Annotated in this window: 112 protein-coding genes, 2 tRNA genes and 1 riboswitch (1 of these 115 only partly in view); of the genes, 65 read left to right on the top strand and 49 right to left on the bottom strand. The window is 63.1% G+C overall.

Annotated elements, in window-relative coordinates; translation table 11 throughout:
• On the top strand, window positions 1–766 hold the 3' portion of the coding sequence (locus BWR18_RS09565) for an alpha/beta fold hydrolase (RefSeq protein WP_076627755.1). The gene continues 80 nt to the left of window position 1, outside the view; the window shows 766 of its 846 coding nt (coding positions 81–846); its start codon lies beyond the left edge, outside the window; the stop codon is at window positions 764–766.
• Window positions 767–853: 87 nt separating this feature from the next.
• Here the strand turns inward: BWR18_RS09565 and BWR18_RS09560 are convergent, their stop codons facing one another.
• From BWR18_RS09560 to BWR18_RS09535, 6 genes are all read right to left on the bottom strand, one after another.
• Complete coding sequence (locus tag BWR18_RS09560) at window positions 854–2,674, bottom strand: M3 family oligoendopeptidase (RefSeq protein WP_076627754.1); 1,821 nt, start codon at window positions 2,672–2,674, stop codon at window positions 854–856.
• A 142-nt stretch (window positions 2,675–2,816) separates the two neighbouring features.
• A complete protein-coding gene (locus BWR18_RS09555) occupies window positions 2,817–3,674 on the bottom strand; it encodes an amidohydrolase family protein (RefSeq protein WP_076627753.1) in 858 nt (285 codons plus the stop codon).
• The gene (locus BWR18_RS09550; protein WP_076627752.1) at window positions 3,667–5,259 is read right to left on the bottom strand and encodes an ATP-dependent DNA ligase; all 1,593 of its coding nucleotides are present in this window, start codon (window positions 5,257–5,259) and stop codon (window positions 3,667–3,669) included. Before BWR18_RS09550 ends, BWR18_RS09555 begins: the two co-directional genes overlap by 8 nt.
• Window positions 5,256–6,257: a ligase-associated DNA damage response exonuclease gene (locus BWR18_RS09545; protein WP_076627751.1), complete on the bottom strand. Its 1,002-nt coding sequence runs from the start codon at window positions 6,255–6,257 to the stop codon at window positions 5,256–5,258. The genes BWR18_RS09550 and BWR18_RS09545 overlap by 4 nt, the downstream gene beginning before the upstream one ends.
• A gap of 39 nt (window positions 6,258–6,296) precedes the next feature.
• The gene (locus tag BWR18_RS09540; RefSeq protein WP_076627750.1) at window positions 6,297–7,238 is read right to left on the bottom strand and encodes an alpha/beta fold hydrolase; all 942 of its coding nucleotides are present in this window, start codon (window positions 7,236–7,238) and stop codon (window positions 6,297–6,299) included.
• On the bottom strand, window positions 7,238–7,528 hold the full coding sequence (locus BWR18_RS09535) for an SCP2 sterol-binding domain-containing protein (RefSeq protein WP_076627749.1): 291 nt from the start codon (window positions 7,526–7,528) through the stop codon (window positions 7,238–7,240). The genes BWR18_RS09540 and BWR18_RS09535 overlap by 1 nt, the downstream gene beginning before the upstream one ends.
• 74 nt (window positions 7,529–7,602) lie before the next feature.
• Here BWR18_RS09535 and BWR18_RS09530 point away from each other — a divergent pair, with 74 nt between their 5' ends.
• From BWR18_RS09530 to BWR18_RS09510, 5 genes are all read left to right on the top strand, one after another.
• Entirely contained in the window at window positions 7,603–8,160 is a 558-nt protein-coding gene (locus tag BWR18_RS09530; protein ID WP_076627748.1) for a tetratricopeptide repeat protein, read from the top strand.
• A gap of 30 nt (window positions 8,161–8,190) precedes the next feature.
• Entirely contained in the window at window positions 8,191–11,100 is a 2,910-nt protein-coding gene (locus BWR18_RS09525; RefSeq protein ID WP_076627747.1) for a helicase-related protein, read from the top strand.
• The gene (locus tag BWR18_RS09520) at window positions 11,101–11,487 is read left to right on the top strand and encodes an RNA-binding S4 domain-containing protein (RefSeq protein WP_076627746.1); all 387 of its coding nucleotides are present in this window, start codon (window positions 11,101–11,103) and stop codon (window positions 11,485–11,487) included. It abuts the gene before it with no gap.
• A 51-nt stretch (window positions 11,488–11,538) separates the two neighbouring features.
• Entirely contained in the window at window positions 11,539–11,874 is a 336-nt protein-coding gene (gene fdxA, locus BWR18_RS09515; protein WP_076627745.1) for a ferredoxin FdxA, read from the top strand.
• A gap of 287 nt (window positions 11,875–12,161) precedes the next feature.
• On the top strand, window positions 12,162–12,674 hold the full coding sequence (locus tag BWR18_RS09510) for a CarD family transcriptional regulator (protein ID WP_076627744.1): 513 nt from the start codon (window positions 12,162–12,164) through the stop codon (window positions 12,672–12,674).
• A 66-nt stretch (window positions 12,675–12,740) separates the two neighbouring features.
• Here BWR18_RS09510 and cobS (BWR18_RS09505) read toward each other — a convergent pair whose 3' ends face one another.
• Entirely contained in the window at window positions 12,741–13,502 is a 762-nt protein-coding gene (gene cobS / locus BWR18_RS09505; protein ID WP_076627743.1) for an adenosylcobinamide-GDP ribazoletransferase, read from the bottom strand.
• Between the two features lie 72 nt (window positions 13,503–13,574).
• On the opposite strand from cobS (BWR18_RS09505), the gene cobT (BWR18_RS09500) reads away from it, so the two are divergent.
• Complete coding sequence (cobT, locus tag BWR18_RS09500; RefSeq protein ID WP_076627742.1) at window positions 13,575–14,582, top strand: nicotinate-nucleotide--dimethylbenzimidazole phosphoribosyltransferase; 1,008 nt, start codon at window positions 13,575–13,577, stop codon at window positions 14,580–14,582.
• A gap of 183 nt (window positions 14,583–14,765) precedes the next feature.
• Here cobT (BWR18_RS09500) and BWR18_RS09495 read toward each other — a convergent pair whose 3' ends face one another.
• Both BWR18_RS09495 and BWR18_RS09490 read right to left on the bottom strand, forming a co-directional pair.
• Window positions 14,766–16,649, bottom strand: a complete 1,884-nt coding sequence (locus tag BWR18_RS09495; RefSeq protein WP_076630231.1) for a cation:proton antiporter domain-containing protein — start codon at window positions 16,647–16,649, stop codon at window positions 14,766–14,768.
• Between the two features lie 126 nt (window positions 16,650–16,775).
• Window positions 16,776–17,231 (bottom strand): Lrp/AsnC family transcriptional regulator, encoded by a 456-nt coding sequence (locus tag BWR18_RS09490; RefSeq protein WP_076630230.1) that lies wholly within the window; start codon window positions 17,229–17,231, stop codon window positions 16,776–16,778.
• Between the two features lie 134 nt (window positions 17,232–17,365).
• Between BWR18_RS09490 and hppD the strand changes: the two genes are divergently transcribed.
• Window positions 17,366–18,460 carry a 4-hydroxyphenylpyruvate dioxygenase gene (gene hppD / locus BWR18_RS09485; RefSeq protein ID WP_076627741.1) on the top strand — a complete coding sequence of 365 codons (1,095 nt, stop codon included), beginning with the start codon at window positions 17,366–17,368 and terminating at the stop codon, window positions 18,458–18,460.
• A gap of 77 nt (window positions 18,461–18,537) precedes the next feature.
• Here the strand turns inward: hppD and BWR18_RS09480 are convergent, their stop codons facing one another.
• The gene (locus tag BWR18_RS09480) at window positions 18,538–21,237 is read right to left on the bottom strand and encodes a hypothetical protein (protein ID WP_076627740.1); all 2,700 of its coding nucleotides are present in this window, start codon (window positions 21,235–21,237) and stop codon (window positions 18,538–18,540) included.
• 161 nt (window positions 21,238–21,398) lie between these two features.
• Between BWR18_RS09480 and BWR18_RS09475 the strand changes: the two genes are divergently transcribed.
• A complete protein-coding gene (locus tag BWR18_RS09475) occupies window positions 21,399–22,082 on the top strand; it encodes an SIMPL domain-containing protein (RefSeq protein ID WP_076627739.1) in 684 nt (227 codons plus the stop codon).
• A 128-nt stretch (window positions 22,083–22,210) separates the two neighbouring features.
• Here the strand turns inward: BWR18_RS09475 and BWR18_RS09470 are convergent, their stop codons facing one another.
• The 8 genes from BWR18_RS09470 to BWR18_RS21610 form a co-directional block, all read right to left on the bottom strand.
• Window positions 22,211–23,503, bottom strand: coding sequence for an O-acetylhomoserine aminocarboxypropyltransferase/cysteine synthase family protein (locus tag BWR18_RS09470; RefSeq protein WP_076627738.1), 1,293 nt, complete (start codon window positions 23,501–23,503; stop codon window positions 22,211–22,213).
• Window positions 23,504–23,604: 101 nt separating this feature from the next.
• Window positions 23,605–24,033 carry a hypothetical protein gene (locus BWR18_RS09465; RefSeq protein ID WP_157598686.1) on the bottom strand — a complete coding sequence of 143 codons (429 nt, stop codon included), beginning with the start codon at window positions 24,031–24,033 and terminating at the stop codon, window positions 23,605–23,607.
• Window positions 24,034–24,169: 136 nt separating this feature from the next.
• Window positions 24,170–25,174, bottom strand: coding sequence for a hypothetical protein (locus BWR18_RS09460; RefSeq protein WP_076627736.1), 1,005 nt, complete (start codon window positions 25,172–25,174; stop codon window positions 24,170–24,172).
• A 78-nt stretch (window positions 25,175–25,252) separates the two neighbouring features.
• The gene (locus BWR18_RS09455) at window positions 25,253–25,516 is read right to left on the bottom strand and encodes a hypothetical protein (RefSeq protein ID WP_076627735.1); all 264 of its coding nucleotides are present in this window, start codon (window positions 25,514–25,516) and stop codon (window positions 25,253–25,255) included.
• Window positions 25,513–26,268 carry a hypothetical protein gene (locus tag BWR18_RS09450; protein ID WP_076627734.1) on the bottom strand — a complete coding sequence of 252 codons (756 nt, stop codon included), beginning with the start codon at window positions 26,266–26,268 and terminating at the stop codon, window positions 25,513–25,515. Before BWR18_RS09450 ends, BWR18_RS09455 begins: the two co-directional genes overlap by 4 nt.
• On the bottom strand, window positions 26,265–27,350 hold the full coding sequence (locus tag BWR18_RS09445) for a Rieske 2Fe-2S domain-containing protein (protein WP_076627733.1): 1,086 nt from the start codon (window positions 27,348–27,350) through the stop codon (window positions 26,265–26,267). The genes BWR18_RS09450 and BWR18_RS09445 overlap by 4 nt, the downstream gene beginning before the upstream one ends.
• A complete protein-coding gene (locus tag BWR18_RS09440; protein WP_076627732.1) occupies window positions 27,347–27,718 on the bottom strand; it encodes a hypothetical protein in 372 nt (123 codons plus the stop codon). The genes BWR18_RS09445 and BWR18_RS09440 overlap by 4 nt, the downstream gene beginning before the upstream one ends.
• Before the next feature lie 382 nt (window positions 27,719–28,100).
• Window positions 28,101–28,184, bottom strand: a tRNA-Tyr gene (locus BWR18_RS21610).
• Between the two features lie 107 nt (window positions 28,185–28,291).
• Between BWR18_RS21610 and rlmB the strand changes: the two genes are divergently transcribed.
• The 3 genes from rlmB (at window position 28,292) to BWR18_RS09425 (ending at window position 30,063) form a co-directional block, all read left to right on the top strand.
• Window positions 28,292–29,068: a 23S rRNA (guanosine(2251)-2'-O)-methyltransferase RlmB gene (gene rlmB / locus BWR18_RS09435; RefSeq protein ID WP_076630229.1), complete on the top strand. Its 777-nt coding sequence runs from the start codon at window positions 28,292–28,294 to the stop codon at window positions 29,066–29,068.
• 9 nt (window positions 29,069–29,077) lie between these two features.
• Window positions 29,078–29,368: a hypothetical protein gene (locus BWR18_RS09430; RefSeq protein WP_076627731.1), complete on the top strand. Its 291-nt coding sequence runs from the start codon at window positions 29,078–29,080 to the stop codon at window positions 29,366–29,368.
• Window positions 29,369–29,589: 221 nt separating this feature from the next.
• Entirely contained in the window at window positions 29,590–30,063 is a 474-nt protein-coding gene (locus BWR18_RS09425; RefSeq protein WP_076627730.1) for a CoA-binding protein, read from the top strand.
• 56 nt (window positions 30,064–30,119) lie between these two features.
• Here BWR18_RS09425 and BWR18_RS09420 read toward each other — a convergent pair whose 3' ends face one another.
• Window positions 30,120–30,503, bottom strand: coding sequence for a DUF2147 domain-containing protein (locus BWR18_RS09420; protein WP_076627729.1), 384 nt, complete (start codon window positions 30,501–30,503; stop codon window positions 30,120–30,122).
• Window positions 30,504–30,636: 133 nt separating this feature from the next.
• On the opposite strand from BWR18_RS09420, the gene hisA reads away from it, so the two are divergent.
• Window positions 30,637–31,353 carry a 1-(5-phosphoribosyl)-5-[(5-phosphoribosylamino)methylideneamino]imidazole-4-carboxamide isomerase gene (hisA, locus tag BWR18_RS09415; protein WP_076630228.1) on the top strand — a complete coding sequence of 239 codons (717 nt, stop codon included), beginning with the start codon at window positions 30,637–30,639 and terminating at the stop codon, window positions 31,351–31,353.
• The gene (locus tag BWR18_RS09410; RefSeq protein ID WP_076627728.1) at window positions 31,350–31,640 is read left to right on the top strand and encodes a hypothetical protein; all 291 of its coding nucleotides are present in this window, start codon (window positions 31,350–31,352) and stop codon (window positions 31,638–31,640) included. Before hisA ends, BWR18_RS09410 begins: the two co-directional genes overlap by 4 nt.
• A gap of 3 nt (window positions 31,641–31,643) precedes the next feature.
• On the opposite strand, the gene BWR18_RS09405 is transcribed toward BWR18_RS09410, so the two are convergent.
• A complete protein-coding gene (locus BWR18_RS09405; protein ID WP_076627727.1) occupies window positions 31,644–32,096 on the bottom strand; it encodes a DUF302 domain-containing protein in 453 nt (150 codons plus the stop codon).
• 192 nt (window positions 32,097–32,288) lie between these two features.
• Between BWR18_RS09405 and hisF the strand changes: the two genes are divergently transcribed.
• Window positions 32,289–33,050 carry an imidazole glycerol phosphate synthase subunit HisF gene (gene hisF, locus BWR18_RS09400; RefSeq protein ID WP_076627726.1) on the top strand — a complete coding sequence of 254 codons (762 nt, stop codon included), beginning with the start codon at window positions 32,289–32,291 and terminating at the stop codon, window positions 33,048–33,050.
• Window positions 33,047–33,358: a phosphoribosyl-ATP diphosphatase gene (locus BWR18_RS09395; protein WP_076627725.1), complete on the top strand. Its 312-nt coding sequence runs from the start codon at window positions 33,047–33,049 to the stop codon at window positions 33,356–33,358. The genes hisF and BWR18_RS09395 overlap by 4 nt, the downstream gene beginning before the upstream one ends.
• A 268-nt stretch (window positions 33,359–33,626) precedes the next feature.
• Here BWR18_RS09395 and hisH read toward each other — a convergent pair whose 3' ends face one another.
• Window positions 33,627–34,265 carry an imidazole glycerol phosphate synthase subunit HisH gene (hisH, locus tag BWR18_RS09390; protein WP_076627724.1) on the bottom strand — a complete coding sequence of 213 codons (639 nt, stop codon included), beginning with the start codon at window positions 34,263–34,265 and terminating at the stop codon, window positions 33,627–33,629.
• A complete protein-coding gene (gene hisB, locus BWR18_RS09385; protein WP_076627723.1) occupies window positions 34,262–34,849 on the bottom strand; it encodes an imidazoleglycerol-phosphate dehydratase HisB in 588 nt (195 codons plus the stop codon). Before hisB ends, hisH begins: the two co-directional genes overlap by 4 nt.
• Window positions 34,850–34,989: 140 nt before the next feature.
• On the opposite strand from hisB, the gene BWR18_RS09380 reads away from it, so the two are divergent.
• Window positions 34,990–35,229 (top strand): Lrp/AsnC family transcriptional regulator, encoded by a 240-nt coding sequence (locus tag BWR18_RS09380; protein WP_076627722.1) that lies wholly within the window; start codon window positions 34,990–34,992, stop codon window positions 35,227–35,229.
• A 116-nt stretch (window positions 35,230–35,345) separates the two neighbouring features.
• On the opposite strand, the gene BWR18_RS09375 is transcribed toward BWR18_RS09380, so the two are convergent.
• Window positions 35,346–35,420 (bottom strand) — tRNA-Gly (locus BWR18_RS09375).
• Window positions 35,421–35,540: 120 nt separating this feature from the next.
• On the opposite strand from BWR18_RS09375, the gene BWR18_RS09370 reads away from it, so the two are divergent.
• A complete protein-coding gene (locus tag BWR18_RS09370) occupies window positions 35,541–35,924 on the top strand; it encodes a hypothetical protein (RefSeq protein WP_076627721.1) in 384 nt (127 codons plus the stop codon).
• Between the two features lie 29 nt (window positions 35,925–35,953).
• On the top strand, window positions 35,954–36,130 hold the full coding sequence (locus tag BWR18_RS09365) for a hypothetical protein (RefSeq protein ID WP_157598685.1): 177 nt from the start codon (window positions 35,954–35,956) through the stop codon (window positions 36,128–36,130).
• A gap of 247 nt (window positions 36,131–36,377) precedes the next feature.
• On the opposite strand, the gene BWR18_RS09360 is transcribed toward BWR18_RS09365, so the two are convergent.
• The 4 genes from BWR18_RS09360 to BWR18_RS09345 form a co-directional block, all read right to left on the bottom strand.
• The gene (locus tag BWR18_RS09360; RefSeq protein WP_076627719.1) at window positions 36,378–36,764 is read right to left on the bottom strand and encodes a VOC family protein; all 387 of its coding nucleotides are present in this window, start codon (window positions 36,762–36,764) and stop codon (window positions 36,378–36,380) included.
• Window positions 36,761–37,423: a YqhA family protein gene (locus BWR18_RS09355; protein WP_254684964.1), complete on the bottom strand. Its 663-nt coding sequence runs from the start codon at window positions 37,421–37,423 to the stop codon at window positions 36,761–36,763. Before BWR18_RS09355 ends, BWR18_RS09360 begins: the two co-directional genes overlap by 4 nt.
• Window positions 37,424–37,550: 127 nt before the next feature.
• The gene (locus BWR18_RS09350; RefSeq protein WP_076627718.1) at window positions 37,551–40,997 is read right to left on the bottom strand and encodes a pyruvate carboxylase; all 3,447 of its coding nucleotides are present in this window, start codon (window positions 40,995–40,997) and stop codon (window positions 37,551–37,553) included.
• Window positions 40,998–41,128: 131 nt separating this feature from the next.
• Window positions 41,129–42,268, bottom strand: a complete 1,140-nt coding sequence (locus BWR18_RS09345; RefSeq protein ID WP_076630226.1) for an alpha-hydroxy acid oxidase — start codon at window positions 42,266–42,268, stop codon at window positions 41,129–41,131.
• 139 nt (window positions 42,269–42,407) lie between these two features.
• On the opposite strand from BWR18_RS09345, the gene BWR18_RS09340 reads away from it, so the two are divergent.
• Window positions 42,408–42,890, top strand: coding sequence for a hypothetical protein (locus tag BWR18_RS09340; protein ID WP_076627717.1), 483 nt, complete (start codon window positions 42,408–42,410; stop codon window positions 42,888–42,890).
• A gap of 75 nt (window positions 42,891–42,965) precedes the next feature.
• Window positions 42,966–45,395, top strand: coding sequence for an ATP-dependent helicase (locus tag BWR18_RS09335; RefSeq protein WP_076627716.1), 2,430 nt, complete (start codon window positions 42,966–42,968; stop codon window positions 45,393–45,395).
• Here BWR18_RS09335 and BWR18_RS09330 read toward each other — a convergent pair.
• From BWR18_RS09330 to BWR18_RS09320, 3 genes are all read right to left on the bottom strand, one after another.
• The gene (locus tag BWR18_RS09330) at window positions 45,392–46,297 is read right to left on the bottom strand and encodes a sigma-70 family RNA polymerase sigma factor (protein ID WP_076627715.1); all 906 of its coding nucleotides are present in this window, start codon (window positions 46,295–46,297) and stop codon (window positions 45,392–45,394) included. The two genes, BWR18_RS09335 and BWR18_RS09330, sit on opposite strands and share 4 nt — an antisense overlap.
• Window positions 46,294–46,842 (bottom strand): hypothetical protein, encoded by a 549-nt coding sequence (locus BWR18_RS09325; protein ID WP_076627714.1) that lies wholly within the window; start codon window positions 46,840–46,842, stop codon window positions 46,294–46,296. Before BWR18_RS09325 ends, BWR18_RS09330 begins: the two co-directional genes overlap by 4 nt.
• A 514-nt stretch (window positions 46,843–47,356) precedes the next feature.
• A complete protein-coding gene (locus BWR18_RS09320) occupies window positions 47,357–47,587 on the bottom strand; it encodes a DUF1127 domain-containing protein (protein ID WP_076627713.1) in 231 nt (76 codons plus the stop codon).
• A gap of 223 nt (window positions 47,588–47,810) precedes the next feature.
• On the opposite strand from BWR18_RS09320, the gene BWR18_RS09315 reads away from it, so the two are divergent.
• Window positions 47,811–48,881, top strand: a complete 1,071-nt coding sequence (locus tag BWR18_RS09315) for an Mrp/NBP35 family ATP-binding protein (RefSeq protein WP_076627712.1) — start codon at window positions 47,811–47,813, stop codon at window positions 48,879–48,881.
• On the opposite strand, the gene BWR18_RS09310 is transcribed toward BWR18_RS09315, so the two are convergent.
• Window positions 48,882–49,643 (bottom strand): hypothetical protein, encoded by a 762-nt coding sequence (locus BWR18_RS09310; RefSeq protein ID WP_076627711.1) that lies wholly within the window; start codon window positions 49,641–49,643, stop codon window positions 48,882–48,884.
• Window positions 49,644–50,334: 691 nt separating this feature from the next.
• Here BWR18_RS09310 and mraZ point away from each other — a divergent pair.
• The 9 genes from mraZ (at window position 50,335) to murD (ending at window position 60,113) form a co-directional block, all read left to right on the top strand.
• Window positions 50,335–50,826, top strand: a complete 492-nt coding sequence (mraZ, locus tag BWR18_RS09305) for a division/cell wall cluster transcriptional repressor MraZ (protein ID WP_076627710.1) — start codon at window positions 50,335–50,337, stop codon at window positions 50,824–50,826.
• Window positions 50,827–50,828: 2 nt separating this feature from the next.
• Window positions 50,829–51,791 (top strand): 16S rRNA (cytosine(1402)-N(4))-methyltransferase RsmH, encoded by a 963-nt coding sequence (rsmH, locus tag BWR18_RS09300; protein WP_076627709.1) that lies wholly within the window; start codon window positions 50,829–50,831, stop codon window positions 51,789–51,791.
• Entirely contained in the window at window positions 51,791–52,138 is a 348-nt protein-coding gene (gene ftsL, locus BWR18_RS09295; protein ID WP_076627708.1) for a cell division protein FtsL, read from the top strand. The genes rsmH and ftsL overlap by 1 nt, the downstream gene beginning before the upstream one ends.
• The gene (locus BWR18_RS09290) at window positions 52,135–53,922 is read left to right on the top strand and encodes a peptidoglycan D,D-transpeptidase FtsI family protein (RefSeq protein WP_076627707.1); all 1,788 of its coding nucleotides are present in this window, start codon (window positions 52,135–52,137) and stop codon (window positions 53,920–53,922) included. Before ftsL ends, BWR18_RS09290 begins: the two co-directional genes overlap by 4 nt.
• A 35-nt stretch (window positions 53,923–53,957) precedes the next feature.
• On the top strand, window positions 53,958–55,451 hold the full coding sequence (locus BWR18_RS09285) for a UDP-N-acetylmuramoyl-L-alanyl-D-glutamate--2,6-diaminopimelate ligase (protein WP_076627706.1): 1,494 nt from the start codon (window positions 53,958–53,960) through the stop codon (window positions 55,449–55,451).
• Window positions 55,448–56,890, top strand: coding sequence for a UDP-N-acetylmuramoyl-tripeptide--D-alanyl-D-alanine ligase (locus BWR18_RS09280; RefSeq protein WP_076627705.1), 1,443 nt, complete (start codon window positions 55,448–55,450; stop codon window positions 56,888–56,890). Before BWR18_RS09285 ends, BWR18_RS09280 begins: the two co-directional genes overlap by 4 nt.
• A gap of 19 nt (window positions 56,891–56,909) precedes the next feature.
• Window positions 56,910–57,992, top strand: coding sequence for a phospho-N-acetylmuramoyl-pentapeptide-transferase (mraY, locus tag BWR18_RS09275; protein ID WP_076627704.1), 1,083 nt, complete (start codon window positions 56,910–56,912; stop codon window positions 57,990–57,992).
• On the top strand, window positions 57,992–58,648 hold the full coding sequence (locus tag BWR18_RS09270; RefSeq protein ID WP_076627703.1) for an SDR family NAD(P)-dependent oxidoreductase: 657 nt from the start codon (window positions 57,992–57,994) through the stop codon (window positions 58,646–58,648). The genes mraY and BWR18_RS09270 overlap by 1 nt, the downstream gene beginning before the upstream one ends.
• Before the next feature lie 61 nt (window positions 58,649–58,709).
• Window positions 58,710–60,113 (top strand): UDP-N-acetylmuramoyl-L-alanine--D-glutamate ligase, encoded by a 1,404-nt coding sequence (gene murD / locus BWR18_RS09265; protein ID WP_076627702.1) that lies wholly within the window; start codon window positions 58,710–58,712, stop codon window positions 60,111–60,113.
• 63 nt (window positions 60,114–60,176) lie between these two features.
• Here the strand turns inward: murD and BWR18_RS09260 are convergent, their stop codons facing one another.
• Entirely contained in the window at window positions 60,177–61,349 is a 1,173-nt protein-coding gene (locus BWR18_RS09260) for an NAD(P)/FAD-dependent oxidoreductase (protein ID WP_076627701.1), read from the bottom strand.
• A gap of 118 nt (window positions 61,350–61,467) precedes the next feature.
• Here BWR18_RS09260 and BWR18_RS22075 point away from each other — a divergent pair, with 118 nt between their 5' ends.
• From BWR18_RS22075 to BWR18_RS09175, 17 genes are all read left to right on the top strand, one after another.
• Window positions 61,468–61,848: a redoxin domain-containing protein gene (locus BWR18_RS22075; protein WP_368073649.1), complete on the top strand. Its 381-nt coding sequence runs from the start codon at window positions 61,468–61,470 to the stop codon at window positions 61,846–61,848.
• Between the two features lie 255 nt (window positions 61,849–62,103).
• Window positions 62,104–63,267 carry a putative lipid II flippase FtsW gene (gene ftsW, locus BWR18_RS09250; RefSeq protein WP_076627700.1) on the top strand — a complete coding sequence of 388 codons (1,164 nt, stop codon included), beginning with the start codon at window positions 62,104–62,106 and terminating at the stop codon, window positions 63,265–63,267.
• 20 nt (window positions 63,268–63,287) lie between these two features.
• Complete coding sequence (locus tag BWR18_RS09245) at window positions 63,288–64,367, top strand: UDP-N-acetylglucosamine--N-acetylmuramyl-(pentapeptide) pyrophosphoryl-undecaprenol N-acetylglucosamine transferase (RefSeq protein ID WP_076627699.1); 1,080 nt, start codon at window positions 63,288–63,290, stop codon at window positions 64,365–64,367.
• Window positions 64,364–65,770 carry a UDP-N-acetylmuramate--L-alanine ligase gene (gene murC / locus BWR18_RS09240; RefSeq protein WP_076627698.1) on the top strand — a complete coding sequence of 469 codons (1,407 nt, stop codon included), beginning with the start codon at window positions 64,364–64,366 and terminating at the stop codon, window positions 65,768–65,770. Before BWR18_RS09245 ends, murC begins: the two co-directional genes overlap by 4 nt.
• Window positions 65,767–65,997, top strand: a complete 231-nt coding sequence (locus tag BWR18_RS09235; protein ID WP_076627697.1) for a hypothetical protein — start codon at window positions 65,767–65,769, stop codon at window positions 65,995–65,997. The genes murC and BWR18_RS09235 overlap by 4 nt, the downstream gene beginning before the upstream one ends.
• The gene (locus BWR18_RS09230; protein ID WP_172839371.1) at window positions 65,997–66,257 is read left to right on the top strand and encodes a DUF2484 family protein; all 261 of its coding nucleotides are present in this window, start codon (window positions 65,997–65,999) and stop codon (window positions 66,255–66,257) included. Before BWR18_RS09235 ends, BWR18_RS09230 begins: the two co-directional genes overlap by 1 nt.
• Window positions 66,254–66,502, top strand: a complete 249-nt coding sequence (locus tag BWR18_RS09225; RefSeq protein WP_076627695.1) for a DUF2484 family protein — start codon at window positions 66,254–66,256, stop codon at window positions 66,500–66,502. The genes BWR18_RS09230 and BWR18_RS09225 overlap by 4 nt, the downstream gene beginning before the upstream one ends.
• The gene (locus tag BWR18_RS09220; protein WP_157598683.1) at window positions 66,499–66,768 is read left to right on the top strand and encodes a hypothetical protein; all 270 of its coding nucleotides are present in this window, start codon (window positions 66,499–66,501) and stop codon (window positions 66,766–66,768) included. The genes BWR18_RS09225 and BWR18_RS09220 overlap by 4 nt, the downstream gene beginning before the upstream one ends.
• A 31-nt stretch (window positions 66,769–66,799) precedes the next feature.
• Window positions 66,800–67,723 (top strand): UDP-N-acetylmuramate dehydrogenase, encoded by a 924-nt coding sequence (gene murB / locus BWR18_RS09215; protein ID WP_076627693.1) that lies wholly within the window; start codon window positions 66,800–66,802, stop codon window positions 67,721–67,723.
• Between the two features lie 76 nt (window positions 67,724–67,799).
• Window positions 67,800–68,720 carry a D-alanine--D-alanine ligase gene (locus tag BWR18_RS09210; RefSeq protein WP_076627692.1) on the top strand — a complete coding sequence of 307 codons (921 nt, stop codon included), beginning with the start codon at window positions 67,800–67,802 and terminating at the stop codon, window positions 68,718–68,720.
• Between the two features lie 50 nt (window positions 68,721–68,770).
• A complete protein-coding gene (locus BWR18_RS09205; RefSeq protein ID WP_083957839.1) occupies window positions 68,771–69,574 on the top strand; it encodes a cell division protein FtsQ/DivIB in 804 nt (267 codons plus the stop codon).
• 5 nt (window positions 69,575–69,579) lie between these two features.
• Window positions 69,580–70,914: a cell division protein FtsA gene (gene ftsA, locus BWR18_RS09200; RefSeq protein ID WP_076627691.1), complete on the top strand. Its 1,335-nt coding sequence runs from the start codon at window positions 69,580–69,582 to the stop codon at window positions 70,912–70,914.
• Window positions 70,915–71,086: 172 nt separating this feature from the next.
• Window positions 71,087–72,727, top strand: a complete 1,641-nt coding sequence (ftsZ, locus tag BWR18_RS09195; protein ID WP_076627690.1) for a cell division protein FtsZ — start codon at window positions 71,087–71,089, stop codon at window positions 72,725–72,727.
• 196 nt (window positions 72,728–72,923) lie between these two features.
• Window positions 72,924–73,847, top strand: coding sequence for a UDP-3-O-acyl-N-acetylglucosamine deacetylase (lpxC, locus tag BWR18_RS09190; RefSeq protein WP_076630224.1), 924 nt, complete (start codon window positions 72,924–72,926; stop codon window positions 73,845–73,847).
• A 107-nt stretch (window positions 73,848–73,954) separates the two neighbouring features.
• Window positions 73,955–74,824, top strand: coding sequence for an outer membrane protein assembly factor BamD (locus BWR18_RS09185; protein ID WP_076627689.1), 870 nt, complete (start codon window positions 73,955–73,957; stop codon window positions 74,822–74,824).
• Window positions 74,825–74,864: 40 nt separating this feature from the next.
• A complete protein-coding gene (gene recN, locus BWR18_RS09180) occupies window positions 74,865–76,514 on the top strand; it encodes a DNA repair protein RecN (RefSeq protein ID WP_076627688.1) in 1,650 nt (549 codons plus the stop codon).
• A 98-nt stretch (window positions 76,515–76,612) separates the two neighbouring features.
• Window positions 76,613–78,301: a chloride channel protein gene (locus BWR18_RS09175; RefSeq protein WP_076627687.1), complete on the top strand. Its 1,689-nt coding sequence runs from the start codon at window positions 76,613–76,615 to the stop codon at window positions 78,299–78,301.
• Here the strand turns inward: BWR18_RS09175 and BWR18_RS09170 are convergent.
• The 6 genes from BWR18_RS09170 to BWR18_RS09145 all read right to left on the bottom strand — a co-directional run bounded on the left by BWR18_RS09170 (window position 78,298) and on the right by BWR18_RS09145 (window position 84,822).
• Window positions 78,298–78,642, bottom strand: a complete 345-nt coding sequence (locus tag BWR18_RS09170; RefSeq protein WP_076627686.1) for a DUF427 domain-containing protein — start codon at window positions 78,640–78,642, stop codon at window positions 78,298–78,300. The two genes, BWR18_RS09175 and BWR18_RS09170, sit on opposite strands and share 4 nt — an antisense overlap.
• 76 nt (window positions 78,643–78,718) lie before the next feature.
• On the bottom strand, window positions 78,719–80,509 hold the full coding sequence (locus BWR18_RS09165) for an aminopeptidase P family protein (protein ID WP_076627685.1): 1,791 nt from the start codon (window positions 80,507–80,509) through the stop codon (window positions 78,719–78,721).
• 46 nt (window positions 80,510–80,555) lie between these two features.
• Entirely contained in the window at window positions 80,556–82,433 is a 1,878-nt protein-coding gene (cobT, locus tag BWR18_RS09160) for a cobaltochelatase subunit CobT (RefSeq protein ID WP_076627684.1), read from the bottom strand.
• Between the two features lie 81 nt (window positions 82,434–82,514).
• Window positions 82,515–83,057, bottom strand: coding sequence for a hypothetical protein (locus BWR18_RS09155; RefSeq protein WP_157598682.1), 543 nt, complete (start codon window positions 83,055–83,057; stop codon window positions 82,515–82,517).
• Window positions 83,054–84,040, bottom strand: a complete 987-nt coding sequence (gene cobS, locus BWR18_RS09150) for a cobaltochelatase subunit CobS (protein ID WP_076627682.1) — start codon at window positions 84,038–84,040, stop codon at window positions 83,054–83,056. The genes BWR18_RS09155 and cobS (BWR18_RS09150) overlap by 4 nt, the downstream gene beginning before the upstream one ends.
• A gap of 155 nt (window positions 84,041–84,195) precedes the next feature.
• Window positions 84,196–84,822: a J domain-containing protein gene (locus tag BWR18_RS09145; protein WP_076627681.1), complete on the bottom strand. Its 627-nt coding sequence runs from the start codon at window positions 84,820–84,822 to the stop codon at window positions 84,196–84,198.
• Between the two features lie 88 nt (window positions 84,823–84,910).
• Between BWR18_RS09145 and BWR18_RS09140 the strand changes: the two genes are divergently transcribed.
• Window positions 84,911–85,168, top strand: a complete 258-nt coding sequence (locus BWR18_RS09140; protein WP_076630223.1) for a BolA family protein — start codon at window positions 84,911–84,913, stop codon at window positions 85,166–85,168.
• 6 nt (window positions 85,169–85,174) lie between these two features.
• Here the strand turns inward: BWR18_RS09140 and BWR18_RS09135 are convergent, their stop codons facing one another.
• Window positions 85,175–85,660 (bottom strand): DUF4177 domain-containing protein, encoded by a 486-nt coding sequence (locus tag BWR18_RS09135; RefSeq protein ID WP_076627680.1) that lies wholly within the window; start codon window positions 85,658–85,660, stop codon window positions 85,175–85,177.
• A 66-nt stretch (window positions 85,661–85,726) separates the two neighbouring features.
• Entirely contained in the window at window positions 85,727–86,200 is a 474-nt protein-coding gene (locus BWR18_RS09130) for a thioesterase family protein (protein WP_076627679.1), read from the bottom strand.
• Between the two features lie 84 nt (window positions 86,201–86,284).
• On the opposite strand from BWR18_RS09130, the gene BWR18_RS09125 reads away from it, so the two are divergent.
• Window positions 86,285–87,460, top strand: a complete 1,176-nt coding sequence (locus BWR18_RS09125) for a class I SAM-dependent methyltransferase (RefSeq protein WP_076627678.1) — start codon at window positions 86,285–86,287, stop codon at window positions 87,458–87,460.
• Between the two features lie 137 nt (window positions 87,461–87,597).
• On the opposite strand, the gene gatB is transcribed toward BWR18_RS09125, so the two are convergent.
• On the bottom strand, window positions 87,598–89,112 hold the full coding sequence (gene gatB / locus BWR18_RS09120) for an Asp-tRNA(Asn)/Glu-tRNA(Gln) amidotransferase subunit GatB (protein WP_076627677.1): 1,515 nt from the start codon (window positions 89,110–89,112) through the stop codon (window positions 87,598–87,600).
• Window positions 89,113–89,232: 120 nt separating this feature from the next.
• On the opposite strand from gatB, the gene BWR18_RS09115 reads away from it, so the two are divergent.
• Window positions 89,233–89,721 carry a hypothetical protein gene (locus tag BWR18_RS09115; protein ID WP_157598681.1) on the top strand — a complete coding sequence of 163 codons (489 nt, stop codon included), beginning with the start codon at window positions 89,233–89,235 and terminating at the stop codon, window positions 89,719–89,721.
• Here the strand turns inward: BWR18_RS09115 and BWR18_RS09110 are convergent.
• Window positions 89,709–90,974: a hypothetical protein gene (locus BWR18_RS09110; protein WP_254684960.1), complete on the bottom strand. Its 1,266-nt coding sequence runs from the start codon at window positions 90,972–90,974 to the stop codon at window positions 89,709–89,711. The two genes, BWR18_RS09115 and BWR18_RS09110, sit on opposite strands and share 13 nt — an antisense overlap.
• A 345-nt stretch (window positions 90,975–91,319) precedes the next feature.
• On the opposite strand from BWR18_RS09110, the gene BWR18_RS09105 reads away from it, so the two are divergent.
• On the top strand, window positions 91,320–91,946 hold the full coding sequence (locus BWR18_RS09105) for a transglycosylase SLT domain-containing protein (protein ID WP_254684972.1): 627 nt from the start codon (window positions 91,320–91,322) through the stop codon (window positions 91,944–91,946).
• 106 nt (window positions 91,947–92,052) lie between these two features.
• On the opposite strand, the gene BWR18_RS09100 is transcribed toward BWR18_RS09105, so the two are convergent.
• The 5 genes from BWR18_RS09100 to pepN form a co-directional block, all read right to left on the bottom strand.
• Window positions 92,053–92,937 carry an alpha/beta fold hydrolase gene (locus BWR18_RS09100; RefSeq protein WP_076627676.1) on the bottom strand — a complete coding sequence of 295 codons (885 nt, stop codon included), beginning with the start codon at window positions 92,935–92,937 and terminating at the stop codon, window positions 92,053–92,055.
• Window positions 92,934–93,365 carry a hypothetical protein gene (locus BWR18_RS09095; protein ID WP_076627675.1) on the bottom strand — a complete coding sequence of 144 codons (432 nt, stop codon included), beginning with the start codon at window positions 93,363–93,365 and terminating at the stop codon, window positions 92,934–92,936. The genes BWR18_RS09100 and BWR18_RS09095 overlap by 4 nt, the downstream gene beginning before the upstream one ends.
• The gene (locus BWR18_RS09090; RefSeq protein WP_076627674.1) at window positions 93,362–94,105 is read right to left on the bottom strand and encodes an SDR family oxidoreductase; all 744 of its coding nucleotides are present in this window, start codon (window positions 94,103–94,105) and stop codon (window positions 93,362–93,364) included. The genes BWR18_RS09095 and BWR18_RS09090 overlap by 4 nt, the downstream gene beginning before the upstream one ends.
• A gap of 21 nt (window positions 94,106–94,126) precedes the next feature.
• Entirely contained in the window at window positions 94,127–94,642 is a 516-nt protein-coding gene (locus tag BWR18_RS09085) for a DUF1993 family protein (RefSeq protein WP_076627673.1), read from the bottom strand.
• A 76-nt stretch (window positions 94,643–94,718) separates the two neighbouring features.
• Window positions 94,719–97,262, bottom strand: coding sequence for an aminopeptidase N (gene pepN, locus BWR18_RS09080; RefSeq protein WP_076627672.1), 2,544 nt, complete (start codon window positions 97,260–97,262; stop codon window positions 94,719–94,721).
• A gap of 155 nt (window positions 97,263–97,417) precedes the next feature.
• Here pepN and BWR18_RS09075 point away from each other — a divergent pair, with 155 nt between their 5' ends.
• From BWR18_RS09075 to BWR18_RS09060, 4 genes are all read left to right on the top strand, one after another.
• Window positions 97,418–97,795 carry a GFA family protein gene (locus BWR18_RS09075; protein ID WP_076627671.1) on the top strand — a complete coding sequence of 126 codons (378 nt, stop codon included), beginning with the start codon at window positions 97,418–97,420 and terminating at the stop codon, window positions 97,793–97,795.
• A gap of 63 nt (window positions 97,796–97,858) precedes the next feature.
• Entirely contained in the window at window positions 97,859–99,379 is a 1,521-nt protein-coding gene (locus BWR18_RS09070) for an FAD-binding domain-containing protein (RefSeq protein ID WP_076627670.1), read from the top strand.
• A complete protein-coding gene (locus BWR18_RS09065) occupies window positions 99,379–99,531 on the top strand; it encodes a DUF2256 domain-containing protein (protein ID WP_172839369.1) in 153 nt (50 codons plus the stop codon). Before BWR18_RS09070 ends, BWR18_RS09065 begins: the two co-directional genes overlap by 1 nt.
• Window positions 99,532–99,943: 412 nt before the next feature.
• The gene (locus tag BWR18_RS09060) at window positions 99,944–100,753 is read left to right on the top strand and encodes a glycosyltransferase (protein WP_076627669.1); all 810 of its coding nucleotides are present in this window, start codon (window positions 99,944–99,946) and stop codon (window positions 100,751–100,753) included.
• Window positions 100,754–100,762: 9 nt separating this feature from the next.
• On the opposite strand, the gene BWR18_RS09055 is transcribed toward BWR18_RS09060, so the two are convergent.
• Window positions 100,763–101,503 (bottom strand): FkbM family methyltransferase, encoded by a 741-nt coding sequence (locus tag BWR18_RS09055; RefSeq protein WP_076627668.1) that lies wholly within the window; start codon window positions 101,501–101,503, stop codon window positions 100,763–100,765.
• A 217-nt stretch (window positions 101,504–101,720) separates the two neighbouring features.
• A riboswitch (cobalamin riboswitch) is annotated at window positions 101,721–101,934 on the top strand.
• An 80-nt stretch (window positions 101,935–102,014) separates the two neighbouring features.
• On the opposite strand from BWR18_RS09055, the gene BWR18_RS09050 reads away from it, so the two are divergent.
• From BWR18_RS09050 to BWR18_RS09015, 8 genes are all read left to right on the top strand, one after another.
• Entirely contained in the window at window positions 102,015–102,452 is a 438-nt protein-coding gene (locus BWR18_RS09050) for a DUF1636 family protein (RefSeq protein WP_254684959.1), read from the top strand.
• The gene (locus BWR18_RS09045) at window positions 102,449–103,252 is read left to right on the top strand and encodes an ABC transporter ATP-binding protein (protein ID WP_076627667.1); all 804 of its coding nucleotides are present in this window, start codon (window positions 102,449–102,451) and stop codon (window positions 103,250–103,252) included. Before BWR18_RS09050 ends, BWR18_RS09045 begins: the two co-directional genes overlap by 4 nt.
• Window positions 103,249–104,184 carry an ABC transporter substrate-binding protein gene (locus tag BWR18_RS09040; RefSeq protein WP_076627666.1) on the top strand — a complete coding sequence of 312 codons (936 nt, stop codon included), beginning with the start codon at window positions 103,249–103,251 and terminating at the stop codon, window positions 104,182–104,184. Before BWR18_RS09045 ends, BWR18_RS09040 begins: the two co-directional genes overlap by 4 nt.
• A complete protein-coding gene (locus BWR18_RS09035; protein ID WP_254684958.1) occupies window positions 104,165–105,247 on the top strand; it encodes a FecCD family ABC transporter permease in 1,083 nt (360 codons plus the stop codon). Before BWR18_RS09040 ends, BWR18_RS09035 begins: the two co-directional genes overlap by 20 nt.
• 169 nt (window positions 105,248–105,416) lie before the next feature.
• Window positions 105,417–107,642 carry a malate synthase G gene (locus BWR18_RS09030; protein WP_076627664.1) on the top strand — a complete coding sequence of 742 codons (2,226 nt, stop codon included), beginning with the start codon at window positions 105,417–105,419 and terminating at the stop codon, window positions 107,640–107,642.
• Between the two features lie 107 nt (window positions 107,643–107,749).
• On the top strand, window positions 107,750–108,175 hold the full coding sequence (locus tag BWR18_RS09025; protein ID WP_076627663.1) for a GlcG/HbpS family heme-binding protein: 426 nt from the start codon (window positions 107,750–107,752) through the stop codon (window positions 108,173–108,175).
• Window positions 108,176–108,286: 111 nt separating this feature from the next.
• Window positions 108,287–109,066 (top strand): gamma-glutamyl-gamma-aminobutyrate hydrolase family protein, encoded by a 780-nt coding sequence (locus BWR18_RS09020; RefSeq protein ID WP_076630217.1) that lies wholly within the window; start codon window positions 108,287–108,289, stop codon window positions 109,064–109,066.
• A 35-nt stretch (window positions 109,067–109,101) separates the two neighbouring features.
• On the top strand, window positions 109,102–109,671 hold the full coding sequence (locus BWR18_RS09015) for an REP-associated tyrosine transposase (RefSeq protein ID WP_076627662.1): 570 nt from the start codon (window positions 109,102–109,104) through the stop codon (window positions 109,669–109,671).
• Window positions 109,672–109,702: 31 nt separating this feature from the next.
• Here the strand turns inward: BWR18_RS09015 and BWR18_RS09010 are convergent, their stop codons facing one another.
• On the bottom strand, window positions 109,703–110,470 hold the full coding sequence (locus BWR18_RS09010) for an SDR family NAD(P)-dependent oxidoreductase (protein WP_076627661.1): 768 nt from the start codon (window positions 110,468–110,470) through the stop codon (window positions 109,703–109,705).
• 174 nt (window positions 110,471–110,644) lie between these two features.
• Here BWR18_RS09010 and BWR18_RS09005 point away from each other — a divergent pair, with 174 nt between their 5' ends.
• Window positions 110,645–111,097, top strand: a complete 453-nt coding sequence (locus BWR18_RS09005; RefSeq protein WP_076627660.1) for a methyltransferase family protein — start codon at window positions 110,645–110,647, stop codon at window positions 111,095–111,097.
• Window positions 111,098–111,241 lie beyond the last annotated feature (144 nt).

The raw sequence follows: 111,241 nt of genomic DNA, 5'->3' as shown, positions 1-111,241 counted from the left end.
GGCGCGGCCCACGCTGCTGGTGCTGCACGGCGGCCCCGGCTTTGACCATTCGACGCTGCGCCCCTATTTCGACCGGTTTTCGGATGCCTATCAGGTGATCTATCTGGATCACCGGGGCTGCGGCCGGTCGAGCGGCGCGCAAGAGACATGGAGCCTGGACCAATGGGCCGACGACATTGCTGCGTTTTGCAAGGCGCTTGGGATCGAGGCGCCGCTGGTCTTTGGCCAGTCCTTTGGCGGGATGGTGGCGATGCACTATGCCGCGCGCCATCCGGAGGGGCCGGCGAAGGTCATCCTGTCCTCGACCGCGGCGCGGTTCCGGCTGGATGCCACCATGGACATGATGCGACATCTGGGCGGGGACGCGGCAGCGGCGCTGGCGGAACAGTTTTTTACGACCCCGTCAGAGGAGATCTATGCCGCCTATGGCGAGACGTGCCTCCCGCTTTACACGCAGTCGGTGGATCCGAATGCCGGGGCGTTCCGCGCCCGTGCCATCGAGCGGCCCGAGGTGGCTGTGCATTTCTTTGAACACGAGATGAAGGATATGGATCTGCGCGCCGGTTTGTCGGCCATCACATGCCCTGTGCTGGTCCTGGGCGGCGCGGTGGATCCGGTCACGCCGCCGATCTGCGCGCGCGAGATGGCCGAGGCTGTCGGCGCCAACGCGACGTTGCAGATGTTTGAGGGCTGTGGCCACGGGGTGCACCGTGACGATCCAGAGGGGGCAGAGCGCGTGATGCGCGCGTTTTTGGCCGGGGCCTGACGCCGCTCAGGGTGCCCCGTCGCGCGCTGGCCGCGCCCGGGTCGGTGAACCGTTGCCGCACGCCGGGCACCATCGCCTTGCGTGTGCCTAATCCTCCATCGCTTCCAGTTCGTCGATGAAGCCCGAGATCATGCTCAGCCCCTTGTCCCAGAATTTCGGGTCGGAGGCGTCGAGGCCGAAGGGGGCCAGCAATTCCTTGTGGTGTTTGGAACCGCCCGCCTTGAGCATGTCGAAATACTTGTCTTCGAACCCCTCTGCGCCCTCTTCGTAGACCGAGTAGAGCGCGTTCACGAGCCCGTCGCCGAAGGCGTAGGCGTAGACGTAGAAAGGCGAGTGGACGAAGTGCGGGATATAGGCCCAGAAGGTTTCGTACCCGTCCATGAACTCGAAGGCAGGGCCAAGGCTTTCGCCCTGCACGCTCATCCAGATGGCGTTGATGTCTTCGGGCGTCAGCTCGCCCCCGCGCCGCGCCTCGTGCAGCTTGCATTCAAAGTCGTAAAAGGCGATCTGGCGCACGACGGTGTTGATCATGTCCTCGACCTTGCCCGCCAGCATGACCTTGCGCTGGGCGTCGTCCTTGGCGCCATCGAGCATTTTGCGGAAGGTGAGCATTTCGCCGAAGACCGAGGCGGTTTCGGCCAGCGTGAGCGGGGTGGAGGACAGCATCTCGCCCTGGCCTGCGGCCAACACCTGGTGGACGCCGTGGCCAAGCTCATGGGCTAGCGTCATCACGTCACGCGGTTTGCCTAGGTAGTTCAGCATGACGTAGGGGTGCACATCCGTCACCGTGGGGTGGGCGAAGGCGCCCGGCGCCTTGCCCGGTTTCACGCCCGCGTCGATCCAGCCTTTGTTAAAGAACGGTTGGGCCAGATCGCCCATGCGCGGGTCAAAGGCGTTGTAGGCGTCCATGACCGTCTGTTCGGCCTCGTCCCAGTTCACGACGCGGGGGTCTTCCATCGGCAGGGGCGCGTTGCGGTCCCAGACCTGCATTTTTTCCAGCCCCAGCCATTTGCGTTTCAACTCGTAATAGCGGTGGCTGAGTTTGGGGTAGGCGGCCACGACGGCGTTGCGCAGGGCCTCGACCACTTCGGGTTCGACCTGGTTCGACAGATGGCGTCCGGTCTGCGCGGTGGGCATGCCGCGCCAGCGGTCCAGAATTTCCTTTTCCTTGGCTTGCGTGTTGTGGACGCGGGCGAAGGTCTTGATATTGCCGGAGAACACTTCGGCCAGTTCGCGGGCGGCTGTTTCGCGTTTCTTGCGGTCGGGGTCGGTGAGGAAGTTGAGCGTGCCCTCGATGTTCAGCGCCTCGCCGTCGATGTCGAAGGTGAGGCCCGCAATGGTTTCATCGAACAGACGCTCCCACGCGTCGCCGACGACGCCAAGGTCGTGCAGGAATTTCTCCATCTCGTCAGAGAGTTGATAGGGCTTCATCGCCCGGATCTTGTCAAAGACGGTCGTGTAGCGGGCAAGGTCGGCGTTCTGGTCGAGAAGACCGTTCAGGTGACCGTCGTCGAGGCGGTTCAGTTCGAGGGTGAAGAACACCAGCGGCGTGGTGAAGTTGGTGATCTTCTCCTGCATGTCGGACATGAATTTGGCCCGGCCCGCATCGGTGGTCAGCTGGTAATAGCGCAGGCCCGCATAGGACATCACGCGCCCCGCCACCTGGTTGATCCGTTCCTGGCGCTGGATGCAGTCGAGCAGGCCCTTGGCGTCGAGATCGGCCAGCTTGTTTTCATAGTCGGCGGCGAAGCTTTTGCAGGCGTCTTCGAGCCAGTCGAGGTCGCGTTTCAGCTCGGGCGCATCTTCGCCCGTGTAAAGGTCATCGAGGTTCCATTCGGGCAGGTTGCCCAAGGGTTGATCCCCGGTGCTGGCGTTGGCGTCGCGGACGGGGAAAGGGAGTTGGAACATGTGTGAGCACCTTTGATGACGTGTTGCGCCCATAGGTATGGGGGGCGGGCCTTGGGGGCAAGGGTTTCGCCGCAGCGCGCTGCGGCGACCGGCTGGGGCTCTGCCCCAGACCCCGCGGTTTATCTGGCGAAATGAAGATGGATCAGGGCATGAAGAGGCGGTTCGGTGTGTCGACGAAGATCTTTTGCCGTTCTTCTTCGGTGGTGATGTGGCTCAGGCTGTCGGCGAGCGTGGCGGCCTGTGGCATCTGCGCGCCGTTCAGCATGATGTGGGGCCAGTCCGAGCCCCAGAGGCAGGCGTCGGGGTTGGCGTCGATGAGGCGGCGCATCACGGGGTGAGTTTCGGTGATGTCGTCCGTGAGCCGGTAGGGGGCGGAGAGTTTGATATAGGCGTGCCCCTCGGCCACGAGAGCGCAGAGTGTGTCGATGGCTTGGGTATTGGCGGCAAGCGTCGTGGGCCAGCCGCAATGGTCGACGACAAGCGGGACGGGCAAGGCGCGGATGTCATCCGCCAGTTCTTCGATGTGTTTGTCGGCGTGCAGAAGCATCTGGATGTGCATGCCGTGATCGGCCAGCGCGGGTGCCATCGCCTTGGCCCCGTCCCAGGTGAGCACGCCGCCGTGGACGTAGTTGAGCCGGACCGCGACGATGTTGTTGTCCGCGAAATGTTTGATGTCTTGGGCTGCTGCCCCGTCGGGCAGGAGGCCCACGCCCTTGAACCCCTCGCCCATGGCGCGGACGGCGTCGCGCGTGACGGTGTTGTCGGCGCCATAGAGGATGGAGTGAACGATCAAGCTGTGCGTGCATCCCAGCGCGTCCAGATGGGCGCGGTAGCGGTCAAGCCAACCGTCGAAGTCGATCCCATCGGGCGGGTTTTGCGCGCGGGTGGGCGAGAGGGGATGTTTGGGGCCGCCCAACAGGTGCACATGGGCGTCCCATGCGCCTGCGGGCAGTTCTGTTTTCGGTTGGGTCGGCGCGGGGGGCGGCGGGGCGCTATCCATAAATGCTCAGCATCTCGTTCAGGTCGTCGAGGCTGTTGGCCTCGGACACGGGTTTGTCGTGGCGCCACCGTGACATGCGCGGAAAGCGCAGCGCCACCCCCGATTTGTGGCGGGTCGAGGCCTGGATCCCCTCGAATGCGATCTCGAACACGTGGTGCGGCGTGACCTGCCGCACGGGGCCGAACCGTTGCTGCGTGTTCTTCTTGACCCAGGTGGTGATCTTGCGAAACTCATCGTCCGTCAGGCCGGAATACGCCTTGGTAAACGGCACCAACTCGTTGCCCTTCCAGACGGCAAAGGTGAAGTCGGTGAACAGGTTCGCGCGCCGTCCGTGACCCGATTGGGCGTAGATCATCACCGCATCAATGGTCAGCGGGTCAAGCTTCCATTTCCACCAGTCACCTTTCTTGCGACCGGTCAGGTAGGGGCTGTCCTTGCGTTTCAGCATCAGCCCTTCGGCCTGTGCATCGCGTGCGGTGATGCGGATGTCTGCCAGCGCGTCCCACGTGTCGAAGGGCACTGTGGGCGAGAGTTTCACTGGCGCGTCGTCCGGCAAGGTTTTACAAAGAATTTCCAGGGTTGCGCGACGGTCTTGCAGCGGCTTTTGCCGCATATCCGCGCCCTCCCATTCGAGCAAGTCATAGGCATAAAGGATCACGGGCGCCTCGGTCAGCAGCTTTTTCGGCACCGTCTTGCGCCCAATCCGCTTTTGAAGCGCGTTGAAGTTCTGGGGCGCATCATCGCCCCAGGCCAGCAGCTCGCCATCGAGCACGGTGCCCTGCGGGATGAAGTCGCGCGCGCGGGCCAGTTCGGGGAAGCGGTCGGTCATCAACTCCTCGCCCCGGGACCAGACGAAATGCGCGCTGCCGCGCAGGATCAGCTGGCCGCGGATGCCGTCCCATTTCCAGTCCGCCTGCCACTCTGCCGGATCGCCCAGATCCTCTGGCGCGCCTTCCAGCGCGTAGGCCAGGTAGAACGGATAGGGGCGCGAGGCGTTGGCGGCGGGGTCGTCCTGTTCCACCAACTGCGCCCATGTGGTCGTGGCCGGGTCCCAGTCGCCCATCAGGCGGTGCGCCATCTCGGCCTCGTCCTTGCCGGTGGCGCGGGCCAGGGCGCGGGTCATCAGTTTCTGGCTTACCCCGATGCGGAAGCCGCCCGTCAGCAGCTTGTTGAACAGGAAACGCTGCGTGGGGTCGAGCGACGCCCAAGCATCGAGGACAAAGGCCTTGCGGTCGTCGTGTTGCCCATTGGCAATGCCCTGCAACGCCTTGATCCAAAACGACAAACCGTGATCGGTTTCGGTCTGCGGCGGGGGCAGGACCAGCGCGATGGTTTCGGCCAGATCGCCGACGATCGGGTAGGCTTCCTCGAACAGCCACAGCGGGATGCCCGCCACCTCGGCCCCCCATTCGCGCAAATGCGTCGTGGTCACCGCGCGTTTGGGGCGGCGGCCGGAAAAGATGGCGATGGTCCAGATGCGGTCGTCTTCCGGGGCCTCCTGGAAATAGGATGTGAGAGCCGCGACCTTGACGGTTGTCTTGGTGGACTGGTCGATGGCGTTGAAGAGGGCCGCAAAGCGTTTCATGCCGCTTCATCCTCGGCATCTTCGCCGCCGAACTCGGTTTGCAGGACCTGGGCGTTCCAGCCCTGGTCGTTCAGATATCGCGTGAAGATGTCCGTGTAACCGTGGGTAACGTATATGTTTTCGGCCTCGGTCGCTGTGATCGCGGACAGCAGTCCCGACCAATCCGCATGGTCCGAGATGACAAAGCCGCGATCCCCGGCCCGCCGCCGCCGAATGCCGCGCAAGGCCATCCAGCCAGAGGCAAAGGCGTTTTCCTGCGCCCCGAACTTCCGTGCCCAGGCAGACCCCAAGGCCGAGGGGGGCGCCAGCACCAGGCCACCGGTATGGGCCTTGTGATCGAAGTCCGCCCCTGCCTGCACCGTATCGGGCAGCGCGATGCCTTGCGCGCGCATCACCGCATTGGTGTTCTCAATGGCCGTATGGGTCAGGATCGGCCCGATCTCGGGGTTCAGCATCGACATGAGCCGCTGCGCCTTACCCAGCGCGTAGCAGCCCAGAAAGGCCGTCTTGCCCGCCGCCTTGCACCCTGCCCACCAGTCATTGATCTGGGCGGCGATCACGTCCTGCGCCTGCCAGCGAAACACGGGCAGGCCAAAGGTGCTTTCTGTGATGAAGTGATGGCATTTGACCGGCTCAAAGGGGGTGGACAGCCCGTCATCGACAACCTTGTAGTCGCCCGAGGCGACCCAGACCTCGCCCGCGACCTCGACCCGGATCTGGGCAGAGCCGGGCACGTGGCCCGCGGGGTGGAACGACACGGTGGCGCCGCCGATGCTCAACGCCTCGCCATAGCGCACCGTGTCAATGGACACATCGCCCAGCCGGTGGCGCATCACCGGGGCGGCCACGTCGGTCGCCAGATACGACCCCATCCCCCAGCGCGCGTGATCAGCGTGGCCATGGGTGATCAGCGCCCTGTCCACGGGCTTCCACGGGTCGATGTAGAAATCGCCAGCCTCGCAGTAGATGCCAGCAGGGGTGAAGGTCAGCGCGCTCATGAGCGCGAACCTAGCATGTCGCCGCAGTCAGACCAGTCTTCACGCGGCGTCGGCGAACCGGTGGGCCAGCGTGTCAAAGATGCCGGCGCGCGTGCGGGCATCTTCCATCAGCACCTCGTGTTCGCCGTTCTGGATCAGGTGCAGGTTGCCGTCGTCCCAGCTGTCCATGCGCTGGTGGATGCGGCCCACATGGACGATGCGCTCGTTCGTGCCCACGAACGTGTCGCAGGGCAGGTTCGGCGCAGGCATGCGTGACAGCGCCAGCGTTTCCTGCAACGCCTCGCGCAGCCAGACAAAGCTGGGACCGCCCAGGGCCAGGTCGGGATGTGCGGTCAGCTGGTCACGCATCATGTCGAACATCTCGACATCCGTGGTCAGCAGGTTGTCGTCGAAATCGGCGGTCAGGATATAGCTGTCGATGATCGTGCCGGGGGGCAGGCGGTGGCCTTGGCCGATCACGGGCATCATGTGCCCCAGCGCCCAAGCGACCGGGCGCAGATGGGGTGAGATCCGTATGCCCCACATCGGGCCGGTGAACCCGGCGGCATTGACAGGCAACCCGTCGTACAGCGCGCGCAGCCCGATGCAGCCACCCATGGAGTGGCCGAGCATAAAGTAGGGTTCGGGCATCCCGAGCGTGCGCGCCGCGTCAAGCACCGCGGCCACATCCTGCTGGTAATCCAGAAACTGGTTCACATGCCCAAGGCGGCGGTCTTCGTGCAGCCGGTCGGCCAGGCCCTGTCCGCGCCAGTCCACCGCGAGGGTGGCAAACCCGCGCGCGGCAAGTGCGGCGGCAGACGGGGCGTATTTCTCGACATATTCGGTGCGCCCCGGAAACAGCAGCACCGTTCCCTTGGCCGGATCGGGCTGCCAGCAGCCCACCCGAATGCGCACCCCGTCCGCCGCCGTCGTCCAATAGGCGGCGCCGGTCAGCGGGGCGGGGTGCACATCGATGAAAAGGGGGGCAGCGTCCAGCGTCATCAGGCCAGGACAGAGGCCAGTTTCATCGCCATGCCCATGTCGCCATCGACCTTCAGCTTGCCGGTCATGAATGCGGCGGTGGGGTTGGTGTCCCCTTCGAGGATCGAACGGAACGTGTCGGCATCTGCGGACAGGGTCACATCGGCGGCCTCGTCTCCGGCGCGCGCACCACTGGCGTCCATCATGATCGCGCCTTCGCCCTCGATGTCGAATTTCGCGGTGCCGTCGAAATCGGCGCCCGCCAGCTTTTCGTTCAGCACGACGACGGCTTCGGTCACTGTGTCACTCATCTTTGATGCCCTTTTCGGTCTGCGGCCGGGTGTGGTCTCTGGATTTCGCGGACCGGCCTGTTACATTCCCTGTTATGGGCACACGCACACGCAAACTCTACCCTGTCGTCACGGCACTTTTACTGACAGTAGGGAATTCCTTACCCGCCATCGCGCAATCATCCGTTGACGAGATGCTGGAGGCGCTGCAAAGCGCCGAACCGGCAGAGGCGACACGCCTGACGCGAGAGATTGAGCGGGAGTGGTCGCAATCGGGCTCAACCGCGCTCGACATGCTCTTGCGCCGGGGCCGTGCCGCGCTTGAGGAAGACCAGCCCGACGTCGCGATCGAGCATCTGACCGCCCTGATCGACCACGCGCCGGACTTTGCCGAAGGCTGGCACGTCCGCGCGACGGCGTTTTACATGAAGGATCTTTACGGTCCTGCCATCAGCGATCTGGAAAAGGCGCTGACCCTGAACCCCGAAAATTACAACGCCATGTTCGGCCTTGGCGTCATGTTCCAGGAGTTCGGCGACAATGTCCGGGCCGAGCAGGCGTTCACCCGCGTTCTCGACTTGCATCCGCACCACGAAAACGCCACCAAGGCGCTTGAGCGGCTCAAGGCCGAAGGCATCGGCCGGACACTGTAAACACGCTCTGTAGTCACCGGGGGACAGCCCATGTCGGGCGACGCGCGGGTGGTGGCCGTTCTCGGCCCCACCAACACAGGCAAAACCACCTATGCCATCGAACGGATGCTGGGCCATCGCACGGGCGTGATGGGCCTGCCCCTGCGCCTGCTCGCGCGCGAGGTCTATGACCGCATCGTCGCGCTGCGCGGCCCGTCTGTGGTGGCGCTTGTGACGGGCGAGGAACGGATCGTTCCGCCCCGCACGCAATACTGGGTCTGCACGGTGGAGGCGATGCCCGAAGGCATGGGCTGCGACTTTCTTGCGGTGGACGAGATACAGCTCTGCGCCGATCCCGAGCGCGGCCACGTCTTCACCGACCGGCTCTTGCGCGCGCGCGGCCTGCACGAAACGCTGTTTCTGGGCTCCGACACGATGCGTGGCCCCATCTCCGCGCTTGTGCCGGGCTGCCAGTTCATGCGCCGCGAGCGGATGAGCCAACTGGTCTACTCCGGCCAGAAGAAAATCAGCCGTATGCGCCCGCGCTCGGCCATCGTCGGCTTCTCGGTGGATAACGTCTATGCCATCGCCGAGCTGATCCGCCGCCAAAAGGGCGGGGCCGCGGTGGTCATGGGCGCTTTGTCCCCGCGCACGCGCAATGCGCAGGTGGACATGTACCAGAACGGCGAGGTCGACTTCCTCGTCGCGACCGACGCCATCGGCATGGGGCTGAACCTCGACATCGACCACGTGGCCTTCTCCTCGCTCACCAAGTTCGACGGGCGCCGGATGCGGCACCTTGCCCCCAACGAACTGGCCCAGATCGCGGGCCGTGCAGGGCGTGGGCAAAAGGACGGCACCTTTGGCGTCACGGGCGACGCGCCCCCGCTCGACGACGGGGTGGCGCAGGCCATCATGGACCACCGCTTTACCCCCATCCAGAAACTGCAATGGCGCAACCACGCCCTGCAATTCGGCACAATCGACGCGCTGATCCGCAGCCTCGAAGCCCCCTCAAACCACGAGGTGCTGGTCAAGGCGCGCGAGGCCGACGACCTGCAGGCGCTCAAATCCCTTGCTCAAAGCGCCGAAGTGACTGCCCGCTGCACCGATGCGCCGTCGGTTCGACTGCTCTGGGACGTCTGCCGCGTGCCCGATTTCCGCGGCATCTCCCATCAGGAACATTCCTCCCTCCTCGACGTTATCTTCCGCTACCTGCACGAGCGCGGCACCATTCCAAACGACTGGATGGCCCGCCAGATCAAGCGTATCGACCGCGCGGATGGCGACATAGACGCCATTTCCAAGCGATTGGCGTTTATCCGCACATGGACCTATGTCGCACAGCGCAAAGGGTGGGTAGACGATGAAACCCATTGGCGGGACGAGACCCGCCATGTAGAAGACCGCTTGTCAGACGCGCTTCACGCGAAGCTGACGCAAAGATTTGTAGACCGGCGCACGAGCGTGCTCTTGCGCCGGCTAGGCCAGAAGGAGGCCATGGTGGCCGAAGTAAACGAGCTAGGTGAAGTGACTGTCGAGGGCGAGTTCGTCGGCAAGTTGGACGGGTTCCGGTTTTCCCAGGACAAGGGGGCGGGCGCGGCCGAGGCCAAGACGATCAAGACTGCCGCCCTTCAGGCGCTCGCACCGCATTTCCACCTGCGGGCCGACCGGTTCTACAACGCGCCGGACACCGAACTGGACTTCACCGAACAGGGCGGGCTCATGTGGGGCAGCTCGGCGGTGGGCAAACTGGTCGCCGGACAGGACGCGCTGAAACCGCAAGTCGAAGTTTTCGTTGATGACGTCGCGGGGGCGGACGTCGCCCAAAAGGTCCAACGCCGCCTGCAACACTTCATCGACCGCAAGGTCGCCGCACTCTTCGAGCCGCTGATCGCCATGCAAAAGGACGAAGCGCTGACCGGTCTGGCCAAGGGCTTCGCCTTCCAGATGATCGAGGGCATGGGCGTGCTGCCGCGCGCCACGGTTGCCGATGACGTCAAGGCGCTTGATCAGGATGCGCGCGGGGTGCTGCGCAAACACGGCATCCGCTTTGGTCAATTCACCATCTTCATGCCGCTCCTGCTGAAACCGGCACCCACACGGCTGCGTCTGGTGTTGTGGTCGCTGGCGCAAAACCTTTCGGAATTTCCCGAATCCCCGCCGCCCGGTCTGGTCACCGTCCCGGCCATGACAGACGGTCCGCAGGGCACCGACACCATGTCGGGTTACCGCAACGCAGGCGATCGCGCGATCCGCATCGACATGCTGGAACGGTTGGCCGACATGCTCCGCTCCGAGGATTCGCGCGGCGGGTTCGAGGCCAAGGCCGACATGCTCTCGATCACCGGCATGACGCTGGAACAATTCGCGGGCCTGATGGAAGGGTTGGGCTACAAGGCAGAGAAAGGCGAGCGGGAAAAGGTCAAGGCCGTTGACGCAGTTGTCACGACCGACGCGACCCCGGATGCCACAGATCAGCCCGTCATGGACGCAGCCCAGGCAGAAACGACAGCAGCCGCGACCGAAACGACGACACCGGCGGACACGCCAAACCCGGCAGATGTGCCCGAGGGCACCGAAGATATCGCAGATTCCGGTCAAGCTCCCGTGATCGCAGAGCCTGCCGAAACGCCAGAGGTCCAAGCCGAAATCCCAACCAATTCCGAGACGGAAATCGACCCCGGCACCGCGCCCGACGAAGCCGCCGCAGGCCCGGAGATCGAGGTGTTCTACACCTTCACCTGGGGCCGTCAGCCGGGCGGCAACCGCCGTCCACAACAGGGCGGCAAACCCCGTGGCAAGGGCGCACCCAAAGGCAAGCCAAAGGGCAAGGGACCGCGCCGCGATGGGGGCAGCAAGCCGCAGAATTTCCAGGCCCGTCCGCCGAAAAAGGAAAAGGCGATCGACCCCGACAATCCCTTTGCTGCGGCCCTGATGGGGTTGAAGGACGACAAATAAGTGTCTGACGACGCGGGCAAACTGCGGCTCGATAAATGGCTGTGGTTTGCGCGCTTTTTCAAGACACGCTCGCTCGCTGCGACCCGCGTGGCCGCAGGTGACGTGCGGGTAAATGGCGCGCGTGTCACCAAGCGGTCGACCACGATCAGCCCCGGCGACGTGCTGACCTTTTCACAAGGTCGCGTGGTCCGGATCATCGAGGTCAAAGCCATCGGCACCCGCCGTGGGCCGGCGCCGGAAGCGCAGGCGCTTTACACCGATATGTCTCCTCCGCCCCCACCCAAGGAAACGCCCGTTTCGGAAAACCCCCGGTTCGAGGGAAAAGGGCGTCCAACCAAGAAAGACAGACGGCAAGCTGATCTTTCCCGGTCGCGCCATCTTGAATGATGGCCCACAGTCCTTTAGCTAAACAATGCCCGCTGAGATGAGACACCTCTTATGACCTATATCGTCAACGACTCCTGCATCGCCTGCAAATACACCGACTGCGTCGAGGTATGTCCGGTCGATTGCTTTTATGAAGGCGAGAACATGTTGGTGATCCATCCCGACGAATGCATCGACTGCGGCGTGTGCGAACCCGAATGCCCCGCCGACGCCATCCGCCCCGATACGGAGCCGGATATGGAAAAATGGGTCGAGTTCAACCGCAAGTATTCCGAGATGTGGCCGGTCATCATCACCAAGAAAGACCCGCTGCCCACCGCCGAAGAGATGGACGGCAAGGAGGGCAAGATGGAGCTGTTTTCGGAGAACCCGGGCGAGGGCGGCTGAGCCTTCGAATCGGTCTGAACCTCTGTGCTCCCGCGGAAATCGAGACGATTTGACTTGGAAAATCAGAGGTTTCCCAAAGTTTCCTTTGGGTAAACTTTCGAATCCCCGTTTTTTATGCTATGCTTTTGTAACAACAGACAGATGGATGCTGCCTGGACCTGTCACACGTTTGACCGGTCTGCTTGAAAACTTGACCCGAACCGCACCAAGACGTGGCAGCACTTGCCCCGCCTGATGCGGTTTTGACTGTCAAAAGGCCCGCATCCTGCGTCGCATGAGGATCAGGAATGACAAAATCTAAGAAACTCGACTTCCGCCCCAACGAATACGTGGTCTATCCCGCACATGGCGTGGGCCAGATCACGTCCGTGGAAAAGCAGGAAGTGGCCGGCATCGAGCTGGAATTGTTCGTCATCACCTTCGAAAAGGACAAGATGACCCTGCGCGTGCCCACGAACAAGGCGACCGAGATTGGCATGCGTGCGCTCTCCAGCCCCGACGTGATCGCCCATGCCATGAAAACCCTCAAGGGCAAGGCCAAGGTGAAAAAGGCGATGTGGTCCCGCCGGGCGCAGGAATACGAGCAAAAGATCAACTCGGGCGATCTGATCGCCATTGCCGAGGTGGTCCGCGACCTGCACCGCACCGACGACCAGCGCGAGCAGAGCTATTCCGAGCGTCAGCTCTATGAGGCCGCGCTTGAGCGTCTGACCCGCGAAGTGGCCGCCGTCTCGGGTGGCGACGAAATCGCCGCCGCCAAAGAGGTGGACGACGTGCTCAGCAGCCGGATTGCTGCTTAAAATTCGGTTAACGAAAATCGCAAGTCGTTGAAAACAAACGTGTCCCCGCGGGGACACGTTGTCGTTTCAGGCCATGGCAACCAGCGCCAGCAGCACCGCCACCTCGCTCAGCGCGCAGGTGGCGCCCAGAACATCCCCTGTCTGCCCCGCGATCTTCGCTTTCGCAATCAACCCGACACTCACCGCCACTGCCCCTGCGATCAGCGCCGCGAAGAGCCCCGCAATGCCAAGCAGCACACCGGCTCCGACAACTGCGATCAGAACAGCCCCCAAAACAGCGCCCGTCTCTGGCGCGCCCACGCTGTGCGACAAACCCGTGCTGCGCGCATGGGGCAGCGCCAGCATCAACGGGGTCATCGCCGCGCGGCTCAGCATCAGTGCAGCAATGATCCCGGTCCAATCGACCTCCGCCAGCCCCAACCAGCGCAGGCCCATCACCACGATCAGCGCAAGCACGCCGTAGGCACCGATGCGGCTGTCCTTCATGATCTCGAGCCGCCGGTCGCGGGTCTGCCCGCCCCAGAGCCCGTCGGCGGTATCGGCCAACCCGTCCTCGTGCATGGCCCCCGTCAGCATCAGGAGCGCGCCCAGCAAAACACCCGCGACCATCATCTGCGGCAGTCCAAGCCACGTGAGCGCAAGGCTCATCGCCGACAAGATCAGCCCCAGCACCAATCCCACGAGCGGATAGGCCCAGACCGCCCGCGCGCCATGGGCAAAGGCGTGATCCGGCAGCGTCGGCAGAGGCAGGCGGGTCAGCAACACAAGTGCTGCAGGCACATCCCAAAGCCGCGCGAGCGGTCCCGTGTCGGTTTCATTCTGCGCCATGTCCGGTCCTGACTTGCGAGTGCGTCCGGTTTGGGTAAAGAGCGTTGCACCAACAGGCAAGGACCAGATCCGATGAGCTTCGACAGTTTGGATGCGCTGCGCGCGCTTTTGGCCGACATGCCCGGTCCCGACGGGGACGCAATGGCTGGCGCGGCAGACCGCAACGGGCAGCTGACCAAACCGCCAGGTGCGTTGGGGCGGCTTGAGGATCTGGCGCAGTGGTATGCGGGGTGGCGTGGCAATCCGCGCCCGTCCATTGACGCGCCGCAAGTCATTGTCTTTGCAGGTAATCATGGGGTTGCGGCGCGCGGCGTGTCGGCCTTTCCGCCCGAGGTGACCGTGCAGATGGTCGCCAATTTCGAACAGGGGGGTGCCGCCATCAACCAGTTGGCCAGGACCTTTGGCGCGCGGATGGATGTGGTGCCGCTGGATCTGGACACACCCACAGCCGACTTCACCGAAGGCCCCGCCATGACCGAGGCCGGGGTGGTCGCGGCCCTGCGCGCAGGCTGGGATGCGGTGGCGGAGGAGGCCGACGTGTTGGTGGTGGGCGAGATGGGGATCGGCAACACGACCTCTGCCGCGGCGATCGCGACGCGGCTGTTTGGCGGCGATGCGGGCGACTGGACGGGCCGCGGCACGGGGGTTGAGGGCGATGCGCTGGCGCTGAAGACGCAGGTCGTTGCGGATGGGTTGGCCGCGCATGGGTCTGCAACCGATGGGCTGGACATCCTGATGCGTATGGGCGGGCGTGAGTTGGCGGGGATGGCGGGGGCCATCGCGCGGGCGCGGTCCTTGTGCATTCCGGTGGTTATGGACGGGTTCATCTGCACGGCCGCCGCCGCCTGCCTGGAGAAAACGCAGGAGGGTGCCCTGGATCACGTTGTGGCCGGGCACCAGAGCGCCGAGGCGGCGCATGGTCATATGCTTGAAGCCTTGGGCAAAGAGCCGCTTTTGTCACTTGGGTTGCGTTTGGGGGAGGGAACCGGTGCGGCGCTTGCGATTGGGGTTTTGAAAGGCGCGATTGCGTGTCATTCGGGCATGGCGACCTTTGCGGAGGCTGGCGTGGCTGACGGTTAGGGTCTGTCGGGTGCTCTCTTTGCTGACGCAAATTCGCCCACCCGCCGACCCCGGTTGTGTTTCAGCTTCGGGCTCACCAAGACAGATCACGACTGCGTATGCCAGCCACCCCGTGGAGGAACTGGGTGCCAAGCTCCGGTGCGATCAGCCAAACCGCACAAGGGCCCTCCCGACCCTACCGCTTTATGCGCGCTTCGGTTCATCCTGCCGTTCCGACAGCGCGGCTTCCAATGACTTCTCAAGCGTCTTGGCCCGCTCCACATAGGCGTCGTTCTTGGACGCGGGCACGTTTGGATCCCAGACCTCGGCCAGTTGCCGCACGGCGTCGCGGTCGTGGGCGTAAAAGACCCGTTCGGCCTCTGCCGCTTCGTAATCCGTGAGCCCCAGTTTTTCGAGCGCGTAGCGCCCGGCGCGCAAGGAACTGTCGAACATCTCGCGCACGATGTCGTCGGCGCCCGCCTGATAGAGCCGGTACACATGCACCCGGTCATAGGCGCGGGCGATGATGTGGATGTCGGGCCGCGTCTTGCGGGCATAGGCGACCAGCCGGGTTGCCGCGTCCTTGTCATCGAGCGCCACGACCAGGATACGCGCGGTGTGCAGGCCCGCCGCATGCAGGATGTCGGGGCGGCTGGGATCGCCCAGAAACCCCTTGAACCCGAAGCGGCGCATGAGCGCAATGGTTTCCATGTCGTGGTCCAGAACCACGGTGTTGAAGCCCGACCCTTGTAGCAGCCGGTTCACGATCTGGCCGAAGCGCCCGATGCCCGCGATGATCACGGGGCCGTCCTCGTCGATGTCGTCCGCCTCGATCTCTGCTCCGGCCTCGCCCATGCGGCGCGATTGCAACTCGTAGAGGATAAAGAGCAGGGGCGTGATCAGCATGGTCAGCGCGATCACGAGAAGCAGGGTTTCGGCCACGCCTGTGGGGATCACGCCCTGGCCCACGGAAAAGGCCACCAGGACAAAGCCGAACTCGCCCGCCTGTGCGAGCCCGAGGGTAAAGAGCCAGCGGTCGCGGCCGCGGATCTTGAACGCGACGGCGAGACAGTAAAGCAGCGCGCCCTTGATCGCGATCACCAGGATCGCCATCGACAGGATGGCCGCCCAGGATTCGAAGAGCAGCGTGAAGTTGATGCCGGCACCCACGGTGATGAAGAAGAGGCCCAGAAGCAGCCCCTTGAACGGTTCGAGGTCGGATTCCAGCTCGTGCCGGAACTCGGAACTGGCCAGAACCACACCGGCGAGGAATGCGCCGAGCGCGGGCGAGAGGCCCACAAGCATCATGAGGAAGCTGATCGACACCACGATCAGGAGGGCGAGCGCGGTATACATCTCGCGCAGGTGGGCGGCGTGGATGAAGCGGAAGACCGGGCGCGTGAGGAATACGCCCGCCAGGATCACGGCGACCACGGCCGCGATGGTGACGAGGGTGACGCCCCAGGCGGGCAGCCCTTCGACCAGGCTCATCGTGGCGCCGTGGCCGTGATCACCGGCATGCCCGTCGCCATTGGCCCGGGTGATCGAGCCATCGGAATTCATGTGCAGCGGCAGGGTGACGACCAACAGCGGCAAGAAGGCGAGGATGGGTATGACCGCGATATCCTGCGTCAGCAGGACCGAGAAGACCGACCGTCCGCCGCTGGTCTGCATCAGCCCCTTTTCCGAAAGCGTCTGAAGCACGATGGCCGTTGACGACAGCGCCAGCGTCAGCCCGATGGCAAGAGCGACGCCCCAGGGCTGGTTGTAGGCCAATGCCACGCCCATCAGCGCGAGCGCCGACAGCACGATCTGCAGCCCGCCCAAGCCCAGCAGCTTGTGCCGCATGTCCCAGAGTGCGCGGGGTTCAAGTTCGAGGCCGATGAGGAACAGCATCATCACCACGCCAAATTCGGCAAAGTGCTGCAGGTCTTCCGTCTCGGCCCCGACGAGGCCCAGGACGGGGCCGATGGCGATGCCCGCGGCGAGGTAGCCCAGGACCGAACCCAGCCCGAGCCGTGCGGCGATGGGCACTGCGATCACCGCTGCCGCAAGGTAGATTGATGCCTGATAGAGAAAGCTTTCCATGGTGGACCCTGTCCGTGACAGTCGTGCCCCCACCATGCCTTGATGCCTTGGAAATACAACCCGACCGCATGGTATGGCGCCGATTTTGATGGTGCGGCGCGCATGGCGCGTGATGCGTTGGCAGATTTACGTGGGCAGGGGGCCGTCGCGTTTCAGCTGGTCCATCACGATCTGGCTTTGCACGCGCGCAACGGCCGGGTGGGGCAACAACACCTCATGGATCAGGGTGTTGAGGGCGGCGAGGTCCGCGCAATAGACCCGCAAGAGGTAGTCGGCGTCGCCCGTCATGGTCCACGCGCTGGTCACTTCGCGGCGGGTGTCGATCAGCCGTGCAAAGCTGTTGGCGTGTTCGGGGCCATGCACGGCGAGGTGGACCTGCACGAAGCCCTGCACGCTGAGCCCCAGCCGCTTGGCGTCGAGCCGGGCGACGTAACCTTCGATGTATCCGTCCGCCTCGAGCCGTTGGCGCCGCCGCCCGACCTGGCTGGCCGACAGGTGCAGCATGTCGCTAAGCTCTTGCGCTGTGAGGTGCGCGTTCTTTTGCAGGGCGGCGAGGAGGCGGGTGTCGATGGAATCAAGCATGTGCGGGGCTTTCGCGGAAATATTGGCTATGATGCGGGTTATGCGCGTGATTTGGAAGGCGTGCATATGAAAACGCGCGGATGCCGCGCGGTTTGACCTCCATATTGAGGTTAGCTCAGGTTTGGAGGTGTCCCATGGGTCCGTTCCCGCATTCTGCCCCGAAATCCGTCATCAGCGCCGACAATCCGGCAGGGACGGACGGGTTTGAGTTTGTCGAATTTGCGCATCCCGAACCGGGCGAACTGCGCACGCTCTTTGCCCGGATGGGATATGCGAAGGTGGCACGCCACAAGGTCAAGGACATCGAACTGTGGCAGCAGGGCGATATCACCTACGTGCTGAACGCCGAGCCGGACAGCTTTGGCGCGCGCTTTGTTGACGAGCACGGGCCCTGCGCGCCGTCCATGGGGTGGCGCGTGGTGGATGCGCAGCATGCGTTCGACCGGGCGGTCCAGCTGGGAGCCAAGCCCTATGAGGGCGGTGGCAAGGTGCTGGATGTGCCCGCGATCTACGGGATCGGGGGCAGCCTGATCTACTTTGTCGATCAGTACTATGACACGTCGCCCTACAATGACGAGTACCAGTGGCTGGGCCAGTCCAAGCCGCGTGGGGTTGGGTTCTTCTATCTCGATCACCTGACGCACAATGTGCACAAGGGGAATATGGACACGTGGTTCCGGTTTTACGGCGATCTGTTCAACTTCAAGGAAATCCGGTTCTTTGACATCGAGGGCAAGTTTACCGGCCTGTTCAGCCGGGCGCTGACCTCGCCCTGCGGGCGCATCCGCATTCCGATCAACGAGGATCGGGGGGAGACGGGGCAGATCGTGGCGTACCTCAAGAAGTACAACGGCGAGGGCATCCAGCACATCGCGGTGGGGTCGGATGACATCTATGACAGCACCGATGCGATTGCCGCGAATGGGCTGAAATTCATGCCGGGGCCGCCGGACACGTATTATGACCTGTCCAAGCAGCGGGTCGCGGGCCATGACGAGCCCATCGACCGGATGAAGCGGCACGGCATTCTGATCGACGGTGAGGGGGTCGTGGACGGGGGCGAGACCAAGATCCTGCTCCAGATCTTTTCCAAGACGGTCATCGGGCCGATTTTCTTTGAGTTCATCCAGCGCAAGGGCGACGACGGCTTTGGCGAGGGGAATTTCAAGGCGCTTTTCGAGAGCATCGAACAGGAGCAGATCGACACCGGGGAACTGGCCGCCGACTGATCGGTGGTTTGGTGCGAAAACCGGTTGCGCCTGGATTCACAGTGCAGGACGGCGCGGTTTTCCGTATGGGTGTCCGGTCAGTTCGGCATCTTCAGGATGACGTTGCGATTGCCCTTCTGATACCGAAGCTCGCTGTCCCCGATGGCCGAGACGCGACCGCCATCAAAGCGGTCCCCGACAGCCACTTTCTGATAGCGTCCATTTCTCAACCGCACCAATGCGCGCCGGTTCGACGGCGTGCCGTAAACCCCGATCAGGTTCACGCGGCTGAGATTGATGGCGTTGCGCACCGTCGCCTCGCGCGCGACGGACGCGGTTGTGGGAATAGAGGGCGTGACCGTACGCGGAGCAACGGCGGCGACCCGTTGTGGTGCGGCGGGTGCTGCGCTGGCGGCGCGGGCGACGGTCCGTTCAAAATTGCGGGGCCGCGTTTGCGGGCGGTAGGATTGCGCGGCGGCCAGCGGGCTGATGGGCTCATCCGCCGCCTCGTTTGCCTCTGCAATCGCTTCGGCCACTGCCGCCGCGTCCGTCGCGGGCGGGGCCGCCGCCGCGACCTCTTGCGGGGCTGCCGGGCGCAGGCGGGGGCGCAGCTCGGCCAGTTCGGACCGTGACAGGCCGCCCAGTGTGGCGCGTTCGTTCTGTTCCACCAGATCATTGGGACGCGCGCGGGGCCGTTGGCCTGCCAGTTGCCGTGTGTCCGGGGCGGTGGTCTCGGGCGCGGGCGCCTCTGCGGTGCCGCGCGGATCGGCTGGCGGCACGAGCGGCGGGCGTCCAAGGAAGACGGTAAAGCCATCGGGTGTCAGCGCACCCTCGACCGTGGGGATCACGCGACCATCGGTGTCAAAGGCAAAGCGGGTGCCCGCGGCAGGGGGCGAGGCGACATCGGGCAAGGCCACGTCGGTCACAAAGGAGCCCGCGTCCGGCAGCGCGATGGCATCCAGCGCCGGGCTGACCGGGTCAATGCCCGTGACATAGAGGTCTTCGAGCTGGATCAGACCTGTGGGTTCGGGCGGGATCTGCGGTGCCTTGGGCCAGATCCCGGTCACGGCATAGCGGGCCTCGAGCGCGGCCTGATCCAGTTCCGGCTGCTCCGTTGGATCGGGTTGGGGGTTGCGCAACGCGTCGAGGACGGCGGCGTCCTCGGGTGTCAGCCCGTCGCTCAACCCCTCGTTCAGCGAGGCGACGATCAGCCCGTCATCGCCCTGGCCCGTCGGCTCAAGGTCCACTGTGGCGCCGACATCCTCGGCCAGCGACTGTTCGGCATCGGCGGGCAGGGTCGAAGCGAGCGTACGCTCGCGTTTGGGGAAGAACTTGGCCAGTCCGTCATCGAGAAAGACAGAAGCCCAAGCGGCCACACCGGCCAGGAACACCAGCAGGATGGCGGTCAGGATCAGGCCGAGAAACCGGGGCTTGCCGCCGACCTGAACGTCGCTGCGGGCGCCAAAGACGGTCATGCGTTGGGCTTCGGCATCCGTGGCAACCGCTGCCGTGGGGGCCGCGCTGCCGGGGGACGCGGATGGCGGGGCCGGGGGGACCTGCCGTGGTTTGCGCCGCGACAGGAAACCTGTCTTGCGGGCGGGCGGCTCTTGGGTGTCGGTGTCGGGGCGTCGCGCCGCCAGGTCCACGATCGGGGGGGCGGCTCGCAGGCTTTGCGCTGCCGCCTGTTGCGGGCTGAGGGCGGGTGGCGGTGGGAGGGCCGCGTCCTTGGGGCTGTCCGAAACGGTCAGTCGGCGCGCCGGGCGGGTGTCCGGCGGGTCGCGGGTTACGCCACCGAGCGCCGAGGGTGGCGGCGCGTCCGCCCCGTTTGCGCGCCTGCGGGTCGCAAAGCCCATCAGCGGCGAGGTCGTGTCCGTGTCGTTGTCGGGATCTGTATCGTCGTCCGCGCTGCCTGCGTCCGCTGTTTCTGCTTCGGCGGGTGCGGGCGTATTGGCATCTTCTGTTTCGGGTGCATCCGATGCGTCAGAGTCGTCCGCTTCTGCCTTGCTTTCGGACTTGGGCGCCGTGTCTTCGCCGTGCGATGCGAGCGTGTCCGCATCGTTTTGAGGCGCGGGATCAGCGGATGGGCTTTCTGTTGAAGCGGCTGCGCTGCCCTCGTCCAGTGCCAATGTAGCATCGTCCGCGTCGCGTGCGGCGTCGGGTTGGGTGGGCGCGTTGTCCGGTGTTGGTGCAGGTTCTTCTGCCGTGTCTGCCGCGGCTTTTTCGGGAGTGTCAGGCTCTGCCGATTGATCGGGATGCGACACCACCACCACGCGGATACCGTCTGGTGCGACGGTTGCGCCGTCCTTCAGGATCTTTTCGGCGTGCGCGGTCTGACCGAAGAACGGCTCGCCCAGAAATCCGGCGTCTTCGGGGGCGGCGACGAAACTGACGGGGTTGAACTTGTGTTCGACGGCAAAGGCTTCGGCCTCGGCCAGTGTTTCGCGGGCCACGGCGGCGATGTGGGTCCTGGGCCCTTCGGCAGAGATGTCATAGGCCAGTGCCTCGACGGCATAGGGTGTGGCCCCTTTCAGCGCCAGCCGCGCGGCGGCCCGCCGTGCATCATCATCTACGTCGCCGGTGTCGATGGTCAGGTATTTGATCTGCCCATCGGGGATGATCAGTTTCGAGCGGACACGCTTGACCTTGACCTTGGCCGCTTGCTTGCGCAGCTCATGCAGGTCGTCGCCCAGTGTGGGGCTGCTGATATCCACGGCGCCCACTTCCCGCCAGCCCCCCGCCGCGCGGTGCAGCAGGCGGATCCCGTCAAAGGACAAGGATAGCGCAAATTCAGGCTTCATATCTGGCCCATATCAACTGGTCGCGCTGAATGAAACTCTTCGCGCGGATGTGTCAAAGATAAAGCAGGTCTTTGCGCATGCAAAGAAAAAGCCGTGTGATCGGGTTGTTCACGGGGTGGTGAATGTCCAGTTTCAACCAGAACGAATGATGGGAGGACGTTATGAAACTTTCAATTGCAACCGCAGTGCTTTGCATGCTGCTGGCGCCGCTGGCGATGGCCCAGCAGACCGACGCACCGGTCCTGTCGGTGACGGGTGAGGGGCAGGTCGCGGTGGCCCCGGACATGGCCGTCATCTCGCTGGGTGTGGTGCATGTGGACGAGACCGCGGGTGCGGCCATGGCGCAGGTGAGTTCGGATGCCACCGCGCTGATCAACGCGCTGTCCGAGCGCGGGGTTGCGGTGCGCGACGTGCAGACGTCCCAGCTGAGCGTGGGGCCGGTCTGGAGCGCGTACGACTCCAACGAGCGCAGGATCACCGGGTTCGAGGCGCGCAATACCGTGCGGGTCCGTGTGCGCGATCTGGCGGCATTGGGCGGCATTCTGGACGAGGTGCTGGCCTTGGGGGCCAACACGTTCAACGGGTTGAGTTTCGAATTGCAGGATCCCAGCGCGGCAGAGGCAGAGGCCCGCGCCGCCGCTGTGGGCGAAGCGATGCAGAAGGCGGATGAATTGAGCGGTGCGGCCGGTTTGACCCTCGGTGCGGTGCTGAGCCTGAGCGAGGGTGTCGAGGGGCCGCGGCCCGAGATGTTTGCCGCCGCTGCCCGGTCTGCGGACGTGCCCATTGCGGCGGGCGAATTGCTGGTCACGGCGCGGGTGTCGATGCGCTTTGCGTTGGAGCCTTGATCCGGTGGCCGCGCTGACGCGCGACGACATGTTTCAGGGGGCCAGCCCCCGTCGCTGACGCGACTCCCCCGGGATTTTTTGAACCAGAGAAGATCGGGCGCAGGTGGGTGGACCTGCGCCCCTGCTCTTCAGCTGACCGCTTTGTTCAGCGCCTGGTCCAGATCGGCGATCAGGTCGTCTGCATCCTCGATCCCGATGGAGACGCGCACCACTTCCGGTGCGGCCCCTGCGGCGCGTTGCTGTTCTGCTGTCAGCTGCCGGTGCGTGGTCGAGGCCGAGTGGATGATGAGCGAGCGCGCATCGCCCAGGTTCGCCACGTGGCTGAAGATTTCCAGTGCATTGACCAGCTTGACGCAGGCGTCATAGCCGCCCTTGACCGCGAAGGTGAAGAGGCCACCGGCGCCGCGCGGGCAGATCTTGGCCACCCGGTCGTAGTAGGGAGAGGATTTGAGGCCCGCATAGGTGACGTAGTCGACGCGGTCGTCCTTCTCCAGCCATTCGGCGATCTTGATCGCGTTTTCCACATGCCGGTCCATGCGCAGCGAAAGGGTTTCGGTGCCCATCAGCGTGTAATGCGCCGCTTGCGGGTTCATCGTCATGCCCAGGTCGCGCAGGCCGATGGCGATGCCGTGGAAGGTGAAGGCCAGCGGGCCGAAGGTCTCGTGGAACTTGAGCCCGTGATAGGCGGGTTCAGGCGCGCTGAGCGAGGGGAACTTGTCATTGGCGGACCAGTCGAAGGTGCCCGAGTCCACAACCACGCCGCCCGTGACCGTGCCATTGCCGGTGAGGTACTTGGTGGTGGAGTGCACCACCAGCGTGGCGCCATGTTCGATGGGGCGGCACAGGTAGGGTGTGGCCGACGTGTTGTCCACGATCAGCGGGATTTCGGCGGCATCCGCGATGGCCGAGATCGCGTCGAGGTCGGTGATATAGCCACCGGGGTTGGCAATCGCCTCGCAGAAGATGGCGCGGGTGTTGTCGTCGATGGCGGCCTTGACCGCATCCAGATCATCGAAGTCGACAAAGGTCGCCTCCCACCCGAACCGTTTGATGGTCTGGCTGAACTGCGTGACCGTGCCGCCGTAGAGGCGGGTGGACACCACGACATTCAGGCCCGGCGCCATCAAGGGGAACAGCGCCATGATCTGTGCGGCGTGACCCGACGAGCAGCAGACGGCGCCCACGCCGCCCTCGAGCGTGGCGACACGTTCCTGCAGCACCGCCACGGTCGGGTTGGTCAGGCGCGAGTAGATATAGCCGACCTCTTGCAGGTTGAAGAGGGCGGCGGCGTGTTCGGCATCGCGGAACACGAACGCGGTCGATTGGTAGATCGGTGTCTGCCGCGCGCCGGTGGCCGGGTCGGGCCGGGCGCCTGCGTGAATTTGAAGGGTGTCAAAGCCGTATTTGGGGCCGTCGGTCATATCTGTCTCCCACTTCCTGCGCGCGGCGCGAGGTCACTGTCATTGCCTGCATGAGTAGGCAATGCCACCGGAGGGAGCAAGGGCGCGCGTATGGGCGTGCCTCAGGCCGATTTCATGAGCGGCAAGGCTTCGCACACTTCGGGCAGGCCGAGGCAGGTATAGTCGATCATTTCAATCTTCGGGTGCAGCGCCATGGCGTCCTTGAAAATCGCATAGCGCACCTGGCTGGTGCAGATCAGGGCATCCGCGCTGTCATAGTGGTCCCATTCAACCCAGAGGCTGGAATATCCCTTTTGCGGCAGACCCGCGGCGATGACCCGCGGTGTCATCCGCACGATGCCTGCTCTTCGCGCGGCGTCGCGGTACATGGTCAGCGCTTCGCTCAGCGCGGTGGGCGCACCGAACACCAACAACTCACCTTTGGTGTAAAGCGGCACGGGATAGGTGAAATTCTGCGCCACTGCGTCGAGTTGATCGGAGCAAAACGCCCGCGCAAGCATGGTCAAGAAACGTTCCGTGGACTGGGACATCTCGATCTTCCGTCTATGAGGTTGCGGTTTTTTATTGATTGGTCAAATAATAACCCGCCTTCCGCTTGGTAAGGCAAAAACCGACCCCCGATGTCTCAAAATGGTCATGTCAGGCGCATTACGCTGCGTCACAGCATTAGCGCATCCAGAAGCCGTTGGACTTGATGCGGTTGCGGATCGCCTGTTCGCGCCGTGGCATGTCGTTCTGGTCAAAGAGCGCACGCACCTTGGCGCCGCGGCCCTGGAACACCATCCGCTTGATCGGCTCATGGCCCTTGAGCACTTTCTTGATCTTGTTGGGGGCCGTGACCTCTTCGAGCGTGTCGATCACAGTCTCGCTTTCGCGGGCATAAAGTAGGGGGAACAGGCGGTAGTGGCAGGTCACATCGCCGTCGAGATGGTCGTGCACCGCACTGTCGCGTCCGCCGCCGAAGCTGTGGATGACCAGCGGCAACGCGACCTGGTCCAGCCACGGGTCCAGCGATTGGCAGACAAGCGGGCGGGGCGGATCATCGCGGATCGACAGGGCGTAATCGAGGAACCGCGCGCCAAACACATGCGGGCAGGCGCCAAAGAAGAAGCCCGCGTTGAAATAGAGGTAGCGTTTCCAGTATTCGTCCGGTTCGGAGAGATCGAGGCTGGTCTCGAAGTCCAGATCGAAGCGGTCATAGAGCGATTTCCAGATCTCGGTATAGCCCGGCCCGTAAAGCTCGATCGCGGGCCACGTCCCCTCGCGCCGGAGCGAGGCAGAGGGGTAGTCGAAATCGAACGGCACAGCAGACAGATCGCCCATGACCAGCGTGTCACTGTCAAAAAAGACAAACGGCTCGCCTTCGGGCAGCGCCGTCAGCATCTCGATCTTGTTGCCATAGGGGTAGGTTTCGCCGAAATGCTGGCTGGTGAAGGGCACGACCTCCGCCCCCATGGCATCAAGGGCCGCGCGCACGTCCCCTGACATGCGCGGGTCACGGGACCAGAGCGCACCGGGTTGCGGTTCGGCAACCAGCACGCGGCCTGCAAAATCGGGGCTTTTGGCGCGGAGCGAGGCGACAAACAGAACCGCCTCGTACCCCAGCCGCCCGGCTTGCCCCACAAGGGCGACATTGAACGGGGGCGGAGCGTGGGTCTGTGTGCGTGTCATGTGCCTGCCGGGTCTGCGCTTGCGCGGTTTTGGGAATTGTATACGCGGCACGCGGGACGGGAAAAGCCCCGGATGCTGTCATTCGGGGGGCGGGTTCAGCAGATCGTAGAGCTTTTGCAACAGGGTCAGGATCAGGAAAGCGCCGATGGCCCAGATCAGCAATTCGAACGGGGCCAGATCCGTGCCCCGCAACCATTGCGCCACGAGGCCCCCTTGGGGGCGCAGCGCCTCGATCCCGAAGAGCCCGTCGCGCGGCCACAGGCGAAAGTCCCAGAAGCGCGAGACGTAGAACAGGATCGCAGCGGTTAGCGTGGCGATGGCGAGCCAGAGGGCGCGTTTCATGGCGTGACCTCGATCGTGTCCACGTCGATCTCCCACACCAACAGGTCGCCACGTTTGGTGATCTCGCCCTCGGCGGTGATGAATTGGGCCACGTAATCATAGGCCGCGCGGGGCAGGCGGGTGCCGCCAGGTCCCGTGACCAGCAGGAACTCTTCGCCCAGCACCGGCTGGGTCGAGACAAAGATGGGGGGCACATCGCCCAGCAGGCACAGGTTGGCACAGGCCTTGTGGGCAAGCCCGCGGCCGGGGCGCATGGCGCCAGCGAGGCACTTGCCGTCACAAATCTCGCCCGCCAGCTTCCAGCGGCCTTGTGGCTCGGCCGTGATCTCGGGCACTTCGCCTTCGGCGGCTTGCAGACCGTTGCGTCCGCCGCGCAGTTGCAGCATGTAAAGATCCCCGCGTTCCAGCACGACGCCGGACACCTGCGCGAGCTGTCCCGCCAGCGGTTCGGCCCGGCTGTCGACGCCCGACTTGCCGCCCGCCGTCATCAGAAAGCTGTCGCCGGGCTGGATGCGGTCATTGCCTTCGGTCACGTGAAGGATCGGGTAGGGCGTCAATTCGACCACGCCGGTGACGGTCTGGCGGCCATAGTCGAAGCGGAAGGCACCGGGGCCGGGGTCGTCCTGGGCCGCACCCATCAGGAAGCCTGCGCTGCCAAGGCCCGCGATCAGGAGGACACAGGCGGTCAAGAGGAACGTCCGCAAGGGGCCGGGGGCGGGCAGGTAGCCGACGAAAAACGGTTTTTCACTCATGCGGTCGCTCCGTCCTCGGGCACGTCCGGCTCCGGTTCGGGCGGCGGTTCGGGCAGGGGCACCGGCTCGACATAGGTGCCGGGCGGGTTGGCGTCCGGATGCACCTCGACCATGTCGCCCATGATGCGGAGGCGGTAGGTGGGCACCTTTTCGGTGAAGGGCGCGGGCGAGCGGCCATTGCGCACATCGTATTGGAAGCCGTGCCAGGGGCAGGTGACCAGACAGTCGATGATCTTGCCTTCACCCAGTGGCCCGTTCTGGTGGGCGCAGGCGTTGGAAATGGCGCTCAGCTGGCCCTCCATCAGGTAGACGGCGACGCGGTCGCCGTTCGCCAGCTTTGCAATCTTGGCATAGCCGTCGCGGAAATCGCCCACACGCGCCACTTCGGCCCAGGCGCCGTCCTTGGCCGCCGCCTCAGACCGCTCGCGCAGCCACGCGGCGAGGTGCAGGACGATCACGGCCCCCGCGCCAAGCATGAACAAGACCGTAAAAACGTGGTTCTTCTGGTCCTGCAGGATGCCCAGCGACACATGCGCCGCGACCGCGAAATAGGCGGCATAGATCAGGTAATGCAGTCGCTTCCAGACGGGGGGCGTGAGGAACTTCAGCCAGAAATCATGGGACGTGGCCGCCAGGATCAGCAGGCAGATCAGGGCGAATATGCCAAACAGCTCAAAGGGAAAGCCCGCGATCTGACCCAGGCTCGCATTGGCGTAAAGCAACCCCACGAGCTTGTCCGAGCTGGAAAAGGCAAAGTACCAGTTCAGGATGTACCCCGCATGGGTCAGCGCGACAAAGGCGGTCATCACCCCGAAATGGCGGCGGTTGTAAAGGAGCGGCAGAAAGCGGCGGTCAAGTCGCGCGGCGGGGCCGATGCACAGGATCACGGTCAGCATCACGAACGCACAGGCCCCAAAGGCGCGGGCGTTGCGGATCTGCGCGGTGACGGGCTGGTCATGGCTCAACACCTCTGGCGTGAGATACAGAAACACCCACAGAAACAGCGCCACACCGGCCAGCATGACCGCGTCATAGATCCACTTGTTGGGGTTCCACTGAACGGGGATGTACTTGACGCTCATTGCCTTGCCCCTTCGCTCAGTTGCACGGGGGCGATGTCGGCGGGCCAGGTCTGGCGCACGCTCAGGCCTGCGATCACGATGGCGATGATCCCGATGCTCATCAGCACGACGGCCACACCATAGGAGGCGCGGACAGGTCGGTAGCGGTCGGCCCAGGCGGCCCGCTCGGTCTCGACCTGCCACCAGCGCCAGAGGACAATCGGCCAGATCAAAAGCACGCCGGGGATCAGCAGCGGGCGGAACACATAGGCGCCGCGCGCATCCGCGTCGATCCGGTCTATCCCGATGGTCAGAAACACCGCCGCCACAAGCGCACCGATGATCCCCCATGTTTGCATCGCCATCACCAGGGCTTCGGCCACGTTCATGGGGTGTCGTCCTTGCTAAAAGTCATTCGTTCCGCGGCAATCCTAGCAACAGCATGCGCCGCGTCCCAAGCCCAAACTGTCAGTATGGCGTGACAGGCTGAAATTGTGATCGACGTGGCGCAGTGAGAGGCGCGTGACGCCGGGCTTGCGTTGCCGTGTTGGCATACACGTTCATCGCGGCCGTCGATTGCGGGGGGTGCGGTAGGTGGCAAAAAGTATGAAATGGTGGGCGACCCTGGAATCGAACCAGGCGTGCGTCTCCGCGAGGGAACCGCAGGTGGCCCCTGCCACAGGAACGGCGCGCAGGATCGATCCGGGGGATCGATCGGCTGCAATCAGCGCAGGTGGCGTGTCGTGGCTGTCAGATTGTTCCGTAGAAAGATGGTGGGCGACCCTGGAATCGAACCAGGCGTGCGTCTCCGCGAGGGAGTTACAGTCCCCTGCCACACCTTGCGGCCTGTCGCCCACTGCGCCATTAGAGCCCGAAGGCCCGGTTGGCGTGAGCGCGTGATTACCGGGACGCATATCGGGGGTCAAGGCAGAAAATCCCCGGCAATGGCCAAAGGTGAAAAGATGAAAAAACCCAAATGGGTGGTCGAAAAAGAGCAGGCGAAAAAGGCTGACGCCGCAGCCACCGTGTGGCTTTTTGGTCTACATGCAGTGCGCGACGCGCTCTTGAACCCGCGCCGCGAAAAACTGCGGCTGATGGTGACGCTCAACGCCCGGAACAAGCTGGCGGACGCGATCCAGACGTCAGGGATCCCCGCCGATGTCATCGACCCGCGCAAGTTCAAGCCACCGATTGATCCGGGCTCGGTCCATCAGGGGGCAGCGCTTGAGGTCAAGCCGCTCGACTGGGGCAGCCTTGCGGACGTGGCCATCGGGGCCAAAGCGCCGCGGCTGATCCTTTTGGACCGCGTGACGGACCCGCACAACGTGGGCGCCATCCTGCGCTCGGCCGAGGTGCTGGGCGCCTCTGCCGTCATCGGCACGCGCCACCATGCGGCCCCCGAAACCGGCGCCTTGGCAAAGACGGCGTCCGGCGCGCTGGAACGCCAACCGTATGTGCGGGTGCGTAACCTTTCGGATGCCATCGTTGAGCTGCAGGGCATGGGATACACCGTTTTGGGTCTCGATGGGGAAGCATCGCAAACCATCGAGGCGGTGTTGCAGGGACAAAAAGACCGCCCCGTCGCCCTTGTCCTGGGTGCCGAAGGGCCGGGCCTGCGCCAGAAAACGCGCGAGACCTGCGACGCGCTGGTCAAAATCGACGCGGGCCGCGGGTTTGGGTCGCTCAACGTCTCAAATGCCGCCGCAATTGCCTTATATGCCTCCAAGGACCACGCATAGGAGGCGACCATCGCCCACCCGACGAAAATCGCCACCTGCTGCTATTGCGGCACCCGCGCCGCCCTTGTGCTGACTGGGCGCAACCGGCACGAGCTGGCCTGCTCAAACTGCGGCGCGCCGCTGCACGACCTGAAAATGCTGCCCAAGAAGAAGTCGGGCGACCGCGAACTGGTCCGTCCGTCGGCGGTCCGGCAGCCCCCGCGGCCGAAGCCCACCAAGAAAAAATACAAGAAGCGCAAATCGCGCTGGACGGACATGTTCGAAGACGCCTTTGATATCATTGAAGATATCTTTGACTGACTGGCACGCGCGCGGAACCTTGCGCAAACCGGGTTTAAGGTTTCGTTCACAGATTTGAGAGAGGGTCTTTCACATCCTTCAGAAGAACTTATCTGAAGTTGTGAACAGCAGGTTTGGAACTCCTGCTGGTTAATCACTGTCCCTCGTTCCGCACCTTCGCGCCCCTTTCGCTTTGCGATCGGGGCGTTTTTTTGGGAACGTGCCCGCGTGGGGGGACACAGATGACCGAAACCTATACCGATGCACATCTGCGCGACGTGCTGCAAAAGACCAAGGTGGTGGCGGTCGTGGGTGTCTCGACCAACCCGGTGCGGCCCAGCTATTACGTGGCGCGCTACCTGTCGCTCAAGGGGTACACGGTGGTGCCGGTGAACCCGGTCTATGCAGGGCAGACGCTGTTTGGGCAAACGGTGGTTGCGGACTTTGCCGATATCGACGCGCCGGTGGACATGGTCGACATCTTCCGCCGCTCCGATGCGGTGCCGCCCATCGTGGACGCGGCGATGGCCCAATTGCCCCACCTCAAAACCATCTGGATGCAGATCGGGGTGGCCCACGCCGAGGCCGCCGCCAAGGCCCGCGCCGCCGGGCTGACCGTGATCCAAAACCGCTGCCCCAAGATCGAATACCAGCGCCTCTTCGGCGAACTGCGCATGGGCGGCTTCAACACCGGCATCATCTCGTCCAAGCTATGACCGCAAACGCCCCGCGCCGGTCGGGCACGGGGCACGCGATGGGGTCCGCCCCTTGATCAGTTCACGCGCGTCCAGGTCTGTTTTTTGCAGAACGGACCAACGCAGCCCGAGACATTCAGCACGTTGCCGTTCAAAGACATCTTGGACTTGAACACCTTGCCGGTGGACGGTTGCCAGATCTTGCCGGACCCGTAGCTGCCGTCGCCTGCTGGCTCCATGTCCCAGACAAGCTGCTTGCCGACATTCTCGGATGCGATCGGGCCATTGGCGTCGAATGCCTTTGCGATCTTCCCGCAAATCTTCGCGCCGCACTTGCTCATCGCGACGTGGGCATAGGCGCCATCATCGACTTCGGTTTTCCAGGTGCCGACCACTGGTTCGGCCAGCGCCATCCCTGCGCCCGCGACAGCCACGCATGCGGCTGCAATCAGATATTTCATTGAGTGTCTCCTCCGTAGTGCGCCGGACTGTGATCCATCCGCCCGCGCTCTGGCAAGAATGACCTTGGGTCGCGTTGCAAATCCGGGCAGGAGGTGCGAGGACGCGGCCAAACGCAAGAAAGGCCTGAAACCCATGATCCTCTACCCCGCCATCGACCTCAAAGACGGGAATGCCGTGCGGCTGGTGCACGGGGACATGGACCGGGCCACGGTCTTCAACGACGACCCCGCCGCACAGGCGCGCAGCTTTGTCGAAGCGGGATGCGAATGGCTGCACCTCGTCGACCTCAACGGCGCCTTCGCCGGCGCGCCGGTCAACGCCGCCCCGGTCGAGGCGATCCTGCGCGACTGCGACGTGCCCGCCCAGCTGGGCGGTGGCATCCGCGACATGGCCACGATCGAGATGTGGCTGTCCAAAGGGCTCGCGCGCGTCATCCTCGGCACGGTGGCCGTCGAAAACCCGGACCTCGTGCGTGAAGCGGCCAAGGCCTTTCCCGGCCACGTCGCCGTCGGCATCGACGCACGCGGCGGCAAGGTCGCGACCATGGGCTGGGCCACGGAAACAGACGTGGACGCCACAGACCTCGCCAAGAGCTTCGAGGACGCGGGCGTCGCCGCCATCATCTACACCGACATCAACCGCGACGGCGCCATGGGCGGGCCGAACATCCCGGCCACCCAAGCACTGGCGGAAGCGGTGGACATCCCGGTGATCGCATCCGGCGGAGTGTCATCACTCCACGACCTGACGGCGCTCAAGGCCACGGGCGTGATCTCGGGTGCCATTTCTGGCCGCGCGCTCTATGACGGGGCCATCGACCTCAAAGCGGCACTTGACGCACTGGGATGAGACGCCGGGCGCCATACCCCGTCCTTATCCTCCTGCTGGTGATCTGCGCCCTGCCGATCCTCAGTGTGGCCGCGTCGAGCGGGCTGGCCAACGCATACGGATGCACGCTGCACGAAGGGTTTTCGAATCCATGCGTGATCTGGGGCAAGGACCGGGGCGGCACACTCTCGGGCATGTTCGTGATGGGCTGGTTCATGTTGATCACGGTCCCCGCAGGGGCCGCGATCCTCCTGGTGCTGGTGATCCAGATCACTGTCGATCTCTGGACCCGTGTCCGGCGCCGCTAGCGCTTACTGCGCAGCCCCGTCGGTGAATGTGCCAAGCGCACCAGTCATGGTCTGGATATACGCCGCATCCTCGGCCACACCGCCCAATTGGCCCAGCATGGCGGCAGGGTCTTCATATGCAATCATGGTCTTGCCGGTCTCATCCTCGAACACGGCGACCTTCATGGGCAGGAAAAGCCCCGCGCTGCGGTCATCCAGCATGGCCTGCGTGCCCAGCTTCGGATTGCCAAAGATCAACAGCTGCGAGGCACCAATATCCTCGCCCACGCCCTCTGCACCCGCACCGTGATCTACACGGGCAAAGATGGTCAGCCCGGCCCCTTCAAGGGCGCTCTGCAACGCATCCATCGTCTCATCGACCCCTTGCGCCGATTCCTTCCGAATGATCCCATTGTCGCCTGCCATCGCAGTCCCCGCCAAAAACACACCCGTCACCAGGGCCATTAAAATCCGCATGTCGCGTCTCCTTCGTTTCAATGGGGCATACGTGACAAGAGCCAGCACCATACGCCACGCACCTTTCCGTGAGAGCGGCGTGATGCGCGGGCGTCCGCTGCTTCTCTGTTTCAAAAAATCCCTGGGTGAGGCGCGCAGCGCCGAGGGGCAGAGCCCCTTTCCTCCGCCCACAATCCAAGCTACGAGACGGCCATGTTGAAGACCCGCATCATCCCCTGCCTTGATGTCGCCGATGGCCGCGTCGTCAAGGGCGTGAATTTCGTCGACCTGATCGACGCAGGCGACCCGGTCGCCGCCGCCCGTGCCTATGACGCCGCAGGCGCGGACGAGCTGTGCTTTCTCGACATCCACGCCACCCATGAAAACCGGGGCACGATGTTCGACCTGGTGCAACGCACGGCGGAACAGTGCTTTATCCCGCTCACCGTAGGTGGCGGCGTGCGAACGGTGGCGGATGTGCGCGCGCTCCTGCTCGCGGGCGCTGACAAGGTGTCGTTCAACTCCGCCGCGGTGGCCGACCCGGATGTCCTCGCGCGCGCCGCCGACCAGTTCGGCAGTCAATGCATCGTCTGCGCCATCGACGCCAAAACGGTCGAACCGGGCCGCTGGGAGATCTTCACCCACGGGGGGCGCAAACCCACAGGCATCGACGCGGTGGAATTTGCGCGCACCGCAGCCAAAAAAGGGGCAGGGGAGATATTGCTCACCTCCATGGACCGCGATGGCACGCGCGCAGGGTTCAACCTGCCGCTCACCCGCGCGATCTCGGATGCGGTGGCCATCCCCGTCATTGCATCGGGCGGCGTCGGCACGCTCGATCACCTGGTCGATGGCGTGACCGAAGGTGGCGCATCGGCGGTGCTTGCCGCCTCGATCTTCCATTTCGGCGACTTCACAATCGCACAGGCCAAGGCCCACATGGCCGCCGCCGGCATCCCCATGAGGCTGACATGACCCTGGACGACCTTTTCGCCACCATCGAGGCGCGCAAGGGCGCGGACCCGGACAGCTCGTGGACCGCAAAACTGCTCGCCAACGGCCCGGAAAAATGCGCCGAAAAATTCGGCGAAGAAGCGGTTGAAGCCATCATCGAAGCGGTCAGGGACGACAAGCCCGCACTCACGTCCGAGGCCGCCGACGTCCTCTACCACCTCCTGGTGATGCTGGCCGCTCGCGATGTGGCGCTCTCGGATGTCATGGCAGAACTCACCCGCCGTCAAGGCACTTCCGGCCTCACCGAAAAAGCCGCCCGCACACGATAGGGCGCAATGCGCAGCACCCGTCTTCTTCTCTTTGAAAATACGGCGGGGAGTTTGAGGGGTGGAACCCCTCATCAGCAAAAATGAATCGCGTCGCGCAGCGTCCTTAGGATCACCGCACGTTGCGTTAACCACCACGACACCGCCGGATGGCGGTGCACAGGTGGTGTACGGATGGTGCACAGGTGGTGCACGCTCTCTAAGGCCATCAATCTCCATGAAGACAAGGTAAACGCGGGCGCCGACTCACCCCGTCTTGGGTCAACCGCTGTCAGGGCGCCCAGGTCAGAAAGTTCCGGATCAGGCGCAGCCCGACATCCTGGCTTTTCTCTGGATGGAACTGCATCCCCAGCATCGTGTCACGGCCCACCACCGCGGTCACATCGCCTCCATAGGTCACATGCGCCAGCCGCATTGCCGGATCCGCGACCTCGAAGTGATAGGAATGCACGAAATATGTGTGATCACCCGTCGAAACACCTTTGAAAACAGGGTGTTCCGCATCCAGAACCAGATCGTTCCACCCCATATGCGGCACCTTGAGGGCCGCGTCATCGGGGGCGATATGCACCACCTCGCCATTGATCCAGCCCAGACCGGCGGTGTCGGAATACTCCCGCCCCCAGGAGGCCATCAGCTGCATGCCCACGCAGATACCAAGAAAGGGTTTCCCTTTCTTTTCAACCGCTTCCACAAGCGCCTCATACACACCCGACCCGCGCAGCGCGCCGGCACAGGCGGGAAAGGCCCCGTCCCCCGGCAGCACGATCCGGTCCGCCTTGGCCACGACATCCGCATCGGACGTGACCACGACAGTGCCCGCATCCGCCTCGCGCGCCATGCGCTCAAACGCCTTTTCCGCCGAGTGCAGATTGCCGCTTTCGTAGTCGATCAGAACCGTCAGGCTCATAGGGATCCCTTGGTCGACGGGATCGCATCGGCCACCCGTGGGTCCACCTCCAGCGCCACGCGCAGCGCGCGGGCCACGGCCTTGAACGCCGCCTCGGCGATATGGTGACTGTTGATCCCGTGCAGCATATCCACATGCAGCGTGATGCCGCCATGGGTGGACAAAGCCTGGAAAAACTCGCGCACCAACTCGGTGTCAAACGTCCCGATCTTGGGCGTGGGCAGGTCCACGTTCCACACCAGAAAGGGCCGCCCCGACAGATCGAGTGCGGCACGCACCAGCGCGTCGTCCATGGGCAGAAGGCAGGACCCGTAACGCTGAATTCCCATTTTGTTTCCAACGGCTTGGCTCAGGGCCTGGCCAATGGCGATTCCCACATCCTCGACCGTGTGATGGTCGTCAATGTGCAGGTCCCCCGTGCACCGCACCGTCATGTCGATCAGCGCGTGGCGTGCCAATTGGTCGAGCATATGATCGAAGAACCCGACGCCCGTCTCGTTGTCATAGGTGCCGGTCCCGTCAAGGTCCAGCGAGACCGAGATGTCCGTTTCCGCTGTGGTGCGTGTGAGGGTGCTCTTGCGCATCGCGCGCCTCCTGCCAAAATCTGTATGCGCCTCTATAGGCGCGCCAGCCTGCGCCGCCAAGGGCCGGGCGGCGATGCTTGCAGGGACCTGTGCAGACGTGCCACTACGGTCCCACGCCCACCTGATCAAAGGCCACGCCCATGACCACCTGCGTCTTCATCCAGATCCGATGCCGCCCGGGTTCGACCTATAAGGTCGCCGAAGAGATCGCCCTGCGCGAAATCCACTCCGAGCTGTATTCCACATCCGGCGATTACGATCTGCTGATGAAGGTCTACATCCCCGAGGGCCAGGACGTGGGCAAATACATCAATGACCAGCTTCTGGACATCGACGGGATCGAAAGATCACTGACCACCATGACGTTCAAGGTGTTCTAGGCGACGTCGGCTCGCGACGCGTCAAACACCCCGTAAGTCGCTTCAATCATTGCCCATTCCCAACGAAAAAGGCCGCCCAAAGGCGACCTGTTCTTCACTCCCGGCAGGGAGGATGTTGGAGCGGGCGAGGCGATTCGAACGCCCGACCCTAACCTTGGCAAGGTTATGCTCTACCCCTGAGCTACGCCCGCTTCCTTGGGTGAGGCGTGAGATACTTATAGCACGCCGCGCCTGCAAGGGGAAAATGTGCCGACCTGGCAAAAAAGTTCGCCCACCGCGACGGAATGCCCAGCCGGTGCCGTTGAACTGCCATGACCCACCACTCACGGCGCATCCTTGCGGTCCAGATCCTGACATGGGCCTGCGTTTCGACCCTCCCAGTTGCAGCGCACAACGGATCGCATGGCCCCAGCATGATGGCCCGTGTCGAGCGGGCGACCGTGCTGGGGCACCAGGTCAACCTCAGGCTGATGCTGACGGGGCTGGGTCCGCCGCTGGTGCTCGAAGGGATGGCGGTGCCGGACGCGATGGTTCGTTTCCAGGGTCCGCTCACCTTCAGTTTTGCGCAGGACGTCGGTTTGATTGCCGCCGTCACCTTTGACGAAACTCCGCCGCGCATCTTCACGCTGATGCTGGATTTCGGCGCCGCCGGAGCCGGGGGCGTGACCGTCATTCCAGAGCGGGTCGGGCAATGAAAACAACACACTACAGGAAGGACCAGATTATGCCCCTCACCCTTTCCGCCGCCAAATCCATGATCCTCGCCCTGGCCATCGCCCTCGGCTGCGTCGCGTCGGGCGCTGCGCAGCCGCTATTGCGCATTCATACGCCGACGGAGGCCGAACAGGCGGGCGCGGGTGCCCTACGAACCATTCCGCCTGCCACAGAGGGTCGGATGTAGATCATAGGCGACACCCTGTTGGTCACACCGAACGGGATGCCCCGCCATTGCGTCGGTGCGTTCCCCAATGCGGGCAATCGGAAAAGCATCTCCGGTCAATCCGCGTGCCGGCCAGACGAAGACTCTGCCGTGTCGAGATTCCTTTGGCGTCGCCACAAGTGGCCCGCCGTTTGATCCAACCGGGGCTGAGGTTTGGCAGGGTAATCCGCGCCCCTGATCGGTTTCGCAAGGGCTTCGCCGAGGGGGTCTAGGTCTTCTGGATCAGATCCCAGCGGTTGCCAAAGAGGTCGCGGAATACGGCCACGGTGCCATAGGGTTCGACGCGTGGTTCCTCTTCGAATGTGACGCCCTCTGCTGCACTGAGCCGCGCATGGTCCTGGGCGAAGTCATCGGTGTGCAGGAACAGCCACACACGGCCCGCACCCTGTTGGCCAATGGCCTCTGCCTGGGTGGCATTGTCCGCCCGTGCCAGCACAAGGGTCGGTCCACCAGCAGGCGGGCGCACCTCGACCCACCGCTTGCGGCCCTGATCAATATCAGCGACCAGTTCGAACCCCATCTGGCCGCAATAAAACGCGATGGCGCTGTCATACTCCGGCACGATCAGCGACAGGGAGCCGAGCCGCGTGGTCACTTTGACCCGGTCTTGGTCGATAGGAAATATGTGAGTGCTGCAATGACCAGCGCACAGGCGACACCATAGCCCAACAGGTCCGTCTCGCCATTCCAGCCGACAACTTGGCCCAGAAACAGCACGCCCAGAACCACGATGACCACCGCGATCAGTTTGTTCTTGAGGTCGTCCAGTGTCTTGATCGTTAGCCATCCGGGCACATTGATGTCGGAGCTGATGAACAGCTCATAAAGCCCCAGCGCAATGATGTAGAAGACGGTGCCCAGCAGGAACAGGTCGATGATCTCGATGAATTCGAGCGCCAGCGCCTTGGCCCCTTTGCGCGACACCTCGCCGGTCTCGATGGTGACCCAAACGAGCTGTGCGCTTTCAAGCAGGCCGTAGACCAGCAGCGTGGTTGCGGCGAGAAGAGAGCCGAGGACGGCAAGGACGATGAGGAATCGGCTGGCACCAAGGGTTTTGCTAAGCATGGCGCGTTTCTTGCGCGGAACCGTGCTGTTCAACAAGAGGGGTGCGCGCGTTTTTTTGGCGCGCATGTGTTTTGCAAGAAACGGTTTGACGAAGGAGCGGACATGATCGGGTTCGATCTGCCACGAGCAGGCGATTTCCCAGGCTGCTGCGGCGTGGTGTTCGGCTGGTGTCTCGAGGTCGAGTGCCACGCGGTCGTCGCCTCGGACCGGCGTATGGTCTTGAGGACGTGATCGGTCACGCGCAGGACCGTGTTGCGGTGCCCGCCGTGCAGGGGGACGGGCGTGCCCGTCGGCCCCCATGCGCCATGCGGCGGGGTCACTCCAATTCGACCAGCAGGTCCTTGGCGTCGATCTGGCCGCCTGCGGCCACGTGCACCGCCTTGACCACCGCGTCGCGTTCGGCGTGGATGCCCGTCTCCATCTTCATTGCTTCGATCGTCAGGAGCAGGTCGCCTTCGCACACCTCTTGGCCCGCCGTCACGCCGACGCTGGCGACGACGCCCGGCATGGGCGCCCCCACGTGGCCTGCATTGCCGTCTTCGGCCTTGGGGCGGGACACGGTCTGCGATTTGACCAGACGGTTGGGCACGCGGATGGTGCGCGGTTGGCCGTTCAACTCGAAGAACACGCGCACTTCGCCGTCCTCATTGGTCTCGCCCACCGCTTGCAGGCGAATTTCCAGTGTCTTACCCGGGTCGATTTCGGCGGTGATCTCTTCGCCCGGTTTCATGCCGTAGAAGAACGTCTGTGTCGGCAACGCCCGGACGGGTCCATAGGTGCGGTGACGGCCCATGTAATCGAGGAAGACCTTGGGATACATCAGGTAGCCCGACAGGTCCTCATCATCGACGGATTTGCCTTCGAGCTGCTTGATCAGGTCTGCTCGGGTCTCTTCCAGGTCCACGGGCGGGACATCGGCGCCGGGACGGGCGGTGTTGGGCGCTTCGCCCTTCAGGATCTTGGCCTGGATCGCGTGCGGGAAACCGCCGGGGGGCTGGCCGAGATTGCCGCGCATCATGTCCACGACGCTGTCGGGAAAGGCGACCTCTTTGTCAGGGTCTTCGACCTCTGCCCGGCTCAGGTTCTGGCTGACCATCATCAGGGCCATGTCGCCGACAACCTTGGACGACGGCGTTACCTTCACAATGTCGCCGAACATCTGGTTCACGTCGGCGTAGGTGCGGGCGACCTCGGGCCAGCGTTCTTCCAGCCCCATGGATCGCGCTTGTGCCTTGAGGTTGGTGAACTGGCCGCCGGGCATTTCGTGCAGGTAGACTTCGGAGCTTGGCGCCTGCATGCCCGACTCAAAGGCCGCATAGTGGGAGCGCACGGCGTCCCAGTAGTCAGAGATGTCGCGCACGGCGTCGATGTCGAGTCCGGTGTCGCGGTCGGTATGTTGCAAAGCCTGAACGACGGTGCCGAGCGTGGCTTGCGACGTGTTGCCGGAAAGCGCGTCCATTGCGCAATCGACGGCATCCACGCCCGCCTCGGACGCGGCGAGGATGGTGGCGACGGCAGAGCCGGCCGTATCGTGGGTGTGGAAGTGGATGGGCAGGCCCACCTCTTGCTTGAGTGCGCGGATCAGTTGCGTGGCCGCGGCCGGTTTCAACAGGCCCGCCATGTCCTTCAGCCCCAGCACATGGGCGCCCGCATCTTTCAGCTGGTTGCCCATGTCCACGTAGTATTTCAGGTCGTATTTGGCCCGGTCCGGGTCCATGATGTCGCCGGTGTAGCAGACCGTGCCTTCGCAGATCTTGTTCTGCTCTTGCACGGCATCCATGGCGACGCGCATGTTTTCGACCCAGTTGAGGCTGTCGAAGACGCGGAAGACGTCGACACCGCTGGTTGCTGCGACGCGAACAAATTCCTGCACCACGTTGTCGGGGTAGTTGGTGTAGCCCACGCCATTGGCGCCGCGCAGCAGCATCTGGGTCATCAAGTTCGGCATCCGCTCGCGCAGGTCGCGCAGGCGCTGCCACGGGCATTCCTGCAAGAAGCGGTAGGCGACGTCGAACGTGGCACCGCCCCAGCATTCCATCGAGAAAAGCTGCGGCAGGTTGGCGGCATAGGCGGGCGCCACCTTGATCATGTCGTAGCTGCGCATGCGGGTGGCGAGCAGGGATTGGTGCCCGTCGCGCATGGTGGTGTCGGTGATCAGAAGCTGTTGCTGCTGCTTCATCCAATCGGCGACGGCCTGCGGGCCCTTTTGCTCCAGCAGGTTGCGGGTGCCCATCTGGTGCGAGGGGTCGGCGTGCAACTCTGGCGGCTTGGGGTCCTTGATGTCGGCGCGGGGGCGGGGGCGGTCCTTGACCTCCGGGTGCCCGTTCACGGTGATGTCGGCGATATAGGTCAGCACCTTGGTGCCGCGGTCGCGCCGCTTGGGGAACTGGAACAGTTCCGGCGTCTCGTCGATGAACTTGGTGGTGTATTCATTCGACAGGAAGGTCGGGTGCTTCAGCAGGTTTTCGACGAAGGCGATGTTGGTGGACACGCCGCGAATACGGAATTCGCGCAGGGCGCGGTCCATGCGGGCGATGGCAATCTCGGGCGTCGGACCCTTGGACGTCACCTTGGTCAGCAGGCTGTCATAGTAGCGGGTGATGACGCCGCCCGCATAGGCCGTGCCGCCGTCCAGACGGATGCCCATGCCCGTGGCCGAGCGATAGGCGGTGATGCGGCCATAGTCGGGGATGAAGTTGTTTTGCGGGTCTTCGGTGGTGACGCGGGTTTGGAGGGCGTGGCCGGTCAGGACGATGTCCTTTTGGCTTGGCTTGCCTGTGGCTTCGTCAATGGTCTTGCCCTCAGCGATCAGGATCTGGGCGCGGACGATGTCGATGCCGGTGACCTCTTCGGTGACGGTGTGTTCGACCTGCACCCGGGGGTTTACTTCGATGAAGTAGAATTTGCCGGTTTCCATATCCATCAGGAACTCGACCGTGCCCGCACATTCGTAGTTCACGTGCTTGCAGATCTTGTAGCCCAACTGGCAAATCTCGTCGCGTTGCTCCTCGCTGAGATACGGCGCAGGGGCCCGTTCAACGACCTTTTGGTTGCGGCGCTGGACCGAGCAGTCACGCTCGAACAAGTGATACATGCCGCCATGCTTGTCGCCGAGGATCTGCACCTCGACATGGCGCGCGCGGGTGATCATCTTTTCGAGATACCCTTCGCCGTTGCCAAAGGCGGCTTCGGCCTCGCGCCGCCCTTCGAGGACCTTCTCCTCGACTTCATCCTCGGCCAAGATCGGGCGCATGCCTCGGCCACCGCCGCCCCAGGACGCCTTGAGCATCAGGGGATAGCCGACCTCTTTGGCCTCTTTACGGATCGCGTCCATGTCGTCGCCAAGTACTTCGGTGGCGGGGATCACGGGCACGCCTGCCTCAACGGCGACGCGGCGGGCAGATGCCTTGTCGCCCAGGGCGCGCATGGTTTCGGATCTGGGGCCGATGAATGTGATGCCGTTCTTTTCGCAGGCATCCACGAAATCGGGGTTTTCCGACAGCAGGCCATAGCCGGGGTGGATGGCGTCCGCACCGCTTTCGCGGGCGACGCGGATCATTTCGTCGATGCTCAGATAGGCGGCGACAGGTCCAAGCCCTTCGCCGATACGATAGGCTTCATCCGCCTTGAAACGGTGCAGGCCCAGCTTGTCTTCCTCTGCAAAGACGGCGACCGTCTTTTTGCCCATTTCGTTGGCCGCGCGCATGATGCGGATGGCGATCTCACCCCGGTTTGCGATGAGAATCTTCTTGAAATCGGGCATGGTGTTCCCCCCGGGGCCGTATTTTGCAGTCGCGGCATTCTCTATGACGTTTACGTGACGCAAACAATACGTGGTTGTGGGTACGGCGGAACCGCGCGGCCTGGGCTGCATACGGTTCTGTTGTGCGCAAGCTAGGGGTGTTTGAACGGTTTGGGCAGGTCCTGCAAAGTGCGGGTGCCCAGCTGTCCCATATTGGCCTTGAGGTCTTCGGACAGGATGTGCGCCAGATGGTCGATGCCGTCCGGGCCGAGCGCGGCCAACGCATAGTGCCACGCCCGGCCCAGCATCACGAAATCCGCGCCCGAGGCCATGGCCCGCAGGATATCGAGGCCGCCCTCGACCCCACTGTCAAAAATAATCGGCAGCGTGGTGGCGCGGCGGATGGCAGGAAGCACTTCAATCGTGCCAGGGGCCGCATCAAACTGGCGACCCGCGTGGTTCGATACCCAGATGGCGTCGACCCCCAACTCTTCGAGCCGCCCGGCATCCGTGCCCCGCATCACGCCCTTGACCACAAACGGGCCGTCCCACGCATTGCGCAGCCACGAGACATAGTCCCAGTCGGGCGAGGTGCGCAGCAGATAGCCCACATGGGCCGTAACCGGCAGGTTTTCCGTCGCTGTGGTGGTGTAGGCGTCCAGCATCCGCATATGCGGCATGCCCTTGCGCGCCATGGCCACCGCCCAGGCCGGGCGCATGGCGACCTGCGCCAGCAGGCGCGGGGTCAGCCGGGGCGGGTTCGTCAGGCCGGACCGTGTTTGCCGCTCGCGCCGCGACGCGACCGGCACATCAACCGTCAGCACAAGCGTCTTGAACCCAGACTGACGTGCCCGGTGCAGCATGTCGCGGCGGATACCTTCGTCACGGGGCGGGTACATCTGAAACCACGCATCGTCACCCAGCACGGGCGCCACATCTTCGGGCGAGGCCGCGGCGACGGTTGACAGCGTGTAGGGCATACCCAGTCGTGCGGCGCCGCGGGCGAGGTGCCGTTCGGCATCGGGCCACATCAGACCCGACATGCCGACCGGCGCGATACCAAAGGGAAGGGGGCGGTCACGACCCAATAGCGTCGTGGACAGGTCGGGATCGAACTCGCCATGCAGGATCGAGGGCATCAGCCCCACCTTATCGAGCGCGGACCGGTTGCGGCGGCGGGTGGCCTCATCGCCTGTGCCGCTGTCCAGATACTCCCAGACAAATTTCGGGATGCGGGTTTGCGCACGGGCGCGCAAATCGCTGAGGGCAGGATAGCGGCTATTGAGGTCCATGCGCGCGTTTATGACGAGCGGCATGCGGAAATGTCCAGAGAACCGCAGAAATGAGGCCCTGAGTTAAATCATTTTTTAAGGACAATTTCGCAAAAGTGGATTCGTCGCTCATTACACACCCCTCGGAAGGAATTTGACCATGCAAGCACTGATCATCGACCGGCAAGCGGATCGCCTCGACCAAAGCCAGATCGCCCTCATGAACGCAGGCGTGCAGGTCACTGGCACCGGCAGCCTGCTTGTGGCCGAGACATGCATTCAGCGCCTTTGTGTGGACCTTCTGGTGATTGAGAAGTCGACCATCGCTGACGCACTGGGCGACACGCTGGGCATGGCGGAGGATCGCAACAGCCATCTTGTGTCAATCCTGCGCACGCCTGATGTGGGTGAGGATCACGATGCGTTGTCGCCGCATTTCCCGTCCCTGCACTGCATCGTCGGGCAGGACGTTTCGAATGAGGTGGCGATCAAACTGGGCCTCGCGTCGCTGCGCGCAAAGGCGACAGGTTCGGTGATGCCCGCACGGGCGCTGCGAATGAAGAAACCCAACCTCGAGGCGGCGCGCGCGGCCTATGCGGCACGCACGCAGAAACCCGAAAACATCTTTGCCGAGGCGGTCTGACCACGCCGCAGTCTCGGCCGGGGAACAGATCAAGAACAGCTTTCGCTTTGCCATGGGTCGCGCTATGCTTGGTTCATGAGCAGTTATGATGAATTCGACGCGTTCGAGGGGGCTTCGCTGTCGGCCCGTGCCATGCAGGCGCGGCCACAGCCCTATCTTGATGGCTTGAACCCCGCGCAGCGCGAAGCGGTTGAGAAGCTGGATGGCCCGGTGCTGATGCTGGCGGGGGCGGGTACGGGCAAGACGCGTGCTTTGACTGCGCGCATCGTGCATTTGCTGAACACCGGTCGCGCCCGGCCCAATGAGATCCTTGCCGTGACCTTTACCAACAAGGCCGCGCGCGAGATGAAGAACCGCGTGGGCCATATGCTGGGCCAGCAGATCGAAGGGATGCCCTGGCTGGGCACGTTTCACGCGATCTGCGTCAAGCTGTTGCGCCGTCATGCGGAACTCGCGGGGTTGAAGAGCAACTTTACCATCCTGGACACGGATGATCAGATCCGGTTGCTCAAGCAGTTGATTTCGGCCGCCAATATCGACGACAAGCGCTGGCCTGCGCGGCAGTTGGCGAGCATCATTGACGGATGGAAGAACCGGGCGCTGACGCCGGACAAGGTGCCGGCCGCGGATGCGGGGGCTTACAACCACAAGGGTGTGGATTTCTATGCCCAGTATCAGGCGCGCTTGCAGGAATTGAACGCTTGCGATTTCGGTGACCTGCTCTTGCATATGGTTACGATCTTTCAGTCTCATCCAGATGTGTTGGCGCAGTATCAGCGTTGGTTCGCCTTTATCCTCGTGGACGAATATCAGGACACGAATGTCGCGCAATATCTGTGGCTTAGGCTGCTGGCGCAGGGGCACAAGAACATCTGCTGCGTGGGCGATGACGACCAGTCGATCTATGGCTGGCGCGGGGCGGAAGTGGGCAACATCCTGCGGTTCGAAAAGGATTTTCCGGGCGCGCATGTGGTGCGGCTGGAGCAGAATTACCGTTCAACCCCGCATATTCTGGCCGCAGCATCCGGCGTGATCGACGGGAATGAAAACCGGCTGGGCAAGACGCTTTGGACAGACAAAAACGACGGCGAGAAGGTGCGCCTGATCGGCCATTGGGATGGTGAGGAAGAGGCGCGCTGGATCGGTGAAGAGATTGAGGCGGCGCAGAAAGGCACACGAGGTGTGCGGGCTATGTCCTTGGAGGATATGGCTATTTTGGTTCGTGCGTCGCATCAGATGCGAGCGTTTGAGGACCGGTTTCTGACCATCGGCTTGCCGTACCGGGTCATTGGAGGGCCCCGCTTTTACGAGCGGATGGAGATCCGGGATGCGATGGCGTATTTCCGCGTGGTCGTGTCGCCCGATGATGATCTTGCGTTCGAGCGGATCGTGAACACGCCCAAGCGGGGGCTCGGCGATAAGGCGCAGCAGACCATTCAAATCACGGCGCGTGCCAATGGCTTGCCGCTTGTGGAAGGGGCGCGGCTGGCCGTTGAGCAAGGGCTGATAAAAGGAAAGGGTGGCAATGAGTTACGCGCCCTTGTCGATGGTATTGCGCGGTGGAATTCCAAGCTGCGCGGGCCGCGGATCGAGGTGGCGCAGGACGACAGCGTGCTGGATGATGGCGACGGGCCGCTGCGGGTTGAGTATGGGCCGCCACCCGTGAGCCATATCGAGTTGGCTGAGATCGTTCTGGACGAGTCGGGCTATACCGCGCACTGGCAAAACGACAAGACGCCGGAGGCGCCCGGGCGGCTGGAAAACTTGAAGGAGCTTGTGAAAGCCCTTGAATCCTTTGAGAATTTGCAAGGTTTCCTTGAGCATGTTTCGCTGGTCATGGACAACGCGAGCGAGGATGATGAGGCGAAGGTTTCGATCATGACGCTGCACGCGGCTAAGGGGTTGGAGTTTCCGCAGGTCTTTCTGCCCGGATGGGAAGATGGGCTGTTTCCGTCGCAGCGGTCGATGGACGAGAGCGGGGTCAAGGGGCTCGAAGAGGAGCGGCGGCTGGCCTATGTGGGCATCACGCGGGCAGAGGAGGTGTGTACGATCTCCTTTGCCTCGAACCGGCGTGTGTTCGGGCAATGGCAATCGTCGATGCCGTCGCGCTTTGTCGATGAGCTGCCCGAGGATCATGTGGATGTGCTGACGCCGCCGGGCTTGTATGGCGGTGGATTTGGGGCTGCCGCACCGTCGATGGGCGCCGAATCGCGGCTGCATCAGGCGGCGGCGGAGGCGAATGTGTACAACTCGCCGGGCTGGAAACGGCTGCAGGCGCGGGCCGGAGAACGGCCCCTGAGCCAGCCGCAGGAGAGCCGGAATACAGTGATCGACCTTAACGCGGTTTCGGCCTTTACCGTCGGCGACCGGGTGTTTCATCAGAAGTTCGGCTATGGCGCGATCGTGGGGATCGAGGGCGACAAGCTGGAGGTCGACTTTGAAAAAGCGGGGCTGAAAAAGGTCGTGTCGCGCTTTGTTTCGGGAACGGATGACATTCCGTTCTAGGTCCGCTGCGCGCTGCTTGTGCTGCGCATATGGCCGCCCCCACTGTCCCGCAGCGGCATCTTGTCGGGGTTGCGCATCGTGTACATCCAACAGATTTTTCCCGTCGCATCGAGGGCTGCGGTAAAGAGCGTGTGGGCGCGGCCGTCTTCCATCATGAGAAGGGCCGGGTGCCTGTTGGCCGTAACCGGGACGGGTGCGAGACCTGCGGCATGTTTCAGGGTGACGGCGTGGGACACAAGCACGATGTCCTCGGGGCCGATCAGGGGGCGGCGTGCGGCGCGGGCCTTGGCCCCGCCGTCGGAGATCGAGATCGCGTCGGTTGCCAGATACGCCTTGGCCGTGTCCAGATCATTGCTGGCGATGGCCGCGAGAAAGCCGCTGATCTGGGCGGCGCGTTTGCCGGGCGGCTGGGTAAGGTCCGGTGCGGACTGGGCGATCCGGCGGTGGGCGCGGCTGACGAGTTGGCGACAGGCGGCTTCGGATTTGCCGAGTGTGTCGGCGATGTCGGCATAGGAGGCATCGAACGCTTCGCGCAGGACAAAGGCGGCGCGTTCGCTGGCGGGTAGCGTGTCCATGATCCAAAGGAGGGCGAGTTCACAGTCCTGCGCCAGCGCAAAGCTGTCTTCGGCCGTTGTCTCGTCCACGATCAGGGGTTCGGGCAACCACGGACCCACATAGGTTTCGCGCCGCGCCTTGGCCCGCCGCAAGCTGTCGATGGCCACGCGGGTGGCAGCGGTACGCAACCAGGCGGCAGGGGTGCGGATGGTGCTGTGATCTGCAGTCGACCATTTGAGCCATGTGTCCTGCACGGCGTCTTCGGCCAGGGCCCGTTCTCCCAGCATGCGGTAGCACAGGGCCGTGAGCATCGGTCGCTGTGCTTCGAATTGCTCGGTCCGGGTCATGTCGGGGCAGGGTCCGCGAGTGTGACCGAGGTGCCGCCCACGTCGAGTCGCTGGCAGAGCTTGCCGTGGCCCATGCCGCGTTTCAGCACCGGATAGGCGCGGGTGAAGGCCGCGGCGAAGGAGGCGGCGATCACGGCGCGGGGGCCGTGCGCGTCCTCGATCCGGGCGCGCAGTGCGTCGAGCGCGTCGTCGCCCCGGATGGCGGCCCACGCGAACTGGTAGCCGAGGCCGAAATCGCCTGCTGCGTCTGCTGCACCGTTCAGGCACGCCTGAATATCTGGGCCCCGTGCGCCGAAGGCGAGGGCCATGTCGACGGTAAGTTGGGCGCAGGGGCCGCAATCGCCCTCGACCGCGGAACCGACCATGGCGCCCATGCGGATATGGTGCGCGCTGGCGGGCCCTGCGTAATTGCTGACCATCTGGAAGAGCGCGAGGCGCATTCCGGCCCGCGCGTCGGTGTCGATCATGTCGTGCTGGTACTGGGCGTTATAGTTGAACTGCCTCGCAAAACGGCGGGTGCTGGCGTGCAGAAGGGCGCGGATCATCGGGTTGCCTCCTTGATCGGCATTGAGAGTGTGCGGGTGCGGTTTGTCCAGAGCAGGCGCCGTGTGCCTGTTGGGTCGTTGGGGAGGGGCTGCATCGTCTTCCTTCATGTTCCTGGTGCTTTCGGAACATGTGACGCGGGCGCGGGCCGGGATGTGACATCGGCGGCGCGGTTTTTTCAGGGACTGACGGGGGGGCTGAAAAAGAAAAAGCGGCGATCCCAGGGAGGAGGAGGGGATCGCCGCCGTCTTGATGCCCGCCGGTCAGGGAGGAGGAGGACCGGTTCGGACATATCTGATGCACCGGTTGGTTGGTGCGGTATTCGTGCGGCGACATTCGGGAGGAGGTGAATGCCGCCGCTCTTGCAACATCGCGTCGGTCAGGGAGGAGGAGGACCGGGGCGCGATGTATCGCTGTGTTCAAAGTGCGGCGGCGCCAGGGAGGAGGTCGGCGCCGCCGCCAATTTCAGATGCCCCAGGGAGGAGGAGAGGAACATCTGATCTCGTGTATTCGTCTTCAGGCTGCCACGTCTTGCGCGGACTCCCAAGCCACCCGCTTGAGTTCCGACCGATGCAGGCCAAGATCAGCCAGTTCACGGTTGGACAGCGCGTTCAGCTCGGTCAAAGTCGTGCGGTAGATGCGCTGCTGTGCGCGGCGCTCTGCGGCGGCTTCGAATAGGCGGGCAGCGGTGCCGAGGATACGTTCCACCAGATCGCTGCGTTGTGCTACGTCGTTGTAATAGGCCATGTTTTTTGCCTCATGCTCATTTCGTTGATGGTTATATAGGCTCATGCTGCAGCTGCACAATACACAGCAATTCAATGCTGCCATGCAGCAATTGCATAGACCTGAAGTTGAATTGAGCGGCAGGGCGCACACCAATGCGGCGTTTGCGCGGGAATGGTCGGCGGGCCCTTGCCACTGGTGAAATAACTGCCATCTCTTGCATCACAAAGCGGAGAGATTGAGCATGTCGGTATCCAAGGATCACGTGATGGAAACGCTGGCCCGGATCGGCATGCCCGATGGCGGAGACCTCGTGAGCCACGATTTGATTCGTGCGGTGCAAATTCAGGGCGATGCCGTGCAATTCGTGATCGAGGCGCCGACGCCTGAGATTGCTGCCAAGATGGAGCCGGTGCGTGCGGCCGCCGAAGAGGCGGTGCGGGGCCTGGCTGGTGTAGGTGACGTGCGTGTTGCTTTGACCGCCCACGGTCCGGCCAAGAAGCAGCCCGCCCCCAGTCTTAAGATCGGCGGCCATCCCAAGCCGCAGGAGGGACCGACCAAGCCTGTTGGCGTAAAGCGCATTCTGGCCATTGGCTCCGGCAAGGGCGGAGTTGGCAAGTCGACCGTGTCTTCTAATTTGGCCGTGGCTTTGGCCAAGCAAGGGCGGAAGGTCGGTTTGTTGGATGCAGATATATATGGTCCGTCTCAGCCCCGCATGATGGGGGTGAACAAGCGCCCCGCGTCCCCCGATGGCAAGACGATCATTCCATTGCACGCCCATGGTGTGACGCTCATGTCCATTGGTTTCATGCTGGAGGAGGGCAAGGCCGTGGTGTGGCGCGGCCCGATGCTGATGGGCGCGCTGCAGCAGATGCTGGGGCAGGTGGAGTGGGGCGAGCTGGATGTGCTGCTCGTCGATCTGCCGCCCGGAACGGGGGATGTGCAGTTGACCCTCTGCACCAAGTCGGAACTGTCGGGCGCCATTGTGGTGTCGACCCCGCAGGATGTTGCCCTGATTGATGCGCGCAAGGCGTTGGACATGTTTGCGACGCTGAAGACACCCGTGCTGGGTCTGATCGAGAATATGTCGCTGTTTGTGTGCCCCGATTGCGGGGCGGAGCATCAGATCTTTGGCCAGGGCGGTGTGGCGGCAGAGGCGGAGAAGATGGGCGTGCCGCTGCTTGGGGCGCTGCCCATTGATCTGGAGACGCGCCTGGCAGGCGACGGCGGCACGCCGGTTGCCGTGGGCGATGGGCCGATGGCGCAGGCATATGCGCGCATCGCCACCGGGTTGATCAAGGGCGGGATGGCCTGATCAGACGTCGCGCCCTTCGACCGCGATGCCGTAGAGTGTGGTCAGAATGCTGGCGCTGACGAGGGCGTAGAGCAGCGACACGATGACAGAGATGATGCCGCTGATGACACTGTCGGTGATGATAGCGCCGAGGACGAGGTTCAGCACAAAGTCGATCAGTACAAAGATGATCAGGACCCCAAGGATGGTGCCCGCGAGCGGTTTGGTTGCGCGCCAGCTGTCGCCAAAGCTCATCTTGCGCTCGATGGTGCAGGCCGGGAGGATCAGGCTCCACCGCAAGAGCAGCCAGCCGAGCAGGGCAACCATGGGGATCAACGCGATTTCAGCCACCCTGTCGCCCATGCTTGCCGCGATCAGGCCGACCGGGATGAAGATCGGGATGGCCAGGACGCCGACGGCGAGGCCCAAGAGGAGGCTGCGGCCGAAATAGCCCAGCACGATGCCTGCACTTGGCGTGAACCCTTCGTCGCGGCGCTCCGGCGGCAGCAGGACGTAGCGGTGCCAGGCGGCGATCATCATCATGTAGCCGATGGCCATGAGCAGGAATGCGGGCAGGACGAACTCTATATTCGGGATGCTGTTGAACGCCTCGGGCGAATTGAATGTCGTGACACCGCTCGCAAGCCCCGGGGCCATCACAACCAACAGGCCGGCGCCGAGTGCGATCAGCAGGATGCCCGCCGATGTGGCCCGGACCGTTGCAGAGAGATCGCGGAACACCATGGAGATGGCATGTGTGAAGATGCGAATGGCGTAGGACATGTGAGCTCCTGTCTGGATTTGCGTTTCTGTTGCCGCGTTGGCGTGGTCTGCGCAAGGGCTTTCATGGGACGGCTGGCACGGTGATGGGTGTGACATGGGAATTCATGGGCGCATCTGGCGAAAGCGGGCGTGATTCGAATCAATTCACTTGAATTTTGCGCCTCACATGTGGAACAAGTATAGAACATTCATTTTAATGCCTAAAGGATCGCATATTTTTCGGGATTTGGTGGGAAAAGATGTGCTGACCTATGTCGCACTACATATTGTGGGTTGGCGCGAGTGATCAACACCATGATCTACTCAGCAGGAAAAAATAGCCACAATATGTTGTTTTTGAGGGTGCGCGAAAACAAGCTGTCGTGGGTTATGCCCTCAAAAAACCATTGCGTCCCATATATTCCCACGTCATACCTTGTGGCATCAGATGAGAACGAGCACGGGGCACCAAACGACCCCAGGCACATAAAAACTCTAGCAGGTTTCATACAGGCACCTCGCTTTCATCAGACCAGAGATCCGGCGCGCGAGCGAGCAGACATCCCCCCAGGTGGCGCGCGCAGCTGGACATCCCGCAAGGCGGGACGAGGGCGGCGGGTTGATCAGTGGCAGCAGATCAACCCGCCGTTTCCATTTTCGGGGGAACGAAACGACCGCGGGGGCGGAAAAGAAGTAGGGACGGGCCAACACAGTGGCACGCAGGTTCAGAGGCGAAAGCGACCACAAGGTGGACGCAAAGGGGCGGGTGTCTATCCCGGCCTCGTTTCGTCGTGTAATCGAGGCCTGCGATCCCGACTGGACCGAGGGCTTGCCGCCCCGCATTATCATCGTCTATGGCGGTGCCACGCGCGACTACCTTGAGGGCTTCACCATCGAGGCCATGGACGAGGTAGACGATAAGATTGCGAAATTCCCGCGCGGTTCAGCCAAGCGGAAGGCGATGGAGCGGCTGTACAGCGCTCAATCCATCGAGACCGTCGTGGATGACACGGGCCGCATCGTCTTGCCCGCCAAGCTGCGCGAGAAGATCGGCCTTGATGGCATGGCGCGCTTTGTCTCCTCCGGCGACACGTTCGAGATCTGGCAGCCCGATGCCTATGACGAGAGTATCGCGGCGCTGGATGACGAGGGGTTCGATCCTGATCTTGACCCGTCCGCCTATCTGGACGGGGACTTGGGCTAAGAATGGCTGGGGGGCCACATATTCCGGTTCTGATCGACGCAATCCTGCGCGAATGCGCACCTGTTCATGGCACATGGCTGGATGGCACCTTTGGCGCGGGCGGGTATACGCGGGCGCTGTTGGGCGCTGGTGCAGAGACCGTGATTGCGGTGGACCGCGATCCGCTGGCCTTTGAATTGGCGGGCGACTGGGCCGGTGCCTATGGCGACCGGATCGTGATGCAGCCGGGCGTGTTTTCGAAGCTGGATGAATATGGGCAGGGCCTGGACGGCGTGGTGCTGGATCTGGGTGTGTCGTCGATGCAGTTGGACCGCGCCGAGCGCGGCTTTTCCTTCATGCAGGACGGTCCGCTGGACATGCGGATGTCGCAGGACGGACCTTCTGCCGCCGACATCGTGAACGAGGCGGACGAGAGCGTGCTGGCCAATATCTTGTTTCAGTATGGTGAGGAGCGTGCGTCGCGCCGCATTGCCCGGGCGATCATCACGGCGCGGCCGATCACGACCACTTTGGAATTGGTGGGGGTGATTGAGAAGTGTTTGCCCCGCCCGAAGCCCGGTCAGTCGCACCCAGCGACCCGCAGCTTTCAGGCGCTGCGCATTGCCGTGAACAACGAATATGATGAGCTCTATCAGGGCCTCATGGCCGCAGAGCGCGCATTGAAGCCTGGCGGGCAATTGGCCGTCGTGACCTTTCATTCGGTCGAGGACCGGATGGTGAAGCGCTTTATGACGGCCCGTGGTGGTCGGCAGGCCAATGCCAACCGCTATGCGCCCGAGGTTGAGGCGGCGCCCGCCCCGTTCGAGTTGCGCAGCCGGAAGGCCATCGGGCCCGATAAGCAAGAGTTGGAGATGAACCCGCGCAGCCGGTCGGCCAAGCTGCGGGTGGCGGTGCGCACGGATGCGCCTGCCGGAGAGATTGACGCCAAGAGTATCGGTATGCCGCAGGTCAGAGGGGCCATTTGATGCGCACTGTTTTGTATATTTTGACCACTTTGGCCGTGATCGGCCTGGCGTTCTGGGCCTATCGCGAGAATTACGCGACGCAGGATGCACTGGCCAAGACCGACCGGCTGCACCGCGACATTCGTGAGGCGCATGCGCGGCTGGCGGTGTTGAAGGCCGAGTGGGCCTATTTGAACCGCCCGGATCGGTTGCGCGATCTGGCGGATATCAACTTTGACCGGCTGGGTCTGCTTCCGTTCCGGCCCGACCAGTTCGGGCATGTGGATGAGGTGGCCTATCCTGCGCCGAAGCCGTTGATCATCGACAATGCCGTCGACGTGTCCGGCGAATTGGAGCAGCAACCATGACCCGCACCCCCCTGCGCCCGCTGGCCCGTATCCTGCCCGCCCGTGCCGCTGGAGAAAGCACCGAGGCGATTGAGCGCGAGAACCTGCGCACCCGGCATGAAGAGATGCGCGACCGGTCGCGTCAGCGCGCCGAGGGGCGTTTGTTTGTGCTTGGCCTGTTTTTCTTTTGCGCCTTTGCTACCGTGGGCGTGCGCATGGGCATGCTGGCCACGTCCGAGCCGGTGGAGCCGCGCGCGAGCGCGCAGGGGGCGGTGATCTCGGCCGCGCGCGCGGACATTGTGGACCGTCACGGGCGCCTGTTGGCCACGAATTTCGAGACGCACGCCTTGTATGCCCAGCCGCCACAGATGGTGGACCCGGTGGCGTCGGCCAAGGGGCTGGCGGCGATTTTCCCGGATCTGGATGAAAAGAAGCTGCTGGAGGACTTTACCGGCAAGCGCAAGTTCCTGTGGATCCGGCGCAAGATTAGCCCCGAGCAGATGCAGGCCGTGCACGAGATCGGTGATCCTGGCCTGTTGTTCGGTCCGCGCGACATGCGGCTTTATCCCAACGGCTCCCTCGCGGCCCATGTGCTCGGTGGTGCATCTTTCGGCAAGGAGGGTGTGAGTGCTGCCGAGGTGATTGGCGTTGCGGGTGTCGAGAAGCAGTTCGATGATTATCTGCGCGATCCTGCCAACGGGCAGAAGCCGCTGGAACTGTCGCTCGACCTGACCGTGCAGGCTGCTGCGGAGCGCGTGCTGCATGGTGGCATGAGGCTGATGAACGCCAAGGGTGCGACGAGCGTTTTGATGGATGTGCAGACGGGCGAGGTGATCTCTGTCGTGTCCTTGCCGCATTTTGATCCGAACAACCGCCCGCAGCCTGCCACGACCGGCGATCAGAGCGACAGCCCGCTTTTCAACCGGTCGGTGCAAGGGGTGTACGAGCTGGGCTCGGCCTTCAAGATCTTTACGGCTGCACAGGCGGTGGATCTGGGGATCGTGTCGCCCTCGACCATCATCAACACGGCGGGTCCGATGAAGGTGGGCGGTTTCCGCATCGGCGAGTTCCGCAACAAGAATTACGGCAAGCTGAGTGTCACCGACATCATTGTGCAGTCCTCCAACCGGGGGACGGGGCGGTTGGTGCTGCAGATCGGCAAGGAGCGGCAGCAGGAGTTTCTGAAATCGCTCGGCTTTTTTGAGCCGACTGATTTCGAGATTGTGGAGGCGCGCACGGGCAAGCCGCTGCTGCCGCGGCGCTGGACGGATCTGAGCGCTGTGACGGTCAGCTATGGCCACGGGCTATCGTCGTCGCCCATGCACCTCGCCGCCGGTTATGCGGCGATTGCCAATGGCGGGCGCATTGTGAAGCCGACGATCCTCAAGCAGGACGGCCCGCGTCTGGGCGACCGGGTGATGAGCGAGGGGGCTGCGCGCGCGGCGCGCAAGATGCTGCGCAAGGTGGTCACCGATGGCACGGCAAGCATGGCCGAGGTGCCGGGCTATGCCGTGGGTGGAAAGACGGGCACGGCTGACAAGCCCAAGCCGCGGGGCGGGTATTATGACGACAAAGTCATCGCAACTTTTGCCACGATGTTTCCGGCGCATGATCCGAAATACGTGCTGGTGGTGACGCTGGACGAGCCGGTCGAGACATCCGGGGATAAGCCGCGCCGGACGGCTGGGTGGACTGCTGTGCCTGTGGCAGCCGAGATGATTGGCCGGGTGGCGCCGCTCTTGGGTCTGCGGCCAAGCGTTGAACCTGCCACGCTCGCTGATATAACGCTGACCAGCAGCAACTGAGGTGCGATCCGCACCCGAACGATAGGGCCGACGAGATGGGCGCGCAGGCACGATCACTTTCATCGCTGGGCCTGACCGCCCGGGGTGGGGCCAATCCCGAGATCATCGGCATTGCCGTGGACAGCCGCGAGGTGAAGGATGGCTTTCTGTTCGCCGCCATGCCCGGCAGCCGCGTGCATGGGGCCGAGTTCATTCAATATGCGGTGCGCATGGGGGCCTCGGCCATCCTGACGGATGTTCTCGGGGTTGAGATTGCGGCGGAGTGGCTGAGCGATGTGGCGGTTGTTGTCACGGATGCGCCACGCGAGGCGTTGAGCCGTTCGGCGGCGCTGTGGTTTGGTGCGCAGCCAGAGGTGATGGTTGCCGTCACCGGGACCAATGGGAAGACCTCTGTCAGCACCTTTGTGCGCCAGATTTGGATCGAGCTGGACCTGCCCGCCGTTAATCTGGGCACCACGGGGGTCGAGGGCGCGTGGACCGCGCCGCTGGCCCATACCACACCAGAGCCCATCACCCTGCACCGCACGCTGGCGGACGCCAAGGCCAATGGCATCACCCATGCGGCGATGGAGGCCTCGTCACACGGGCTCGACCAGCGCCGATTGGACGGGGTCACTCTGAAAGCGGCTGGTTTCACCAATTTCAGCCAGGATCATCTGGACTATCACAAGACATTCGAAGCCTATTTCGACGCAAAGGCGGCCCTGTTTGCCCGCGTGCTGCCCGAGGACGGCATCGCGGTCATCAACTTGGATGATGCGCGCGGCGTGGACATGGCGGCCATCGCACGGGCGCGGGGGCAGACCGTGCTGGCCGTGGGTCGGGATGGGGGAGATCTGCGCCTGACCGCGCAGCGCTTTGATGCGACCGGACAGGATGTGCGGTTCGAATATGACGGCAAAGCCTATACTGCACGCCTGCCCCTGATTGGCGGGTTTCAGGCCGACAACGTGATGCTGGCCTGCGGTCTGGTCATCGCCTGCGGGGCCGAGCCAGCGCGTGTTTTCGAGACCTTGCCGCATCTGGGTACTGTGCGGGGGCGTATGCAGCTGGCTGCAACGCGGAAGAGCGGGGCGGCGGTGTTTGTCGACTATTCGCATACCCCCGACGCGGTGGCGACGGCGCTGAAGGCCATGCGCCCGCATGTGATGGGCCGTCTGGTCGTCGTCGTAGGCGCAGGTGGCGACCGGGATATGGGCAAGCGGCCCCTCATGGGTCAGGCTGCGGCGGAGAATGCTGATATCGTGTTCATCACCGATGACAATCCGCGCAGTGAAGATCCGGCACTGATCCGCGCGGCAGTGATGGAAGGTGCGCTTGGCGTTGGCGGCACCGCAAGCGTCACCGAGGTCGGCGACCGGGCCGAGGCGATCCTGCGCGGTGTCGATGCCCTTGGACCCGGCGATGCGTTGCTGATTGCGGGCAAGGGCCATGAGGCGGGGCAGATCGTGGGCGATGATGTGCTGCCCTTTGATGATGTGGAGCAGGCCAGCGTGGCCGTGGCCGCATTGGAAGGACGGTTGACATGACGCTTTGGAGCGCCCCCGAGGCTGCGGCTGCAACCGGTGGTGCGGCAACGGTTGACTGGTCGGCGACGGGTGTTTCCATCGACACGCGCACGCTGCGCCCCGGTGATCTGTTCGTGGCCTTGAAGGCCGCGCGCGATGGGCACGAGTTTGTCGCACAGGCGCTGGAGAAGGGGGCGGCTGCGGCACTCGTCAGTCGTGTCCCTGAGGGTGTCGCCGAGGATGCGCCGCTGTTGATTGTCGATGATGTGCTGGGCGGGCTTGAGGCGCTTGGCAGTGCAGCCCGCGCCCGCACGCGAGCCCGGGTTGTCGCCATCACCGGGTCGGTCGGCAAAACCTCAACCAAGGAGATGCTGCGCGCGGTGCTGTCGGACCAGGGGCGAACCCATGCAAGCGTGGCCAGCTACAACAACCACTGGGGCGTGCCCCTGACGCTAGCGCGGATGCCTGAGGACACCGAATATGCGGTGATCGAGATCGGCATGAGCAACCCCGGCGAGATTGCGCCCTTGGCCAAAATGGCCCGCCCGCATGTGGCCATGATCACCACAGTCGCGGCGGCCCACCTTGAAGCCTTTGAAAGCATTGAGGGGATCGCCGTTGAAAAGGCCTCCATCCTCGACGGGCTGGAACATGGCGGCACGGCGGTGCTGAACAATGATTGCTCGACCGCTGCCATCTTGCAGGCCAAGGCCCATGACGTGAAGCGTCGCGACATTGGTTTTGGCGAACATGGCTTTGATTTCAAACTGAAATCTGTGGATTTGCAGCGCGATACGACTGTTGTGCTGGCCGAGGCGCATGAGGCGCCGCTGCTGTTCAAGATCGGGGCTGTGGGCAGGCATTACGCGATGAACGGCCTGGGTGCCCTGGCCGCAGCGGAGGCGTTGGGGGCCGACCTGGCGCTGGCCGCGCAGTCCCTTGGCCGCTGGTCCCCCTATGAGGGCCGCGGGGCGCGCGAGGTCATCGCGTTGGATGCAGTTGAGGCCGATATGACGCTTGAGTTGATCGACGACAGTTACAACGCGAACCCGACGTCGATGGCCGCGGCCTTGTCCGTTCTGGCCGCGGCGGAGGTGACCCATGACATCGGGCGCGTCAGCAAGGGGCGGCGGATCGCCTTTCTGGGTGACATGAAGGAGTTGGGCCCGGACGGTCCGGCTATGCATGCCGAATTGGCCCGGCTGGAGAGCATGGAGGCCATCGACAAGCTGCACTGTATCGGCCCCCTGATGAAGCACCTGCACGCAGCACTTCCGGTCGAAAAGCAAGGCCTGTGGACCGAAACATCTGAGGACATGGCGGCTCAGGTTCCGCGCCGTCTGGACAGTGGCGACGTGGTGCTGGTCAAGGGATCGCTGAGCATGAAACTGGCCCGCGTCGTTGACGCGATCCGCAAAATGGGCCATCCGGTAGACAAGGGCGAAGACCCACAAAAATAAGATCGAGGGACAGGCAGGCATGCTCTATTGGTTGACGGCACTTTCGGATGGCGGGGACGTGTTCAACCTGTTCCGCTATATCACATTTCGCGCTGGCGGGGCGTTCATGACGGCGCTGGTGTTCGGATTTTTGTTCGGGCGGCCCTTGATTGCGGTGTTGCGCAAGAAGCAAGGCAAGGGCCAACCCATTCGCGATGATGGCCCGGAGGGACATTTCGCCAAGGCGGGTACGCCCACCATGGGCGGCTTGCTGATCGTGGGGGCGCTGGCAACCTCGACCCTTCTGTGGGCGCGGTGGGACAACCCGTTCATGTGGATCGTGCTGGGCGTCACGCTGGCCTTTGCCTTGATTGGCTTTGCGGACGACTATGCCAAGGTGTCCAAGCAGACGACCGCCGGCGTGCCGGGGAAAGTGCGCTTGCTTCTGGGCTTTGTAATTGCGGGCGTGGCGGCATTCTTTGCCACGATCAATCACCCTGAATTGCTGCAGAACCAGCTGGCGGTGCCGGTGTTCAAGGATCTGCTGATCAACATGGGATTTCTGTTCATCCCGTTCTCGATCATCGTCATTGTCGGCTCGGCCAATGCGGTGAACCTGACCGATGGGTTGGATGGGCTGGCGATCATGCCGGTGATGATCGCCGGTGGCACTCTGGGGATCATTGCCTATGCCGTGGGGCGCGTCGATTTCACTGAGTATCTGGACGTGCACTATGTGCCGGGCACGGGCGAATTGCTTATCTTTGCCGCGGCACTCTTTGGCGGGGGGCTCGGGTTTTTGTGGTACAATGCTCCCCCCGCTGCGGTGTTCATGGGCGACACAGGGTCGCTGGCTTTGGGCGGGGCGCTGGGTGCGATTGCGGTGGCGACCAAACACGAATTGGTGCTGGCCATCGTCGGCGGTCTTTTCGTGGTCGAGGCGCTGTCAGTGATCGTGCAAGTCCTCTATTTCAAGCGCACGGGCAAGCGGGTGTTCCTGATGGCGCCCATCCACCACCACTATGAAAAGAAGGGCTGGGCTGAGCCGCAGATCGTGATCCGGTTCTGGATCATCTCGTTGATCCTGGCGATGATCGGTCTGGCGACGCTCAAGGTCCGCTGATGGCGCGGGCGCTGGTCACAGGCGGCAATCGGGGCATCGGCTATGCCGTGGCGCAGGGACTGCTTGCGCGGGGTGTCGAAGTGGTGATCGGGGCGCGCGATGCGCAGGCTGGTGCGGCGGCGGCACAAGACCTTGGCTGCGCGTGGGTACAATTGGATTTGGAAGCGCCCGAGACCTTTGCGCCTGCAATGGCGGCGGCGGGACCTGTCGATATCCTGATCAACAATGCGGGCATCCTGATCGAAGACAGCATGATCGCCAATCCCGACGGTTTGCGCCGGTCGATGCAGGTGATGTTCCACGCGCCGTTCGAGTTGATCCTGCTGTGCCTGCCGCACATGGCGCAGGCGGGGCAGGGGCGGATCATCAATGTGAGTTCCGGCTGGGGCGCCTATGACGAGGGGATGGAAGGCCCGGGCGGCTACGGTGTGGCCAAGGCGGCGCTGAATGCGCTGTCCCACACTTTGCCGCGCGATCTGCCGCAAGGCGTGACCATCAACGCGATGTGCCCCGGCTGGGTGCACACGCGCATGGGTGGCCAAGCCGCACCCCGCACGCCCGACGAGGGGGCGGATACCGCGATCTGGCTCGCCCTTGTTGCGCCGGGCGACCTGACGGGCAAGTTCTTTCGTAACCGCAGAGAAATGGCGTGGTGATGCTTCTTCTGGCCAAAAATACGTCGGGGGTCTGGGGGCAGAGCCCCCAGAGCGCAACGCCATGATCCCGGTGCAAGGTCTGACTGGCGCGCGCGTGGCGGTGCTGGGGCTGGGCCGCTCGGGCCTGTCGGCGGCCCGCGCGCTGGCTGCGGGTGGTGCGACGCCCGTGTGCTGGGACGACAACCCGGAGGCGCAGGCGCGCGCCCAAGCGGAGGGGTTTACCTGCCTCAACCTCAGGAAACAGGGGGCCTTTGAGGACATCGCGCGCCTGATCGTCAGCCCCGGTATTTCGCACCTCTACCCCACGCCGAACCCGGTCATCGCGGCAGCCTGGGAGGCAGGCGTGCCGGTCGACAATGACATAGGGTTGTTCTTTCAGTCCTTTGCGACTTCCGACTGGCACAGGTTCGACACGGCGCCGCGGGTCATTGCGGTCACCGGGTCGAACGGCAAATCCACCACCTGTGCACTGATCCATCACATCATGGAGGTTGCGCACAGGCCAAGCCAACTGGCAGGCAACATTGGGCGCGGGGTTCTGGATATCGAGCCACCGCTGGATGGCGAGGTCGTGGTACTGGAATTGTCCAGCTACCAGACCGAGCTGGCGCGCAGTCTGACGCCTGATGTGGCGGTTTTTACCAACCTTTCCCCCGATCATCTGGACCGCCATGCGGGCATGGGCGGCTACTTCGCCGCCAAGCGCAGGCTGTTTGCCGAGGGCGGCCCGGACCGGGCCGTGATCGGGGTGGACGAGGACGAGGGGCGGTTTCTGGCGGGGCAGATGTCCGAAGGGCCGACGGATGACCGCGTCATCCGCGTGTCGGTGGCCGAGAAGCTCACGGGGCCGGGCTGGCAGGTGTTTTCGAGAAAAGGGTTCTTGTCGGAGTACCGCAAGGGGCGGCAGGTTGCGTCCGTTGATTTGCGCGGCGTGGCGGGGCTGCCCGGTGCGCACAATCATCAAAATGCCTGCGCCGCCTATGCCGCGGCCCGCGCGGTGGGCATTGCGCCAAAGGTGATCGAGCGGGCCTTTCACAGTTTTGCGGGCCTGCCGCACCGCAGCCAGACCATCGCGGAGGCGGGTGGGGTGCGGTATGTCAACGACAGCAAGGCCACGAATGTCGACAGTGCCGCCAAGGCACTCGCGGCTTTTGACAACATCCGCTGGATTTGCGGTGGCTTGCAGAAAGAGGGCGGCGTGGACGCGCTGCGCGTGGTCGCGGATAGGGTGAAGAAAGCCTATGTCATCGGACGCGAAGCTGCACAATTTGCGATGCAGCTTGATGTGGATGCGCAGGTGTGCGGCACCATGGACGCGGCTGTAGCGGCTGCGATGGCGGAGGCGGAGGCGGGGGACGTGGTCCTGCTGGCCCCGGCGGCTGCCAGTTTTGATCAGTATGACAGCTTTGAACGGCGCGGTGAGGATTTCGTGGCGCAGGTGACCAAGCGGCTGCGATCCAATTGAGCGCGCCGACGCGCGCATGACATTTTTGATGTTCGGCTTCACGCTCACCGAGACAAAGCGCGGTCAGGTTTGGGAGGCGAGATGCCGCGCGGTGGCCATGGCCGAGGACCAGGCCCATTGGAAGTTGTAGCCCCCCAGCCACCCGGTGACATCGAGCGCTTCGCCGATGAAGTAGAGGCCGGGTGTGGTTTGGGATTCCATGGTTTTTGAGCTGATCTGTTCGGTGGCCACGCCGCCGCGTGTGACTTCTGCCGTGCGGTAGCCTTCGGTGCCTCCGGGAGTCAGTTGCCATTGGGTCAAGTCGTGTATCAGCGCGTCGATCCGCGCGTCTGAGAGGTCACCGAGGCGGCCCGACAGATCCATCTGCGTGCTCAGATGGTCGACGAGGCGCGCGGGGAGGTGGCGCGCCAGTTCGGTTGTCAGGGCTTTCTTGCCGTCGGCGGTGCGTTTATCGCGCAGGGTTGCGCCCAGGTCCGTCTCGGGTGCGAGGTGGACCTTGATCCTGTCGCCTGCGTCCCAATAGCTGGAGGCTTGCAGAATCGCGGGGCCGGACAGCCCGCGGTGGGTAAAGAGCATGGCTTCGTCAAAGCTGGTGCCGTTGGCGGTGACGCGGGCCGGGCAGGAGACGCCCGAGATGTCGGCAAAGCGCCGGTCGGGGAAGGTGAAGGGAACCAGTGCGGGTTCGGTGGCCGTGATCCGGTGGCCGAACTGCCGCGCGATGTCGTAGGCAAAGCCGGTGGCCCCCATCTTGGGAATGGATTTGCCGCCCGTTGCGATGACCGTGTTGCGGGCAGTGTGTTGGTTCGTGCCGTTCAGGGTGAATGTGAAGGTTTCGTTGCTCTTTGCAAAATCTGTGATCTCGGTTTGCAAATGCAACTCCACCCCGGACGCCTGCAGAAGACCGCGCAGCATGCCGATGATGTCCTTGGCCGAGTTGTCGCAGAACAGCTGGCCAAGGGTTTTCTCGTGCCACGGGATTCCGTGCCGGTCCACGAGGTCGATGAAATCCCATTGGGTGTAGCGTGCGAGCGCAGATTTTGCGAAATGTGGGTTCTCGCTGATGAAGGCGTGCGGATCGCAATAGAGGTTCGTGAAATTGCAGCGCCCGCCACCGGAGATCCGGATCTTTTCTCCCGGCGCCTTGGCATGATCCACCAGCAGAACGCGCCCGCCTGCATGGGCCGCGCACATCATGCCGGCTGCACCGGCGCCAATGACAAGCGTATCGAAATTCATGATGCTTCCCGTGCCGCATCGCACAGAAAGGGTCAAGCGGGCTGGGTTGCGTGATCTAGGCGGCTGCCTGCCTCGCATGCAGTGAGAACAGATATGGGGCTCCTTCAAATGACGGCTTCTGGCTGCTGACTCTGCCTTTCCGAAACTTGATGTTGCTAAGCTGGGCGGGCGCACGCTGACCGTTGGCACGTGTGACGGTGGTCATAACTGGCGGCTTGTCGTCGTCTATCGCGGCCTGCACTGTCCGCTCTGCAAGAAGTACCTTGCGCAATTGCAGGAGATGGAAGCCGATTTGAACCCGGCTGGCGCGAATGTGGTGGCCGTGCCCAGCGATCCGGAAGACAAGGCGCAAGCGATGGCGGATGAAAAGGGGCTGAGCATCGCGATGGGCTATGGTCTGAGCGTCGAGCAGATGAAAGACCTCTGCCTGTATGTGTCTGACCCGCGCAGCCCAACGAGACGAACCGTCCATTTCCTGAACCTGGCCTGTTTTTGGTGAACGGTGACGGGGCATCCAGATGGTCGATGTGTCGAACGCCCCCTTCCTGTGTCCCGACCTTGAGGAGGTGCTGAACGGCGTCACCTTTGTGCGCGCCAACACGTATCCGATCCGTGCACTCACAAGGCGGCGTAAGCTTGCTTGCGGGCCTGTAAACTAAGGCTGGCCCGCGCGTTCTTTTGTCGCTATGCTCACTGTTAACGCACGTTGGATAAACCGGCGGCGAGGCAGTGACAGGCAGCAAGGCGGCAGATCATGACTGAAATGGTCTATGGCGCAGTTCCGGTGCGGGACGGCGAACCCATTCTTCCAAAGTGGTGGCGCACCGTCGACAAGTGGTCGCTGAGTTGCGTTCTGTTCCTCTTTGCCATCGGTCTGCTTCTGGGCCTTGCGGCGTCCGTGCCGCTGGCAGAGAAAAACGGCTTTCCCCCCTTCCACTATGTGACGCGGCAGGCTCTGTTTGGTGTGCTGGCGTTGATCGTCATGATCATTACGTCAATGATGTCGCCCGTCGTCGTGCGGCGGCTTGCGGTGCTGGGCTTTCTCGTATCCTTCGTCGCACTTGCGATGCTGCCGTTTTTCGGAACGGATTTCGGCAAGGGGGCGGTGCGGTGGTATAGCCTTGGCTTTGCGTCGATCCAGCCATCTGAGTTTCTGAAGCCCGGTTTTGTCGTGGCTGCCGCCTGGATGCTTGCAGCGAGCCAGGATCTGAACGGCCCACCGGGGCGGACTTGGTCCTTTGCCCTGTGCATTTCCATCGTTCTGATGCTGGCCTTGCAGCCCGACTTTGGTCAGGCCTGTCTGGTCCTGTTCGGCTGGGGTGTCATGTACTTCGTGGCTGGTGCGCCGATGATCCTGCTTGTCGGCATGGCGGGACTGGTCGTCTTTGGTGGCACCATCGCCTACTCGAATTCCGAGCACTTTGCCCGCCGTATTGACGGGTTCCTGAGCCCTGATGTCGATCCGCGCACACAGCTGGGTTACGCCACCAACGCCATTCAAGAAGGTGGCTTGTTCGGTGTCGGCGTGGGCGAGGGGCAGGTGAAATGGTCGCTGCCCGATGCGCACACGGATTTCATCATTGCGGTGGCGGCGGAAGAATATGGCCTTGTGCTCGTCCTGTGCATCATCGCGCTGTACACAGTGATTGTCGTGCGGTCGCTGCTGCGTCTCATGCGCGAGAGGGATCCGTTTATCCGACTGGCGGGAACGGGGCTTGCGTGCATGTTTGGTGTGCAGGCGATGATCAATATGGGCGTGGCTGTGCGCTTGCTGCCCGCCAAAGGCATGACGCTGCCCTTTGTTAGCTATGGCGGGTCGTCGGTGATTGCGTCGGGCATTGCCGTGGGTATGCTGCTGGCCTTTACCCGCAGCCGTCCGCAGGGTGAGATTTCTGATTTGTTGGGGCGTCGCAGGTGACGAAACAGCCGCTTCTCCTTATGGCCGCAGGTGGTACAGGCGGGCATATGTTCCCCGCACAGGCCCTGGCCGAGGCGATGTTGGCTCGTGGCTGGCGGGTAAAGCTGAGCACCGATGCGCGGGGCGCGCGCTACACTGGCGGCTTTCCTCATACGACCGAGATTGAAACGGTGTCCTCGGCCACCTTTGCGCGCGGCGGCCCGCTGGCCAAGGCGGCGGTGCCCTTTCGCATTGCGGGCGGCATTGCAGCGGCAAAGATCAAGATGTTGCGGGACCGTCCTGCCGCCGTGGTGGGCTTTGGCGGCTATCCGAGTATTCCCGCACTGGCGGCGGCGGCCATCCTGCGCGTGCCGCGCATGATCCACGAACAGAACGGCGTTCTGGGCCGCGTGAACCAGCTGTTCGCCAAGCGTGTTGATGCAGTGGCTTGCGGCACCTGGCCCACCGAATTGCCCGAAGGTGTCGAAGGCACCTATGTCGGCAACCCGGTGCGGAATGCTGTGCTTGAGCGGGCCGGGGCGGGTTACATCTCGCCCGGGGACTACCCGATGGAGATTTTGGTCATCGGCGGCAGCCAGGGCGCGCGCATCCTGTCGGACGTGATCCCGCCTGCCATAGCCAGCCTGTCGATGGAGCGGTTGCGCAACATCCGCGTGAGCCACCAGGCCCGCGGCGAGGATGAAGAGCGCGTGCGCGCCTTTTATACCGAAAACGGGATCAACGCCGACGTGCAGCCCTTTTTCCACGATGTGCCCCGCCGCATGTCGGAAGCACAGCTGATCATCTCGCGGTCGGGTGCGTCTTCAGTGGCGGACATTTCGATTGTCGGACGCCCGTCGATCCTGATCCCCTATGCGGCGGCTGCGGCAGATCACCAAACCGCCAATGCGCGCGGGTTGGTCGATGCCGGTGCGGCCATTCTGATCCCCGAAAGCCAGTTGAACGTTGAGAGCGTCGCGGAACAGATCAACGCGGTGCTGGACAATCCCGACGGCGCGTTGCAGATGGCCCTCGCAGCGCTGACCGCAGCCAAACCTGACGCCACCGAACATCTTGTCCATATGGTCGAAACCCTCAGCCAGAAAGGGAAAGCCCCATGAATGCCGCCACCAAACTGCCCGGAGACGTGGGCCCCATTCATTTCGTCGGGATTGGCGGTATCGGCATGTCGGGCATTGCCGAGGTGCTGTTGAACCACGGCTATGTTGTGCAGGGGTCCGACCTGAAGCGGACGCCGATCACCGAGCGGTTGGAAGAATTGGGCGCGCGGGTGTTCGTGGGCCAGAACGCCAAGAACATCGAAGCGGCGGAGGTCGTCGTCATCTCCTCCGCGATCAAGCCGGGCAATGCGGAACTGGACGCGGCGCGGGCGGGGGGCCTGCCCATCGTGCGCCGGGCTGAGATGCTTGCCGAGTTGATGCGCTTGCGATCCAACATTGCCGTTGCGGGCACACACGGAAAGACGACGACCACAACCATGGTTGCGGCCCTGCTGGACGAAGGCAAGTTTGACCCGACGGTCGTGAATGGCGGCATCATTCACGCCTATGGATCAAACGCACGCAAGGGCGATGGCGAGTGGATGGTGGTCGAGGCGGATGAGAGCGACGGCACCTTCAACCGTCTGCCCGCGACCATTGCAATCGTCACGAACATCGACCCCGAGCATATGGAGCATTGGGGCACCGAGGAGGCGCTGCATCAGGGCTTTTACGATTTTGTGTCGAACATTCCCTTTTACGGTCTGGCCGTGTGCTGCACCGATGATCCGGATGTGCAGGCGCTGGTGGGCAAGATCACCGACCGCCGCGTGACCACCTATGGGTTCAATGCGCAGGCCGATGTCCGGGCGATGAACCTGACCTACGAGAACGGCGTGGCGCATTTCGACATCGCGCTGCAGGCCGAGGATCAGGTGATCGAGGATTGCAGCCTGCCGATGCCGGGCGACCACAACGTGTCAAACGCGCTGAGCGCTGTCGCCGTGGCGCGGCATCTGAGCATGAAGGCGGATGAAATCCGCAACGCTCTGGCCAATTTCGGCGGTGTTAACCGGCGGTTCACCCGAGTCGGAGAGGTTGAGGGCATCACGATCATCGACGACTATGGCCACCACCCAACCGAGATTGCCGCCGTGCTGAAAGCTGCACGCCAAGCCACGACCGGCCGCGTCATCGCGGTGCACCAGCCGCATCGGTACACGCGGCTGCACCACCATTTCGAGGATTTCTGTTCCTGCTTTAACGACGCGGATGTCGTGGGCATTGGCGATGTCTTTGCCGCAGGCGAAGACCCGATCGAAGGCGCAAGTCGTGACGATCTGGTGGCGGGCCTGATCCGTCATGGCCACCGTCACGCCCGCGCGGTGGTGGACGAGAACGATCTGGAGCGTCTGGTGCGCGAACAGGCGCGGCCGGGCGATATGGTTGTCTGCCTTGGCGCCGGGTCGATCAGCGCCTGGGCCAATGGTTTGCCCGCGCGGTTGCACAAGGGGGCGGCGTGACCACCCTTGCCATCATATTCGCGCTGTTGATGATGCCCATAGGCATTCTGCTGCGTCTGCGTAATCTGACGAAAGTTTTGGGCGTGCTGGTCATCCTGTGCGTGATCCTGAGCCTCTATCACCTGTTTGCCTCTGGGCCCGGCTCGCCCCTGTTCTTTGCCGGACCTGCCGCTTTGGCCCTGATGCTGGGCTGGACCGTCGGTGGTCGCATCGGAGGGCGCCGGTGATGCTGCTTTGGGCCTGTATCGCCTGGGTGCTGGCGGCGACGTGTGTGGCGATGCTGCCCATGCGGCGGCAATATGTGCCCGGCGTCGCGTTGCTGATTGCGGCGCCTGTTCTGATCCTGTGGATCGGTTTCGCGGTGGCCTGGTGGGCAGGGCTACTTGCGCTGGCCGCCTTCGTGTCGATGTTCCGCAACCCGCTTCGCTACTTCTGGGCCAAGGCCCGCGGCCAAAACCCCCAACTTCCGCCGGAGCTGCGCTCATGAGCCTGTCGCTGATCCTTGCCTGTCTGTGGGCTATTGCCGCCAATGTGATGGCCATGATGCCCAGCCGGGACAATCACTGGACCAATGCGTATGGCCTGATCACGGTGGGCATTCCGATTATCGGATATGTCACCTGGCAGCACGGGCCGTGGCTGGGCTTTGCCGTCATGCTGGCGGGCATGAGCATTCTGCGCTGGCCCGTCATCTATCTGAGCCGCTGGATCAAAGGGAGGCTGATCCGATGATGTATGCCATTTCACTTGCAGCCCTTGGGTTGGGGATTGCGACGGGATGGTCCATGGCGTCGCGCTTTATGCTGCGGCGTCTTGTGGCCGTTTTCTTGTTGCTGGTCGCTGCGGTCCTATGGGTCGGTATGTCGCCCGACAGCCTGCCCGGGGACGGGTTTGCGCTGGTGGTTGCGACCTATCTTGTGGGTTTGCCCATGGCCTCGGGCATGATTGGCGGCGCGGTGCTATCCTGGTTGTTCCGCCGCAGCCGCGCGGTGTCTTGACGTCGGTGATGCGGGGCGGCATTGGCTGCTCATGACATACGACCTTCCGCCGGTGCGCGGCACCCTGACCCCGAACAAGGATCTGTCCGGCCTCACGTGGTTACGCGTGGGCGGACCTGCAGATTGGCTATTCCAGCCTGCGGATGTTGACGACCTGAGTGAGTTTCTGGCGGCGCTTGATCCTGCTGTGCGGGTCTTTCCCATGGGTGTCGGCAGCAACCTGATTGTCCGCGACGGAGGGTTGCGGGCGGTCGTGATCCGGCTGGGGCGCGGGTTCAACAGCATTGAGGTCGACGGGGCGACCGTGACGGCCGGTGCTGCGGCACTTGATGCCCATGTGGCGCGCAAGGCGGCGGACGCGGGCGTCGATCTGAGCTTTCTCCGAACGATCCCCGGCGCCATTGGCGGCGCCGTGCGCATGAATGCAGGCTGCTACGGCAGTTACACGGCGGATGTTTTTATCTCCGCCGAGGTCGTGCTGCGCAACGGGACTGTGACAACCCTAACGATTGAGGATGTGAATTTTCAGTATCGTCAAAGTGATGTGCCAGAGGGTGCTGTCCTGACAAAAGTGACGCTGCGCGGACCAAAGGCAGACCCCGAGGCACTGCACGCCCGCATGGCAGAACAACTGGCCAAACGCGATGCAACCCAGCCCACAAAAGACCGCAGCGCCGGGTCGACCTTTCGCAACCCGGCGGGGTTTTCGTCAACCGGTCGGGCCGACGACGTGCATGATCTCAAGGCGTGGAAGGTCATTGATGATGCAGGCATGCGCGGCGCGCGCCGGGGCGGGGCGCAGATGAGTGAGAAGCATTCGAATTTCCTGATCAACACCGGGCAGGCAACCGCCGCCGATCTGGAAGGATTGGGCGAAGAGGTGCGAAAAAAGGTTTACGATTCCAGCGGCATCACGCTAGAATGGGAAATTATGCGCATCGGTGATCCGGCTTAGGTTCGCGGGCGCACGGCAGGCCGAAAATCGGCGAATAATTGAGGGTCCGCAAAAGGGCTCCGGGACTTAGAGGCACATGGCGGGGCAGTCGAGCAGACGTTCCAAAGTGGCGGTGTTATTGGGTGGCCCCTCGGCTGAGCGCGAGGTGTCTTTGTCAACGGGACAGGCCTGCGCAGCCGCGCTGAGGGACATGGGATACCAAGTGGTCGAGGTCGATGCGGGCCCCGACCTTTGTGCCGTTTTGCAGGACATTTCACCCGACGCCGTTCTGAATTGCCTTCATGGCCGTTGGGGCGAGGACGGCTGTGTGCAGGGTATCCTTGAATGGCTGGGCATACCCTATTCCCATTCAGGTGTTCTTGCCTCGGCTCTTGCGATGGACAAGCAGCGCAGCAAGGACGTGTTCCGGACCGAGGGCTTGCCCGTCGTGGACAGCGTGATCTGTCCCAAGGCTGACGTGATGGCCGGGCATGTCATGGCGCCACCTTATGTGATCAAGCCAAACAATGAAGGGTCGAGCGTTGGTGTGTACCTCGTCCACGAGGGGTCAAATGGTCCGCCGAAGCTGGACGACCAGATGCCGGACCATGTCATGGTCGAGGCCTACGCCGATGGCCGTGAGCTGACGACCACCGTGATGGGCGATCGCGCGTTGGGTGTGACCGATATCATCACCGACGGCTGGTACGATTATGATGCCAAGTACAAGCCGGGCGGGTCGCGGCACGAGATTCCGGCCAATGTGCCCGAAGAGATTTCAGACCTCTGCCTGAACTATGCCCTGCGGGCGCATCGGGCGCTGGGCTGCCGAGGGGTGAGCCGCACCGATTTTCGCTGGGACGAGAGCAAAGGGGCTGCTGGCCTGATCCTGCTGGAGACGAACACGCAGCCGGGCATGACCGCAACCTCGCTCACGCCCGAACAGGCGCAGGCGGTGGGCATGAGCTTTGGCGAGCTGTGTGCCTGGATGGTGGAGGACGCGTCGTGCAACAGGTGAAGCGCTCTGATCCCGCCCCGTCGCGCTGGTCCTGGCGCTTGCAGCGCTTGATGCTGACGCCGGGCGTTCGCTTGGTGTTGCGGGCGGGCATTCCTTTTGTCGTGTGTTTTGGCGGCGCAAGCTGGTGGTTGTCGAATCCCGACACCCAAGAGGCGATCCGTACCACCGTGGCAGAGGCGCGCGCGAGCATCGAGCAGCGCCCGGAATTCATGGTCAACCTGATGGCTATTGACGGGGCCGATACCGAGCTGTCCGAGGCGATCCGCGCCGCCGTTCCGCTTGATTTTCCGATGTCGTCCTTTGACCTCGACCCGGCTACCATTCGCGAAACCGTGCTGCAGATGTCGCCGGTCAAGGAGGCGTCTGTACGTATCCGTCCGGGCGGCGTGTTGCAGGTCGATGTGACGCCCCGCGTGCCTGTTGCGATCTGGCGGCGGCCCGAGGGTTTGACGCTTGTTGACGCGGATGGTGCCCATGTCCGGCCCATTCCACGCCGCGACGTGCGCCCCAACCTGCCCGTCATCGCAGGGGAGGGGGCTGCGGCCAATGTGGATGAAGCGATGGAGTTGATTGCGGCTGGCGCACCGCTTGGTGACCGCCTGCGCGGTCTGGTTCGCCTTGGGGATCGCCGATGGGACGTGGTTCTGGACCGCAACCAGCGCATCATGCTGCCCGCCGAAAACGCGGTGCAGGCGCTGGAGCGTGTGATTGCCCTTGATGGTGTGGACGAGGTTTTGAAGCGCGACATCGCGCGCATCGACCTGCGTCTGCCCGACCGCCCCACCGTGCGCATGACAGATTATTCCACTGAAGAGTGGTGGCGCATCCGACAGTTGAATTCCGGGACCGAGTGAGAGTGATGACCGACCTATATGCCAGCCAACGCAGCATGCGGAACATGCGCAAGATCGCGATGCAGCGGGGTGTGGTGGCAATTCTTGACGTAGGCAGTTCCAAGATCGCCTGCCTTGTCTTGCGCTTTGACGGGACGACCACGCTGGGCGAAGACGGTGAGATCGGCTCGCTGGCGGGGCAGTCGGGCTTTCGCGTCATCGGGGCGGCGACCACGCGGTCGCGCGGTGTCCGCTTTGGCGAGATTTGCGCGATGCAGGAGACCGAGCGTGCCATTCGCACCGCTCTGCAAGCCGCGCAGAAAATGGCGGGCATTCGCGTTGATCACGTAATCGCATGTTTCGCGGGGGCCGAGCCGCGCAGCTACGGGCTGGACGCGCGGTTGGATCTTGAAAGCGATGTTGTCACCGAACAGGATGTCGCCCGCGTGCTGTCACGCTGCGATGTGCCGGACTACGGGCAGGGGCGCGAAGTGTTGCATGCGCAGCCCGTCAACTTTGCCCTCGACCACCGGTCGGGTCTGTCGGACCCGCGCGGCCAGATCGGCAACGCGTTGGCGGTAGATCTGCATATGCTGACCGTTGATGCGCAGGCCGTGCAGCATCTGGCCCACTGTATCAAACGCTGCGACTTGGAACTGGCGGGCATCGCGTCCTCTGCCTACGCCTCGGGCATTGCGGCGCTGGTCGAGGACGAACAAGAGTTGGGGGCAGCCTGCATTGATCTGGGTGGTGGGTCCACGGGCGTCTCGATCTTTATCAAGAAACACATGATCTATGGCGATGCGGTGCGCATGGGCGGGGATCATGTGACCAGCGATATCTCTATGGGTCTGCAGGTGCCCATGACCAATGCCGAGCGGATTAAGACGTTCTATGGCGGGGTTCATGCCACCGGCATGGACGACCGCGAGATGATCGAGATCGGCGGCGATACGGGCGATTATGAACACGACCGCCGCACAGCGAGCCGCGCCGAGCTGATCGGCATCATGCGCCCCCGTGTGGAGGAAATCCTGGAGGAGGTACGCGCCCGTCTAGATGCTGCGGGTTTCGATCACCTGCCCAGCCAGCAGATCGTGCTGACGGGCGGGGGCAGTCAAATCCCCGGCCTTGATGGGCTGGCGTCAAAGATTTTGGGCCAGCAGGTCCGGTTGGGCCGACCGCTGCGCGTGCATGGCCTGCCACAGGCGGCGACAGGCCCTGGCTTCGCCTCGGCCGTGGGGCTCGCACTTTTTGCAGCGCATCCGCAGGACGAATGGTGGGATTTCGACATCCCCGCCGACCGCTATCCGGCGCGCAGTCTGCGCCGCGCGGTCAAATGGTTCCGCGACAACTGGTGATAGCGACATCTGGTGTCGGTGTGGACATCCGGTAAAAATAGCAAGAATTCGCCCATATTTTGCGGTGATTTTGCGATTTAAGGGTGACGTTGGGGCGTTGAATCGTTACGCTTGAGAAAAATTAGGCACAAAAACACCCGCGAATGCGGCAACAGACAGGCGGACCTGACCTATGACCTTGAACCTCTCCATGCCCGGACATGACGAGTTGAAACCGCGCATCACCGTCTTTGGTGTTGGTGGCGCAGGGGGCAATGCCGTCAATAACATGATTGAAAAACAATTGGATGGCGTCGATTTCGTTGTTGCCAACACGGATGCGCAGGCGCTGCAACAGTCCGCCGCGACGAACCGTGTCCAGCTGGGCATCAAGGTCACCGAAGGTCTTGGGGCAGGGGCGCGCGCCAGCGTTGGTGCTGCCGCCGCTGAAGAATCAATTGAACAGATTGTCGATCACCTGGCGGGCGCGCACATGTGCTTTATCACCGCTGGTATGGGCGGTGGCACGGGCACAGGCGCCGCACCGATCATTGCACAGGCGGCCCGCGAATTGGGTGTTCTGACCGTTGGCGTTGTCACCAAGCCCTTTCAGTTCGAGGGTGCCAAGCGGATGCGCCAGGCCGAAGATGGCGTGGACAGCTTGCAAAAGATGGTCGACACGTTGATCATCATTCCGAACCAGAACCTGTTCCGCCTTGCCAACGAAAAAACGACCTTCACCGAGGCGTTCTCGATGGCTGATGATGTCCTGTATCAAGGCGTGAAGGGTGTCACCGACCTGATGGTGCGTCCGGGCCTCATCAATCTCGACTTTGCTGATGTGCGTGCCGTGATGGACGAGATGGGCAAGGCGATGATGGGTACGGGCGAGGCCGATGGCGAAGATCGCGCGATCCAAGCTGCCGAAAAGGCTATTGCCAACCCGCTGCTGGACGAGATTTCGCTGCGCGGCGCCAAGGGTGTGCTGATCAACATCACGGGCGCACACGACCTGACCCTGTTCGAACTGGACGAGGCAGCCAATCGCATCCGCGAGGAAGTGGACCCGGATGCCAACATCATCGTCGGCTCGACCCTGGATACTGCCATGGAAGGCATGATGCGCGTCAGCGTGGTCGCCACCGGCATCGACGCTACAGACGTGCAGACCGATATTCCGGTGCCGCGCCGTTCCATGGCCGCGCCTTTGCCGCAAAGCACCGCAACCGAGGCACCGGCTGCTACTGCGCCCGAGCCTATGCCTGAACCGGCGCCTGCACCTGTCGCTGCCGCCGCAGAAGAGCCATCGCTTTTTAATGAGTTGGAAGCGCCCTCCGCCGCACAGGATACCTCTGGTGACATGTTTACCGAGGATGCGCCCGCCGCTCCAGATGATGGCCTGCCGCCGCCTGCATACCAGCCGCAAGTGGCCGCGTTCGAACCACGTCCGGAACCGGAATTGCCCGCCGCCGAAGAGTTTGTGGCACCCCGCGCGCCCGCACCCGGCACGCCATCGCCCGAGGCTTTGGCCCGCCTGCGCGCCGCCACGCAGAAAGCAGCGCCTGCGGCCGCCCCGGCACCTCAGCCTTCGCAAGACGCTCAGGCAGCAGCGTCCGACAAACCGCGCTTTGGCATTAACTCGTTGATCAATCGCATGACCGGCACCAATGAGGGTGCGCCGGGTGCCGAACAACGCCCCGCGCGTCAACAGCCACCGGTTCAGGCCCGCGGTGCCTCACCAGCGCCCGCACCGGCTCCGCGCCCGGCGGACAGCGCTGACCCGGATCAGGAGCGAATTGAAATCCCTGCCTTCCTGCGCCGTCAAGCGAACTGATTTCTGGTCACAAACCAGCCTAGGGGCCGCTTTCGAGCGGCCTCTTTTCTTTTTAGATAACAACCATTTACCGGCTGTCGAGCGCCTTACTGCGCATCTGTTACAATGATGTTTCAGACCGTTGCAAAGAGTGAGTTGTGTGTTGCCCCGCGCACCCTTAGCTGTGATCGCAACAACAACGTTATGGGTGGGGCCCGTGCAAACAACTGTAAAAGGACCTGTGGTATTCAACGGATGCGGTCTGCATTCCGGGAAAGCTGCGCGTCTCACGATCCGCCCCGCCATGGCAGAACATGGCATCTGGTTTCGTCGCACCGATATCAATGATCGCGATGCGCTGATCCCGGCGCGCTACGATGCTGTCCACCAGTCACCGCTGTGTACCACACTTGTCAATGATGCAGGCGTATCTGTCGGCACCGTGGAACATGTCATGGCTGCCATCGCGGGCTGCGGGGTCCATAATGCGTTGATCGAGATCGACGGCCCCGAAGTGCCGATCGTCGATGGGTCAGCGTTGCCTTTCGTGCGCGGCATCATGCAGCGTGGGCTGCGCAGGTTGCCTGCGCGGGTGCGGGCGCTTGAAGTCCTCAAGACGGTGACCGTTACGCAAGGTGACGCGAGCGCGAGCATCGCGCCTGCGAAAGAGATGCGCATCGACTTCCATATCGACTTTGCCGACTCCGCCATCGGGCGCCAGTCGAAGTCGCTGAACATGGCAAACGGCAGCTTTGCCCGCGAATTGAGCGACAGCCGGACCTTCTGTCGCAAGAATGATGTGAAGAACATGCAGGCCAATGGCCTGGCCCTGGGCGGTGCGCCCGGCGTCAATGCCGTTGTCTTTGATGGTGACCGAGTGTCGAGCCCCGGCGGCTTGCGCCATGCGGACGAGCCTGTGCGCCACAAGATGCTGGACGCCTTGGGCGATCTGGCTCTCGCCGGCGCACCGTTGCTCGGCCACTATACAGGTATTCGCGCAGGTCACACATTGACCAACCAGCTGTTGCGCGAACTCTTCGCCACACCTGATGCCGTGCGCATGGTGACATGCGACCCTGAGATGACGGCCCGTCTGCCCGGCGCCGGTCTGGTCTGGGACGAAATTCCCGAAGTCGCCTGAACGGCGCCTGACCGGTAAATCGTCATTTCACCCCACGAAAACTTTGTGCTAGAGACAGGCAAACAGCCTGAAACAGGCGGTGTTGAGCATCTTGGGGGTGGCAAGGGATGATCCGCGGAAATACCATCGCGCGTCTTGCAGCAATTATGACGATTGCGGCGCTTCTGGCGGCTTGCGGCGGCGACGATGGGCGCCCGACCACCGGAGGGTTCTTCAACCGCCAGGAGGTCCCGCTTGAGACGTTCTCTGCCGAGCAGATTTTTGAGCGTGGAGAGTTCGAGCTTGAGCAGGGGGACCTGACCGACGCGGCCTTCTACTTCGGTGAGATCGAGCGTCTGTACCCTTATTCCGACTGGGCTCGCCGCGCATTGATCATGCAGGCCTTTGCCTATCATCGGGACCGCGACTATCCCAACAGCCGGTCCTCGGCGCAACGTTTCATCGACTTTTATCCTGATGATGACGACGCGGCCTATGCTCAGTATCTTCTGGCGCTCAGCTATTACGACCAGATTGACGAGGTGGGCCGCGATCAGGGCCTGACCTTCCAGGCGCTGCAATCGCTGCGCGAAGTTATCGAACGCTATCCCGACAGCGAATACGCCAAGTCCTCGATCCTAAAATTCGACCTTGCCTTTGACCATCTGGCGGGCAAGGAGATGGAAATCGGACGCTTCTATCTGCGCCGCGATAACTTTGCCGCGGCCATCAACCGCTTCCGCGTCGTAGTTGAGGATTTCCAGACGACCACGCACACGCCCGAGGCGCTGCACCGTCTGGTCGAGGCCTACCTGTCGCTGGGCCTGACGGACGAGGCGCAGACGGCGGGCGCGATCCTGGGCTACAACTACCAGTCGACCGAGTGGTACCAGGACAGCTTCAACCTTTTGACTGGCCAGGGCCTGCAGCCGAATGCGCGCGGCAACAACTGGCTGTCGGACATCTATCGTCAGATGATCAGGGGCCGGTGGCTCTGATCAAGGGGCGCGGTACGTCGCGCGCCACTGGGGTCTGCTGATGCTGCGCGGGTTGGATATATCCAACATGCTGATCATCGACCGGCTGGAATTGCAGTTCCAGCCCGGCCTCAACGTGCTGACAGGCGAGACGGGGGCGGGCAAGTCGATCCTTCTGGACAGTCTTGGCTTTGTGTTGGGTTGGCGCGGTCGTGCGGACCTTGTGCGGCAAGGCGCGGCCCAGGGTGAGGTCACGGCGTGGTTTGACCTGACCGATGACCATCCGGGGCGCGCAGTGCTGGACGAGGCGGGCCTGCCCGTCGATGACGAGTTGATTCTGCGCCGTGTAAACACAGCCGACGGGCGCAAGACGGCGTGGGTCAATGACCGCCGCTGTTCCGGCGAGGTGTTGCGTGCGCTGTCTGACACGCTGATCGAATTGCACGGGCAGCACGATGACCGCGGTCTTTTGAACCCGCGGGGGCACCGCGCGATCCTTGACGATTTTGCCGGGCTGGACGCTGTTCGCGACAAGACGCGTAAAGCGTGGCGCGCTGTCGGGCACGCAAAGAAAGCACTTGTCGCAGCGGAGGCCGCAATGGCGGCCATTCGTGATGAAGAAGAGTTTCTGCGTCACGCAGTGGCTGAACTGGATGCGCTCGATCCGCAGCCGGGAGAGGAAGCGGACCTCGACACCAAGCGCCGTCTGATGCAGGGGGCGGAACGGATCCGCGAGGATGTGCAGCGCGCCCATCAAATCCTTGGCCATGACGGGGCCGAAGGAGCGGTAAGCGATGCAATCCGCTGGTTGGACGGTGTCGCTGACAGCGCCGAGGGTCAGCTTGACGCTCCGTTGGCAGCTTTGTCGCGCGCGATGGTCGAGTTGGATGAGGCGACAGATGGGATCGTTTCTGCGCTCGAGACCTTGAGTTTCAATCCGTCCGAGTTGGAAGACACCGAAGAGCGGCTGTTCGCCATTCGTGGACTGGCCCGCAAGCACGATGTGGGGCCAGATGAATTGTCCATCTTCGCTGATGATTTGCGCCGCAAGTTGACGGCGCTCGACGCGGGGGATGCCGACCTTGGTCGCCTGCGGTCGGACCTGGACGCAGCCCAAACCGCCTATGACGCTGCCGCTGAAAAGCTCAGTGCCGCGCGGCGCACATCGGCCAAGGCGCTGGACAAGGCCGTGATGGCGGAGCTGGCCCCGCTCAAGATGGAGCGGGCGGTGTTCGAGACCCAGATCACCGACGAAGATCCCGGCCCGGATGGCCGCGATGCGGTGGCCTTCACCGTAGCCACCAACCCAGGCGCTCCGGCGGGTCAATTGAACAAGATCGCCTCGGGTGGTGAGCTCAGCCGCTTTCTGCTGGCCCTGAAAGTGTGCCTGACGCGCGAACAGACCGGCCTGACGATGATCTTTGACGAGATCGACAGGGGCGTTGGTGGCGCGACCGCCGATGCCGTTGGCCGCCGCCTCAGCCAGATTGCAGCGACGGGACAGGTGCTGGTCGTCACCCACTCGCCGCAGGTGGCAGCCCTTGGCGCGCATCACTGGCGGGTGGAAAAGAAAGTGGCCAAAGGCATGACCACCTCGCAAGTCGTGCCGCTGGCCGCCCCTGACCGCGTCGATGAAATCGCGCGTATGCTGGCCGGTGACACCATCACCGACGAAGCGCGCGGGGCCGCACGCGCGCTTTTGAGCGGTTAGGGCCACAATCGCGTCTCTGTGACACCGCAGGGGCTTTCGCGCCCGCCGCAATCGGCGTAACGCTTGAACAGCCACAGTTTTTTTGCAGCCCGGTCCCCATGTCCGCCCCCGACCGATCCATACTGTCCCAGCAACTCGACCTCGCGGTCACCGCGTGCAAGGGCGGCTGGCAGGTGCTGCGGCATCGTGGGCCCAGTCAGGTGCAGTTCTGGTTCATCGCACTTGCCATCGGGATCGCGGCAGGCTTTGCCGCATTGTTTTTCCGCAAGGGGATCGAGGCGCTGCAAGCCTTTCTCTATGGCACGGAGGATGTGCAGTACCTGCACACGGTCGCCTCGTCCCTGCCGTGGTACTGGATCCTCGTCATCCCCATTGTCGGCGGTCTGATCACTGGTCTGATCCTGCACAATTTCACCAAGGACGGCGTCGCCCGCAGTGTCGCTGACGTGATCGAAGGCGCGGCGCTGCGCGATGGACAGGTGGGCACGCGGGCGGGGGTCGCCTCGGCTTTTGCCAGTTTCATCACGTTGTCGACGGGCGGATCAACGGGGCGCGAGGGGCCGGTGGTGCACATGGCCGCCGTCATCTCGACCAAGGTGTGCCGCTGGATCAAGGCGGATGGGGTCACGGGCCGCGATCTGCTGGGCTGCGCAGTGGCGGCAGCCGTGTCCGCCAGCTTCAACGCGCCGATCGCGGGCGCGCTTTTTGCGCTTGAGGTCGTGCTGCGCCACTTTGCCGTCCACGCCTTTGCCCCCATCGTCATCGCCAGTGTGGCGGGGACGGTGATCAACCGGCTCGAGTTCGGCGACGTGACCGAATTCATGGCGCCAGAGACCAACGAGTTGGTGTTTTACCAGGAACTGCCCGCCTTCCTGCTGCTGGGGCTTGTTTGCGGACTGGTCGCTGTCGTGCTGATGCGCGCCATCTTCTGGACCGATGACATGGGATCTGCCTTTCAGGCCCGGACGGGTATGCCGCGCTGGCTGCGCCCTGCGGTGGCGGGCGCGCTGCTGGGCGCTATGGCGATCTTCTATCCCCATATCATCGGTGTCGGGTACGAGACGACGTCGCTGGCGCTGACCGGGCAGTTGGCACTGAACGAGGTGATGGTGTTCATCGTGATGAAAACCGCCGCCGTCGCCATCACCATGGCGGGACGCATGGGGGGCGGTGTGTTCTCTCCCTCGCTTATGATCGGGGCGCTCACCGGGCTGGGTTTTGGCCTGGTGGCGACGGGGATTTTTCCCGATGTCTCAGGCTCTGTCACGCTCTACGCTTTGGCGGGGATGGGGGCTGTGGCCGCCGCCGTGCTGGGTGCGCCGATTTCGACCACGTTGATCGTCTTTGAATTGACGGGCGACTGGCAGACCGGCCTTGCCGTCATGGTCGCCGTCTCCATGTCCACTGCGCTGTCTTCGCGCCTTGTCGACCGATCCTTCTTCCTCACGCAGCTTGAGCGACGCGGCGTGCACCTTGCCGCCGGGCCGCAAGCCTATCTGCTGGCCATGTTCCGCGTGGGGTCTGTGATGCGCAAGCCCGATGATCCCCGTGCTGCGGACGAAGCGCGGTGTTGGGAGATGATCGGCGAGGGCATCTATGTCGACATGGGCGCCACGCTGGAGGCCGCGATGCCCATTTTCGACCGGACCATGGTGCGCTTCATTCCGGTGGTGACGCTGACCGGCGAAAACGCTGCGCCGGAGCTACAGGGCGCGCTGTTTCATGTCGATGCGCTCAAAGCCTATAACCGCGCGCTCGCAGCAACGGCGGCAGAGGAACACAGCTAGATCTCTTCGACCGTTATCCCGTTGGTGGTGTAAAAGGCGAGGTGATCCTTGATCCGCGCGACACCGTCTTTCGGGTCCTCATATGACCACACAGCATTGTCGAGCGTCTGCGATTTCGTCACGACGGAGTAGTAGCTTGCATCGCCCTTGTGCGGGCAATGGGTTGTCTTCTCGGTGCGGTCCAGAAAGGCCATCGCGATGTCGTCGCGTGGGAAGTAGATGACCGCCGGATAGTCGCCCTCGCTCAGCTCAAGCGCTGCGGCGCTTTCCCCCAGAACGGCCCCACCTGCGCGCACGGTCCATGTGCCGGGTGCCTTGCGGATCGTGATGTGATCAGCCATGCCCGCGCCTCCTTCTCATTGCATTTCCATCGTGATGAAGCGCAGGTGTAACAGAGAAATGACATCCCGGCCAGCGCTACAGCGGGGCGCAAGCCTGCTCCAACCACACACGCGTTTCATCCGAGACGCGAGGCCCGATTTTCTCAAGCGTTTCAGCGTGATAGGCGTTGAGCCAGGCGCGAGATGGTACATCCAGCATGTCCACCACAATCAGCCGCCGGTCGATGGGGGCAAAGGTCAGCGTGCGCCAGGACAGCATCTCGCGATGGGCATCGCCGCCGGGCGGACATTCAGCCTTTTCCACGACGATCAGGTTCTCGATCCTTATGCCGAAGCCACCCTCGCGGTAGTATCCGGGCTCATTGGACAGGATCATGCCCGCTTGGAACGGCACGGTGCTGACGCGGCTCAGCCGTTGCGGCCCCTCGTGCACAGAGAGGTAAGCGCCGACGCCATGGCCCAACCCATGATCAAAATCCTGGTGCGCGTACCAGAGCGGCGCGCGGCCAATTACCTCGATATCACGGCCCGCCAGCCCTTTGGGCCAGATCAGCCTCGACATCCCGATCATGCCCATGAGCACGCGGGTAAACGCGGCGCGTGCATCTTCGGGCGGGGTGCCGATGGAAATGGTGCGGGTGATATCGGTGGTGCCGTCCAGATACTGCCCGCCGCTGTCCAACACGATCAGGTGCCCGTCCTCCAACGTGCTGTCGGTTTCCTCGGTCACCCGGTAGTGCATGATGGCACCGTTCGGGCCAGTGCCCGCGATCGTCTCGAAACTGATGTCCTGCAACGCGTTGTCGCGTCGGCGGTACTGTTCCAGCTTTGTGACAACCTGCGTTTCACGCAAGCTGCCTGGCTCTTGCCCATCGAGCCACGCCAAGAGCTCAACCACGGCAGCACCATCGCGCAGATGCGCCTCCGCACTGCCAGCGATCTCTGCCGCGTTCTTGCAGGCCTTCGGCAAAGCGCAGGGATCATCGCCCCATTGCACCCGGTCGCCAATGGCATCCGCCACGATCACGGGGACTGAGGATTTTTCAAGGCGAACAGGTCCATCCAGATCGCTCAGCGCCTCCAGAAACGCGTCCGGGGCGCGGCAGGTCACATCATCCCCCAGATGATCGCGCAATTCGACCAGCTTGGCCGGGTCCATGAACAGGTCCACCGCGCCCGACGCATGCAAAATGGCAAAACCCTGCGCAATCGGATTGCGCGGGATGTCAGAGCCGCGGATGTTCAGAAGCCAGCACAGCGAGTCGGGCAGGGTTATCACGGCGCAGGTCGCTCCTGCATCGCGCAGACCCTTTGCCAAACGGGCACGTTTATCGTCGTGGCTCTCACCGGCAAATTCGATTGGATGCACCTTCGCGGGCTCCGCCGCGGGTCCGGGCTGATCATCCCAGACCCGGTCCACCAGGTTGTCGCACTGCACCAGCGCAATACCCGTGCCTACCAACCCCTCCTCAGCTTGCGTGATCTGCCCCGGCGTGTGCAGCCAGGGGTCAAAACCCACCCTGCCACCGTCCGGCAACTGCGCCTTCAACCAATCGGCCAGGGACGTCTCTGGCCAGGGCACAGGCGTGTAGTTCGACGCCACCTGCGCCTTGACCTGCGTGCGATAACGCCCGTCAATGAACACACCGGCGATGTCACGCAAAGCGACGCAAAATCCCGCAGATCCTGTAAAGCCGGTCAACCAAGCGAGCCGCTCATCGCGGGGCGACACGTATTCCCCTTGATGGGCATCCGCGCGCGGCACAAGGAATCCGTCCAGTCCCTCGGCTTCCAATTCCGCACGCATGGCAGCCAAGCGCGGTGGCCCTTGCTCAGGACGTGCGGTGACCTCAAAACTCTGGAACATGATCCACCTTCATTTCGCAAAGTAAACCGCCCCCGGAGGGCCGATCTCAACCCGCGCGCTTCATCCCCATGACGCGTGCGCGCGCCCGCGGGTCACTGTCAAAAAGTGCGGCCAATTGTTCGGTCATGGCCCCCGCCAACTGCTCCACATCCGTGATGGTCACGGCGCGGTCATAGTAGCGGGTCACGTCATGCCCGATCCCGATGGCCAGCAACTCGACAGCCCGCCTGCGTTCCACCATGGCAATCACGTCGCGCAGATGCTTCTCAAGATAGTTCGCGGGGTTCACGGACAGGGTTGAATCGTCCACAGGCGCGCCATCCGAAATCACCATCAGGATCTTGCGCGCCTCGGGCCGCGCGACCATCCGGCGGTGCGCCCATTCCAGAGCCTCGCCGTCGATGTTTTCCTTGAGCAGCCCCTCTTTCATCATCAGCCCCAGATTGGGCCGCGTCCGGCGCCAGGGCGCGTCGGCAGACTTGTAGACGATGTGACGCAGGTCGTTCAGCCGTCCGGGTTGGCTGGGCCGGCCATCGTTCAACCACGCTTCGCGGGCGAGGCCGCCTTTCCACGCACGGGTGGTAAAGCCCAGGATCTCGACCTTCACATTGCAGCGTTCCAGCGTGCGCGCCAGAACATCGGCACAGATGGCGGCAATCGAAATCGGCCGGCCCCGCATGGAGCCTGAATTGTCCAGCAGAAGGGTTACACAGGTATCGCGGAACTCTGTGTCCTTCTCGACCTTGAAGGACAGTGGCGTGGTCGGGTTCGCCACGATCCGCGCCAGGCGGCCCGCATCAAGCGTCCCTTCCTCCAGATCGAATTCCCAGCTGCGGTTCTGCTGCGCCTGCAAGCGGCGCTGCAACTTGTTGGCCAGACGGGACACGGCCCCCTTCAACGGCTCGAGTTGCTGGTCCAGATAGGCGCGCAACCGCTCCAACTCGACCGGCTCCGCCAGATCCTCGGCGCCAATCTCCTCGTCATGGGCATCTTGATAGACCTGATAATCCGGATCGGCTTCGGACACAGGCTGTGGAGCAGGCGGCTCAAGCGGCGCCTCGCCCTCGGGCATCTCCGCCTCTTCGCCCATCTCCTGATCGGCCATGTCGTCCATCGACACCTGTGCCTCGGAGGCATCTTGCGTTTCGTCTTGCGAGGATTCGGGCGTGCCTTCGGCGTTCTCTTCGTCCTGATCATCCTGCCCGGTGCTGTCGGGCTCTTGATCCTCGTCCTGACCTTCCTCGGCCTCGTCTTCCATATCGTCGTCCAGCTGATCGGGGTCATCCCCCAGCTGATCGCCATAGCCCAGATCGGTGATCACCTGCCGCGCAAATTTCGCGAACGCCGCCTGATCGTCCAGAATGTTGTCGAGGTTTTCGAGCGTGCCACCCGCCTGATCCTCAATGAACCCGCGCCAAAGCTCCATCGCATTCTCGGCACCGGAGGGCAGATCACGCCCCGTCGCCAGATGCCGCACCAGATACCCGGCAGCGGCTGCCAAAGGAACATCGGCAGCCTGCTTGCACTGGTCATAGCCCTTCCGCATCGCCTCATTCGCGATCTTGGCATCAATGTTGCCGGCGGTGCCTGGCATGTCGCGCGCGCCCATCGCTTCACAACGGGCGGTTTCCATCGCCTCATAAAGGTCACGTGCCATTTCCCCTTGCGGTGAGTAGCGCGCATGGGTTTGCCCGTTGTGATAGCGGCGGTGCAACGCCAGCGCGTCGGCGGTGCCGCGTGCCAGCAAAACCTCTTCGCGGGTCATCCGGCGCGACACCTGCGGCAAGCGCATAGAGTCGCCCGACACCCCAGCCGGATCGACTGAGTAGGACACATTCAACTCCGGGTCATTCGCCATGACCTTGGTTGCCTCGGCGAGCGCCTTCTTGAACGGGTCGGCGGGGTTGTCGTTTTGCTGTGCCATCTTCCGCCTCACTTATCGCAGCTGACTTGCAAACTAGAGGGTTTGACTAAAGCCCGCCAGTTGGTATCTCGACCCATTAGTTCAAGCCGGTGCTGAACCGCCTGCTAAGTAATTCCTGAGCAAGTCATTACAGAACGCGTGATCGTTCTCTAACAGCGAAATGATTTGTGTCTCATTCTTGCTGTCAACATCGCCATCAATCTGAGCCAAAAGCGCTCTGTACGCGTTTGAGTATCCTGCAGAATTCGAATTAACGCGTCTCTCTCGACCAGCTGTGGCAAACCCATCCTGATGAAGCCGAGGCTGCATTGACAGATTCGTGAATGCCTTGAACGTTGATGTCTCGGGTAGACGCTCAAGCGGTTCGGAGGTCTTGTTTGCTCGGGCGACCTCAATCGCCTCGTTCAAACGCCCCATTGCAACGATCTGACTAAGAGCGCGGCAGCGGGTCAACTGCTCAAATTCGTCAGCAGTCTTGCGCGCTGCTTCCATACGCAAAGGGATAGACACTATTTTTTTCGTAACCCTGTTCGTGGACGGTTGCGGCGCGTCACACGCTGAGAGAGTCATGGCGACACACAGCAATGCCACGCCGGATGTCCAGCTGTGCTTCAACTGCTTCACCCCAAGCTCACGCTCGCGGCACTCTCCGGCAGTTCCTCGTCAAACAGGCGCTGATAGAACTCGGCCACGGTCTGGCGCTCCAATTCATCGCACTTGTTCAGGAACGACAGACGGAACGCATAGCCCACATTGCGGAAGATCTCCGCATTCTGCGCCCACGCAATCACCGTCCGGGGCGACATGACGGTCGACAGATCCCCGTTCATAAATGCGGTCCGCGTCAGGTCTGCGACAGTCACCATTTGCTTGACAGTCTTGCGGCCCTCGGCGGTGTTGTAGTGCGGGTTCTTCGCCAGCACGATCGCTGTCTCGGCGTCAATCGACAGGTAGTTCAGCGTCGCCACCAGCGACCAGCGGTCCATCTGGCCCTGGTTGATCTGCTGGGTCCCGTGATACAGTCCTGTGGTGTCGCCCAAGCCCACAGTGTTGGCTGTCGCAAAGATCCGGAAATAAGGATGCGGGTTGATCACCTGGTTCTGGTCCAGAAGCGTGAGCTTGCCGTCCACCTCCAGCACGCGCTGAATGACGAACATCACATCGGCGCGGCCGGCGTCATATTCGTCGAATACGATTGCGGTCGGAGTGCGCAACGCCCAAGGCAGAATACCCTCTTGGAAATCAGTGACTTGCTTTCCGTCCTTCAACTTAATCGCATCTTTGCCGATCAGGTCGATCCGGGAAATGTGGCTGTCCAGGTTCACACGGACCGCAGGCCAGTTCAGGCGGGCGGCGACCTGTTCGATATGAGTCGACTTGCCCGTCCCGTGATAGCCTTGGATCATCACGCGTCGGTTGTGGGAAAAGCCCGCCAAAATCGCCAGCGTGGTGTCGGGATCAAATTTGTAGGTGCTGTCCAGTTCGGGGACGCGGTCGGATTTCTCGGCAAAGCCTTTGATGACCATGTTGGTGTCGATGCCGAACACCTCCCGGACCGAGATTTCCTCGGTTGGTTTTGCATTGATGTCCATCGCGCCGTCCGCCATCTCAACTGTCCTTAAGCATAGAAAACGCGCCCCGGATGGGCGCGCTGATCGTGGTGCAACATATGGCGGGAAAGGGCAAGGGGAAGGGCGGTGGGAATTTGAACTCCACGTTGCCGCAGGGTGCGCACTGACTGCGCACCTTGGCCGCAACCGGATTACTTGAAATTCCGGCTGTCCTTGATCTGATCCCAGGCCCAGACAACCTCTTGCAGCTGCTCCTCCTGGCTGCGGTCGCCGCCGTTCATGTCTGGGTGCAGCACTTTGATCAGCTTCTTGTAAGCCTTGCGCACATCGGCCTTGGTGTCGTCCGGCTTGGCTTCGAGGATTTCGATGGCGCGCTTTTCGGTGGGGGGAAGGCGGCGGGCCGCTGCGGTGCCGCCGCGACCAGGGTTCTGGGTCGCATTCTTGCCCAGCACCTGGTGCGGATCCTCGATGCCCAGACGGGCCCAGGCGCGCGCTTCCGGATCGCCAAGGGGCTTGGTCTGGCGTTCCCAGACCTTGTCCTTGGACTGCTGGGCGTTGATCTCCGCCTCGGTCGTGCCGTCAAAGAAATTCCACTTCAAATTGTACTCGCGCACATGTTCTTGGCAAAACCAATAAAAGTCGTCCAGCACGTCGGGGGCTTTGGGTGCACGGTATAGACCCGGTTTGTTGCAGCCGGGTGCGTCACAAATACGCGTCGATGTCTCCGACGCCCCGGACATACCCCTGCGTCCGCGCGGGTTTTTCTTCTTGGCGGACGACACGGACATATCGAAACCAAAAGGATCAGGCTTGGGCATGGGAAGGGGTCCTTTCCGACTCAGGCCCACAAGTTTAGAGTCTGACGCCAGAGATTGAAGAGGGTGGGCGAAAAAAATGTCAGGCGAAATGACCGTTCGGCAAGAAATCGAAGACAAGCTGCGGGCTGCATTCCAGACGCGCGACATTCAGGTGGTGGACGACAGCGCCAGCCATGCCGGGCACGCAGGGGCCCCTGCAGCCGGTCAAAGTCACTTCAACGTCATGCTGCGTAGCCCTGAATTTGCGGGAAAAAACCGCATCGCGCGCCACCGTGCCGTGCACGCCGCATTGGGCCCTGACCTGATTGGCCGGATCCACGCCCTGGCTCTTGATCTGGACGTATGACGCACCCTAATCCTTGGTATCGGCACCCTTGCGGTAGTCTGCCAGCTTCTTGAGCGACGCGGTCATTCCCGATACCGGGCTCGTCTCTTCCACACCGTTGTCCTGGGCCATCTGCGTCGCACCCGGGCCCGGCACAAAAACTGCATCCCCTTGAGCGGCATCTTGCTGAGCATCGGTGGCGTCACCTGCGCCCGCTTCGACTTGAGGTGTCTCGCCCGGAGCCGGCAGCAGCTCCGGCTCGAAATCATCCAGCGGGGCGCTGACCGCGCGTCGGAACACCAGCATGTTGCGCCACTCCGTCGTGCTGCCCGTCAGGCCCGACCGCTCAATCGACGGCAGGGTTTCGGCGCGTTGAAATTCCCAGCCTTCGCGGGCCATGTCGTTCATCAGCGTCTCAAGCGCGTGGGCAAAGCGGGCCTCGGCCCCCTTGATCCCCTGGCCCTTCTGCCCCTTGGTGGGGGCAGGCACGACCTTATATTCCCAACCCGGCATGTCGCGTTCCTTCGTCTTGCGTTTGGCGCATATATCGCCCGCAGCGGCCCAAGAAAAGGGCCGTCCCTACCGCCGCCGGATACCGATGCTTGCATGCACCGCATCGGGCTTGTGCAGCGCCGCATGGGCGCGCGCCACGGCGGCGACCCGGTCTAACACGTCCTGGGGCATCGGCGCCACACGCGGCCCGGACTGGTCCACATGCAGCGTCATTGTCTCGCCCGTGGCTGCCAACCACCCGTCGGCGTGCCGCAGCTCCTGAAACGAGTGCAGGCGTTTCTCGTCATGATCTACAAGCTGGTAGGTCACGACAACCGGATCGTTTTCATGCAACTCGCGCACATAGCGCACGTGGAACTCCGCCGCATAGGTCGTGTTGCCCGTTCGCGTCTGATAATCGGGGCCAAAGCCGAAATGGTCAAACATCTGGTCTGCCCCCAGATCAAACAGCACCCCATAATAGGCCATGTTCAGATGGCCGTTGAAATCAATCCACTCCGGCTTGACCGTCATCACGGTCGATTGAAACGGTGCCTGCATCCCGCACTCCTCTTCCTGCAGCTCTCGGATTGCACGCAGGGGCAGGGCTGGTAAAGGTCAAACCAGTCTTTGATCGGATAGAGCATGACCGACACCGTCCGCGCCCAATACGAGGCGTTTCCCTACCCAGAGCGCAAGCCGACGGACGAACGCAAGCGGCTAATCACCGGCTCGCCCTCGTTGCCGGTCGAGATGGATCATTGGCTGTGGGGCGGCGCGCGCGATTGGTCGCAGCCCCTCAGGGCGCTGGTTGCGGGCGGCGGGACAGGTGACGCGCTCATCCAACTGGCCCAAAAGCTGACCGATGCCGGGCGGCCCTATGACATCACCTATCTCGATCTGTCGCAGGCGTCGCGCCGGATCGCGGAAAAGCGGGCAGAGGTGCGCAAGCTCACCGGGATCACCTTCATCACCGGTTCGCTGCTTGATGCCGCCCAGTATGGTCCGTTCGACTATATCGACTGTTGCGGGGTGCTGCACCATCTGCCCGAGCCGCAGGCCGGGTTCGACGCACTGGCCGCCGCGCTGAAACCGGACGGGGGCATGGGGCTCATGGTCTATGCCCCACATGGCCGGGCCGGGGTCTATCCGCTGCAAGCGGCGTTCAGTGCGTTGCTGGCCGATCTGCCACCCGAAAAGCAACTCAAGGCGGCGAAACGCATCTTTGACCGTCTGCCCGAAGCGCACCCGTTCAAACACAACGCACGGGTGGTGGATCACAGAAATGGCGACGCGGGGTTCTATGACCTGCTTCTGCACAGCCAGGACCGCCCCTTTACGATCACGGAACTGATCGGGGCGTTGACCGCTGCCGGATTGGACTACGCAGGCTCACCCGAGCCTATGCTCTATGATCCATCGACCCTGCTGGACGACACGCCAGACCTCGATCAGACCGCCCTTATGCAACTGGCCGAAGACCTGCGCGGCACCTTCAAGACCCACGTGGTCTACGCGCGGCCCAAGGGGCAGGTGATGGCACCGCCGCTGGGCCAGCTGGATGCCGTTCCGCACCTGCGCGACGTCGACGCAAATACGCTAGCCGCGCATGTTGCGAAACATGGCGGCATTACCATTGATACCGCCGGTGAGGCATTTTCCTTTGCCGTGCCAAAAGAGGCGGCGCCGTTGATCGCAGGGATTGATGCGAAAAGGTCGGTCAAAAAAGTCTGTTCAGGTGCCGACGCTGCGCTTTGGAGCGCCGTTGAAGCAGCCCTCTGCCCGTCGGGCATGATGCACTATTCCAAGGTGCTGGCGTAGGTTGGGCAATATGCCAACCTAAACTTGGGCGAGTGGTGGGCATATTGCCCACCCTACGGATCGCTCAACCGCAACCGGGTACCGCTCTCGCGCATCCCTTTGGGGATACGCTGACGCGCACTCAATCCAAAAGCCGACTAGCCGTTGAGCTTCTTGGCGACGATTTCGTTTACGGCTTTTGGATTGGCCTTACCGCCCGTCACCTTCATCACCTGACCGACAAACCAGCCCGCCAGCTTCGGGTTCTCCTTGGCCTTCTCCACCTGCGCGGGGTTGGCTGCAATCACCTCGTCGACAGCGGCCTCGATGGCGCCCGTGTCGGTGACCTGCTTCATGCCCCGCGCTTCGACCACGTCGGCCGGATCACCACCTTCGGTATAGATGATCTCGAACAGGTCCTTGCCGATCTTGCCCGAGATATCGCCCTTGCCGATCAGGTCGATGATCCCGCCCAACTGGGCAGGCGACACGGGGCTTTCGGTGATGTCCTTGTCGTCATCCCGCTTCAGACGGCCAAAAAGCTCATTGATGGTCCAGTTCGCGGCCTGCTTGCCGTCACGGCCCTCGGCCACAGCTTCGAAATAGGCGGCGGTGTCCACATCTGTGGTCAGCACCGACGCGTCATAGTCGGTCAATCCAAAATCCCCGATAAACCGGGTCTTCTTGGCATCCGGCAACTCGGGCAGGGCCGCCGCGATATCATCCACCCACCCCTGCTCGATCTCCAGCGGCAGCAGGTCGGGATCGGGGAAATAGCGGTAATCATGCGCCTCTTCCTTGGAGCGCATCGACCGCGTCTCGCCCTTGTCAGGGTCATACAGCCGCGTCTCCTGATCCACCGATCCTCCCGCTTCCACAATTGCGATCTGACGCCGCGCCTCGACGTCGATGGCTTGCTGGATAAACCGCATTGAGTTCATGTTCTTGATTTCGCACCGCGTGCCCAGATGCGAAAAGTCCTGCGTTTCTTGATACTTCTCGTACTGACCGGGCCGACAGATCGACACATTCACATCGGCACGCAGGTTGCCGTTTTGCATGTTGCCATCGCAGGTGCCCAGATAGCGCATGATCTGGCGCAGCTTGACTATATAGGCGGCGGCCTCTTCGGGGCCGCGAATGTCGGGGCGGCTGACGATCTCCATCAGGCAGACGCCCGTGCGGTTCAGGTCCACGAAGGACATGTTCGGATCCATGTCGTGGATCGACTTGCCCGCGTCCTGTTCCATGTGAATGCGCTCGATCCGCACCATGCGCGCGGTGCCGTCACCCAATTCGACCAGCACTTCACCTTCGCCTACGATGGGGTGGTACAGCTGGGAGATCTGATAACCCTGCGGCAGGTCCGGGTAGAAATAGTTCTTCCGGTCAAAGGCCGAGCGCAGGTTGATGTCCGCCTTTAGACCCAGACCGGTGCGCACCGCTTGTTCGACACAGTATTCGTTGATGACGGGCAGCATGCCGGGCATGGCGGCGTCCACAAAGGCGACGTTTGAATTGGGTTCGGCCCCGAACCGGGTCGAAGCGCCCGAGAACAGCTTGGCGTTGGACGACACCTGCGCGTGCACTTCCATCCCGATCACCAGTTCCCAGTCGTGCTTGGCACCGGAGATGACTTTGGGTTTGGGCAGGTCGTAGGTCAGGTCAAGCATGGTCTCACCGGATCAGGATCATGGGGCTTTTTGCCGTGTAATGCGCCACCGCACCGCTCGCAAGAGGGCGCGACGATGCGGCGTCTTTGCAGGGCGCATGCTGCGTGCAATCTGGGCACCATGAAGATCGACGAAATCCCGGTGCCGGATGGCACGCTGATTGCACCCTTCGCGATGAAAGAGGCGCACTATACCGACTGCTTCGAAACGCCGGTCTCCGCACCCGTGTCGCTGGCGGCCTTCATCCGCGCCTTCTACACCCAACCCTTGTTCAAGGCCGAGCGGCTGGTGCTGCGCATCGCCGCGCGCCAGCCGTCGACGGATGCCGAGGTGCAGGCCCTGGCGGACGGGCAGGCCGACGCGTTTGCCGTATGGTCCGTGTCCGGCCGGAACGAGCAGGAACTCTTGATGGCCGACCGATCGGGGCGGACCTTGTCGTGGCTCATGGCGGATGCGGGGCACCTGCGGTTCGGGTCCGTTGTGGTGCCGGAACGGACAAAGTTGGGCAAGCTGACGCTCGGCCCGGTCTTTCATAGCCTGCTGTCGGCGCACAAGGTCTACTCGCGTGCGCTTCTGTCCGGGGCCGTCCGGCGGGTTCAGCCGGACTGAAGCTCCGGCCCGTTTTGGGTAAACACAATGCTCTTGCCTGTCGCCAGTTCGCGACGGAACAGCTGGCTAAGATAGCGCAGCGCATCTGCTTGCCCCGAGGCCGCGAACTTGTCGGCACAGCGCACCCGCAACCCGTTGTCAAAACCGCGCGCGGCGTGGGCCCACAGCATCGGATGCAGTTCGGTCAGATACTCGCGCACGATCTCGTCGGCGGCGGCTGCGATCTGGATGCGGATATAGTCGGTCTCGTCATGGCCGGTCGGTGTCGCGCCCATCGTGTTGGCACAATAGGCGGCCAGCAGATTGACAGTATGCTGGTCATGGGTGCGTTTCAGGATGTCAGTCAGACCATCGAGGAAGAAATCCAGATCAAGCCGCGCGCAGGCCTTGCTGTCTTGCGCGATGGCATCAAACATGACCCATGTATACGCGCCCGTGCCCCAAAGATCGTAGCTGCGGCCCGCCGCCCGGCGCGCCTCGAGTTCCAGCCGGTCGTAGCTGCCGTGCCAGCGCGGCAACAGCTGCGTGCCCATGGCGCGGAACGCGCGCGCGTTCTTGGGGTCAAGCTCCATCCAGGTCTCGTATCGGGACACGACCTCACGCGGGGACCCGCCCCGACCTGTGATCAGGGTGCAATGCGCAGCGGCCAGCAGGGGACAATCCGCATCCTTGGCATCGAAGGGCATCAGGATGTCACCGGCCCGGTCAAAATGCGCGGCAAAGGCCTCGCGGTTGCGGACTGGCACTTCGACGTCCCAGCCGGTGCCGCGCCAGGCCCATGCCAGGTCCATATGCGCGTGGGCCACGATGGTGGCGACGACCGGATCTTCGGGATGTTCGGCCAGAACCTGTTCCAACGCCTCGATGCCATCAAGCAGCGGCGCTTTAGGATCGGGACGACCCGACAGGAGCGCATGTTCGGCCGCACCCACCACATCGGCGCGCGCGCCGAAAGCGAGAAGCTCGGCAACCGGCGTGCCGCCAAGCGTCTTTTGGCGCGCCCGGCTCGTACGCTTGATCTCCGCGCTCAACCTGGCCCAGTCGTCCAGTCGGGCCAGTTTCAACCCGCGGGCGCTGTGCATGTCACAGGCGCGGTCTTCGGCGGTGGGGTCGGGGCTGGGGATGGAAACGTCACCGGGCCGTGGCGCTTGGGCCAGGGTTTCTGCTTCGGCCTGATTGTTGGTGCATGGCCGCGCCCGATTGGGTCGGCGCCCCGGTTGCGGCACCTGCAGAACGCCGTCCGGCGCCATCATTAAATGCGGTCGCGCCAACCTGACGCGAAGCTGCACCAAAGGGACCATCAAGCGTTCTGCAAAAGCCATCATTACACATCCACTACTGTTTACATCGACCAAAATGCCTCTGAATTGGGACACAAAAGGGGCAAGGCCGAGACATGTTCAGGCCGAGTCCCCGATCATTTTCCCAGTATTCGCGTCCCGGTTTTAACAATGCGCGTGCTGCGTGCGTATTGTCGCCCACAGGGCCCGAAGCTGCGGGATTCCGCCGCTCATACGGGTGGACAGGCTGTGGGCGCAATTTGCATACTGGGCGCCATGTTTGCCCTCCGTCTGCTTCTGTGTGCCGCTTTGGGTCTGATGCCTGCGGCGGTGTCGGCCTGGGATCGGCCCGATCCGTATGATGGCCTGCGTCCTCCGGCACGTATGGGTGATGTGCCACGCACCCGCTGGACGCACCAACCCGACCACATCTTGTGGAACCGCGCGGCGCTGTCGGCGCTCAAGACCCATGGGCAACAGCTGGTTGATTTTGTACCTGCGGATATCGCGGATTGGTGCCCGCGCTACACCGATGGCGACGACGCAGTGCGCCGCGCGTTCTGGCTGGGATTTCTATCGGCGCTGGCCAAACACGAAAGCACCTACAAGCCGCGCGCTGTGGGCGGGGGTGGCAAGTGGTACGGTTTGCTGCAGATCCTGCCCGCCACGGCGCGCGGCTACGGCTGCAATGTGGGCACGGGCGAGGCGCTGAAGAATGGAGCTGCAAACCTGAGTTGTGCCATTCGGATCATGGCGGTGACAGTGCCGCGCGATGGTGTGATCTATGGCCGCGGCGGCAAAGGCGTGGCGGCTGACTGGGGGCCGCTGCGGTCGGCGTCGAAACGGGCCGACATGGCGGGCTGGTTGAAGCGGCAGCGCTATTGTGCGCCGCTGGACAGCGTCCGTCCCCTGTCCCGACCGGCGGCGCTCCTGGCCATCGACTGAATTGTGCGCCCTGAGGGGCGCACGCGGTATTTTGCATCTGCGTCCCGCAGATGCGGTGATGCGAGGCGCTGCCTCGCGCTCCGAAGTATTTTTCGCCAGAAGAAGATCAGTCGAGTGTCGCGCCGATCCGGTCCCAGACCTGCGGATAGGTCAGCAGGATCAGGTGACCGTGTCCGTCGACAAACGTGATGTCGGCGCCTGGAAGCGTATCAACGAAGCGTTGTGTCGGGCGCCGCGGGAACACGGGATCAACCGCACCGTGATAGAAGGTGATCGTGGCACCTATGAGCGCGTCCGGATCCGGGTTTGTCCAGCGCCGCAGATCGCGGGTGTGGCGGCGGTAGAGGCCGTTTTCGGGCAGTTCGATCCGTTCGTCATTGGCAGCCACCAGCGCGTCCGCCGCTTGTGCGGTTTCGGGTGCCGTTTCCACATCCGGGCCATAGGCCAGGCGGCGGTAATATTCGAGCCAGACCTCGCGCGGCTTCAGGCTGCGGGCGCGTGCCGCTGCCGCGACGGTGCCCGCTGCCCCGCGCAGCCCAGCCAGGATCGGTTGCGGGGCGGGCAGGGCGGTCGAGATGCCGGTGACGCGCACATCGACTGCGGGCCGGGTTGCGCGGATGTCCTTGGCGGCCTCCAGTGCGATGACGGCGCCGGTCGAATGCCCCACGATGTCGATGCGTTTCAAATCATGGGTCTGCACCAGCCGCGCGATGCGCGCCGCGGCACGGTCGAGGTCCACGCTTTCTGCGCCGGGCCGTCCGTCAAATCCGGGCAGCCGGAAATAGGCCACCGCGCGATCCTGCGTCGTGAACCGTTCGATGGGCGTGAGGACCCGGATCGACGTGAGGGCACCCGGAATGCCGAGGACCACGCTGTCGGCACGCGCCATGGCGGCGGCATCAAAGATGAGCGGATCGCTTGGTGGTGCCGTTTCCGTCACGGCGCAGGCGCCGAGCCAAAGGCTCGCCGCGAGGGCGGCACACCATCTCATCCCAGCAGCGAAAAATGGTGCCGTTTCACGCTCACGCCCCGGTCGGTCAGCACCTTTTCGAACGTGTCGGCAGGCGGTGTGGCCTCGAGCGGGACGCGCAGCTTGCGACCCGAGACCAGCACAACGCTGGCCCGGACAGAGAAGTCGAGCCGGGTGTCTAGGCGGATATGGTCGATCTTGCTCCATGCGACGTCCCCTGTTCGGCGGCCCGCAAACCATCCCAGACCCTCCGGCCCCAATGTCAGGCCCGAGACACGCCCGGACATCAGATCGTAGAGCGCAGGCGCCGTGCAAAGGGCGATCAGGCCCATGAGGATCGGCGAGGCATCCACCAGCGCGATGGCCCCAAGTATCAGCGCCCACACCAGGGTCAACGCGATCAGCGTCCGGCGGTTCCGGCCCGTCGTTTCGAACCGGTAGGGTGTCATCGCCCGCCTGTCACATCCAGTGCGGAGCCGGTGACATAGCTGGCGTCGTCAGAGGCAAGCCAGAGGATCGCCTTGGCCACTTCCTCGGCCGATCCTTCGCGGCGCATGGGCACCATATGCGCGAGCTTCTGGGCGCGTCCCGGCTCGCCGCCCTTGGCATGGAGTTCGGTGTCGATGAGCCCGGGGCGGATCGACATGACCCTTATGCCATCGGCGGCGACCTCGTCCGATAGCCCCTTGGTGAACGTGTCGATGGCGGCCTTGGACGCCGCATAGTCCACATATTGATTGCCCGATCCCAGCCGGGCCGCGGCGGAAGAGATGTTGATGATCGACCCGCCCGTGCCCTGGGCCTGCATGCGGATCACCGCCTCTTTTGCGACCAGCATGGCGCCGATGACGTTCACGTTCATCATGCGGGTCAAGCGGGCGTGGTCGATCTCCGTCAGTTTGGCGGTTTTGTCGACGATGCCGGCGTTGTTGATCAGCACATCGATGCGGCCAAAGGTGTCGTCGACGGCTTTGAAAATGGTTGCGATGTCGTCTGGCTCGGCAACGTCGCCCTGAACGACCACAGCGGTCGCGCCCGCGGCTTCGACGGAGGCTTTGGCCGCATTCGCGCCGTCCACATCGCTGCGGAAGGCCAGTACGAAATCATAGTCAGCAGCCCCAAGGCGGGCGCAGGCGGCCCCGATCCCGGCAGAGGCACCGGTGATCAGGCAGACAGGGCGTTTGGACATGAAGTTACCTTTCCAGTTCAATCAGTTCAGCGGCGTGTCCGATACCAAGGAGGTGCCGGGGCTGTATATGTGGAATCCGTCCAGATCACCCTTGCCCACCCGCGCGCCCGCCATACGCACCGTGGCATAGGCCAGCGTCAGGTGGAACTGGGCATTCGGCAGCGCATAGAGCAAGGCATAGTCGCGGCCCGTCTGCGTCAGTTCGGCCTCACCTGCCACATGGCTGATCTTGCGTCGCTCGGCCCCGTCCAGTGCCGACCGGTCAAGCTGGTCCAGAAGAAAGCGCATGTCGTGGGCGAGGGCGAGGATGGCGCCAGGATCGGTGTCCATCGGCATCTCGGGCACCTCGTCGCCCATCAGTGGCATGACGGTGCGTGCGACATAGCCCAGGGCCACGCAGAAATGCTCTGCCGCGGTAAAGCTGTCGGGTGCCAGGCGCTCCTCAAGCCGCGCGGGATCGTCAAGGCAGTCCAGCAGGCGCCCGACCGCGTCGGTCAGGCGTTTCAGGGGTGGGATGGTCGCGTCGTAAAGGTCCATGGGCAGTCTTGATGGATTGGGCAGGACCGGGGGTTCTACCCCCGGACCCCCGTGGTATTTCTGGTCAGAAGAAACATCAGGCTTCCCGGATCCGGGTGATCATCTCGGTTGTGTCGCGGCTGAGGTTCGGGGCGGCGGCGATGCGTTCCAGCTCCTTGCCGATCATGGACTGGCGGATCGCGTCGTAGCGGCGCCAGGTCTGGAAGGCAGAGCACATGCGAGCCGTCGTTTGCGGGTTCACTGGGTCGAGCTTGATCAGCCAATCGGCCAGCAGGGTGTAGCCCGATCCGTCCTTGGCGTGAAACCCGGCGTGATGACCTGAGAAAGTACCGAGTGTCGCACGAAAGCGGTTGGGGTTCTTCCAGTTGAAATCCGGGTGCAGCGTCAACGCCTTGGCGGTGTCGGCGGCATCATCAGGGTCGGCCTCGATCACTTGCAGGCCGAACCACTTGTCCATAACCAGCCGGTCATGCTTCCACTGCGCTTCGAACTGAGCGAGTGCTGCATCCCCGCGCCCGGCGCGGATGAGATATGCGAGGGCCGCCAGTTGCTGCGTCATGTTGGTGGCGCCATCGAACTGCGCCTGCGCTGCATCTCCGCCATCAAGGAGGCTGAGCAACGATAGAACCGTGTTGCCCAAGGCGCGCTGCCCGGCCTGCGCGGCGTCGGGCGCATAGGGCGCATCGACCTGATGGCGGGCATAAAGATCGGGCAACACATCCGCCATGCGGTCGGCCAACGCCTTGCGATGCACCTCTGATGCGGCCCAGATCGCGTCGGGGTCCGGTGTCGTGCCCGCCTGATGCAGATCCGCCGCCAATTGCGATTGGCCGGGCATTGCAAAGACATAGCCGCGATAGGCCGGATCGAGCGTGTCATCGCTCAATAGGCCAGCAACGCCGTCCAGCCACCCTCCATCCGGGGCCGTACCACCGGTGATGGTGCCCAGCAGAGACGCCTTGGCCAGGTTCCGCGCCGCCTCCCACCGGTTGAAGGGATCGGTGTCGTGGGCCAGCAGGAACGCGTTGTCGGGCGTGTGCTCCAACTCCACAGGCGCCGAACAGCCACGCAGGATCGACGGCACGGGTTTTGCGCTGAGACCCGGAAAACTAAAGCTCTGGCTGTCCTGCGTCAGTTCCAGGATCTGCGTCGGCATCACCTCGTCCCCGTCAGGACTCAAAAGCCCAACGGCAATCGGGATCACTTGCGCCTGCGGGTCGGGCGTGGCGGAAGACGGCGGCGTATGCTGCGCAAAGCTCAGGGTGTAGGTGCCATCCTCGAAACTGTCCGACACGGCAACGCGCGGCGTGCCCGCCTGGGAATACCAGCGTTTGAACTGCGTCAGATCGCGGCCTGTCGCCTCTTCGAACACGGCAAGCCAATCCTCGATCGTAGCGGCATCGCCGTCATGGCGCTCAAAGTACAGATCAAGCGCAGTCTTGTACCCCGCATCGCCGACCAGCGTCTTGAGCATCCGGATCACCTCCGCCCCCTTTTCATAGACGGTGGCGGTGTAGAAGTTATTGATTTCCTGGAAACTTTCAGGCCGCACCGGGTGGGCGAGGGGCCCCTGATCCTCGGGAAACTGATGCGCGCGCAGCACGATGACGTCCGAGATTCGTTTGACCGGTTCCGAGCGCATATCGGCCGTGAACTGGCTGTCGCGGAACACGGTCAGCCCCTCTTTCAAGCACAGCTGAAACCAGTCGCGGCAGGTGATCCGGTTGCCGGTCCAGTTGTGGAAATACTCATGCGCGATGATCGCCTCGATCCGTTCGAAATTGCTGTCGGTCGAAGTTTCGGGCGATGCCAGCACGGCAGAGGCGTTAAAGATGTTCAGCCCCTTGTTTTCCATCGCGCCCATGTTGAAGTCATCGACCGCGACGATGTTGAAAACATCCAGATCATAGGCGCGGCCATAGACATCCTCATCCCACTTCATCGAATCCTTCAACGCCTGCATCCCAAAGGCGCATTTGCCCTCGTCCCCGGCCCGAACATGGAGAGCCAGGTCCACCTTACGCCCCTCCATGGTTTCGAACGTATCGCGATGGGCGACCAACTCGCCCGCGACGAGGGCGAACAGATAGGCAGGCTTGGGCCAGGGATCGTGCCATTCGGCCCAGCCGTCGCCGGAGGCCACCGGGTTGCCGTTCGACAGCAGAACCGGATGAGGGCCGTTGATCCGCACAGTGAACACCGACATCACATCGGGCCGGTCCGGGTAATATGTGATCTTGCGAAACCCTTCGGCCTCGCATTGCGTGCAATACATCCCGTTTGATTGGTACAGCCCCTCAAGGGCCGTGTTCGCGGCGGGGTCGATCTGCACCTCCGCTTCCCAGGTGAAAGGCACGTTGGGCACGTCGCAGGTCAGCCCCTGATCCGTCGGGTTCGGTTTGACCGCCTCGCCGTCAATCTTGGCTGAGATCAGCGAAAGGTTCTCGCCATGTAAAAAGAACGTCTTGTCCACAGCCTCCGGGGTCGGCGCGAAGCGGATGCGAGATGTCACCCGCGTTGCCGACGGTGCCAGGTCGAAGGTCAGGTGCACCTCTTCGACGGTATAGCCGAAGGGCGTGTAGTCCTTGAGGTATATGGTCTGGGGGGCAGCGTCGCGCATCGGGGCTCTTTCGTGTTGGGACACCATGTAAGCGTAGGTCCGCTGCAGGGGGACTTCAATGCCACTTGCGCCCGCAAGTGCGCAGTGCCGCCGGTTGCCTGGGCAAATCGCCCGTGGCAGGATCGTGACCTTGGTCAAAATGGTTGGGACGGGTCATGCGCAAACTGACAGGCGGCTGCCTTTGTGGTGATGTGCGGTTCGAGGTGACGGGCGAACCGGACCGGGTTGGCATCTGCCACTGCATGGCGTGCCGCAAGCATCACGGCGCGGCGTTTTTCGCAGCAGCCGTTTTCCCTGCCGGGGCCGTTCGATTGCAGGGTGATACGGCATCTTATCAGGGGCGCGTGTTTTGCCCGCGCTGCGGGGGATCGGTTGTCTCGTACAGCGATGATGAAGTCGAAGTGCATCTTGGCGCTTTGGACGAACCGAACCGGTTTGTCCCGACTTATGAACTCTGGACCAGTCGGCGCGAAGCGTGGTTGCCGGACTTCCCCAACACTGAATGCTACGCCAGAAATCGTTCGGATGGTTAGGCGATATGCGGCAACGGGTATCAATGCCTTGGCGCGCGCGCGCGCTGTTCTAAGTGCCTGATCATGACGACAGTGGTATGGTTCAAGCGGGATTTACGGGTGACGGATCACCCTGCGTTGGCGCACGCCGCGACGCGGGGCGACGTGCTTCCGCTTTATGTGTTCGAGCCGGAGTATTGGGCGCAGCCTGACGTGTCGGGGCGGCAATTTGATTTCGTTCTTGAGACCGTGGTTGAACTGCGCGCTGCGCTGGAGGCGCTGGGCGTGCCTTTGATGGTGCGCGTTGGGTCTGTTGTGGACGTGCTGCAAGACCTCCAGGCCCGCGTGGGGTTTGATGCCATGCTGAGCCATGAAGAGACCGGAAATGCCTGGACCTACGCCCGCGATGTCGACGTGGCTGCGTGGAGTGCTGCGAGCGGGGTTATCTGGTCCGAACTTGCGCAGTCCGGCGTGGTCCGGCGCCTGAATGGTCGGGACGGTTGGGCCAAACAGCGCAACGCGTTTCTGCGCCAGCCTCAGGTCGGTGTCCCCGCGGGGCTGACCGGCCCTGCGCTGCCGTCAGATAACGTGCCACTCCTCGTGGCAAAGGATCATTGTCCGGAGCGCCAACGGGGCGGGCGGCAGATGGCGCTGTCGTTGCTGGGGTCGTTTCTGACTGAGCGGGGGCAGAGTTATCGCAAGGACATGTCCTCTCCCGTGACCGGTGAATGGTCGTGTTCGCGGCTGTCGCCTTATCTTGCCTTTGGCTGTCTGTCGGGGCGCGAGGCGAGCCAGGCCGCGGCGGTGCGGCAGCGCGAGGTGAAGGGCACGCGCGAAGGGTGGGGCGGGTCGCTCAAGTCCTTTCAAGCGCGGCTGGCCTGGCGGGATCACTTTATGCAGAAGCTGGAGGATGAGCCCGCTTTGGAGCGGCGGTGCCTGCACTCCGCCTATGAAGACATGCGCCCGAAGGTGCCGGATGCGGCACGGCGGGCGGCTTGGGAGAAGGGCGAGACGGGGCTGCCCTTTGTCGATGCGTGCATGCGCTACCTCGCGGCGACGGGGTGGATGAACTTTCGGATGCGGTCGATGCTGATGGCGGTGGCGTCGTATCACCTGTGGCTCGACTGGCGGGTGACGGGGCTGCACCTGGCGCGGCAATTCACGGATTTCGAGCCGGGCATTCACTGGCCGCAAAGCCAGATGCAGTCGGGTACGACGGGGATGAACACGGTGCGGATCTACAACCCGGTCAAACAGGGTAAGGATCAGGACCCGACCGGTGTTTTTACGCGCCGCTGGTGTCCCGAACTGGCGGCGGTTCCGGACGCGTTTCTGCAGGAGCCCTGGGCGTGGGAGGGGGCTGATACGGTGCTGGGCAGGACGTACCCGGCGCCGGTGGTTGATGTCCTGCAGGCCGCCCGCGATGCGCGGGAGAAGGTCTGGGCCGTGCGCCGGGGCGGGGCGTTTCGGGAAGAGGCGAAGCGGGTGGTTCACAAGCATGCCAGTCGCAAGGATCCACAGGGACATTTCGTCGATGATCGCAACCCGCGTAAGTCGAGAGTTCCGGCGGCCAAGGACACGCGTCAGATGGGGTTTGAGTTCTGATGGGTCGGATGCGGAAAAAGGCGGATTTACCGGAGAAAATGTGCCCGGTCTGCGACCGTCCGTTCGCCTGGCGCAAGAAGTGGGAGAAGGTCTGGGATGAGGTCAAATACTGCTCGGATCGGTGCCGGAGAGAGGCGAAAAAACGGGCCTGATCCCGCGGGGACAGGGATTTGTCCCCGCGGGGACACGCTGTCCGGTACGGGCACGATATGTTTAGGGGTCTGTGAAACCCGTGCCAGATCAAGGGATTGACCCGGCGGGCGGTGCATTTGCCCGATTTTAACCACGTGCGACGCATGCTGCTGACCGAAGCCAGACGGTCATGGATTTACCACGCTGGCAGGTCTAGTAGACGTTCGTGCCAGTTGTGCGGGCCCTTGCGGACCGAGTGTCTGCCGGTATTTTTGAAGGTGGCGAAAATCGCGTGACCAACGGGCGCGCAGGGCCGGACAAATATCCCAAATGTTGCCACAGGCACGTTTCGGCCACGGCTTTTTTCCCAAATTATGTGCATGGAGAAATTGAGCGGTTTTCAACTTAGGGTTAACAACTTATTAATGGGGCATGCAGGTCGTGTTCCAAATGCGCTATTCGTATTTCGGGAAGTCGGGCTGGCGTTCGCGCGCAAGTCGAGACCCTGCACGACTGTTCAGCGAGGAGCGTCTGAGCAAGCGGGCCTATTTCTTTGAAAAGATCGCGCTGGCCAGCCTCACATCGCAGCAAGATGAGGATTTCAAACTGGTCCTCTTGTCTTCGGAAGGGTTGCCGGACCGCCACAAGACCTACCTGACCGAGATCTGCAACGATATGCTGGGGTCACACCGCGCGCATGTGATATTCCGTGCGCCACAGAAGGCCGGAAACTGCTTTCGCACATATCAGCACGATGCGTTGAACAGCGAAGATTACACCGCGCAGGTTGTTCTGGATGACGACGATGCGGTGTCCTGCGATTTCGTGGATGTGATGCGGCGCGAGGCGCTGGCGATGCGGTCGCTGTTCCGTACCGAAGACGACTATTGCTATGTCTCGCAGGCGCAGGGCCTGTCGGCGGTGTTCGACAATGACGCCTACCAGTTGTTGCACCGCACCGTGCCGTTCAACACGCAGGGCCTGATGCTGGTGGCCCGGACGCGCACGCGGCGCAACCCGTTCTTTACCGCGCACAAGCGGATCGCGCAGCGCCATCCGGCGCGGGCGATCTATGGGAACGTGCCCTATTTCATCCGGGCGGTTCACGATCTGAATGACAGCCGGACGATGTTTGGCGATGACCTTGTGCAGCCCGAAGACATGGCGGACGTGATGACCCGGTTTCCGCTGCTCAACGCCTTGCTGGCGGACCATGCGCCCACCGCCCTTGCCGCTGAGTGAGGCGCAGCGTCAGCTGGGTTTCAGCAGGTAATTCCGGTTCTGCTTGTAGCGCTGATTGCTGGATGCGACGTCATAGCCAGATGCCTTGCACCAGGCGTGAAATGCGTCATCGTTTTCAAGATCGACCTCGACCATGAAATGCGGCTTGCAGCGCGCTGCGGTGCCCTGCAGCCCGGCGAGCACTTTCATTTCCATGCCTTCGACGTCGATCTTGATGAAGGCGGGCGTTTCGTCCCTAAGCACGTCATCTGCGGGCAGCACGGTCAGTCCGCCCTTGCCGGTTTTTTGCAGCCGCGCGGCGCCGAGGTTCCGGGTCCGTTTTTGAACGGCGTAGCCGCTGTCTTCGCTGTCGGAGAGGCCGATGCCCAGATGGGAGATGTCGATGATGTCCTCCAGCCCGTTCAGCAGGACGTTCTGGATCAGAAGGCGGTATGCGGCGGGATTCGGCTCGACCGGTATGACCCGCGCGGCGTTCAGAAAGGCTGCGGCGAAGAGTGAGTGGTTGCCCACGTTGGCCCCGATGTCGACAAAGGTGCCGCCTGCGGGGAACACGGCCTCGATCTCTTTCAATTCGGAGAGTTCGTAGAAGGAGCCCTTGCGGTGATTGCGCTGGATGGGGTCGTTTTCCATGTTTGTGCAGAAGACGATCCGGCGGTCCCGGAACCTTGTATGCGTGATCTGCACGTTTTCGGCCTGGACGGGGCGGCCCAGACGCAGGCGCTTTTGGATGCGGGTGATGTCCGGTGTCATGTGCGGTCGCGCGCTCCTTGGGTTTGGGTTTGCCCTACAGCATTCAGGGTGTGATCAGAAGGCGATGCGATCAACTGGTTTCGCGCCTGTATCCGGCGTGAGAAAAGATGGTGCGCAAAATCAGCGGATTGGCCGGGAAAATGCGCAGCGAAATGTGCAGCTTAGCCTTTGGCGCGCCGGTGTTGCACGATTTTGCATTGACCCGGTTTCCACATTCGGGCCATGTCGTCGTGATGGTTCTTGGATGCTTTGTGCAAACAAGATGAAAAGGGAACGCGGTGCGGTGGCTGATACGCCACCTAGTCCGCGACTGCCCCCGCAACTGTGAGCGGTGAGCCACCCCGGCACGGACCACTGGACGCATCGTCTGGGAAGGTTCGGGGACGCTGTGACCCGCAAGTCAGGAGACCTGCCATCACCGGCGCATGGTGTGCGTCGGCCACTCAATTCGATGCAGGCGGGGCGCCTGGTCAGGAGCACAAGATGGCACAGCGGTCCTTACCGCCACGGCATGGTTCTGTTTCTTCAGCCCTCCCCCAACCCGGAGGTTCTGATGGAGCATCGCATAACAATTTGCACATCCTGCACGCACACGGGCACACAGTGTCGGCCCGGATATGAGCTGATTGAACGCTTGCGCACAGCCATTGCCGATGCAGGCGATGCGGTAACGGATGCGTTCGAGATTTCCGGCGTTGCCTGCATGGCCGGGTGTGACCGACCCTGTACCGTGGCCTATCACGGGACGCGCAAGGCGACCTATCTGTTTGGCGACATTGATCCCGAGACAGATATTGGTGATCTGTTGGCCTTTGCCCGGCAGTATGCAGAGCTGGATGATGGGTGGTGTTCGTCGGTGGACCGTCCCGGAAAGCTGCGCAGCACGACCCTCGCGCGCGTGCCTGCGGCCATTGTTGCGATTGAGCAGACCGAGGCGCGGGCCTCTTGACCACTGCCGCGGGCCTTTCTGTCACCGATCTGTCGTGGGCGCCCCGGCGCGGTGGCACGCCGTTGTTGCATCCGGCCAGTTTTGAGGTGGCGGCGGGGCGGGTTCTGGGTGTTGTGGGCCCCAATGGTGCGGGCAAGACGACGTTGCTGCGGTTGCTCTACCGGTTTCACAGGCCGCGCACGGGCACCGTTTGCATCGGCGGCGATGATATCTGGCGCCTGTCTGCGACCGACGTGGCCCGGCGCGTGGCGGCGGTGTTGCAGGAGCATCCCAGCGACTTTGCCCTGACGGTGGCCGAGATCGTGGCGCTGGGCCGCACGCCGCATCGGCGCGGGTTTGGCGGGGCGGCGGGGGCGCGGGACCGCGACATCATTCATGCGTCACTGGCCCAGCTGGACCTGCACCACCTGGCGCACCGGCATCTGGGCACCTTGTCGGGCGGCGAGCGGCAGCGCGTCATGGTCGCCCGCGCCCTGGCGCAGGAGCCGCGCCTGCTGATCCTGGACGAGCCGACCAATCATCTGGACATCCGCCACCAGTTGGAGGTGCTGGACCTGATCCGCACCCTGCCGCTGACCATTGTCACGTCGCTGCATGATCTGAACCTTGCCGCTGGTGTGTGCGATGACGTGTTGCTGCTGGATGCGGGCCGCTGCGTTGGCTTCGGTCCGCCGTGTGATGTGTTGAGCGAGGCGGCCTTGTCCGGCGTGTTCCGCGTCAATGCCCGGCGCGAGCGTCTGGCCCCGAGCAACACTGACCACCTCACCTTTCACCTGTCCAACAAAGGAAACCCGCAATGAAGCTCCTCCTTTCCGGTTCTGTCGCCCTGATCTGCACGGGTGTTGTCGCCGCTGCTGACGTCACCGTGCAAAGCTGCGACCGGTCAGTCACCTTTGATGCGCCGCCCGAGCGGGCGATTTCCAATGACGTGAATCTGACGGAGATGATGCTTGTCTTGGGTCTCGCTGACAGGATGGTGGGGTACACCGGCATTTCCGGCTGGAAGACGCTGAACGAGGAGATGCGCGACGGCGTGGAGGAATTGCCGGAGTTGTCTGCGAAGTATCCGTCGAAAGAGGTTCTTGTCGGGGCGGATGCCGATTTCTTCTTTGCCGGCTGGAACTACGGCATGAAGGTGGGAGGCGATGTGACGCCGGAGACGTTGGAGCCCTTTGGCATCCAGGTCTATGAGTTGACCGAAAGCTGCATCCACATCATGGAGAAGGACAAGGCCAGCATCGAGGACATGTATGCCGACCTTTTGAATCTTGGCCGTATCTTCGATGTCGAGGACCGGGCGACGGAGTTGGTTGACGGCTATCGGGCGGAGCTTGCGTCATTCACGGAAGGTTTGGACACCGGTGAGCCGCTGCGTGTCTTTGTCTATGACAGTGGCGAGGACGCGCCTTTTACCGCTGGGCGTTATGCCATGCCGACGGCGTTGATTGAGGCGGCGGGCGGCGTGAACGTCATGGATGACTTCGACAAAAGCTGGGCCACCGTGACATGGGAAGAGGTGGTGGAGCGCGACCCGGAGGTCATCGTCATCGTGAACTACGGCGAAGTGACGGCGGAGCAGAAGCGCGACTTCATGCGCTCGAACCCCGCCTTCGCCGCAATGGATGCGGTCAGGAACGACCGCTTCGTGACGCTGGAATATGTCGAGGCGACACCGGGCCCCCGCAACATCAAGGCGATCAAGACCCTCGCCAATGCCTTTTGGGGCGAGTGAGGCGATGACGGCGGACGCGCATCATCCGGTCACGACACGGCGGCGCATCGGCCGCACAGCCGGTCTGGTGCTGTCGGGTTTTGCGCTGTTGCTGGTGTCGCTGTCCGTCGCGATTTCAGTGGGCGCGGTGGCGGTGCCCGCGGGCACCGTCTGGGGTGTGTTCCTGAACCGTATTGCGCCGGGGCTGGTCGAACAGACGTGGTCGGCGGGGCGGGAGGCCATCGTCTGGAACATCCGCTTTCCCCGTGCGCTGCTGGCGATGATGGTCGGGGCCGGGCTGGCTCTTGTCGGGGCCAGCCTGCAAGCCGTGACCCGGAATCCGCTGGCCGATCCGCATCTGTTGGGCATCTCGTCAGGCGGCGCCTTTGGCGCGATCCTGGCGCTGTTGCACACGGGGCTGTTTCTGGGGCTTTTGACCGTGCCGCTGCTGGCGTTTCTGGGCGCCTTGGGAGCGACGGCCATCGTGCTGGCGGTGTCGCGCTTTGCCGATGCCACGAGCGCCGACCGGCTGGTTCTAGCAGGCGTTGCGGTATCTTTCATCGTGATGGCGGCGGCCAATGTGCTGATCTTTCTGGGCGATCCGCGCGCCACGCACACGGTGGTGTTCTGGATGCTGGGGGGGCTTGGCCTCGCGCAGTGGGACCAGCTGATCTATCCGCTGGTGATTTTGGTGGGCTGTGGGGCGTGGCTGGTGTCGCGTGCGGGTGCGCTGAACGCGATGACAGTGGGGGACGAAACCGCGTCGACCCTGGGCATTCCCGTGGCGCGGTTTCGGTTGGTCGTTTTTGTCGTGGGGGCGCTGGTCACTGGTGTGATGGTCGCCTTTTCCGGGATCATCGGCTTTGTCGGGCTTATGGTGCCGCATGTGGTGCGCATGATTGTCGGCGGGGATTACCGGCGGGTTCTGCCGGGCTCTGCGCTTGTCGGTGCCATCCTGCTGTTGTGGGCCGACATCGTGGCACGGACTGTCATGGCGCCTGAGGATATGCCGATTGGCATTGTGACCGGGCTGGTGGGCGGCATCGGGTTCATCTGGCTTTTGGCGCGCAAGCGTGCGGCCTGACAGCGACGGCGGTTTTGCGGCTTTTCCGGCCTGTTTCAGCGGCTCGTTCTGGCGTGTTTTTGATCGTCTGCGCGCTTTGGTAAAATTCTTTGACCAATAATGTTTACGATAGGAAACATATTCTCTAAGCCTTGCCGAAACATCCGTTTCCAAGACCCCGGAGAGCCCAATGACCTCTTATGTAGACCGCAGCGATCTGAAGGTCGCCGACACCCTTGCGCAGTTCATCGAGACCGAGGCCCTGCCGGGCACCGGCGTCCCGTCGGCGGACTTCTGGGCGGGGTTTTCGGCGCTGGTGCACGATCTGGGACCGAAGAACCGGGATTTGCTGGCACAGCGCGAGGACATGCAGGCCAAGATTGACGCGTGGCATGTTGCGCATCGCAGCGGGCAACATGATCCGGTTGCCTATCGCGCCTTTCTGGAAGAGATCGGTTATCTCGTGCCCGACGGCCCGGATTTCGAGATCGAGACGGCCAACGTGGATCCCGAGATTGCCAGCACCCCCGGTGCGCAGCTCGTGGTGCCGATCATGAACGCGCGTTTTGCGCTGAATGCCGCGAACGCGCGGTGGGGGAACCTTTACGATGCGCTTTACGGTACGGATGCGCTGGGCGATTTGCCCAAAGCGGGTGGCTATGATCCCGCGCGCGGGGCGCGGGTGATCGACTGGGCGAAGTCGTTTCTGGATGACACCGTCCCGCTGATGTCGGGCAGCCACAAGATGCTGGTGGGGTACGAGGTTGCCGAGGGCCAGCTTTGGGGCCTAATGCTGAACGGCAGCGATTCGCGCGCGGCTGAAGGCGTGAACAAGACCGATAGCCCCAGTGGCACGGTGCCCACTGTATATCACCGGGTGCCCTTTGCTGATCCGGCGGCTTTTGCCGGTCATGCAGAGGCGGATGGGGTGGTCCGCTACATGCTGCTTCATAACGGGCTGGGCATCGAGATCGTCGTTGACCGTGAGCACGAGATTGGCGGGTCGGACCCTGCGGGTGTCGCGGCCATTCATCTTGAGGCGGCGTTGTCGACCATCATGGATTGCGAGGACAGCGTGGCGGCCGTGGATGCCGAGGACAAGGTGCTGGCCTATGGCAACTGGCTGGGCCTGATGACCGGCGATCTGGAGGAACGTTTTGAAAAGGGCGTCAAGGTGATCACGCGCCGCATGGCTGGCGACCGCAGCTATACCGCGCCTGATGGGTCTGCGCTGACCCTGAAGGGCCGCAGTCTTATGTTGATCCGCAATGTGGGGCATCTGATGACCAACCCGGCCATCCATGACCGGGACGGCCACGAGGTCGGCGAGGGGCTTATGGATGCCATGATCACCACCCTGATTGCCATGCACGATCTGAGGAAGTCCGAGGGCCTGCGCAATTCGGTCTGCGGGTCGGTTTACGTCGTGAAGCCCAAAATGCACGGGCCAGAGGAGGTCGCCTTTGCCGACGAGATCTTTACCCGTGTTGAGAAGGTGTTGGGCCTGCCCGCCAACACCGTCAAGCTGGGCATCATGGACGAGGAGCGGCGGACGAGCGCCAACCTGAAAGAGTGTATCCGGGCGGCGAAGGCGCGTGTCGCCTTTATCAACACTGGTTTCCTGGATCGGACGGGGGATGAAATTCATACCTCGATGGAAGCCGGGCCGATGGTGCCCAAGGGCGAGATGAAGGGGGCGGCGTGGATTGGCTCCTATGAGGATCGCAACGTGGATATTGGTCTGGCCTGCGGGCTGAAGGGGCGCGCGCAGATCGGCAAGGGGATGTGGGCGATGCCTGACCGCATGGCGGAGATGCTGGAGGCCAAGATCGGCCATCCGCAATCGGGCGCCACCTGCGCCTGGGTGCCGTCGCCTACCGCCGCGACGCTGCATGCCACGCACTATCATAAAGTCGATGTGCTGGCCCGGCAGGATGTTTTGAAGGCCGGGGGTGCGCGCGGCACGCTCGAAGACCTGCTCAGCATTCCGGTCGCCGTGGGGCGCAATTTTTCCGATGCGGAGATCACGCGGGAGTTGGAGAACAATGCGCAGGGGATCCTCGGCTACGTGGTGCGCTGGGTCGATGCGGGTGTCGGCTGTTCGAAGGTGCCTGATATCAACGATGTCGGTCTGATGGAGGACCGCGCGACTTGCCGGATTTCGGCGCAGGCCATGGCCAATTGGTTGCATCATGGCGTGGTGAGTGAGGATCAAGTGATGGCGGCGATGAAGAAGATGGCCGCGGTCGTGGACCGTCAGAACGCGGGGGATGCAGACTACATCTCCATGGCGCCGGGATTTGATGGCGTGGCGTTTCGGGCCGCCTGCGAGTTGGTGTTGCAAGGGCGTGCGCAACCCTCCGGCTATACCGAGCCGGTGCTGCATGCGCGGCGGTTGGAGTTCAAAGCCGCCTGAGCGGCGGTTTGAGAGTGCGGGAACGAGGGGCCAGCCCCTCGCGCTCCCCGGCATTTTTTGGGAACAATGAAGTGGGCGGGCTGGCGCTCTGATCAAAGGAAAAACACATGGCGATTTCGTTGCGCAAGGCACGGACCATCATTCGCAAGGCGTTGGACAAGGGGCGGGAGATGGAGTTGAAGCCGTTGACCGTCGTGGTTCTGGATGCGGGCGGGCATGTGCAGGCGTGTGAGCGCGAGGACGGGGCAGCACCTGGCCGTTTTGCGATTGCGCAGGGCAAGGCCTATGGCGCGGTCATGCTGGGGATGGCGGGCACGGCGCAGATGGCGCGGGCCGAACAGCAGGCCTATTTCATGACCGCGGTGAACGGGGTTTATGGCGGGCAGGTTGTGCCAGTGCCGGGTGGTGTGCTGGTGCGCGACAAGAAGGGCGCCGTCATTGGTGCCGTGGGCGTGACCGGTGACACGTCGGACAATGATGCCGCCGCCGCCATGGCCGGTATCGAGGCCGCGGCTCTGACGGCGGAAATTTAGGCACAATCCCGACCTGCGGCTTTTTGCACAGGTCCTTGCGCGCCCGTTCCTCTGGTCTGGGCGCGCCTGCGTGGCGTATATCCTGTGAAACGCAACGGCGCAGAGGACCATATGGCCCGTCCCATCATTGGCATCATTTCAAACCACCACGTTATCCACGAAACCTACGAGGTGCAGGCCACCGGCCTGATCAACATCTCTGCCGTGGCGGATGTGGCCGAAGGGGTGCCCATGATGATCCCGTCAGAGCCGGGCAGTGTGCGGGTGTCGGACCTGCTGGAGCATTGCGCGGGCTTTGTGTTCACCGGTGGTCGCGCCAATGTGCACCCGGAGGAATACGGGGAAGACCCGACCGAGGCGCATGGTGATTTTGACCGCAACCGCGACGCCATCACGCTGCCCCTGATCCGCGCCTGCGTGGAACGGGGCCAGCCGATCCTGGGCATTTGTCGCGGGTTTCAGGAGGTGAACGTGGCTATGGGCGGCTCGCTCTACCCCGAAATCCGCGATCTGCCGGGCCGCGACAATCACCGCATGCCGCCCGAAGGCACGTTGGAGGAAAAGTTCGCCTTGCGCCACGATGTGACCTTTTCCGAGAACGGCGTGTTTCACCAGTTGATGGGCCGTCAGAGCGTGCCGACCAACACGTTGCACGGGCAGGGGATCAAGCATCCGGGACCACGTGTCGTCGTGGATGGGCATGCCCCGGATGGCACGGCCGAAGCGATTTATATCGACGGCGCACCGGGCTTTACCCTGTCGGTTCAGTGGCACCCGGAATGGAACGCGAAATGCGATCCCGTCTCGCGCCCGCTCTTCGAGGCGTTTGGCGCGGCCTGTCGTGATTGGGCCGATGGTGGTCGAGCCAGGCCGGTGCTGCGGTCGGCTTAAGCGGGCGTTAACCAGGACGGGCGCAGTGTGGCGTCATGCCTCGCTACATTCGCTCAGATCGCCCCGATGTCACCTATTTCTTCACCGTGCGCGCCGCACGCCGCGGTACTGACCTGTTCCTGCGCGAGATAGACCCGCTGCGTGCGGCCATGCGCAAGACCAAGGATCAGCACCCGTTCGAGATTTCCGAGATTGTCGTCTTGGGCGATGTAATCCACACGATGTGGCGCCTTCCGCCCGGTGACGCGGATTTTTCCAAGCGGTGGCGGATGCTGAAAAGCATGTTTTCCCGCAATGTCGATGCGCCCGAGGACGTGAGCGGGCAACACTTGCGCCCCGGCGAAAAGGGGCTGTGGCAGCGCCGGTTCTGGGAACATGCCATTCGCGATGCAGATGATCTGGCGGCGCATCGGCATATGATCTGGACGGCGCCGGTGCAGGCTGGTCTGGTGAACCGGCCAGAGGCCTGGCCGCATTCGTCGATCCACCGCGCCATTCTGCGCGGTGCGTTCACGCCCCATGGGCCGGTCGGACCTGCCTACCTGCCGTTGGTTCGGCGTATGACGCATACGCCTTACGATCCTCGTGCAGCAGCACTGCAGTAGCGGGGCATCGTAAGGCGGATCCTGATCCGCCCTAGACCGTTTGCCCACCGGAGATCTGTATGGCCTGGCCATTGATGCTTTGCGATCCGGGGCCGACGAGCCAAAGTGCTGCCGCCGCGACCTCGTCCGCGTCAAGCAGGCGCTTGTGACGGTTCGCATCAATCATCAGCTGCCGCGCTGCGTCCGTGCTAATGCCGGTGCGTTGCGCGATAGCCGCCTGGTTCCGGTCGACGATCGGGGTGTCCACATAGCCTGGGCAGAGCGCGTTGAAGGTGTAGGGTTGGCCGATATACTCTTCGCTGAGCGAGCGCATCAGCCCGATAAGCCCGTGTTTCGAGGCGGCATAGGCAGCAGCCCCCGGCAGCCCGCGCAGACCTGCGATGGAGGAGACCGCGATCACGCGGCCCCAATCGGTGTCGCGCATCCCCGGCAGGCATGCCTTGATCGTCAGGAAGGCCCCGTCGAGATTTGTGGCCATCATGTTGCGCCAGAAGGATAGATCGGTCTTGTGCACCGAACAACCCTCGGCAATGCCCGCGTTGGGTACGCAGATCTGCACCGGACCGCGCGCTGAGATCGCTGCGGCAACCGTGTCTTGGACAGAGGTTTCGTCCCGCACATCCATCGCCGCGCCGTGGAGGCCGGGGCCTGAGACGTCGTCAAGCACCGTCTGCCGCCGTCCGGTGATGGTCACCTGCGCCCCTTGATTGGCAAGGGCGCGCGCGATGGCAAGGCCGATGCCCGTGCCGCCCCCTGTGACCAGTGCGTGTTTTCCTGCAAGCGTCGCTTGAACGGTCATTTGGGGCCCTTCCATGTCCTCGTCGCTTCGTACCAGATTGAGGCGTGGATGCCGAAGGATCAATCACATTGTGTGGTTTGCGGTGGCCTTTGGTCGCGGTCGCGGCAAGTGTCGTTGACACTTTGGACCAGGGCATTTTTCTGTCCTTAAACACGCGGGTAACCAGCTTTTATAATGACCAATCTGTTGCATATTCCGCCGGTTTGGCTTGTGACCTGCGTGTTCCTCGCGTGGTGTCAGGGACGCTATTTTCCCTTGGGAATGAGCGTGGATCACCCGCTGACGCATGCGATGGCCGGATTGATGATTGGTGCCGGTCTTTTGCTGATCATGGCGGCGCTGCTGGCGTTCTGGCGAAACAAGACAACCGTCATTCCACACCAGACACCGGAGCGGTTGATCACCGACGGCATTTTTGCTCGGACCCGCAACCCGATCTATCTGGGCGATGCGCTTTTGCTGGCGGGTCTGACCTTGAGATTTGACGCGGTCCCTTCGCTGGTGCTGGTCCCGATCTTTGTCTGGTGGATCGAACGGCAGTTCATTGTGCCGGAAGAGGACCGGATGCGCCGCACGTTTAAGGCTGAATTTGCGCGCTACGAACAAAAAGTGCGCCGGTGGGTTTGAATTTTTGCGAATATTACCGCCATGACGGTGGGGCGCTTCTTGTATCTTCCATACGTGTTGGGTAGTGGACACGCGCAGGCGCTGCGCCACATATCCTTTGGGCCTTGCCCGGAATTGACTGCCACGACCAGACGGGGGTTCTTC

It is taken from the genome of Tateyamaria omphalii, from assembly GCF_001969365.1.
Lineage (GTDB): Bacteria > Pseudomonadota > Alphaproteobacteria > Rhodobacterales > Rhodobacteraceae > Tateyamaria > Tateyamaria omphalii_A.
Note: the sequence above shows the minus strand (reverse complement) of the source record. Positions and strands in the feature narration are given on the sequence as shown.

Coding starts and splice junctions, on each gene's coding strand:
- BWR18_RS09175 (WP_076627687.1), top strand. CDS start 76,613: ATGTCCGCCCCCGACCGATCCATACTGTCCCAGCAACTCGACCTCGCG.
- BWR18_RS09025 (WP_076627663.1), top strand. CDS start 107,750: ATGGCGATTTCGTTGCGCAAGGCACGGACCATCATTCGCAAGGCGTTG.
- BWR18_RS09245 (WP_076627699.1), top strand. CDS start 63,288: ATGGCCGCAGGTGGTACAGGCGGGCATATGTTCCCCGCACAGGCCCTG.
- murB (WP_076627693.1), top strand. CDS start 66,800: ATGACATACGACCTTCCGCCGGTGCGCGGCACCCTGACCCCGAACAAG.
- BWR18_RS09325 (WP_076627714.1), bottom strand. CDS start 46,842: ATGATCCGCGCCCTTCTGCACGCCAGCACCCGCCGTTTTGCGAGGCAG.
- BWR18_RS09085 (WP_076627673.1), bottom strand. CDS start 94,642: ATGGACCTTTACGACGCGACCATCCCACCCCTGAAACGCCTGACCGAC.
- BWR18_RS09310 (WP_076627711.1), bottom strand. CDS start 49,643: ATGTCCTACGCCATTCGCATCTTCACACATGCCATCTCCATGGTGTTC.
- BWR18_RS09335 (WP_076627716.1), top strand. CDS start 42,966: ATGAGCAGTTATGATGAATTCGACGCGTTCGAGGGGGCTTCGCTGTCG.
- BWR18_RS09530 (WP_076627748.1), top strand. CDS start 7,603: ATGGGCACACGCACACGCAAACTCTACCCTGTCGTCACGGCACTTTTA.
- BWR18_RS09270 (WP_076627703.1), top strand. CDS start 57,992: ATGGCGCGGGCGCTGGTCACAGGCGGCAATCGGGGCATCGGCTATGCC.
- BWR18_RS09135 (WP_076627680.1), bottom strand. CDS start 85,660: ATGCCGGGTTGGGAATATAAGGTCGTGCCTGCCCCCACCAAGGGGCAG.
- cobT (WP_076627742.1), top strand. CDS start 13,575: ATGAGCTTCGACAGTTTGGATGCGCTGCGCGCGCTTTTGGCCGACATG.
- rlmB (WP_076630229.1), top strand. CDS start 28,292: ATGAAAAAACCCAAATGGGTGGTCGAAAAAGAGCAGGCGAAAAAGGCT.
- BWR18_RS09545 (WP_076627751.1), bottom strand. CDS start 6,257: ATGAGCGCGCTGACCTTCACCCCTGCTGGCATCTACTGCGAGGCTGGC.
- BWR18_RS09465 (WP_157598686.1), bottom strand. CDS start 24,033: ATGTCCCAGTCCACGGAACGTTTCTTGACCATGCTTGCGCGGGCGTTT.
- BWR18_RS09420 (WP_076627729.1), bottom strand. CDS start 30,503: ATGAAATATCTGATTGCAGCCGCATGCGTGGCTGTCGCGGGCGCAGGG.
- BWR18_RS09395 (WP_076627725.1), top strand. CDS start 33,047: ATGACCCTGGACGACCTTTTCGCCACCATCGAGGCGCGCAAGGGCGCG.
- BWR18_RS09510 (WP_076627744.1), top strand. CDS start 12,162: ATGACAAAATCTAAGAAACTCGACTTCCGCCCCAACGAATACGTGGTC.
- BWR18_RS09205 (WP_083957839.1), top strand. CDS start 68,771: ATGCTGACGCCGGGCGTTCGCTTGGTGTTGCGGGCGGGCATTCCTTTT.
- BWR18_RS09350 (WP_076627718.1), bottom strand. CDS start 40,997: ATGCCCGATTTCAAGAAGATTCTCATCGCAAACCGGGGTGAGATCGCC.
- BWR18_RS09535 (WP_076627749.1), bottom strand. CDS start 7,528: ATGAGTGACACAGTGACCGAAGCCGTCGTCGTGCTGAACGAAAAGCTG.
- BWR18_RS09460 (WP_076627736.1), bottom strand. CDS start 25,174: ATGACACGCACACAGACCCACGCTCCGCCCCCGTTCAATGTCGCCCTT.
- recN (WP_076627688.1), top strand. CDS start 74,865: ATGCTGCGCGGGTTGGATATATCCAACATGCTGATCATCGACCGGCTG.
- BWR18_RS09540 (WP_076627750.1), bottom strand. CDS start 7,238: ATGACGCTGGACGCTGCCCCCCTTTTCATCGATGTGCACCCCGCCCCG.
- BWR18_RS09475 (WP_076627739.1), top strand. CDS start 21,399: ATGAAACTTTCAATTGCAACCGCAGTGCTTTGCATGCTGCTGGCGCCG.
- BWR18_RS09425 (WP_076627730.1), top strand. CDS start 29,590: ATGACCGAAACCTATACCGATGCACATCTGCGCGACGTGCTGCAAAAG.
- BWR18_RS09185 (WP_076627689.1), top strand. CDS start 73,955: ATGATCCGCGGAAATACCATCGCGCGTCTTGCAGCAATTATGACGATT.
- hisH (WP_076627724.1), bottom strand. CDS start 34,265: ATGAGCCTGACGGTTCTGATCGACTACGAAAGCGGCAATCTGCACTCG.
- BWR18_RS09345 (WP_076630226.1), bottom strand. CDS start 42,268: ATGGACCTCAATAGCCGCTATCCTGCCCTCAGCGATTTGCGCGCCCGT.
- BWR18_RS09055 (WP_076627668.1), bottom strand. CDS start 101,503: ATGACACCGGACATCACCCGCATCCAAAAGCGCCTGCGTCTGGGCCGC.
- BWR18_RS09285 (WP_076627706.1), top strand. CDS start 53,958: ATGGGCGCGCAGGCACGATCACTTTCATCGCTGGGCCTGACCGCCCGG.
- BWR18_RS09380 (WP_076627722.1), top strand. CDS start 34,990: ATGACCACCTGCGTCTTCATCCAGATCCGATGCCGCCCGGGTTCGACC.
- hisF (WP_076627726.1), top strand. CDS start 32,289: ATGTTGAAGACCCGCATCATCCCCTGCCTTGATGTCGCCGATGGCCGC.
- BWR18_RS09445 (WP_076627733.1), bottom strand. CDS start 27,350: ATGAGCGTCAAGTACATCCCCGTTCAGTGGAACCCCAACAAGTGGATC.
- cobS (WP_076627743.1), bottom strand. CDS start 13,502: ATGGCGCAGAATGAAACCGACACGGGACCGCTCGCGCGGCTTTGGGAT.
- BWR18_RS09165 (WP_076627685.1), bottom strand. CDS start 80,509: ATGTTCCAGAGTTTTGAGGTCACCGCACGTCCTGAGCAAGGGCCACCG.
- mraY (WP_076627704.1), top strand. CDS start 56,910: ATGCTCTATTGGTTGACGGCACTTTCGGATGGCGGGGACGTGTTCAAC.
- BWR18_RS09005 (WP_076627660.1), top strand. CDS start 110,645: ATGACCAATCTGTTGCATATTCCGCCGGTTTGGCTTGTGACCTGCGTG.
- BWR18_RS09280 (WP_076627705.1), top strand. CDS start 55,448: ATGACGCTTTGGAGCGCCCCCGAGGCTGCGGCTGCAACCGGTGGTGCG.
- hisB (WP_076627723.1), bottom strand. CDS start 34,849: ATGCGCAAGAGCACCCTCACACGCACCACAGCGGAAACGGACATCTCG.
- BWR18_RS09405 (WP_076627727.1), bottom strand. CDS start 32,096: ATGCGGATTTTAATGGCCCTGGTGACGGGTGTGTTTTTGGCGGGGACT.
- ftsZ (WP_076627690.1), top strand. CDS start 71,087: ATGACCTTGAACCTCTCCATGCCCGGACATGACGAGTTGAAACCGCGC.
- hppD (WP_076627741.1), top strand. CDS start 17,366: ATGGGTCCGTTCCCGCATTCTGCCCCGAAATCCGTCATCAGCGCCGAC.
- hisA (WP_076630228.1), top strand. CDS start 30,637: ATGATCCTCTACCCCGCCATCGACCTCAAAGACGGGAATGCCGTGCGG.
- ftsL (WP_076627708.1), top strand. CDS start 51,791: ATGCGCACTGTTTTGTATATTTTGACCACTTTGGCCGTGATCGGCCTG.
- BWR18_RS09050 (WP_254684959.1), top strand. CDS start 102,015: ATGGTTCTGTTTCTTCAGCCCTCCCCCAACCCGGAGGTTCTGATGGAG.
- BWR18_RS09225 (WP_076627695.1), top strand. CDS start 66,254: ATGAGCCTGTCGCTGATCCTTGCCTGTCTGTGGGCTATTGCCGCCAAT.
- BWR18_RS09100 (WP_076627676.1), bottom strand. CDS start 92,937: ATGAGATGGTGTGCCGCCCTCGCGGCGAGCCTTTGGCTCGGCGCCTGC.
- BWR18_RS09125 (WP_076627678.1), top strand. CDS start 86,285: ATGACCGACACCGTCCGCGCCCAATACGAGGCGTTTCCCTACCCAGAG.
- ftsA (WP_076627691.1), top strand. CDS start 69,580: ATGACCGACCTATATGCCAGCCAACGCAGCATGCGGAACATGCGCAAG.
- BWR18_RS09040 (WP_076627666.1), top strand. CDS start 103,249: ATGAAGCTCCTCCTTTCCGGTTCTGTCGCCCTGATCTGCACGGGTGTT.
- BWR18_RS09315 (WP_076627712.1), top strand. CDS start 47,811: ATGTCGGTATCCAAGGATCACGTGATGGAAACGCTGGCCCGGATCGGC.
- BWR18_RS09450 (WP_076627734.1), bottom strand. CDS start 26,268: ATGAGTGAAAAACCGTTTTTCGTCGGCTACCTGCCCGCCCCCGGCCCC.
- BWR18_RS09470 (WP_076627738.1), bottom strand. CDS start 23,503: ATGACCGACGGCCCCAAATACGGCTTTGACACCCTTCAAATTCACGCA.
- BWR18_RS09455 (WP_076627735.1), bottom strand. CDS start 25,516: ATGAAACGCGCCCTCTGGCTCGCCATCGCCACGCTAACCGCTGCGATC.
- BWR18_RS09440 (WP_076627732.1), bottom strand. CDS start 27,718: ATGAACGTGGCCGAAGCCCTGGTGATGGCGATGCAAACATGGGGGATC.
- fdxA (WP_076627745.1), top strand. CDS start 11,539: ATGACCTATATCGTCAACGACTCCTGCATCGCCTGCAAATACACCGAC.
- BWR18_RS09145 (WP_076627681.1), bottom strand. CDS start 84,822: ATGCCCAAGCCTGATCCTTTTGGTTTCGATATGTCCGTGTCGTCCGCC.
- BWR18_RS09490 (WP_076630230.1), bottom strand. CDS start 17,231: ATGCTTGATTCCATCGACACCCGCCTCCTCGCCGCCCTGCAAAAGAAC.
- cobS (WP_076627682.1), bottom strand. CDS start 84,040: ATGGCGGACGGCGCGATGGACATCAATGCAAAACCAACCGAGGAAATC.
- BWR18_RS09105 (WP_254684972.1), top strand. CDS start 91,320: ATGCCTGCGGCGGTGTCGGCCTGGGATCGGCCCGATCCGTATGATGGC.
- BWR18_RS09330 (WP_076627715.1), bottom strand. CDS start 46,297: ATGACCCGGACCGAGCAATTCGAAGCACAGCGACCGATGCTCACGGCC.
- BWR18_RS09365 (WP_157598685.1), top strand. CDS start 35,954: ATGCCCCTCACCCTTTCCGCCGCCAAATCCATGATCCTCGCCCTGGCC.
- BWR18_RS09480 (WP_076627740.1), bottom strand. CDS start 21,237: ATGAAGCCTGAATTTGCGCTATCCTTGTCCTTTGACGGGATCCGCCTG.
- BWR18_RS09095 (WP_076627675.1), bottom strand. CDS start 93,365: ATGACACCCTACCGGTTCGAAACGACGGGCCGGAACCGCCGGACGCTG.
- BWR18_RS09130 (WP_076627679.1), bottom strand. CDS start 86,200: ATGCAGGCACCGTTTCAATCGACCGTGATGACGGTCAAGCCGGAGTGG.
- BWR18_RS09290 (WP_076627707.1), top strand. CDS start 52,135: ATGACCCGCACCCCCCTGCGCCCGCTGGCCCGTATCCTGCCCGCCCGT.
- murD (WP_076627702.1), top strand. CDS start 58,710: ATGATCCCGGTGCAAGGTCTGACTGGCGCGCGCGTGGCGGTGCTGGGG.
- BWR18_RS09525 (WP_076627747.1), top strand. CDS start 8,191: ATGTCGGGCGACGCGCGGGTGGTGGCCGTTCTCGGCCCCACCAACACA.
- BWR18_RS09110 (WP_254684960.1), bottom strand. CDS start 90,974: ATGATGGCGCCGGACGGCGTTCTGCAGGTGCCGCAACCGGGGCGCCGA.
- BWR18_RS09170 (WP_076627686.1), bottom strand. CDS start 78,642: ATGGCTGATCACATCACGATCCGCAAGGCACCCGGCACATGGACCGTG.
- BWR18_RS09030 (WP_076627664.1), top strand. CDS start 105,417: ATGACCTCTTATGTAGACCGCAGCGATCTGAAGGTCGCCGACACCCTT.
- BWR18_RS09140 (WP_076630223.1), top strand. CDS start 84,911: ATGACCGTTCGGCAAGAAATCGAAGACAAGCTGCGGGCTGCATTCCAG.
- BWR18_RS09550 (WP_076627752.1), bottom strand. CDS start 5,259: ATGAAACGCTTTGCGGCCCTCTTCAACGCCATCGACCAGTCCACCAAG.
- murC (WP_076627698.1), top strand. CDS start 64,364: ATGAATGCCGCCACCAAACTGCCCGGAGACGTGGGCCCCATTCATTTC.
- BWR18_RS09555 (WP_076627753.1), bottom strand. CDS start 3,674: ATGGATAGCGCCCCGCCGCCCCCCGCGCCGACCCAACCGAAAACAGAA.
- BWR18_RS09060 (WP_076627669.1), top strand. CDS start 99,944: ATGCAGGTCGTGTTCCAAATGCGCTATTCGTATTTCGGGAAGTCGGGC.
- BWR18_RS09370 (WP_076627721.1), top strand. CDS start 35,541: ATGACCCACCACTCACGGCGCATCCTTGCGGTCCAGATCCTGACATGG.
- BWR18_RS09015 (WP_076627662.1), top strand. CDS start 109,102: ATGCCTCGCTACATTCGCTCAGATCGCCCCGATGTCACCTATTTCTTC.
- BWR18_RS09075 (WP_076627671.1), top strand. CDS start 97,418: ATGCGCAAACTGACAGGCGGCTGCCTTTGTGGTGATGTGCGGTTCGAG.
- ftsW (WP_076627700.1), top strand. CDS start 62,104: ATGACTGAAATGGTCTATGGCGCAGTTCCGGTGCGGGACGGCGAACCC.
- BWR18_RS09320 (WP_076627713.1), bottom strand. CDS start 47,587: ATGGCCTATTACAACGACGTAGCACAACGCAGCGATCTGGTGGAACGT.
- BWR18_RS09020 (WP_076630217.1), top strand. CDS start 108,287: ATGGCCCGTCCCATCATTGGCATCATTTCAAACCACCACGTTATCCAC.
- BWR18_RS09115 (WP_157598681.1), top strand. CDS start 89,233: ATGAAGATCGACGAAATCCCGGTGCCGGATGGCACGCTGATTGCACCC.
- BWR18_RS09220 (WP_157598683.1), top strand. CDS start 66,499: ATGATGTATGCCATTTCACTTGCAGCCCTTGGGTTGGGGATTGCGACG.
- BWR18_RS09070 (WP_076627670.1), top strand. CDS start 97,859: ATGACGACAGTGGTATGGTTCAAGCGGGATTTACGGGTGACGGATCAC.
- BWR18_RS09260 (WP_076627701.1), bottom strand. CDS start 61,349: ATGAATTTCGATACGCTTGTCATTGGCGCCGGTGCAGCCGGCATGATG.
- BWR18_RS09035 (WP_254684958.1), top strand. CDS start 104,165: ATGCCTTTTGGGGCGAGTGAGGCGATGACGGCGGACGCGCATCATCCG.
- BWR18_RS09560 (WP_076627754.1), bottom strand. CDS start 2,674: ATGTTCCAACTCCCTTTCCCCGTCCGCGACGCCAACGCCAGCACCGGG.
- gatB (WP_076627677.1), bottom strand. CDS start 89,112: ATGCTTGACCTGACCTACGACCTGCCCAAACCCAAAGTCATCTCCGGT.
- BWR18_RS09090 (WP_076627674.1), bottom strand. CDS start 94,105: ATGTCCAAACGCCCTGTCTGCCTGATCACCGGTGCCTCTGCCGGGATC.
- pepN (WP_076627672.1), bottom strand. CDS start 97,262: ATGCGCGACGCTGCCCCCCAGACCATATACCTCAAGGACTACACGCCC.
- rsmH (WP_076627709.1), top strand. CDS start 50,829: ATGGCTGGGGGGCCACATATTCCGGTTCTGATCGACGCAATCCTGCGC.
- cobT (WP_076627684.1), bottom strand. CDS start 82,433: ATGGCACAGCAAAACGACAACCCCGCCGACCCGTTCAAGAAGGCGCTC.
- BWR18_RS09210 (WP_076627692.1), top strand. CDS start 67,800: ATGGCGGGGCAGTCGAGCAGACGTTCCAAAGTGGCGGTGTTATTGGGT.
- BWR18_RS09410 (WP_076627728.1), top strand. CDS start 31,350: ATGAGACGCCGGGCGCCATACCCCGTCCTTATCCTCCTGCTGGTGATC.
- BWR18_RS09065 (WP_172839369.1), top strand. CDS start 99,379: ATGGGTCGGATGCGGAAAAAGGCGGATTTACCGGAGAAAATGTGCCCG.
- BWR18_RS09010 (WP_076627661.1), bottom strand. CDS start 110,470: ATGACCGTTCAAGCGACGCTTGCAGGAAAACACGCACTGGTCACAGGG.
- BWR18_RS09340 (WP_076627717.1), top strand. CDS start 42,408: ATGCAAGCACTGATCATCGACCGGCAAGCGGATCGCCTCGACCAAAGC.
- BWR18_RS09495 (WP_076630231.1), bottom strand. CDS start 16,649: ATGGAAAGCTTTCTCTATCAGGCATCAATCTACCTTGCGGCAGCGGTG.
- BWR18_RS09230 (WP_172839371.1), top strand. CDS start 65,997: ATGCTGCTTTGGGCCTGTATCGCCTGGGTGCTGGCGGCGACGTGTGTG.